The sequence below is a fragment of the Rahnella sp. CG8 genome (assembly GCF_023701875.1).
Lineage (GTDB): Bacteria > Pseudomonadota > Gammaproteobacteria > Enterobacterales > Enterobacteriaceae > Rahnella > Rahnella aceris.
This window is the reverse complement of the sequence record NZ_JABAED010000002.1, coordinates 78,176-193,518: the sequence shown is the minus strand read 5'-3', so window position 1 is coordinate 193,518 and position 115,343 is coordinate 78,176. Positions and strand designations below refer to the sequence as shown.

Below are 115,343 nucleotides of genomic sequence, written 5' to 3'. Positions count from 1 at the left end.
CGAACGGATGCGATATTTGATATCCAGATTTTCCATCAGTTGTTTCACCAGCGTACACAGCGGACGCGGTTGCTGATTCGTAATATTGAACGCGCGACCTGATTCTGTTGCCTGCGACTGCGTCGCCAGCCACATTGCATGCACGGCATTCTCAACGTAGGTCATGTCCACCAGCGCTTCTCCGCCGCGTGGCAGCATCAGTGTTCCGCCATATTTCAGCATTTGCAGCAAACGCGGCATCATGACGTTGTCGTGCGGGCCGAAAATGCCCTGCGGTCGCAAAATGGTGAAATGCGTTTGTGGATTCGACAATGCCAGCGTGTGGATCACCTGTTCACCGGCGGCTTTGCTGCGTGCAAAGGAGTTGGCGAAACGGTGCGGGCGAAAGTCTTCCTGAATATCACGGTGATGGTGAAAATCGAAGTAGATCGCCGGTGACGAAATATGCACGAAGTTTTCCACACCATATGCCGCGGACCATTCGCCCAGACGCCGTGTGGCGCGCACATTCGCCAGCTCGAATTCCTGTTCACTGCCCCACGGCGACATCAGCCCTGAGCAGTGCCAGACGGTATCGATATCTGCCAGCAGGGCTTTGGCCTGAGCAGACACCAGCGTGGTGAGATCGGCGTGAATAAATTCTGCGCCCATTTTCTGCAAAAGCGATCCCATGGCGGCATTCCGTCCCGTCGCCCTGACTTTGATGCCTTTATTTCGCAGAAACTCAACGGCATTTCTTCCAAGACCGCCGCTCGCACCGGTAACCAAAACCTTCATATACAGGCCAATGCCTTCATAAATAGAGAAAAATTGTTGTCAGCGTCGGGGTTCTGGCACCCCTCAGCAATAAGGGTGCCATTCTTTCGTGAAATTGTGCGGGTTGCAATGGGAAAGGGGGAAAGCTGTGTCTGAAAGCAGATTAAATGACCCTCTTTAGCGTCCGCAACGGTCTTTCTGCCGGGCAAGGCTGGCGATGCGTTTTGCCATACCACGAAAAATAAACTGATGAGCGGGCATCATACTGAACCAGTAAAGCAGGCCGCTGAACCCTGCCGGATGCCACCAGGCGCGCACATCCAGGCTGCGGCTTTCACCGTGGTCGGTAATCGTGAACGTTAAACGACCGAGCCCCGGCGCTTTCATGCCGAATAACAGCGCCAGTTCGCGCTGAGGTTTCAGGCCGATCACTTTCCAGCCATCAATTTTATCGCCAGGTTTCAGGAAATCACGATCCGGACGGCCGTATTTCACGCCGCCGCCGAGTAAATCGTCGATCCGTGCCCGCGTTTTCCACAAACCGTTGGCATAGAAATACCCTTCAGCGCCCCCAAGCTGCTGAATGACTTTCCATAATGCGGCTTTTGACGCCGACGTTTCCAACGTGAAACCCGCCTGTTTCGGATAATAACCGTAGCCTGGACGCCAGCGCGCACGGGCGTCAGGATCGTATCCCCAGTCCGGTGAATCCATGATCTGTTGCTGTTCTTTTTCCAGCGTACTGCGGATCGCCTCATCAATGGGGATCAGTGTTTGCGGGATCAGCTTTTGCAGTTTCTCACTGTCGGCCGGTAAATCGTGGTTCAGCCCCTGGATCAGCGCTTTTGCCAGTGACGTCGGCACGGAGGTGATCAGGCTGAGAAAATATACCGAAACAAAAGATGTTGGCAGGGGAACGGGGAGCAGCCAGCGGCGTTTACCGCTCATCGCGATAAAGCGTTTAAACAGCGTCTGATAGCTGATGTATTCCGGCCCTGCCGCCTCCAGAATCTGATTTTCAGTGGCAGGCAGTGTCACCAGCCCCTGTAAATAATTAAGCAGATTTTCCAGTGCAATGGGCGATGACTTTGAGCGAACCCAGCGCGGCGGCGTCAGCACCGGCAGGTTGTACACCATGTCACGCATCACTTCGAACGCGGCAGAACCGGCACCAATCACGATGCCGGTGCGCATTTCCGTCACCGGAATGGTACTCATGCGCAGCAAATCGCCGGTGAGTTTTCTCGCCTGCAAATGCGCTGAATGATTGCCTTCCGGCTGCATTGAGCCGAGATAAACAATGTGCTTAATGGAGGAATCTTTCAGTGCCAGCAGAGTGTGCTGCGCCGCCTGCCGTTCTTTTTCCAGTAAATCATCATCTTCTGCCATGGCGTGAACCAGATATACCAGCACGTCAGCGCCTTCAAAGGCGGCAGCCAACGTTTTACTCTGATAGACATCCGCGAAGCAGCAACGGACGTTTGGCCATTTTTGCTGTTGCAGCCATTCGATACGGCGTGCGGCGGCCGTGACCTTGAAACCTTGCTGGCTCAGATGCGCCGTCAGATGTTGTCCGATATACCCGCTGGCACCGAGAACGACGATCCGGCCAGTGTGTGTCGTGATTGGCATTTCCATTTGCTCGGTCAGTGTAAGGGAGATAAAGCAGAAAGTACGGCGATACCCGCGCAGGCTATCGCCGTCAACCGGATTGTCAGGCGTGCTGATGCAGGAATTCCTGCCACAGCGCCACGACTTTTTGCAGATCTTCACGACTGATATTGATATGCGTCAGCACGCGTGTGACCGGCCCCGCACTGATGATCACACCGCGCTCCTGCATCCACGGCCCCATTTTGGCTGCCAGTTCCGCGCTTTGTTTAATGTACAGCACATTGGTTTGGGCACCGGGTTCAGCGATTTCTACGCCGATTTTGCGCAGTTCCTGTGCCAGCCACTGTGCATTGTCGTGGTCATCTTGCAGACGTGAAACGTTATTTTCCAGCGCGTAAATTGCTGCTGCGGCCAGAATACCGGACTGGCGCATACCGCCACCGGTCATTTTGCGCCAGCGGTTAGCACGCTGGATGTACTCTTTGCTGCCGACCAGAAGGGAACCAATCGGTGCGCCCAGACCTTTCGACAGGCAGATGGTCAGCGTGTCGCAATACTGAGTGATCTCACGTAATTCCACGTTCAGTGCCACTGCAGCATTCATGATACGCGCGCCATCAATGTGCAGTGCCAGCCCTTTTTCGCGGGTGAAGGCGAACGCCTTTTGCAGATAATCCAGCGGAAGCACTTTGCCACTGTGGGTGTTTTCCAGGCTCAGCAGACGGGTCCGGGCAAAATGGATATCATCGGGCTTGATGGCTGCCGCGATCTTATCCAGCGGGATAGAACCGTCAGCATCCATGTCCAGCGGCTGAGGCTGGATACTGCCGAGCACCGCGGCTCCACCTGCTTCATACATATAATTGTGAGCTTTCTGGCCAACAATATATTCTTCGCCACGCTGGCAGTGCGTCAGCAACGCCACCAGATTGGCCTGCGTACCGGTTGGTAAAAACAGCGCCGCGTCTTTGCCACACAACTTTGCCGCCATGTCCTGTAAAGCATTTACCGTTGGGTCATCGCCGTAGACATCATCGCCGACTTCAGCGCGGGCCATGGCCTGACGCATAGCTTCACTGGGGCGGGTTACGGTATCACTGCGTAAATCGATCAACGTGGCTTCCTTCTGGGTGAATGCCCCTTAAAGGGGCAGGTATGATTATTTAATCATGCACTATAGCCCTGTCGGGGTTATCGCAGCCAGTTGGTTTTTGCCAGTTCGACCACTTCGTCGCCCCGGCCGCTGATCACCGCGCGCAGCATGTACAGGCTGAAGCCTTTTGCCTGTTCGAATTTTATCTGCGGTGGCATCGCCAGTTCTTCAGTGGCGGTGATCACATCGATCAGCACCGGCCCCTCGTAGGCGAACGCATCCTGCAAGGCGGTGTTGATATCGGAGGCTTTTTCAACCCGAATGCCTTTGATGCCTGCAGCTTCAGCGATAGCGGCGAAATCCGGATTTTTCAGCTCGGTGCCATCCGTCAGATAACCGCCGGATTTCATTTCCATTGCCACAAAGCCCAGTACGCTGTTATTGAAAATGATGATTTTCACCGGCAGCTTTTGCTGCGCCAGCGTCAGGAAATCCCCCATCAGCATGGCAAATCCGCCGTCGCCGCACAGCGCCACAACCTGACGTGAGCGGTCAATGGCCTGCGCACCAATCGCCTGCGGCATGGCGTTGGCCATCGAGCCGTGGTTGAACGAGCCGAGCAAACGGCGCTGGCCGTTCATTTGCAGATAACGACACGCCCAGACGGTCGGCGTGCCGACGTCGCAGGTGAAAATCGCATCGGCAGCGGCAAAGCGGCTAATCTGCTGCGCCAGATATTGCGGGTGGATCGGTTGCTTGTCGTTCGGCGTCGCCAGCCCGTCGAGATCTTTGCGCGCTTCCTCGTAATGCTTCAGCGCCTTGTCGAGGAACTTGCGTTCATTTTTTACCTGCAACTGCGGCAGAAGGGCGGTCAGGGTGGATTTGATGTCGCCAACCAGCGCCATATCCACATGGCAATGTGCACCGATGCTGCCCGGATTGATATCAATCTGAATGATTTTGGCATCGGTCGGATAAAACGCGCGATACGGGAATTGCGTGCCGAGCAGGATCAGCGTGTCGGCATTGAGCATGGCATGATAACCGGAAGAGAAGCCGATCAGCCCGGTCATACCGACGCTGTACGGGTTATCCCATTCGATATGTTCTTTGCCGCGAAGTGCATGCACCACCGGCGCTTTCAGGGTTTCAGCCAGTCTGATCACTTCATCGTGCGCACCCGCGCAGCCGCTGCCACACATCATCGTAATGTTGGTCGCGCCGTTCAGCAGTTCCGCCAGCTTTTCCAGTTCTGTAGGCTGTGGCGTGACTTTTGGCAGCACAGGCGGATACCAGCTGACTTTAGCATCTTCCGGCGCAGGCTTGAGCGCCACATCGCCCGGCAGCACAATCACCGACACGCCACGGTTGAGAATGGCTTTGCGCATGGCGATCGCCAGCACCTGCGGCAGTTGCTCGGGATTGCTGATCAGTTCGCAGTAATGGCTGCATTCGCGGAATAATTCGGTCGGGTGGGTTTCCTGAAAGTAACCGCTGCCGATTTCACTCGACGGGATATGCGCGGCAATCGCGACAACCGGCACGTGATTGCGATGGCAATCGAACAGGCCGTTGATCAGATGCAGGTTGCCCGGGCCACAAGAACCTGCGCACACCGCCAGTTCGCCGGTGATTTGTGCTTCGGCTCCGGCGGCGAATGCGGCCACTTCCTCATGGCGCGTACCCAGCCATTCGATGGTGCCCATGCGGTTCAGGCTGTCGCTTAACCCGTTCAGGGAGTCGCCGGTGACGCCCCAGATCCTTTTTACGCCTGCTGCCTCGAGAGTTTTCGCCAGGTATGCTGCTACGCTTTGTTTCATAGTCCCTCCGGTGCGCCCGTCATCCTTCGAGCTGCCTCTGCGTTGGCTGCTTTCGCGAACCCGGTCACATACTTATGTATGCTCCCGGCGATTCACTCAGTTGCCGCCTTGATCCAACTCGAATGATTTAGGGCTAATTTTCAAATAAGTGGATTAAGCATAGTCCACTGATTACATCCTTGAATGTTCAGCCTTAAACCATACAAAAATATGCGGAGGAGGGAGGTGAAGAATTGTAAATCTGCCCGCGCAGACTGTAAAAAGTCATGAGCGGGCAGTGAGTTACTGCGGGGGATCAGGCGAGGGTGACATCGCCCTGGAGCTGACAGCTACAGGCCAGTACATAACCCTGAGCGACCTCTTCGTCGGTCAGCGTCATGCGGCTGGTGGTCTGGTAATCACCGGAAAGTATCCGGGTTTTACAACTGCCGCAGACGCCTGCACGGCAGGCTGCGGTGACCGGCAAACTGTGCTGTTCCATGGCTGCCAGCAATGTCGTTCCCACCGGTACGCGGTAATTCTGTAACGGTGTCAGGCGGGTCAGCGTCAGTTGCTGGTCGGCAGACACTTCAGTTTGCTGTGCCTGAAACTGCTCTTTGACGATATTCTCTGCCACTGCGCCCAGTTGTTTCACCCATTCTCCGGCCAGTTGCATATAAGGCGCAGGGCCGCAAATCATTACCCGACGTTCACGGATATCCGGCACCTGACTTTGCAGTAGATCCTGGCTCAGGCGACCGGCGATTTGGCCGGGTTTTGCATCCTGTTCCACAAGAAGAGTCAGATTAAGCTGCGGATACGCTGCGGCCATTTGCTGCCATTCTTCGGCAAAAATGATGTCCTGCGGGCTGCGCACGCTATAAAACACCTGCACGCTTTGCGCCGGATGATGCGCCAGAATATCGCGCGTGATCGACATAACCGGCGTCACGCCACAGCCAGCCGACAGCAGCAACAAAGGCTGTGGCGTATCGCAGGTGAATTCCCCCTGCGCATCGCTCAGCCAGAGATAATCACCGGCTTTCACCTGCTGCGTCAGCCATGGCGAACCTACGCCGCCCCCGATGCGGCGCACCGTCAGCTGAATAAAGCGGCTATTGCCCGGTGTGGAAGACAGTGTATAGGCACGCTGTACGTCACCACTCTGGCCAATATTCACCAGAGCAAACTGGCCGGGACGGTACGAATACACATCGTGATTAATCAGCGACAGTGTGCGGACATCCGGCGTTTCCTGTGTGACGGAATACACCTGCATGCGGTTCTGGCACAACGCGGTCGGCTGATCGGGAAATAAAGGAAATTTCATGTCAGCTTACTCCGGCAGCATGGTTTTCAGATCCTGCTCAACCGAGGTGATTGCGCGCAGGCCAAATTTTTCATTCAGGATCGCCAGCAGGTTATCGGTGAGGAAGGCCGGTGCCGTCGGGCCGGTGGCGATATTTTTTACGCCGAGCGACAGCAGGGTCAGCAGGATCACGATCGCTTTCTGTTCAAACCACGACAGCACCAGACTCAGCGGTAAATCATTCACACCACAGCCTAATTTCTCGGCCAGATTCACGGCCAGAATAATGGCGGAATAGGCATCGTTACACTGGCCGACGTCCAGCAGACGAGGCAGGCCTTCAAGCGTACCGAAATCCAGTTTGTTGAAGCGGTATTTGCCGCAGGCCAGCGTCATGATCAGGCAGTCCTGCGGTACGCTAAGCGCCAGATCGGTGAAGTAGCTGCGTTCGCCACGGCTGCCGTCACACCCGCCGATCAGGAAGATGTGGCGCAGTTTTTTTGCGGCAACCAGATCGATGACGGTGTCTGCTGCGCTGAGTAAGGTCTGGCGGCCGAATCCGACGGTAATTTCCTGTTCAATCTCGCTGTAGCGGAAGCCCGGAAGCTGCAATGCCTGCGCAATCACCGGCGCAAAATCTTCGCCTTCCAGATGTTGCACACCCGGCCAGCCGACAATGCTGCGGGTCCAGATGCGGTCACCATAATTCCCGACATTCGGGTCAATAATACAGTTTGAGGTCATGACGACAGGGCCGGGGAATTTGGCGAACTCCACCTGCTGATTTTGCCAGCCGCTGCCGTAGTTACCGGCCAGATGCGGGAATTTTTTCAGTTCGGGATAACCGTGCGCCGGCAGCATTTCGCCGTGGGTGTAAATATTGATACCGGTGCCGACGGTTTGCTCGAGCAGCATCTGCAAATCTTTCAGGTCGTGACCGGAAATCAGAATCGCTTTACCTGCCAGCGGACGGACATTGACCGCCGTCGGTTGCGGATGTCCGTAAGCATCGGTTTCGCCTTTGTCCAGAATGGCCATCACGCCAAAGTTCATTTTGCCGATTGCCATCGCGTTCGCGAGCAGCTCGCCCATGTCGGACGGTTGCGTGCCCAGCCACGCCATCAGGCGATGATATTCGGCGTAAATGGCGCTATCAGACTGGCCCAGAACATGCGCGTGCTCCATATACGCCGCTGCACCTTTCAGGCCATACAGGCACAGCATACGCAGGCCGTGAATGTCATCACCGATCTGCGCTTTGTCACCGTTGAGCGCAAATTGCTGTGCCTGCTGTTGCAGCTCGCTGAGATTATCGCTCACCAGTTCCAGTGCGGCCAGCGGATGGTTAATGGTGATTTCCGCATCCATCAGACGGCAGCGGGTAGCCAGCGATTCGCGATAAAGAACGGCTTCACGGGCATAGCCGACAATACGCTCGGAATCGAAGTTTACGTTGGTCAGCGTGGAGAAAAAGGCGCGGGGCGCGAAGCTGTCGATCTCTTCATCAATGATGCCATAGCCGCGTGCGGTCAGTGCCCAGGCAGATAAACCTTCTAACACCGCGACCAGTAAGTCTTGTAAATCAGAAGTTTCGGCTGTTTTGCCACACATACCTTGCGCATACGCGCAACCATTGCCCGCCGGGGTACGGACTGTTTGTTCACATTGCACACAAAACATAATGAGGTCCTTTTAAAGTTGCATTTGAAATGCTTGTTTTGATGCAAGCCTAGAGCTGGCTGAGACAGAAATGAAGGGATTTTTAAGACAAAGTGACGCGGAGTTGATTTACCGCAAGTTTTGCCGGGCGGTTCCCGCTGCGGGATGGCAGCGGGACGGGCAGGGATCAGGCAGAAAAAAAGGCCATTAAGACCGGGGCAATCAGGCTGAGGATAAAGCCGTGCACCACGGCCGGAGGCACCATATCCAGTCCGCCGCTGCGCTGTAACACCGGCAGGGTAAAGTCCATGGATGTCGCGCCGCACAGGCCGAGTGCCGTCGAACGGCTGCTGCGCACCAGTGTCGGAATCAGCATGATGGCGCAGAGTTCGCGGGCAAGATCGTTAAAGAAGGCCGCGCTGCCAATCACCGGTCCGAAAGAATCTGTCAGAACGATGCCTGAAAGCGAATACCAGCCATAACCGGAGGCGATGGCCAGCCCGGTTTTCAGCGGTAAACCCAGCAGCAGTGCGGCAAGTGCACCGCCAATCAGGGCGCTGAGGGCCACCACGATTGCTACCATCATGCCGCGACGGTTCAGGATAATCTGGCGCAGGGTCATGCTGCTGTTGCGCAGTTGCAGACCGACCAGCGCCAGCAGGAATAACAACGCGATTTCGCTGGCCTGCGACGCGAAGGTAAGCCAGTGCCATTGTGTCAGACCCAGCGCAAAACCCCCGACCACCACGCCGCACAGTTTCAGTGATTCCAGTGCCATGTGAATGCGGGACGGCAATTTTTCCTGTTTATACTGCGTTTTCCAGGGCTTGCGGCGTTCCAGCAACCACAGCGCGGCGTAGTTCATCACGAAGATGCACAGGAAACAGACGGCGGCATATTTGAAAATCAGCAGCAAATTGGTGCTGAGATTGTCCAGGAAAGCCAGACTGATGCCCATAATGAACAGGATGACGTACACCATCCAGCTCAGTAACTGGTTGACAAGATGCAACAGGGCACGGTTTTTGAGCGGAATAAGGTAGCCGGCAATCAGCGGCAAAAGAATAATTAACAGCCCGGAGTACATGATGCAAAAGTCCCTGAAAAGTAAGATCCCATGAGTGGCGCGCAGCACATAAAATGCCGCCCGCCACGCTAACGAAAAGTTATCTGACTGTAAAGCAGCTTCGGCACGCAGAGATATCTCTGCGAGCTTGACCTGAACCGATTTTTAACGCCATGCTCAGGAAAGTTTTGAGCACACAGGAGGCGTCTGATGTATCTGGAACGTGTTGATATTGTCGGTTTTCGCGGGATTAACCGCCTGTCTTTGACGCTGACGCAGCCCGCGCAACGTGGCGCATCGATTACCGGTTCTGCCCATCAGGGGCAGGCCGAATCCTTTCTGACCAACACCGTGTTAATCGGCGAGAACGCCTGGGGGAAATCCAGCCTGCTCGATGCGTTAACTCTGCTGCTTTCCCCCGAATCTAAATTGTACTGCTTTAAAGAGGAGGATTTCTATTTCCCGGCAGGCGAAGAGGAGGCCAAATCACAGTACCTGCACGTGGTGTTTACATTTTGCGAGAACCAGGCCGGTCATCATATGTCGCCGCGCTTTAATCCGCTCTCACCGCTTTGGGTGAAATGTGCCGATAAACTGAACCGTATCTATTATCGTCTTGAAGGAGAGCTGGACGACGATGGCAGCGTGATGACGCTGCGCAGTTTTCTGTCGTCCAACGGTCAGCCTTTAAATCTGACGACGATTGATCCGCTTGCGCAGGCGTTGATCCGCCTGAACCCGGTATTACGCTTACGCGATGCGCGCTTTATTCGCCGTCTGCGCAGCGAAACACTGGCGCCGCGGCTGGCAGTCAATAATGAAGAGCTGGCAAAACAGCTTGATGAACTGACGCGCGAATTGGTTCACAGCCCGCAGACGCTGAAAAACAGTGAACTGCGCAGTGGCCTGTCGGCGATGCGACAGTTGCTGGAACACTATTTTGCCGAGCAGGGGACGTCCAGCAGCGCACCCTGGCAGCAAAAGCGTCATGGCCGGGCGGAGAGCCGCCGCGCATGGCGTTCGCTGGATAACATCAATCGCATGATTGCCGAACCCAACAGCCGCAGTATGCGGGTGATGCTGCTTGGCATGTTCTCGACATTGTTACAGGCGAAAGGCTCGGTGGTGCTGCATCCGGATGCCCGGCCACTGTTACTCATTGAAGACCCCGAAACCCGTTTGCATCCGATCATGCTATCGGTGGCCTGGGGATTACTGGATCAGTTGCCGTTGCAGCGCATCACCACCACCAACTCCGGCGATTTGTTGTCGCTGGTGCCCGTTGAGCAAATATGCAGACTGGTGCGTGAGTCCGGCCGCGTCGCGGCTTACGCCATCGGTCCTGAAGGGCTGAGTATGGAAGACAGCCGCCGCATCGCTTTCCATATCCGTTTTAACCGTCCCTCGTCTTTATTCGCCCGCTGCTGGCTGCTGGTGGAAGGCGAGACCGAAGTCTGGTTGCTGAACCAGCTGGCGCGTCAGTGTGGTTATCATTTTGAATCGGAAGGGATAAAGGTTATTGAGTTTGCACAATGTGGCCTGAAGCCTCTGCTGCGTTTTGCGCGGCAAATGGGCATCGAATGGCATGCGCTGGTCGACGGTGACGAAGCCGGTCGCAAATATGCTGCGACAGTGATTGCGAACGTGGAAAACCACAACGATACGCTGCGATATCGCCTGACGGCGTTGCCGTCGCAGGATATCGAACACTTCCTGTATCGCGAGGGTTTCGAAGACGTTTACCGCAAGAATGCGGCGATACCGGACAATGTGCCGATGTCGCCGAGAAGAATTATCGATAAAGCCATTCACCGCAGTTCGAAGCCAGATCTGGCGATTGATGTGGCACTTGCGGCCTCGTTGCGGGGAACCTCGTCTATTCCTCCGCTGCTGCGGCAAATGTTTTCCCGCGTGGCATGGCTGGCACGCGGCAGGGCGGATTAAGCGGCGTGGCTGTTTTCGGTTATCACGGGGTTGCCATGTCCGCTGGAAAAAGTGTGACGGATCTGCGTTTCCAGATCGTCTAACAGCTGGTAACGGCGACGGTATTCCGAGCGTCGTTTACTGGCGATTTCTTCCAGCGGGCGATGGGCAATCTGTGAAGGTAAATGGAAATAACCGTCATCGCCCGGTTTAGCATCCAGCGTTTCCCAAAAACTGTCGTAATCGGCAAACACCATGCCTTTGCGTTTTTTGTAGCGCGGGTTTTCATAAATATGGGTGTGATTTCCCACCGCCACGATTTGCTGCATGCCGGTGACGTCTGCGAGTGTGGTCAGCGCTTCAATCACCAGACGTTTAGGGAATAAACCGTGGCAGGCTTTGGTCGCTGTTTGTATCTCCAGATGATCCACGTGCGCGCGTGGCCCCTGTAACGCGCCGATAAACAGCGTAGGACGCCCCTGATATTCAATAAACGAAAACGTCACGATCGCAATCGGTTCACCCTGCGGAGTATTAAATGTCAGGGTGGCTTCGCCTTCTTTATCGAGACGGCTGATGGCATTAAAGGCGACAAAAAAATGTTGCCCCTCTTTGCCTGTCAGCGTGGCGATCGCCATCGGCTTTTTATTCAGATAACCGTGATTAATCGCGTCGGGCAGGCAATGACCAATCATATCGTAGTGATCAGTGATGCGTTTCATCGCCTGTTGCGGCGTGATATTTGCCGACTGATACGCCCTGTGCAGCTTACAAGGCAGGCTGGGCATGGCGGTCAGGATTTCGTCGCGCTGCGGATGCTGTGCCAGATAATCAAGCATCCCAAACGTTCTGCGCGGGTGCGCCAGCGTGCGGAAGAGGAATTTGAGGCGATAGCGTGGTAATTCCCATGATGGCCCCGGCGTTATCTGACGGGTGAGCAATGCCTTCATTAACTGAAGGCCGGTAAGTGGCGCCTTTTCTACAGAAGGGTAGCTGAAAGTAGTCATGGAAATACCTGTTGTCGTGAGCCAGAGTTTTGTGGTGGCTATTTCATCAGGCCAAGAATAAACAGGTATACAACGGTGGGAATTATGGAGAAATTGCATGTAATTTGTTGAGATGATGTTTAGATTTACATCCTCATATGACGTGTCTTAGCAATTTGTGTCTAAAAAATGTACTTTTTTTCACGCTCAGGACTTGAAGCCGGAAGCATTCTCCCCCATAAATAAAAATGCCAGTCAGTAAGTGACCGGCATTTGCAGTTGAAGCGTTATCTGATGCGTGATGCTGAACCGGTCAGGCGACCACTTCACTTTCCACTGGAATAATGAGACTGGCATGATTCCCCTTTGGGCCTTCATGAACGTCGAAATTGACCTGCTGGCCGGCTTTCAGAGTCCGGTAACCCTCCATCTGGATTGTGGAGTAGTGAGCGAAGATGTCTTCACCGCCATTTTGCGGGCAAATGAAGCCAAAGCCTTTAGCATTATTGAACCATTTAACAGTACCCGTCTGCATGCTTCTACATCCCTCTCATGACTAGTCTGGTAGTAAATAGATAAAGCCAGTTGAGTGAGCCCGAAGGCCGGAACACGGCGGATAAGCGTCTGTTCACGCCGGTTTAAACTCCGTTCAGCTCACGAATTTACACTCTAGTGGAATAGAGTTAGACGTCAAGGAAACGGCATTTGTCGCGGGGGAGCAGATAACCAAAGTTTGAAGCAGGTAACGCTATTGACATATTTTGTTAAGTTTTGCCCGGCGTTGTCTGACGTACGTAGACATTTTGTGCAGCGGCAAGGTGAGGCCAGAGATGGTAAAATACGGTAATAACAGCGCGAGGCTCTGCAGAAAGTCTTCCCGTTTGTGTATTTGGCTTCCAATACGATCTTCACAGGTGATGAACTGGCAATGGGTAATAATCAAGACTGGCTAAATTTTGAACATTTGGCGGCGGATAAGCAAAAGGATGAGGTAAAACCGCCATCTATGTATAAAGTTATATTAAACAACGACGATTACACTCCAATGGAATTTGTGATTGACGTTCTGCAAAAGTTCTTTTCTTATGATATTGAACGTGCAACGCAACTGATGCTCCAGGTGCACTACAGAGGTAAAGCGATATGCGGCGTTTATACTGCCGAAGTCGCGGAAACCAAGGTCGCACACGTAAATGAGTACGCCAAGGAGAATGAGCATCCGTTGCTGTGTACGCTGGAAAAAGCCTGATTAAGGCAATCTATTTGGGAGGTGCCTATGCTCAATCAAGAACTTGAACTCAGTCTCAACATGGCTTTCGCAAGAGCCCGTGAGCACCGGCATGAGTTTATGACCGTGGAGCACCTGTTGCTGGCGTTGCTCAGCAACCCTGCTGCCCGTGAAGCGCTCGAAGCTTGTACAGTTGATTTAGTGGCCCTGCGCCAGGAACTGGAAGCCTTCATCGAGCAAACCACACCCACCTTACCTGCCAGTGAAGAGGAACGTGACACCCAGCCTACGCTGAGTTTCCAGCGCGTTCTGCAACGTGCGGTATTCCACGTGCAATCTTCTGGCCGCAGTGAAGTGTCCGGCGCCAACGTTCTGGTCGCGATTTTCAGCGAACAGGAATCTCAGGCTGCCTACTTACTGCGTAAACATGATGTCAGCCGCCTTGATGTGGTGAACTTTATCTCGCACGGCACCCGTAAAGATGAATCGGGTAGCCAGGCGCAAAACAATGCGGAAAACCCAGTTAACGAAGAACAGTCGGCGGGGGAAGATCGTATGGAGAACTTCACCACTAATCTTAACCAGTTAGCGCGCGTAGGTGGTATCGATCCGCTGATTGGCCGTGACAAAGAACTGGAGCGCGCCATTCAGGTGCTCTGCCGTCGCCGTAAAAACAACCCGCTGTTGGTGGGCGAATCCGGCGTAGGTAAAACGGCCATTGCCGAAGGGCTGGCATGGCGAATCGAGCAGGGCGATGTGCCGGAAGTAATGGCGGATTGCACTCTGTATTCTCTGGATATTGGTTCGTTGCTGGCGGGTACCAAATACCGCGGTGATTTCGAGAAACGTTTCAAATCTCTGCTGAAACAGCTGGAGCAGGATAAAAACAGCATTCTGTTTATTGATGAAATCCACACGATTATCGGTGCCGGTGCGGCGTCAGGTGGTCAGGTGGACGCGGCAAACCTTATCAAACCGTTGCTGTCGAGCGGCAAAATCCGCGTGATCGGTTCGACTACCTATCAGGAATTCAGCAATATCTTTGAGAAAGATCGCGCTCTGGCACGGCGTTTCCAGAAAATTGATATTACTGAGCCAAGCGTTGAAGAAACCGTCCAGATTATTAACGGCCTGAAAACCAAATACGAAGCGCATCACGATGTGCGCTACACCGCAAAAGCGGTGCGTGCGGCGGTCGAGCTGTCGGTCAAATACATTAATGACCGTCATCTGCCGGACAAAGCCATCGACGTGATTGACGAAGCGGGCGCACGTAGCCGGTTAATGCCGGTCAGCAAACGCAAGAAAACCGTGAATGTCAGCGATATCGAAAGTGTCGTAGCGCGTATTGCCCGCATTCCGGAAAAAACTGTGTCTGCGACAGACCGTGATGTCCTGAAAAGTCTGGGCGACCGCCTGAAAATGCTGGTCTTCGGACAAGATCCGGCTATTGAAGCACTGACCGAAGCGATCAAGATGAGCCGCGCCGGTCTGGGTCAGGATCACAAGCCTGTCGGTTCGTTCCTGTTCGCCGGTCCAACCGGGGTGGGGAAAACCGAAGTGACGGTTCAGTTGGCGAAAGCGATGGATATCGAACTGCTGCGTTTTGATATGTCGGAATACATGGAACGTCATACGGTCAGCCGTCTGATCGGTGCGCCTCCGGGATATGTCGGTTTTGATCAGGGCGGTTTGCTGACGGATGCGGTGATTAAACATCCGCACGCCGTCGTGCTGCTTGATGAAATAGAGAAGGCGCATCCGGATGTCTTCAACCTGCTGCTGCAGGTAATGGACAACGGTACGCTGACCGATAACAACGGTCGCAAAGCAGATTTCCGTAACGTGATTTTGGTGATGACCACTAACGCCGGTGTGCGTGAAACGGAACGTAAATCGATTGGTCTGGTGCATCAGGATAACAGCCCGGATGCGATGGAAGAGATCAAACGGACCTTTACGCCGGAATTCCGTAACCGTCTGGACAACGTTATCTGGTTCAACCATTTGTCTACGGAAGTTATCCAGCAGGTTGTCGACAAGTTTATCGTCGAACTGCAGGCGCAACTGGATGCGAAAGGCGTTTCTCTGGAAGTCAGCGACGAGGCTCGCGACTGGCTGACAGTGAAAGGCTATGACCGTGCGATGGGTGCGCGTCCGATGACCCGTACCGTTCAGGAAAACCTGAAAAAACCACTCGCTAACGAGCTGCTGTTTGGTTCACTGGTGGATGGCGGTTCCGTCTCTGTGGCACTGGATAAGGCGGCTGACAAGCTCACTTATCACTTTATGAGTGCGCAGAAGAAAAAACCGGAAGGTGCGGTGCATTAATTTTTCATAAAGCATGAAAAAACAAAAGGCGATGTGAAAACATCGCCTTTTTTCTTTCTGAAATTCTTTATTTAATTGCAGTAATTAGTGAGGGATTTCAGAAAGGATAATGGAACAAAACGCCGGATTGCGGATACCACAAAACGCCCTTGCAACAGCAGGAAGGGCGAAAAGGGTATCCTCAGGTATCGCCGGAAAATCAGCGATGAGTGAGCCGCTTATTAACGGCTACGGAAGACAATGCGGCCTTTGCTCAGGTCGTACGGGGTCAGCTCTACAGTGACTTTGTCGCCCGTCAGGATGCGGATGTAGTTCTTACGCATTTTACCGGAGATGTGAGCGGTAACTACGTGTCCGTTTTCTAATTCTACACGGAACATAGTGTTTGGCAGCGTATCAAGTACGGTGCCTTGCATTTCAATGTTGTCTTCTTTGGCCATCGAATCCTCTAGGTCTAACTACCATAGTTTTTAACCGGCAAGATAATGCCGAAAAACCCACATTATGTAAAGAAGTATGGTCCATGACCGCACCTATTCCCTATCCTTCGGGAACACCGGCAGGTCTTCATCATGTGGGGATAAGTCTTGTGGCAACCAGCAATCCGGTGCTAACGCGCGTTGCGAAAGTGCGGATAACTGCTGCAAAAATTGGCGGCGGGGGATCTCTCTCGCACCCAGCGACGCAGTGTGAGGGTTGAGCACCTGACAGTCAATCAGTTCTCCTCCATTGCGGGAAAAATGTTGGCAAAAAAGCATAAGCGCGCACTTAGAGGCATTCTCCCGCCGGCTGAACATCGACTCACCGCAAAATAATCCGCCGACAGAAACGCCGTACAAACCGCCAACCAGTTCATCACCTTCCCAGACTTCAACCGAGTGCGCGCGTCCGGCTTCATGCAATTCCTGATAACCACGCTGCACCAGCGGCCCGATCCAGGTGCCATCTTCACGCTGCATGGCGCACGCATGGATCACCTGCTCAAATTGCTGGTTGAGGGTGAAACGAAACGGCATCTTGCGCATAAAACGTTTCAGACTGCGGCTGGCGTGGCGTTCTCCCGGGACCAAAATTGCGCGGGGGTCAGGTGACCACCAGAGGATCATTTCCCCCGGCTCGAACCAGGGGAAAATGCCATGCTGGTACGCGGAAAGCAGGCGGGGAGCGGTAAGATCGCCCCCGATAGCCAGCAGGCCATTCGGCTCCTGCAATGCGGTTTCAGGTTCCGGGAAATTCAATGAATTGGCCTCAAGCTTAACTAACCGCATAGATCTCCTTATCCGGCGGACACGTCCGCCGTAAAACCACAAACAACCCCGTCAGGCGCGGGCAAGGAACCTTGCATAACGACTTTGTGCCGCGGTTAACGTCTGGTGATCGCCTTGTTCCACAATCTGCCCCTCTTCCATAACACATATCCTGTCGAGGGCTTCCAGACCGTGCAAACGGTGCGTCACTAAGAGTAGCGTCTTATTCTGACAATGCTTGTGCAGCAGTGCCAAAATGTGTTGTTCCGTTTCTGCATCCAGCCCTTCCGTGGGTTCATCCAGCAACCACAGTGGCGCGTCATGTAACAAAGCTCGCGCCAGCCCGATACGACGCTGTTCGCCGCCGGAAAGCTGACGTCCGCCTTCACCGAGCCAGGCATTCAGGCCTTCGTTTTCCAGCAGGACATGTAAATCAACTTGTTTCAGAGCATCGGCGATTTGTTCGTCGGTGCTCTGCGGCGATGCCATGCGCAGGTTTTCGCGCAGCGTGGTGTTAAAGACGTGCGCACGCTGGCTGACGACGGTGATCATTTTGCGCAGTGTCGCTTCATCATAATCAGCAACCGGATGACCGTTGATTTCCAACGTACCGTTGCTGATATCCCAGGCGCGAGTCAGCAGTTGCAGCAGGGTGGATTTGCCACAACCGGTCTGACCAAGCAGGGCGATGTGCTCACCGGCACGGACATCCAGATTGATATTTTTCAGCACCGGCAAGGGTTGCCCCGGATAGCTGAAAGTCACATTTTTCAGCGACAGACTAACCCGTTCACCGGCCAGCGGGCCCTGAGACGGGAAGGTCACATCTGCGGGCTGGTCGATGATCTGGCTGACGCGCTGAGCTGAGGCGATAACCTGCCCGAGATGCTGGAATGCGGCGGCTACAGGTCCCAGCGCTTCGAATGCCGCCAGCGGGGTGAAGACAAACAGTGCGATCAGTGCGCCCGGTTGCGGGAACTGGTTGATACCACCGGCAGCCAGCCATAGCATCAGTGTGACGGTCAGACCGGCCGCCGCGATCACCATTGCCTGAGACAGGCCCGTGAGTTTTGCCTGCTGCTGCTGGCGCAACATCCAACGCTGTTCGATATCATTGAGTTGCTGGCGGAACCGCGACTGAGCGCCGAAAACCACCAGTTCAGACTGCCCCTGTAACCACGATGTCAGTTGCATCCGGTAGTTACTGCGCAGCGCCGTCAGTTCACGTCCGGCAGGTTTTCCCGCGCGGTAGAAAATCACCGGCAGGAGCAGCATCAGCACCAGCATAATCGCGCCCAGCGTCAGCGCCAGTTTCACGTCGAGGAAGCTCAGGCCGAAGGTCACCAGAATGATCACCACCAGCGCACTCACCAGCGGAGAAATGACCCGCAGATATAAGTGATCGAGCGTATCGACATCGGCGACCAGGCGGTTAAGCAGGTCAGCCTGACGGAAATGTGCAATTCCCCCTGGTGACAGCGGCAGAATTTTTGTGAATGTAAACACCCGCAAATGCGCCAGCACACGGAAGGTCGCGTCGTGGCTGACCAGACGTTCAGCATAGCGGCCTGCGGTACGAAATATCGCAGCACCGCGCACACCGGCTGCGGGCAGCATATAGTTGAAGCTGTATAAACCGGCGACACCGGCCACTGCCGAGGCTGCCAGGAACCAGCCAGAGAGCGTCAGCAGACCGATGCTCGCCAGTAAGGTGACGATGGCCAGAATGACACCCAGTGACAGACGGAACCCGTGGCGGCGGTACAGGGCGAGATAAGGCAGAAGGGTTTTCATCATTAAAGCTCCTTATTCCGCCGGGAAAGCAGACTGGCGAATAAACCGTTCTGAGTCACCAGTTGCGCGAAGGTGCCACGCTCAGCGATCAGGCCTTTCTCCATCACCCAGATTTCGTCGTAGTCACGGGTATCTTCCAGTTGATGCGTTACAAGCAGTGAAGTCTGCGCTTTTGAGGCTTCGCTCAGCGCGCTCATTACACGTTTTTCGCTGTGCGCATCCAGGCTGGCGGTCGGCTCATCGAGAAGTAACAAACTGCATGGTGAGAGCAGGGCGCGGGCAACGGCGACGCGTTGCGCCTGTCCGATAGATAACCGCGCAGCACTGTCACCCAGTTCAGTTTCCAGCCCCAGCGGTAACAAGGGTAGAAATTCATTCACATACGCACGTTCAATGGCGGACTGAAGCTGTTCGTCACTGACCTCCGGCTGATTAAGCAGAATGTTGGCGCGCAGGGTAAGTTCGGGCAGATACGGGTTCTGGCCCACCCAGCTCAGCTGTTTACGCCATTCGTCACTACGCAATGATTTCAGTTCAATACCGCTGGCAGTAAGGGAACCCTGGTAAGGCAGGAAGCCCAGCAGGGCGTTGAGCAGGGAGCTTTTCCCCGCGCCGCTCAGGCCGACAATCGCGATACGTTGTCCGGTCTGAATGCTAAACGTTAACGGACCGGCCAGCGTTTTGCCTTGCGGTGACTGAATAATGACGTCGCGGGCTGCCAGTGCCACTGTCTGCCCGGCTGGCCAGGGTTGCTCGCCGTCACCCATATCGGCACTTTCTGCGCTCAGAAACGTGACTAAACTTTCTGCTGCGCCGATGGCTTGCGCTTTGGCGTGGTAAAACGCGCCCAGATCACGCAGAGGCTGGAAAAACTCAGGGGCAAGTATCAGTACCAGAAAGCCAGCGAACAGGGTCACAGGCGTGCCGTAACTGCCAAAATTGAGTTCACCGAGATAGGAGAAGCCGAAGTAAACCGCGACAACGGCGATAGAAATAGAGGCGAAGAATTCGAGTACAGCGGAAGATAAAAAGGCCAGACGCAGAACGTCCATCGTGCGGGCGCGGAAGTTTTCAGTTGAACGCTTAATCTGGTCGATTTCCGCTGTGCCGCGATGGAAAAGGCGAAGCGTATCAAGACCGCGCAGGCTGTCGAGAAAATTCCCACTCAGACGCGCCAGCGCGACAAAGTTACGACGGTTCGCATCAGCGGCCCCCATACCGACCAGTGCCATAAACAGCGGGATCAGCGGCGCTGTCACCAGCAAAATAAGCCCGGCGGCCCAGTTAATCGGGAAAATACTGACCAGAATGAGGAGGGGAATAATACCTGCGAGAGCGATCTGCGGCAGATAACGGGAATAGTAATCCTGCATATCTTCGATTTGTTCAAGAATAATGCTGGCCCAACTGCCAGCCGGTTTTCCCTGGATCCAGGCAGGTCCCAGCTTCTCGAGACGATCCAGCACCAGCTTGCGCATTTCCTGACGGATAACACGTCCGCAAATAAAGCCCACCTGTTCACGCAGCCAGGTGACCACAGCGCGCAGAACAAACGTCAGCGCCATTAACAGGAAACTTTGCAGCAGGGCATCACGCGGTGTGTGGTCAATGATCAGGCTGTGCAGTAATCCGGCCATCAGCCAGGCTTGCGCGAGGATCAGCAAACCGGAAAGTAAACCCAGCATCATAGACAGACGGATCCAGCCTTTGGCGCGTGAGCTTTGTTGTTTTAACCAGCGGATAAGTTCTTGTTGTCGTGTTTTATTCATCAGGCATCAGTCTGTGCAGCAATCCGGATGGGAGGGCGCTCATGTTACATGCTTGGCTCAACACTGAAAACAATAAGGCGGCAATTAAGCCGCCTTATTCGTTACTCTTTGTATGGACTCTTGGTCCGATAACTAGCCGCAGGCGTAATTATAAATCCGGGGCTTGAGATAAACCGTCCAGATAGCGTTCTGCATCCAGTGCGGCCATACAACCGGTTCCGGCAGAAGTGATCGCCTGACGGTAGATATGATCCATAACATCGCCCGCTGCGAAGACGCCCGGAATACTGGTCTGGGTGGCGTTGCCATGAGAGCCGGACTGCACTTTGATGTAGCCATCTTTCAGTTCCAGCTGGCCTTCAAAAATGCCGGTATTCGGGCTGTGGCCGATAGCAATGAACACGCCCGCCACATCCACTTGCGATTTCTCATCAGTGCGCACGTCGAGCAGGCTCGCGCCTGTCACACCCATCTGATCGCCGACCACTTCATTCAGGGTCTTATGGGTATGCAGAACGATATTGCCGCTGGCCACTTTGTCATTCAGACGATCCACCAGAATTTTTTCTGCACGGAAGTTGTCACGACGGTGAATCAGATGCACTTCAGAGGCAATATTGGCCAGATAAAGAGCTTCTTCAACAGCGGTGTTGCCACCGCCGACAACCGCGACTTTCTGGTTGCGATAGAAGAAGCCATCACAGGTTGCGCAGGCTGACACGCCGCGACCTTTAAAAGCTTCTTCAGAAGGCAGACCGATATAACGTGCTGAAGCGCCGGTTGCGATGATCAGCGCGTCACAGGTGTATTCACCGCTGTCACCAGTCAGGCGGAACGGACGGTTCTGCAAATCGACTTTGTTGATGTGGTCGAAAATGATCTCAGTATTAAATTTGGTGGCATGCTCATGCATACGTTCCATTAAGCCCGGACCGGTCAGGCCCTCCGGATCACCTGGCCAGTTTTCCACTTCGGTAGTGGTGGTCAGCTGACCGCCTTTTTCCACACCGGTAATTAATACCGGATTGAGGTTTGCACGCGCAGCATAAACCGCTGCGGTATAACCCGCCGGACCGGAACCCAAGATCAATAACTTACTGTGTTTAACCGTACTCATGCGTAATTCATCTCCGCGATGGCGACAAGCGATAAACCGATTGTAGGGAAAACGGCGCAGTAAAAAAAGTAAACTCAGATGTTGTTAACGATTTGTCTGATAGTTTTTACTGCGTAACCCGCGTAAAAAGGATTTCGCCAATATTGATGAGGCAGATAACTGTTTGATGGATAGGATGAAAAACCAGCATTCCGGCGACCGATCGTTGTGAACGTTGTTCATCAGAACGCGTTAATTTAGCCACAATTCAGGATTGTTTGTAGGGATTTGGCCGAAATAATGGGTGAGATGCGTTGTTATTGTTCATAGATAAAAGACAGCTAAAAAGGGGGCGTCCGCTTTTCAATCTGGCACGTTCTTCTGATTTTGCTTCTTTTACTTTGACAATCCGCTGTGCATTTGCGAAAACATCAGGGGAAGAAGAAATTAACTGCCTGTCTGTGACTTGAATTTATGCAATTGGCTGCTACGGACCCGTCCTGGTATTGCTTTTTGGTTTTTATGTCGCAGCAGGGTTTAGTGAATCAGGTTGGTGGTTTTCAATCTATTAATTTCACAAGGTTATTTCTTTTGAGTATCCGTTTTATGGCCGTGTTCCTTTTGACAGGGGATCAACGCGGCTTTTGGATGCGTAAACCTTAATCATCGGGTCTTCGCTTGGGACAACCCTTAGACATTGAAGTTGGCTGGGGTATGGCAGGTGCAGGGAAGGACAGCAGAGAGACAATAATAATGGTAGACAACAAAAAACGTCCGGGAAAAGATCTCGACCGTATTGACCGTAACATCCTCAACGAATTGCAAAAGGATGGCCGGATTTCAAACGTCGAGCTTTCCAAACGTGTGGGATTATCTCCAACTCCATGTCTGGAGCGCGTTCGTCGTCTTGAACGTCAGGGCTTCATCAATGGTTATACTGCATTGCTCAACCCGCATTATCTGGACGCATCGTTGCTGGTATTTGTTGAGATTACCCTCAATCGCGGCGCCCCGGATGTGTTTGAACAGTTCAATGCGGCAGTACAAAAACTCGAAGATATTCAGGAGTGTCATCTGGTTTCAGGGGACTTCGACTACCTGTTGAAAACCCGCGTACCTGATATGTCTGCTTACCGTAAGCTGTTAGGTGAGACTTTACTTCGTCTGCCAGGTGTTAACGACACCCGCACCTACGTGGTGATGGAAGAAGTGAAACAGACAAATCGCCTGGTCATTAAGACCCGGTAATTGTTCTGGTGCAAAACCTTGTCATTTTAGCTACACTCCTGTGTATCTATACAGCTATGGCGCCGGGGAGTCTCGGCGCTGTTGCTTTTTCTCAGTTCACAGGAACCTGGAGAGCCTTTCTTGAGCCAGGAATATACAGAAGATAAAGAAGTTACCCTGAAAAAACTGAGCAATGGCCGCCGTCTTCTGGAGGCTTTGCTGGTTGTGGTAGCGATTTTTGCTGCTTATTTAATGGCGGCATTGGTGAGTTTTAACCCCTCTGATCCAAGCTGGTCTCAGACAGCCTGGCATGGGCCAATTCATAACTGGGGCGGTGGTGTAGGTGCATGGATGGCCGACACGCTGTTCTTCATCTTTGGCGTATTTGGTTACGCTATTCCACCTATTATTCTGTGTCTCTGCTGGGCGGCTTTCCGTCAGCGGGATAAACAGGATTTCGTCGATTATTTTGCCCTTTCGCTGCGCCTTATTGGCACGCTGGCGCTCATTGTCACGTCTTGTGGTCTTGCTGCCGTCAATGTTGATGACCTGTATTACTTCGCTTCCGGCGGTGTAATCGGCAGTTTGCTCAGTACCGCAATGACACCTTACTTTAATAATGTGGGGGCGACTCTGGTGCTGTTATGCGTCTGGGCTGCGGGCCTGACCTTATTTACCGGCTGGTCCTGGTTGACGATCGCCGAAAAGATCGGTGGTGCCGTGCTGGGTGTAACGAATATCGTGACCAACCGGTCCCGTCGTGACGATGATTATGATTACGACGAGGAGGACGCTCCGCTACTGGAAGACGATGACGCAAAACCGGCTGCTAAAGTCGCGCCGGCCGTCGCTGCTGCAGCGGCTCCTGCAACTGCCGCCGCTTCCGAAGCTGATGAAGATGACGTGCTGTTCTCTGCGCCTTCGGTGAATGAACCTGTGGCGCAGGCCTCTTCTGAGGCTACCGCACCTGCTGCGAGCGCGGCTGTTGCTGAACCGGTACAGGCAGCGGATCCTTATGCTGCTGAGCCGCCGGTTGCTAATATTTCACCGCAGCCAGCACCGGCAACGGCCATTCCGCCGTTATACAATTTCGAGATCCCGGAAGAAACACCAGTTCCGCGCCATCCGCAGCCCGTTCAGCAATCGCCTTCACCAGCGCCAGTTGAGCGCAGAGAGGAAGATGGTCCGAGTCTGGGCAACTGGCAAACTGCCGTGGAGCATTCCCGTTCTCCGTTTGATTTCAGTTCAGCAGTGCCTGATGCCGCTCAGGCGGCCAGCGTGGCGGCCACCGCAGCACTGGCGACCGGCCTTGCACAGGCAGGGCAGTCCACGGCATCTTCCGCTGGTAACACCTTTATGCCAGCCTTCAGTGCTGTGAGCGATGAAAATCCACAGGTGAAAAAAGGCTTTGGCCCTGAGTTGCCGCGTCCTAATCCGGTGCGTATACCTACACGCCGTGAGCTGGCCTCGTATGGCATCAAGCTGCCTTCTCAGCGTATGGCAGAACAGCAGGAACAGGCACAGTCTGCGACGCATAGCGATCCACAGATCCAGGCAGACGTAGAAGCGCTACAGGAAGCAGCATTGCAGCAGGCGTTTGCCGCTCAGCAACAAGAGCGCTATGGCGATGCGGTCACTGAAAATGAACCTGATGAAGAAACTGCCTTGCAGGAAGCCGAATTGCGCAATGCGTTTGCTGCGCGTGAGCAGGCCCGCTATCAGCAGGATGTCGAACCGCTAAGCGGCGTGGTACAGCATCATCATTCACAAAATCAGCAGACTGAATTACCGGCTGTTGCTGATGATTTTGCCGCTGAAGCCATGAAACTCAGCCAGCATGATGCGTTCAGCTTCTCACCAATGGCTGACCTGGTGGACGATACGCCTTCTGAACCGCTGTTTACATTGCCGGCACAAGCGGAAGAAGAACCGCAGCCTGCAACGTTTGCACAACAACCTTATCAGCGCGCTACGTCTTCTGAGCCCGTACAGCATGCGCAGGAATATGAGGCTCCACGACAGTCTTCGCCATCGGCGCAGCCTGATATGGATAGCCTGATCCATCCGTTCCTTATGCGTAATGAACAGCCGCTGGTGAAACCGACCACACCGCTGCCATCACTGGATTTGCTGACCTCACCGCCGGCTGAAGCTGAGCCTGTGGATGAGTTCGCGCTGGAACAGATGGGAAATTTGATCGAAGCGCGTCTGAATGATTACCGCATTAAAGCCGATGTCGTGGGGAAATTGCCGGGGCCGGTGATTACCCGTTTCGAACTGGATCTGGCGCCGGGCGTGAAAGCTGCACGTATTTCTAACCTTTCGCGTGACCTTGCCCGTTCATTGTCTGCGGTTGCGGTGCGTGTTGTGGAAGTGATCCCGGGCAAACCGTATGTCGGCCTGGAATTACCAAACAAGAAGCGCCAGACGGTATATCTGCGCGAAGTGCTGGACTGTGCGAAATTTAAAGAAAGTACGTCGCCGCTGACAATTGTGCTGGGTAAAGATATTTCAGGTGAGCCGGTTATCGCCGATCTGGCGAAAATGCCTCACTTGCTGGTGGCCGGTACGACCGGTTCCGGTAAGTCCGTCGGCGTTAACGCCATGATTCTGAGTATGCTGTACAAGTCTAAACCTGAAGATGTGCGCTTCATTATGATCGACCCGAAAATGCTCGAATTGTCGGTGTATGAAGGTATTCCACATCTGCTGACCGAAGTCGTTACTGACATGAAAGATGCAGCCAATGCGCTGCGCTGGTGTGTCGGTGAAATGGAACGTCGCTATAAACTGATGTCGGCGCTGGGTGTGCGTAACCTTGCCGGTTACAATGAACGTGTTCTGGAAGCGGAGGCGATGGGACGTCCCATTCCTGATCCGTTCTGGAAGCCGGGCGATGGCATGGCTGCTGAGCCGCCGTATCTGCAGAAAGAACCGTTTATCGTGGTGCTGGTCGATGAGTTTGCCGACCTGATGATGACCGTGGGTAAAAAAGTTGAAGAGCTGATTGCGCGCCTGGCCCAGAAAGCCCGTGCGGCAGGTATTCACCTGGTTCTGGCGACCCAGCGTCCTTCTGTCGATGTTATTACCGGTCTGATTAAAGCCAACATTCCGACCCGAATTGCCTTTACAGTTTCGAGTAAAATTGACTCCCGCACCATTCTGGATCAGGGCGGCGCAGAATCACTGCTGGGGATGGGGGACATGCTGTATATGGCACCAAACTCCTCGATTCCGGTGCGTGTTCACGGTGCTTTTGTCCGCGACCAGGAAGTGCATGCGGTGGTTCAGGACTGGAAAGCGCGCGGTCGTCCAAAATACATCGAAAGCATTGTTTCCGGTGGTGAAGATGGTGAGGGTGGCGGTTTAGGGCTGGACGGTGATGAAGAGCTCGATGCGCTGTTTGATCAGGCGGTTGCGTTCGTAGTCGATAAACGCCGTGCGTCGATTTCGGGTGTTCAGCGTCAGTTCCGTATCGGTTACAACCGTGCGGCGCGCATTGTTGAGCAAATGGAAGCGCAGGGCATTGTCAGTACGCCGGGTCATAACGGTAACCGCGAAGTGTTGGCACCACCGTCACACGAGTAAACCCAGCCGGTTTGCCTGCATTTGTTAAGAAGGGTCGCGAATGCGACCCTTGTGCAAAGATGCGTAAAACTATTGTTTTTCAGATGAATGAGCTACCGCCGGGGCGCTGCCTCGGATAGAGTTCGCACCATACGTCTTTTGCCTGTGTAAAAGGCATCGTCTGAAGTTTATGGATTTCTGAGGTAAGTATAAGAATGAAAAAATTGTTAATGGTAGGGTGTTTACTGACCGCATTTACCTCTGCTTCCGTTTTAGCGGATGCCAGCAGTGATCTCAAATCTCGTCTGGGTAAGCTCAATACTTTCCATGCCAGCTTCACGCAGACGGTAACCAGCGATGATGGTGCAGCCGTTCAGCAGGGCGAAGGTCAGTTGTGGGTGAAACGTCCAAACCTGTTTAACTGGCATATGACTACGCCGGATGAGAGCATTTTAGTTTCCGACGGTAAAACCCTATGGTTCTATAACCCGTTCGTTGAACAAGTCACGGCAACCTGGCTTAAAAATGCCACCGGCAACACGCCGTTCATGCTGATCACGCGTAATGATAGCAGTGACTGGGCAAAATATAACGTGAAACAGAAAGGCGATGACTTTGAATTAACGCCGAAAGCTGCGACCGGTAATCTGAAACAATTTGCGATCAATGTGACCCCTTCAGGCACTATCAAAAGCTTCACTGCCGTTGAACAGGACGGGCAGAAAAGTGCTTATACCCTGAAAGGTGAGCAAAATGCGTCTGTTGATGATGCCAAGTTTAAATTTACTCCGCCGCAGGGTGTGACGGTGGACGACCAGCGTCAGTGAGGTTAGTTTGAGTAATCTGTCACTCGATTTTTCCCAAAATGAATTCCAGCCACTGGCCGCCAGAATGCGGCCAGTCACTCTTGCAGAATATATTGGACAGCAGCATCTGTTAGCGCCGGGCAAACCTCTGCCGCGGGCCATTGAAGCAGGGCAATTGCATTCGATGATTTTGTGGGGGCCGCCGGGTACCGGGAAAACGACGCTGGCAGAACTGATTGGCCGGTATGCAAACGCCGATGTTGAGCGTATATCTGCGGTCACATCCGGTGTTAAAGATATTCGGGAAGCGATTGAGCGAGCCCGGCAGAATCGCGATGCCGGGCGTCGTACCATTTTGTTCGTTGATGAAGTCCATCGCTTTAACAAAAGTCAGCAGGACGCTTTCCTGCCGCACATTGAAGATGGCACCATTACATTTATTGGTGCGACCACCGAAAACCCTTCTTTCGAACTCAATTCCGCATTGCTGTCTCGCGCTCGTGTGTATTTACTTAAATCACTGACGGCTGAAGATATCGAGAAAGTGATTGATCAGGCACTGAGTAATTCTGAGCGCGGTTACGCCAATGAGAAAATCCGTGTTCCGCCGGAAACCCGCCGGATGCTTTCGGAGCTGGTGAATGGCGACGCGCGCCGGGCGCTGAACAGTATTGAAATGATGGCCGATATGGCGGAAATCGACGCCAATGGTTACAGGACACTCACGCCGGAATTACTCACTGAGATTGCCGGTGAACGCAGTGCGCGCTTCGACAATAAAGGCGATCGTTTTTACGATTTAATCTCTGCATTGCATAAATCAGTGCGGGGTTCTTCGCCTGATGCGGCGCTTTACTGGTATGCCCGAATCATCACCGCCGGTGGTGATCCGTTGTATGTCGCCCGACGTTTGTTGGCGATTGCTTCAGAAGATGTCGGGAATGCCGATCCACGGGGCATGCAGGTGGCGCTCGCTGCCTGGGATTGTTTTACCCGTGTTGGCCCGGCTGAAGGTGAGCGTGCGATTGCCCAGGCGATTGTGTATCTGGCCTGTGCACCGAAAAGTAATGCTGTATACACCGCATTCAAATCTGCCATGCGTGATGCACGCGAAATGGCAGATTTTGATGTGCCGGAACATTTGCGTAATGCGCCTACCAAACTGATGAAAGAAATGGGGCTTGGTGCTGAGTATCGTTATGCGCATGACGAACCGAATGCATATGCGGCGGGAGAGGATTATTTCCCGCCTGAAATGGCCCGTACGCAGTATTATTACCCGACATCACGCGGGCTTGAAGGCAAGATCGGCGAAAAGTTGGCATGGCTTGCCGAACAAGATCAAAATAGCCCGACAAAACGCTACCGCTAATTTTATCGTTGCGGTAAGGTTACCGTGATAACTCTTTGACACGCTGCCATTTCAGACAGCGTGCATCATCAAATTAACATTCAATAACGACACGTACAGGATTAGCATGCTGGATCCCAATCTGCTGCGTAATGAGCTAGACGCAGTTGCAGAAAAACTCGCTCGCAGAGGTTTTAAACTCGATGTGGAAACGCTGCGTTCTCAGGAAGAACGCCGCAAAGTCTTGCAGGTAGAAACGGAAACTCTACAGGCTGAACGTAACTCCCGATCGAAATCTATCGGTCAGGCAAAAGCCCGTGGCGAAGACATCGAACCCCTGCGTCTGGAAGTGAATACGCTGGGTGAGAAGCTGGATGCAGCGAAAGCTGAACTGGATGCATTGCAAAATGACATCCGCGATATCGCTTCTGCTATTCCAAACATGCCTGATGACTCCGTGCCTGCCGGTAAAGATGAGAACGATAACCAGGAAGTGAGCCGCTGGGGCACGCCGCGTCAGTACGATTTCACCGTGCGCGATCACGTATCGCTGGGCGAAATGGCTGGCGGCCTGGATTTTGCCGCTGCCGTTAAACTGACGGGTGCGCGTTTTGTCGTGATGAAAGGGCAAATCGCCCGTATGCATCGCGCGCTGTCGCAGTTCATGCTCGATCTGCACACAGAGCAACACGGTTATCTGGAAACCTATGTTCCCTATCTGGTCAATCAGGAAACGTTGTACGGTACCGGTCAGTTGCCTAAGTTTGGCGAAGACCTGTTCCATACCAAACCCCTGGATGAAGAGGCGGGCAGCAGTAACTATGCGCTGATCCCGACGGCGGAAGTGCCGCTGACCAACCTGACCCGTGATGAAATTCTTGAAGAAGAATCTCTGCCACTGAAGATGACAGCGCATACGCCATGTTTCCGTTCAGAAGCCGGTTCGTATGGTCGTGATACCCGTGGTCTGATCCGCATGCACCAGTTTGACAAAGTTGAGATGGTGCAAATCGTTCGTCCTGAAGATTCAATGGACGCACTGGAAGAACTGACCGGCCATGCAGAAAAGGTGCTTCAGCTGCTGAATTTGCCATACCGCAAAGTTTTGTTGTGTACCGGCGATATGGGCTTTGGCTCTTGCAAAACCTACGATCTGGAAGTTTGGTTGCCAGCGCAGGATACATACCGTGAAATCTCCTCATGCTCCAACATGGGTGATTTCCAGGCCCGTCGTATGCAGGCGCGTTGCCGCAACAAAACCGATAAAAAACCACGTCTGGTTCATACCCTGAATGGTTCTGGTTTGGCTGTAGGCCGTACACTGGTCGCCGTGCTGGAAAACTACCAACAAGCTGATGGCCGTATCGAAGTGCCGGAAGTATTACGTCCGTACATGGGCGGTTTAGAATATATCGGTTAATCCCGTTATATCTGCACTAACATAGCGAAAAGCGCCTTAGGGCGCTTTTTTTTATGCATGAAATCATGCGTTACGTTACGAATTCCGTATTTCTTTCTCTTCAACCCCGCCTTTTTTGATAGCAGACAAGGTTTCGTACCCCCTAATAAGTAGTATCCATGCTGTTTGAGTGGGTATTGCCTCATTACCGGAGCGAAAAATGTCGGAAATCAAATCAGAAATCACCACGCTAAAAAGTGGTATCAGCCGCCGGACACTGATCAAAACATCAACGCTGGCAGGGCTGGCCGTTGCTGCGGATGGCGTATCCCTTCCTTTTAGCCGTAAAGCACTGGCCCAGGGAGTGGGTGAGGCGAAGCATTTAGTCTCCGAAGATAAAGTGGTGTGGGGCGCCTGTTCAGTCAACTGCGGTAGCCGTTGTGCGTTACGTTTGCATGTACGTGATGATGAGGTGTACTGGGTCGAAACAGACAATACCGGGCAGGATATTTACGGTGATCATCAGGTGCGCGCCTGCCTGCGCGGGCGTTCTATCCGCCGCCGCATGAATCATCCGGAGCGCCTGAATTATCCGATGAAGCGCGTCGGCAAGCGCGGTGAAGGTAAGTTTAAACGCATTAGCTGGGAAGAGGCGTTCGATGAAATTGCCAATAACCTGAAGCGTATTGTCGCGAAATACGGCAATGAAGCGGTATATATCAATTACACGTCCGGCATTGTAGGCGGCAACATCACCCGTTCTTCTCCTTACGCTTCGCTGGTTGCCCGCCTGATGAACTGCTATGGCGGTTTTCTCAGTCATTACGGCACTTACAGTACCGCGCAAATCGCCTGCGCCATGCCATACACGTATGGCAGTAACGAGGGCAACAGTACGTCAGATATTGAAAACAGCAAGCTGGTCGTCCTGTTCGGTAACAATCCGGCTGAAACGCGCATGAGTGGCGGCGGTATCACCTATTACCTCGAACAGGCACGCCAGCGTTCCAATGCCCGTATGATCGTGATCGACCCGCGTTATACGGATACTGCTGCAGGTCGGGAAGACGAGTGGATCCCTATTCGTCCGGGGACGGATGCCGCACTGGTGGCTGGCCTTGCGCATGTGCTGATCACTGAGAACATGGTCGACCAACCCTTCCTTGATTCGTATTGTGTGGGCTACGACGAAAAAACCCTGCCTGCGGACGCAACGGCCAACAGTCATTACAAAGCCTATATTCTCGGCCTGGGCGAAGATGCGACGGCAAAGACACCTGAATGGGCGTCCCGCATTACCGGTATTCCGGCCAATCGTATTGTCAAACTGGCCCGCGAAATCGGTCAGGCAAAACCCGCCTATATCTCTCAGGGCTGGGGTCCACAGCGTCAGGCCAACGGTGAACTGACGTCCCGAGCCATCGCTATGTTGCCGATTTTAACCGGCAATGTTGGCATTAATGGCGGCAATAGTGGCGCACGTGAATCCACTTATACCATCACCATTGAACGCATGCCCGTGCTGGAAAATCCGGTCAAAACACAGATTTCCTGTTTTAGCTGGACTGATGCCATTGCCCGTGGCCCGCAGATGACTGCCACGAAAGATGGCGTGCGCGGCAAAGACAAACTGGATGTGCCGATCAAATTCATCTGGAACTATGCCGGTAATACCATCACCAACCAGCATTCCGACATCAATAAAACCCACGATATTCTGCAGGATGACACGCAGTGCGAGATGATCGTCGTGCTGGAAAACTTCATGACCTCCTCGGCGAAGTACGCCGACATCCTGCTGCCTGACCTTATGACCGTCGAGCAGGAAGATATTATTCCAAATGACTACGCCGGAAATATGGGGTATCTGATTTTCATCCAGCCCGCAACGTCCGCTAAGTTCGAACGTAAAGGCATCTACGAGATGATGAGCGAAGTCGCGCGTCGTCTTGGCCCGGATGTTTATAACAAGTTCACCGAAGGCCGTACCCAGCGGGAGTGGTTGCAATATCTGTATGCCAAAATGCTGGCGAAAGACCCGGCATTGCCTGCTTATGAAGAACTACGGCTAATGGGGATATATAAGCGTAAGGATCCTGCCGGGCATTTTGTGGCTTATAAAAAATTCCGTCAGGATCCCCAGGCCAATCCGCTGAAAACACCTTCCGGTAAAATCGAAATTTACTCCTCTGCTCTGGCGAAAATTGCCGGCGAATGGGAGCTGAAAAAAGATGAAACCATTAGTCCGCTGCCGGTATATGCCTCAACCTTTGAAGGCTGGGACGATCCGAAACGTAGCCAGTTTCCGTTGCAGATGTTCGGCTTCCACTACAAAGCCCGCACCCATTCCACATACGGCAATATCGATGTTTTGCAGGCGTCCTGCCGGCAGGAAGTCTGGATTAACCCGATCGATGCCAAAACCCGTGGCATTGAAAACGGTGACAAAGTGAAAGTCTTTAATGACCGCGGTGAAGTGCGTGTAGCGGCAAAAGTCACCCCGCGCATCATACCCGGCGTTGTGGCTATGGGGCAGGGCGCATGGCATCAGGCCAATATGGGTGGTGACCGTATTGACCATGGTGCCTGTATGAACACGCTGACAACCCAACGCCCCTCACCGTTAGCGAAGGGTAATCCTCAGCATACAAATTTGATTCAAATAGAAAAAGTCTAAAGAAGCCACGAGCCACGAGCCAGGGCCCGATGACAGGGTTGTTAAATTTTCGTCCTTCAGATAAGGGCGTTACGGAGTAAGCAATGTCAGATTCAAACAGTAATAAAACCGATTCAGGCGGTGGGATCAGCCGCCGTGACCTGGTTAAGGGAACCACACTCGCCGGTATAGCAGCCGCAGTTGGCGGCATATCGTTGCCGTTCAAATCAATACGTGCGGAAAAGCTACAGGCCCCGGCCAAATCTACAGATGAGAAAATCGTCTGGAGTGCCTGTACTGTTAACTGCGGCAGCCGCTGTCCGTTGCGAATGCACGTCGTTGATAACGAGATCCGCTATGTCGAGACCGACAATACCGGTAATGACAATTATGAAGGACTGCATCAGGTTCGTGCCTGTCTGCGCGGGCGCTCAATGCGTCGTCGTGTTTATAACCCGGACCGTCTGAAGTATCCGATGAAACGCGTGGGCAAACGTGGTGAAGGGAAATTCAAGCCTATCAGCTGGGACGAAGCCTTTGACACCCTGGCGGGCAGCCTTAAAGACATTATTCATCGCTATGGCAATGAAGCGATTTATCTGAATTACGGCACAGGTACGCTGGGTGGCACGATGACGCGTTCATGGCCGCCAGGCAAGACACTGATCGCTCGTCTGATGAACTGCTGCGGTGGTTATCTGAATCATTATGGCGACTACAGTTCAGCGCAAATTGCAGCGGGTCTTAATTATACCTATGGCGGCTGGGCGGACGGCAACAGCCCGTCTGATATCGAAAACAGCAAACTGGTGGTGCTGTTCGGCAATAACCCGGGTGAAACCCGTATGAGCGGTGGCGGGGTGACATATTACCTCGAACAGGCTCGCCAGCGTTCGAACGCCCGTATGATCATTGTGGATCCGCGCTATACCGATACCGGTGCCGGACGCGAAGACGAATGGGTGCCGATCCGTCCGGGTACTGATGGCGCGCTGGCAGCGGCGCTGGCGCACGTCATGATCACTGAAAATCTGGTTGATCAGCCATTCCTCGATAAGTATTGCGTCGGGTATGACGAAAAGACCTTACCGGCGGGTGTGCCTGAGAATGCGCATTACAAGGCTTATATTCTCGGCAAAGGGCCAGACGGTGTAGCGAAAACGCCTGAATGGGCGGCAAAAATCACGGGCATCTCCGTGGATAAAATCGTCAAGCTGGGACGTGAAATCGGACAGGCAAAACCAGCATTTATCACGCAGGGTTGGGGCCCGCAGCGTCACGCTAACGGAGAAATTGCAACCCGTGCAATTGCGATGCTGGCGATCCTTACTGGCAACGTGGGCGTTAACGGTGGCAATTCCGGTGCCCGCGAAGGTTCCTACGAGATCCCGTTTGTACGTATGCCGACGCTGGAAAATCCGGTTCAGACCAGTATTTCTATGTTCCTGTGGACGGATGCGATTGTGCGTGGCCCGCAGATGACCGCCATGAAAGATGGCGTGCGCGGCAAGGATAAACTTGATGTGCCCATTAAGTTTATCTGGAACTACGCTGGTAACTGTTTGATCAATCAGCATTCAGATATTAACCGCACCCATGACATTCTGCAGGATGACAAACAGTGTGAAATGATTGTGGTGATTGATAACCACATGACCTCGTCAGCAAAATACGCAGATATTATCCTGCCAGACTGCACGGCCTCTGAGCAGATGGATTTCTGTCTCGATGCCTCGTGCGGCAACATGGATTATGTGATTTTTGCCGATCAGGCGATTACGCCACGTTTCCAGTGCAAGAACATCTATGAAATGACCAGCGAGCTTTCCCGCCGCATGGGGGTAGAGCAGCAGTTCACCGAAGGCCGTACGCAGGAAGAATGGTTGCGTCATCTGTATCAGCAGTCACGTGAAGCGCTGCCAGAACTGCCAGATTTCGAGACCTTCCGCAAACAGGGCATATTCAAAAAACGTGACCCCGACCAGCATCATGTGGCTTACAAAGCATTCCGTGAAAATCCTGCGGCCAATCCGCTGAGTACGCCGTCCGGTAAAATCGAAATTTACTCTGCTGAACTGGCCAAGATTGCGGCTGAATGGGAACTCTCTAAAGAGGACGTTATTGATCCATTACCGGTGTATGCCGCCGGTTTCGAAAACTATGACGACCCGCTGGCCAGTAAATATCCGTTACAGATGACGGGTTTCCACTACAAAGCGCGTACCCACTCCACTTACGGCAATGTTGATGTACTGAAAGCAGCCTGTCGCCAGGAAATGTGGATCAATCCGATGGATGCCGCACAGCGTGGTATCACCAACGGCGACATGATCCGCATCTTTAACGATCGCGGGGAAGTGCATATAGCCGCCAAAGTGACACCGCGCATGATGCCGGGCGTTGTCGCACTTGGCGAAGGTGCCTGGTATTCCCCTGACAGCAAAAAAATCGACCGTGCGGGCAGCATTAATGTACTGACTTCTCAAAGACCTTCACCGCTGGCGAAAGGTAACCCCTCTCATACCAACCTTGTGCAAGTGGCTAAGGTTTAACGGAGTAAATCATGACAACTCAATATGGTTTTTATATTGACTCAAGCCGCTGCACAGGGTGCAAAACCTGTGAACTGGCATGCAAGGACTTCAAAAATTTAACCCCGGACGTGAGTTTCCGCCGTATCTATGAATATGCTGGCGGCGACTGGCAAAAAGACGGAGATGGCTGGCATCAGAATGTCTTCGCCTATTATTTGTCAATTTCCTGTAACCATTGTGCGGATCCCGCCTGCACCAAGGTCTGTCCGAGTGGCGCGATGCATAAGCGTGAAGACGGTTTTGTGGTCGTAAACGAAGATATCTGTATTGGCTGTCGTTATTGCCATATGGCGTGTCCGTATGGCGCGCCGCAATACAATGAAGCCAAAGGTCACATGACCAAATGTGACGGATGCTACGAACGCATTGCTGAAGGTAAAAAACCGATTTGTGTTGAATCCTGCCCGCTGCGTGCGTTGGATATGGCGCCAATCGAAGAACTGCGTGCGAAATACGGTGAACTGGCTGAAGTGGCACCGTTGCCGGCTTCACATTTCACTCACCCAAATATCGTCATTAAACCCAATGCGAATTGCCGTCCTGTAGGCGATACCACGGGTTATCTGGCTAACCCGAAGGAGGTTTGAGATGGGAAACGGATGGCATGAATGGCCTTTGATGGTCTTTACGGTTCTGGGGCAATGTGTCGTTGGCGCATTTATTGTGCTTGCCATTGCGTTGCTGACTCAGCGCAGTAGGGAAGAATACCGCCAGATCCATCTCTCGATGTTCTTTTTGTGGGTGTTGATGGCGATCGCTTTCATCGCCTCGGTTCTGCATCTGGGGTCACCGCTGCGGGCATTCAATTCGCTTAACCGGCTGGGCGCGTCGCCGCTGAGCAACGAAATTGGCAGCGGCTCGCTCTTCTTTGCGCTGGGCGGGATTTACTGGCTGCTGGCGATGATCAACAAGATGCCACGCGTGCTCGCTAAAATCTGGTTAATCGTGACCATGCTGGCAGGTGTTGGATTCGTCTTCGCGATGTGTCGTGTGTATGCAATCAATACTGTGCCAACCTGGGACAATGCGTATACCGCGTTTCATTTTGGCCTGACGGTACTGATTGGCGGACCGGTTCTGGGCTACCTGCTGCTGCGTGGTGCTAATATTAATGGTTGTGCGCTACGTCTGCTGCCGGTCATCAGCTTTGTGTCACTGGTCGTGAGTATGGCTGTTGTTGTTATGCAAAGCGCCAGTCTGGCAGGCATCAGCAGTTCCGTTCAGGCTGCGTCAGCGCTTATCCCACAATACGGTGTGTTGTCGGTGTGGCGGCTGGTGCTGGTTGTTCTTGGACTGGGCTGCTGGTTCTGTCCGCTTATACTGCGTAAACGACCTGCACTGGCCTCAATGATACTGGCCTTTGTGCTGGTGTTTGCCGGAGAACTGATTGGTCGGGCGATTTTCTACGGTCTGCATATGACAGTGGGAATGGCAGTGGGCGGCTAATTTCAGGTAGTCAGGTTTATCAGGAGGCACGTCGCCAGTAAGGATGTGCCTCTGCAAAATGAGTTAATTATGTCAGCAGAATCAATTAGTTTAACCGGTAAAGTATTAGGCGCGATGCTGTTTTATCCGCCGAGCTCTCCTGAAGTTAGCGTCTTAATTACGTTACTTGAAAGCAGCGTCTGGACCGAGTCATGGCCATGTGCGAGTGACGAGGCTAAAACTCAGGCGGGAGAAACATTCAGCCAGATTACGGCCGCGTCTGAAAGTCTGGATGACGCGTATCAGCGTCTTTTTATCGGCCCTTATTCGTTACCCGCGCCACCTTGGGGCTCGGTGTATCTGGACAAAGAATCAGTGCTGTTTGGCGATTCAACGCTGGCATTGCGCCAGTGGATGCGTGAAAACGGTATTGAACCCCATCTGGAGCAGGCAGAGCCTGAAGATCACATCGGTTTGCTGCTGATGATGTCTGCATGGTTAGCCGAGAATTCACCTTCTTTGCTGGATGAATTTCTGACAGAGCATTTATTGCCGTGGGCCGGACGCTATTTCGAATTACTCCGTCAGAAAGCAGAACACCCGTTTTATCTCGGAGTGGCCGTACTGGCAGAATCCACACTACAGGGCTGGAAACAACAACGTAGTCTGGAAGCGCCCGTCGTGGATCTGTATTTCTGATGAGCGATTCCCGCGACGCCAGATACTATCGTGCCTGGATGAGCAGCAGAACGGTCAGCCGCCGTGGGTTATTCCGCGGCTTGCTGTCACCGGGCAAACAGGCAATTGAACAGGCGGCACAGCCTTCTGCGAACTTGCTGGCGCGCGTGATTGCCCGTCCGCCTCAGGCCATTGCCGAACCGGTGTTTCAGCAACAATGTGATGGATGCGGACGTTGCGCACAGGCGTGCCCGGTCGGCATTATAAGCATCCAGGGAGGAAAGGCTTCGCTGGCTATCGATTATGCTGAATGTGACTTTTGCGGTGCTTGTACGCAGGCTTGCGAAAGAGAGGCGCTGGATCAGTGTGTGCCAATGGATACTGGTTTGCGTCCGGTTATTTTGTCCCAGTGTCTGGGACGGTTGGATGACTTGTGCCGAATGTGCGAAATTGCCTGTCCGCGCACGGCAATATTTTTTAATCAACAGAATCAACCTTCTGTTGATGACGCAAAATGTAATGGCTGCGGGAAATGCAAACTTGTTTGTTATCATGGTGATATTAACCTGTCTTTAAAGTGTCATTCATCTTAATCATTAAGCTTGATTAGTGTTTTCAATCATTCTTCTCCACTTTGTGCTCAGGTCAATTTTTGCCAGATTGACTTTTAAACCGCCGGTGGCATGATGCGCGCAATTTCTTCCTCTTTGTGGTCATCACCGCCCTATGTCCGCCTATTCCCGTCCTGTTTCTCTGCTCCTGTGCGGACTTCTGTTGTTGACGATTTCTATCGCCGTTTTAAACACATTGGTCCCTTTGTGGCTCAGTCATGAGCAACTTCCAACCTGGCAGGTCGGACTCGTCAGTTCGTCTTATTTTACCGGTAATCTGCTGGGTACTTTGCTTGCGGGCGGACTGATTAAACGTGTTGGTTTTAACCGCAGTTACTACCTTTCCTGCATCCTGTTTGCTGTCGCGACCGCAGGTCTGGCACTTTCAATAAGTTTCTGGAGTTGGGTGACGGCGCGATTCGTTGCAGGCATCGGCTGCGCATTGATCTGGGTGGTGGTGGAAAGTGCGTTGCTACGCAGCGGAACCGTCAGAAACCGCGGCCAGTTACTGGCAGCGTATATGATCATGTATTACATCGGCACGGTGGTTGGGCAGCTTCTGGTGGGTACGGTGCCGACGGCAATTTTAAGTGTACTGCCGTGGGTGACAGCGCTGATTGTCATTGCAATGCTGCCATTGTTATTAACGCATATTGAGAACCAGGAAAGCGGGCAGCCGCGTCATGCGGTAATGCCGATGTTCAGACGCCGTAATGCACGGCTGGGGATTAACGGCTGTATTATTTCCGGCATCGTTCTGGGATCTTTATACGGCCTGATGCCTTTGTTCCTGACGCATCAGGGAATGAGCGATGCAGATGTAGGTTACTGGATGGCATTGCTGGTCAGCGCCGGGATTATCGGGCAATGGCCGGTAGGGCGTTTGGCTGACCGTTATGGCCGTCTGATGGTTCTGCGCATTCAGATCTTCGCCGTTATCCTTGGCTGCATTGCGATGCTCAGTGGTTATGCGATGGCTCCGACGCTGTTCATTCTGGGTTGTGCTGGTTTCACGCTGTATCCGGTCGCCATGTCCTGGGCTTGCGAAAAAGTCAACGCAGAGGAACTGGTGGCGATGAACCAGGCATTACTGATGAGTTACACCATCGGCAGCCTCGCCGGGCCGACAATGACCGCGATGCTAATGCAGAGTTATTCCGATCGTCTGTTGTTCGTGATGATTGCAGTGGTCTCGCTGGTGTATCTGGTGATGCTGATGCGCAAAGCGGATCATACGCATAATCCTGTAGCGACTGCCTAATCCTTTTCATAATTAAAGCTGCAATCCCAATGATTTTGGGTATGTTCTGAGCCATAAAGCAAAAAAGACGCCATTTGGCGTCTTTTTTATGAACATCTCAGGCTGTTAATAAATAACTTTATGCCCGTAACTGGCAAGAATATTTTTCACTCTTTCCATGATCTCTTTGGTGGGCGGATTTACGCCATCCAGACCGTATTTCTCACCCATTGCCGTCCATTTATGTTTGCCCAACTCATGGTATGGCAGCAGTTCGATCTTCTCGATGTTAGTCATATCTTTGGTGAACTCACCCAGCTTATGCGCGGAGTCATCATCATCAGACCAGCCCGGCACCACGACATAACGGATCCAGGTGCGCTGATTACGTTTTGCCAGATAGCGGGCAAAGTCCAGAGTGCGGTGGTTGGACACGCCCACCAGATTCTGGTGAATGTCATCATTCATCTGCTTGAGATCAAGCATGACCAGATCAGAGACATCCAATAATTCGTCGATCACCGGATCATAACGGCGGACAAAACCGTTGGTATCCAGGCAAGTGTTGATCCCTTCTTTCTGGCAGGCGCGGAACCAGTCACGCACAAACTCTGCCTGAAGAATGGCTTCGCCACCAGAGGCTGTTACACCACCGCCGGAAGCATTCATGAAGTGACGATACGTCACGACTTCTTTCATTAAATCATCAACATTGATCTCTTTTCCGCCATGTGTATCCCAGGTATCGCGGTTGTGGCAATACATGCAACGCATCAGGCAACCCTGGAAGAAAACAATGAAACGGATACCTGGGCCGTCAACGGTGCCACAGGATTCATATGAGTGGATGCGACCTTGAACTGACATTGCGGGTTATTCTCCATATTGACCAATGAATAGCAGTCTACATGTGCGGGTGCTGGCCTGGCAGAGATAAACTGGAAACCACAGGTTTATGATACCAGACAATCAATAAGGTTGATTGTCAGCAATGGCGGTACTGCTTTGCCAGAGGTCCACAACGTATAGCGCTCTGGCAAAACAGACTGTCGTACAGACAGTGCTGGGCAGGGAGGGATGAAACAAAGGCTCCACGTTGTGGAGCCTTTTATATCAGACCAGATTACAAGGCTGAATTATTACAGGGACTTGGTGAAAGTACGGGTAATAACGTCTTGTTGCTGTTCTTTAGTCAGTGAGTTGAAACGCACTGCGTAACCAGAAACACGGATGGTCAGCTGAGGATAGTTTTCAGGATGTTCCATCGCGTCTAACAGCATTTCACGGTTCATCACGTTCACGTTCAGGTGTTGACCACCTTCGATGGACGCTTCGTGGTGGAAGTAACCATCCATCAGACCCGCGAGGTTGGCTTTACGCACATCATCGTCTTTACCCAGCGCATTTGGAACGATAGAGAAGGTATAAGAAATACCATCTTTCGCGTAAGCAAACGGCAGTTTAGCAACGGAAGTCAGAGAGGCAACCGCACCTTTCTGGTCACGACCGTGCATTGGGTTAGCACCTGGACCAAATGGAGCACCAGCGCGACGACCGTCCGGGGTGTTACCGGTTTTCTTACCATAAACCACGTTAGAGGTGATGGTCAGAACAGACTGAGTAGCCACAGCGCCACGGTAGGTACGCAGTTTCTGAATTTTCTTCATGAAACGTTCTACCAGGTCACAAGCGATGTCATCTACACGAGAATCGTTGTTACCGAACTGTGGGTATTCGCCTTCAATTTTGAAGTCTACAGCCAGGCCGTCTTCGTCACGGATGGTGCTCACTTTTGCATATTTGATAGCGGACAGGGAGTCGGCAGCAACTGACAGACCTGCGATACCACATGCCATGGTGCGATAAACGTCACGGTCATGCAGAGCCATCAGCGATGCTTCGTAGCTGTATTTGTCATGCATGTAGTGAATGATGTTCAGCGCAGTCACGTACTGTTTAGCCAACCAGTCCATGAAGTGATCCATGCGATCCATGACTTTGTCATAGGTCAGCACTTCATCCATCATTGGCGCTTCTTTAGGGCCAACCTGGATTTTCATTTTTTCATCAACGCCGCCGTTGATTGCGTACAACATGGTTTTCGCCAGGTTTGCACGAGCGCCGAAGAACTGCATTTGTTTACCCACAACCATTGGGCTCACACAACACGCGATAGCATAGTCATCGTTGTTGAAGTCAGGACGCATCAGGTCATCGTTCTCATACTGTACAGATGAGGTATCGATAGACACTTTTGCTGCGTACTTTTTGAAGTTCATTGGCAGCTTTTCAGACCACAGAATGGTCATATTCGGCTCTGGTGAAGGCCCCATGGTGTACAGGGTATTCAGGAAGCGGAAGCTGCTTTTGGTGACCAGAGTACGGCCATCAACGCCCATACCTGCCAGGGATTCAGTCGCCCAGATTGGGTCACCTGAGAACAATTCATCATATTCCGGTGTACGCAGGAAACGTACCATACGTAGTTTCATGACCAGGTGGTCAATCAGTTCCTGAGCTTGTTCTTCGTTCAGTTTGCCAGCTTTGATATCACGTTCGATGAACACGTCAAGGAAGGTAGATACGCGGCCGAAGGACATTGCAGCGCCGTTCTGAGATTTAACTGCAGCCAGGTAGCCGAAGTAAGTCCACTGTACCGCTTCTTGTGCATTGGTCGCAGGACCAGAGATATCGCAGCCATATTTAGCCGCCATTTCTTTAATCTGACCCAGAGCACGGTGTTGTTCTGAGATTTCTTCACGCAGCTGGATGGTCATTTCCAGATTTACGCCGTTTTCCAGATCGTCTTGCAGAGACTGGAATTGTGCGTATTTGTCGGCCATCAGGAAGTCGATGCCGTACAGTGCAACGCGACGGTAGTCACCGATGATACGGCCACGGCCATAGGCATCTGGCAAACCGGTCAGAACACCGGATTTACGGCAGTTCAGGATGTCTTTAGTGTAAACATCGAAAACGCCCTGGTTGTGGGTTTTGCGATAATCAGTGAAGACTTTTTTCAGTGCCGGATCCAGTTCACGGCCATAAACTTTACATGAACCTTCCACCATTTTGATGCCGCCGAATGGGATCAGGGCACGTTTCAATGGCGCGTCAGTCTGCAGACCAACGATAGTTTCCAATGATTTGTTGATGTAGCCGGCATCGTGCGAAGTGATGGTAGAGGCAACGTCGGTATCGAAATCTACTGGAGCCTTGGTACGGTTCTCCAGTTTGATACCATCCATTACTTTATCCCACAGGGTGGTTGTCGCTTGGGTAGCGCCAGCCAGGAAGGACTCATCACCTTCATACGGTGTGTAGTTCTTCTGAATGAAATCACGGACGTTTACGCCATTCTGCCATTCACCAGCACTAAAACCCTGCCATGCGTTGGTCAATTTTTCATTGAGCTTGGACATTTTGCACCTACCTTCTAATTTGGATTTCTTTAAAAATCACGTGTAAAACTGTCGTAACAAGACTGCCACATTGTTTCAGTGGTGTTTCTCATCGCGAAGATATATGACCCAGTACGTTAACCCTACCAGCAAACCACCCCCAATGATGTTACCGATGGTCACAGGGATGAGATTGTCTATGATAAAGTTAGGGATATTCAGCTCTGCGAATTGTGCCGGTGTTGCCCCGACAGCCTGCCAGAATTCTGGTGTCGCAAAATTTTTCACTACGATGCCTAAAGGGATCATGAACATGTTAGCAATGCTGTGTTCAAAGCCGCTGGCGACAAACATGCCGACCGGTAAAATCATAGCGAACATTTTATCCATCAGACTGCGGCCGGAGTAACTCATCCATACCGCCAGGCAAACCATCAGATTTGCGAGGATCCCCAGACATACGGCTTCGATAAATGTGTGATGCATTTTATGATCAGCAGTTTGCAGAACGTTCAGTCCCCACAAACCGTTATCAACCATGTATTCACCGGAGAACCAAATCAGAGCCACAAAGAATAAGCAGCCGACCAGGTTACCAATATAGACATTGACCCAGTTGCACGCCAATTGCCCCCAGGTGATTCGACCGCTGGCTTTCGCAATGACGATAAGTACAGTGGACGTGAACAGGTCCGCACCACATACGACAACCAGCATAAGACCCAGAGAGAAGCAGATGCCCCCAACCAGTTTTGCAAGGCCATAAGGGACGGTACCGGTGCCTGTAGTGGCGGTGATATAAAAAGCAAAAGCAATAGAAATAAAGACGCCAGCAGTAATGGCTAAAAAGAATGTTTTTAACGGCTGTTTGGTGGCTTTATAAACGCCAGCATCTTCAGCAATTTTCGCTGTCGCGGCGGGTAAAATGAGATCGAAGGGGTTGTCAGCTTTCACATTAACTCTCTTATTCAGGGCTATGCACTGCGCAACGAGATACTAGCAAAGCAGTATAACGTAAAAATTGACGTGGATCATATGAGGGGGTTTTTGGTGGTTTTTAATGGACTGCTAAAGGGGTGGTTTTATGGGTAATTAATTGAAAATAAACGAATAAAAAGATTTTAATTTTTGCAAATAAAGTTGAGAAAGCAAGCGTTTATTTTCAGATTTCAGTTAATACAAAGGATTCAGTGTTAATAAATATCGTTATTTTGATTTTATAAATTTCACTTTCAATTAACTTATAAAATAATTGCTATATTTTTCTCGCAAAAATGACAAGCGGGTATTATTTCGCGCGGAATTACACGTCATTTTGATGGTCGAGTCAAACTTTTGCGGACAAATACAGCAGCAGAAGCTTAGGATTTATAGTGAACTGATAGCGAATTTATAAACAAAAAAACCGACAGGAAATCCCGTCGGTTTTAATCGCTTCAAAGTGTCAGTGAATCAGGCTTTCGACCAGTGACGACGTTTGGCGACTTGCAGCTTTTCGTATGCACCAAGCAGCGCCTGATGGGCTGGCAAGGCTTTCAGCTCAGGGTCGACTGCAAACAGACTGTGGAAACGGACTTCTCCACTGATGGCCGCCGAAGCATCCTCAACTGCTTTCTGACCATACATTTTTACAAAAGCATTGTAGTACTGGGCTGGCTCGCGATCTTCTTCCAGAGACAACTGGAGCAGGGTTTGCAGGCAACGGTAATAGTTGTTGCGCTCATCGCTGTACACCGAGGAATTGAACTCATGCGCCCATTCAGCCCAGGTCAGCGCCTGATCCAAATCACCACCGGCAAGAGCCAGCATAGATTTCAGCTCACCGACACGCAGCGTGTACCAGCCGTTGTCTTTGCCGCTGGCGATCCCCAGCAGTTCGCGAACGCGGGTAAAGTCATCCAGACCTTCATCGTCGAGTTGAGTGATCATCTCAAGATAGGTTTCTTTTGGCAGATCGCTGCCCGGCAACGCCAGCAACTGATCACGCAGATGCGCGCCCATGCTGTTATTCGCCAGCAATAAATCTTCGGCAGGATAAATGTCAGACATGCCCGGAACGATAATGCGGCAGGCGTATACATCCAGATGTTCGTAATCGGCGATATACACTTCAGCATCTTCTTTATCGAAGATAGCCATCAGTGTCGCAAACTCTTCTTCAGTGGTACCGCTGAAACTCCAGTCTGCAAACGGATAGTCTGCGTCTTGTTTGAACATATCCCAGGAAATCAGACCGCTTGAGTCGATGAAATGGGTTTCAAGGTTAGCGTGTTCAGCCACTTCTTCGTCGTCAAAAGTAGGCGCCGTGAAGACATCCAGGTCTTTCAGACTGCGGCCTTGCAACAGTTCAGTCACGGTACGTTCCAGTGCGACGCCAAAATCAGGGTGTGCACCAAAGGACGCGAAACAGGTGCCGTTCGCCGGGTTGAACAGAACCACGCAAATAACCGGATAATTGCCGCCCAGCGAGGCGTCATAAGAAAGAATAGGGAAACCTTCTTCTTCCAGTTTGGCGATGGCTTCCACCACCCCAGGATAGCGTGCCAGAACGTCAGAGGGGATTTCAGGCAGGCTGATAGATTCTGCAATGATGCGGTTTTTGACATAACGCTCGAAGACTTCTGATAACCCCTGAACCCGCGCTTCATTGGCGGTGTTACCCGCGGACATCCCGTTGGAAACGTACAGGTTGCCGATGATATTCATCGGAATATAGACGGTTTGCAGATCGGACTGACGGGTAAATGGCAGAGCGCAGATACCACGATCAGGATTGCCTGATTGCAGGTCGATCAGATCACGGGCAACCAGTTCTTTATCGGCATCATAAAATGCGTGCAGGCGTTCATCCAGGATCCCGGCGGGCAGACTGTCGTCTTCCGGAAGCGGGAACCACTTCTCATTCGGATAATGAACGAAATCACCATTAGCGATTTCTTTGCCCAGATAGAAATCAGCGAAGAAATAGTTAGTCGACAGGCGCTCAAAATATTCACCCAAAGCAGATGCCAGTGCGGCTTTCTTGCTGGCACCTTTACCGTTGGTGAAGCACAGCGGGCAGTCGCGATCGCGAATGTGCACTGACCAGACGTGGGGAACCGGATTCAGCCACGAAGCTTCTTCGATATTAAAGCCGAGATCGGTGAGTTTTTGTTGGAAGCGGGAAATGGAGTCTTCCAGCGCCGCGTCTTTACCAGGAATAAAAGTTTGGGTCATTGAGTTCACTTTTGAGCGTGCTAAAAACGTGCAATGATACGGGGTTTTGCACATTAGCTCCATGTATTCGTGTTAAGAATGTAATCGCTGTGTGAAGTCAAAGGCTTGAGTTTGAACACGCTGTTATACCGTGTGAAATTTGACGGTACTTACACATATTATTCCGAAAAATCAGGGTTAAAAGGAGGAATGAACCTTGTGATCAACATCTCATCGCTGTTTATCAGGTCGTCATCAATAACCGTTGCAGACTGCTTGTCTCGGATGATAAAACCGTTAAATTAGTGACTACTATGTGACTGTCTCAGAGAAGTGGTGAGGGGAAATGACTCAGGTTTATAATTTTAGTGCAGGTCCGGCAATGATCCCGGCTGAAGTATTGCGTCGTGCGGAACAGGAACTTTGTAACTGGCACGGACTGGGTACATCGGTGATGGAAATCAGTCACCGTAGTAAGGAATTTATCCAGGTTGCTGAAGAATCCGAAAAGGATATCCGTGACCTGCTCAATATTCCCTCGAACTATAAAGTGCTGTTCTGCCATGGCGGCGCCCGTGCGCAATTTGCTGCTGTGCCAATGAACCTTTTGGGTGAAAAATCCTCCGCTGATTATATTGATGGTGGCTATTGGGCACACAGCGCAGTTAAAGAAGCCCAGAAATATTGCACGCCAAACGTGATTGATGTCACCACTACGATTGATGGTAAGCGTGGCATTCTGCCGATGAGCGAATGGAAACTGAGTGCAGATTCTGCCTACGTTCATTATTGCCCGAATGAAACTATCGATGGTATCGCTATTGATGAAATGCCTGATTTTGGCGACAAAATCGTGGTAGCAGATTATTCATCCTGCATTCTTTCCCGCCCGATTGACGTCAGCCGTTTTGGGGTGATTTATGCTGGCGCGCAGAAAAATATCGGTCCTGCGGGTCTGACCCTGGTTATCGTTCGTGATGATCTGCTGGGCAAAGCGCGCACTGAATTGCCTTCTATCCTCGATTATACCGTGCTGGCTGAGAACGACTCTATGTTCAATACCCCGCCGACCTTTGCATGGTATCTGTCAGGTATGGTATTCAAGTGGCTGAAAGAGCAGGGCGGTCTGCGCGAAATGGAAAAGCGCAATCGTGCAAAAGCCGAACTTTTGTATGGCGCAATCGATCGCACCGGCTTCTATCGTAACCCTGTGGTGGCGGCCAACCGTTCGTGGATGAACGTTCCTTTCCAGATGGCAGATGCCTCGCTGGATAAACTGTTCCTTGATCAGGCACAGGAAGCCGGTCTGCATGCACTAAAAGGCCACCGCGTGGCTGGCGGTATGCGCGCATCTATTTATAATGCAATGCCGATTGAAGGCGTAAAAGCCCTGACCGACTTTATGGCGGAGTTCGAAAAACGTCACGGTTAAGTGTGCTGGCTTTCAGGCTCGCAGAATGCTTCATTGAGAAGCCTTAAAAATGACCCCGGCGCAATGTCCGGGGTCATTTTATGAAAAGAAGAATTGGAGAAAGAGTGGAATCCCTGACATTACAACCCGTTGCGCTGGTTAACGGCAGCATCAATTTACCTGGCTCAAAAAGTGTTTCTAACCGCGCACTTTTACTGGCTGCTTTTGCACAGGGTACTACCCGCCTGACTAACCTGCTCGACAGCGATGATGTGCGTCATATGTTGACAGCACTCACTCAACTGGGTGTCACGCATCGTTTATCTGCATCCCGCACCGAGTGTGAAATCGATGGTCTGGGCGCGGCTTTTTCCAATGCTAAAGGTCTGGAACTGTTTCTTGGGAATGCCGGAACCGCAATGCGTCCGCTGGCGGCAGCATTATGCCTGGGCGAACAGGATGTTGTACTGACCGGAGAGCCGCGCATGAAAGAGCGCCCGATCGGGCATCTGGTTGATGCGCTTCGTCAGGGCGGTGCGCAGATTGATTATCTGGAGCAGGAAAACTATCCGCCTTTGCGCCTGCGTGGTGGATTTAGTGGCGGTGACGTCAGTGTTGATGGCAGTGTTTCCAGCCAGTTTCTGACAGCGTTATTGATGACAGCTCCGCTGGCAGATAACGATACAACCATTCAGATTAAAGGTGATCTGGTTTCCAAACCTTATATCGATATCACGCTGAACCTGATGAAAACCTTTGGTATTGAAGTGGAAAACCACAAGTACCAGAGATTTAGCATCAAAGGACGTCAGCATTATGTGTCTCCGGGGGCATATCTGGTCGAAGGTGATGCCTCTTCAGCATCCTATTTCCTGGCCGCTGCGGCGATCAAGGGCGGTACGGTTCGTGTGACCGGAATCGGCAAAAACAGCATGCAGGGTGATATTCGTTTTGCAGACGTGCTGGAAAAAATGGGTGCTACTATTCACTGGGCTGATGATTATATCGAATGTACCCGCGGTGAACTGAACGGCATTGACATGGACATGAACCATATTCCTGATGCAGCAATGACCATTGCTACCGCTGCCTTGTTTGCTGAAGGCCCGACAACGTTGCGTAATATTTACAACTGGCGTGTTAAAGAGACCGATCGCCTGACGGCGATGGCGACTGAGCTGCGTAAAGTCGGCGCAACAGTGGAAGAGGGCGAAGATTACATTCGTATTGATCCGCCTCAATCGCTGAAATTTGCCGAGATTGGCACCTATAATGATCACCGCATGGCGATGTGTTTCTCGCTGGTGGCGTTATCCGATACGCCGGTGACCATTCTTGATCCGAAGTGTACCGCAAAAACGTTCCCGGACTATTTTGACCGTCTGGCGGCAATCAGCACACTGGCATAGTTTTTCACTTGGTTGCCCGTGTATGAACGGACATCCCTGATGTCCGTTTTTTTGTTTTCAGGCTCAGAACCGTCCGCTTTTTAGCCAACTGAAAAATGTGGGGTAACAGTTGCAGTGAAGGCAGCGTATAATGCCGCTCCTGAATTAGTCCTGTGAGGCTAATGAAGCGGGCATACCCCACCGAAAGGAGACAAAAATGACGGCTTTAGTCCCGGTAATCACCGTTGATGGGCCAAGTGGTGCAGGTAAAGGTACGTTGTGTAAAGCGTTGGCCGAAGCCTTTAACTGGCATCTGTTGGATTCCGGCGCGATTTACCGCGTTTTGGCGCTGGCGGCTTTGCATCACCAGGTTGATATTGTCTCAGAAGAGGCGCTAGTTCCGCTTGCCGCACATCTCGACGTTCGTTTTGTGGCTCAGGATGGGCAGTTGCACGTTATTTTAGAAGGTGAGGATGTTACCCATGAAATCCGCACCGAAACGGTAGGCAATACTGCGTCTCAGGCGGCGGCATTTCCCCGCGTTCGTGAAGCATTATTGCGCCGGCAGCGCGCATTCCGTGATGCACCGGGCCTGATTGCCGATGGTCGTGACATGGGGACGGTGGTTTTCCCTGATGCACCGGTGAAGATATTTCTGGATGCCAGTTCGGAAGAACGTGCAAACAGAAGAATGCTACAGTTGCAGGAAAAAGGCTTTAGTGTTAACTTTGAACGGCTTTTAGCCGAGATCAAAGAGCGCGATGACCGTGATCGTAACAGGCCCGTCGCGCCTCTAGTGGCTGCTTCCGATGCGTTGTTGCTGGATTCAACCAGCATGTCCATCGACGAAGTCATCGAAAAAGCACTGGCTTATGCCACAGAAATTCTAGGATTGCCGCAAAAACAAACCCGGTAATCGAGCCTCACTCTGGTGCTGAAGAATATTCAGTGCCAGTTTTGGCTATAGTTTTTTTTAACCTCGCCGCAAGGATCTGTAGCGGGGCATTTGAAACAACCCCATCCAGCAGGAAGCCAGATGGACGTTAAACTTAAGAACCTAAAGATTATCAACATGACTGAATCTTTTGCTCAACTCTTTGAAGAATCCTTAAAAACAATCGAAACCCGTCCTGGTTCCATCGTTCGTGGTGTTGTTGTGTCTATCGACAAAGATATCGTACTGGTTGACGCCGGTCTGAAATCTGAGTCTGCAATCCCGGCAGAACAATTCAAAAACGCACAGGGCGAACTGGAAATCCAGGTTGGCGACGAAGTTGATGTTGCGCTGGACGCTGTTGAAGACGGCTTCGGTGAAACTCTGCTGTCCCGTGAAAAAGCTAAACGTCATGAAGCTTGGATCACGCTGGAAAAAGCTTACGAAGAATCTGCAACTGTTACCGGTGTTATCAACGGTAAAGTTAAAGGCGGTTTCACTGTTGAGCTGAACGGTATTCGTGCGTTCCTGCCAGGCTCACTGGTAGACGTTCGTCCTGTTCGCGACACGCTGCATCTCGAAGGCAAAGATCTTGAGTTCAAAGTCATCAAACTGGACCAGAAACGCAACAACGTTGTTGTTTCCCGTCGTGCAGTAATTGAGTCTGAGAACAGCGCAGAGCGCGATCAACTGCTGGAAAACCTGCAGGAAGGCATGGAAGTTAAAGGTATCGTTAAGAACCTCACTGACTACGGTGCATTCGTTGATCTGGGCGGTGTTGACGGCCTGCTGCACATCACTGACATGGCTTGGAAACGTGTTAAACACCCAAGCGAAATCGTTAATGTTGGCGATGAAATCACTGTTAAAGTTCTTAAATTTGACCGTGAGCGTACCCGTGTATCACTGGGTCTGAAACAACTGGGCGAAGATCCTTGGGTCGCTATCGCTAAACGTTACCCAGAAGGTACTAAACTGACTGGTCGCGTTACCAACCTGACTGATTACGGCTGCTTCGTAGAAATCGAAGAAGGCGTTGAAGGTCTGGTTCACGTTTCTGAAATGGATTGGACTAACAAAAACATCCACCCATCTAAAGTTGTTAACGTGGGCGATGTTGTTGAAGTTATGGTTCTGGATATTGACGAAGAACGTCGTCGTATCTCCCTGGGCCTGAAACAATGCAAAAACAACCCATGGCAGCAATTCGCAGAAACCCACAACAAGAACGACCGCGTTGAAGGTAAAATCAAGTCAATCACTGACTTCGGTATCTTCATTGGTCTGGACGGCGGCATCGACGGCCTGGTTCACCTGTCTGACATCTCCTGGAACGTTGCAGGCGAAGAAGCAGTACGTGAATACAAAAAAGGCGACGAAATCGCAGCTGTGGTTCTGCAAGTTGATGCAGAACGTGAACGTATCTCCCTGGGCGTGAAGCAACTGGCTGAAGATCCATTCAATAACTACCTGTCTGTTAACAAGAAAGGTACTATTGTTACTGGTAAAGTTACAGCAGTTGACGCCAAAGGTGCTACAGTTGAATTAGCTGGCGGCGTAGAAGGTTACCTGCGCGCTTCAGAAGCTTCTCGCGACCGTATTGAAGACGCAACTCTGGTTCTGAGCGTTGGTGATGAAGTAGAAGCTAAATTCACCGGTGTTGATCGTAAGAACCGCGTAGTAAGCCTGTCCGTCCGTGCTAAGGACGAAGCAGACGAGAAAGATGCAATCGCTGTTGTTAACAACAAACCAGACGAAAGCAACTTCTCTAGTGCTATGGCTGAAGCGTTCAAAGCGGCAAAAGGCGAGTAATGACGGGGGGCGGCTCAGTCGCCCCGAAACGGTAGTTTAGCTGCAAAGCTTGGAGGTACTATGACCAAGTCTGAACTTATTGAAAGACTTGCTGGCCAGCACTCTCATATCCCGGCGAAAGCTGTTGAGGATGCAGTGAAAGAGATGCTTGAGCATATGGCTGCAACCTTGGCTGATGGTGAACGCATCGAAATCCGTGGGTTTGGCAGTTTTTCTCTTCACTACCGTGCTCCGCGTGTTGGGCGCAACCCTAAAACTGGCGATAAAGTCGAGCTGGACGGCAAGTACGTTCCTCACTTTAAGCCAGGGAAAGAGTTGCGTGATCGCGCGAATATTTACGGCTGAGGCTTTCGCCTGAACGTAAATGTCTGCCTATAGCGAACGTAAAGCGGCACCTCTCGGGGTGCCGTTTTTTTTGCTTTATGACGAATAAGTTCCCCCTCTTTCAGTTGCGATCATAAAATTTTTGCGTAACGTCACGCAGCGTTTTGCTTTCCTGGTTGCTCCTTCTTTGCATGAAAATCATACTCCGGCACGAAAACATGTCTGATGAACGTGAAGGGAGTAAAACATCAAAATTTCACTGGACGAGGCTGCTTTAGCGGTTATTGCAGGGATGTTGCCACTGCTTATTTTTTCCCAACTTCCTTCGGCTATTCATCTGGTCACGCTGTGTCTTTGCGCCTCATGCTGCTTCAGATTTCATCACAAAATATTCAGCCTGATAGCGATCGGCCTGCTGAGTTTCAGTTGGGCCTCGTTTCAGGGCGGTATTCAGCTCGATCAGATTTCAGCGCTTCAGGGCACAAAGCGTCATGTTATCGCCGTGGTAGAGAGTATTAATCTCGGGAGCACCAGTACCTCTTCTGTACTCTTCAAAATAGAAAAAGCAGAAGGAAAAATAATTTTCCCGCCGGTCATGTTCCGCACTAAATGGGACAAGACAGAGGGAGAACTGTTAGCGGGCCAGCGCTGGGATATGATCGTCAGTATGCGGCCCGTCCACAGCTTGCTGAATGAAGGCGGATTTGATGCCCAGCGTTGGGCGTTGGCTCAGCATGCACCTCTGACAGCAACTGTCCGTAACAGGCAGCTATTAGATGCCAGAAGTTCGCTTCGTCAGCAATTTATTCAGCGGTTGCAGCAGAAGATGCCACCGATGGAAAATACGCCTGTACTGATTGCACTGGCTTTTGGCGAAAAAGGATTAATACAGGCTGCAGATAAGCTACTGTTACAACAGACTGGCATCGCGCATCTGGTGGCGATATCAGGCCTACATATTGGAATTGCGGCGTTATTTGGATGGTGGCTGGCGCGTGGATTGCAGTATCTGCTGCCGGTAAAACTGATTGACTACCGATTTCCGTTATTCGTGAGCGGCGTTTTTCTGCTGTTCTATACCTGGCTTTCCGGAGGTAATGCACCTGCGCTGCGTGCAGCGTTTGCGGTGTTGATGTGGATCCTGCTGCGTCTGTTCCGTGTCCGCTGTCATCCGTGCCAGATATGGCTTTGGGTGGTGGCTATGCTTCTGCTGGTCGACCCTATGAATTTATTGTCCGACAGCTTCTGGTTGTCATGCTTCGCGGTGGGGGCTCTGGTTTTCTGGTTCCAGTGGGTGCCTCTTCCTGCAATGTTTCAGCAGGCATGGTATTGGGCATTGTTTCGCTGGGGGCATCTGCAGGTGGGAATGACACTTCTTCTGTTGCCCTTACAGGTCTGGATTTTCCACGGCATAAACGTTTTCTCGTTTCCGGCCAATATGTGGGCAGTTCCGGTTGTTTCATTGATCACAGTCCCGCTGGTATTACTGGCCTTGTTGACGAACGCCGCGCCCTGCGCATTGATGGATAACGCACAAGCTCTGCTTTGGCAACTGGCGGATGCCACATTGAGATTGGCTTTGTGGGGGGTAAAAGCATTACCGGACGGTTGGATCCCATTGGGTGAGTCATTTCTGGCCGTGAGCCTGATGGGATGGCTGGTGCTTCTGTGCTGGCGGATTTGCCCGTTGAGATATTGCCTTTCACTGTTGCTGTCTCTTTTTGCGATCTCTTCTGTCTGGCTGAACAGAAATCCATCGGAGCGCTGGCGGGTTGATATGCTTGATATCGGACATGGCTTGTCTGTTCTTATCAGCAAAAACGGCCGGGGCATTCTTTATGATACCGGCAACCGTTGGGAAGGGGGCTCAGCCGCTGAACAAAATATTATCCCTTATTTAAATTGGAAGAATATTCAGCTGGAACAGATAATTATCAGTCATAATGACATGGATCACCGGGGCGGTTTGGCCCCGTTACAAAACCGTTATCCTGCAGCCAGCGTACGTGAAAGTGCTTTGTCGGATCAGCATCATCTGAAATGCATAGCAGGCGAGCAATGGCGCTGGCAGGGGCTGGATTTTAACGTTTTGTGGCCGGATAAAATGTCAGAGGATGCAGGGAATAACGACAGCTGCGTTATCCGCATTGATGACGGTTCATTCAGTTTGCTCCTGACCGGAGATATTGAAACTGAAACAGAAAAAGCGTTAGTCAGGAAGTGGCGGAGCGAACTGCAAGCCACTGTACTTCAGGTTCCTCATCATGGCAGCAATACGTCATCGACACCTCCATTTTTGCGGGCAGTTAAGCCGGTTATCGCACTGGCGTCCGCATCCCGTTTTAATAAATGGCATCTGCCGGCACATAAAGTTGTTAGCAGATACAACAAAGCGCACTATGACTGGCATTCAACGTCTGAATCGGGTCAACTCAGCCTCTTCGTTTTTGATGATTATTGGACAATTAAAGGCTTACGTGAGCAATTAATCCCCCGTTGGTATCACCGCCAGTTTGGAGTATCTACAGATAATGAGTAGAATAGACCGCTATTTCTTTCGATGCTGGTTGATATTGCATGATGAACGATAAAGATCTCTCCACATGGCAGACATTTCGTCGCCTTTGGCCGATGATCACACCTTTTAAAGCCGGGCTGATCGCTGCGGCTATTGCGCTGGTCGCAAACGCTGCCAGTGATACTTTCATGCTGTCTTTGCTGAAGCCTCTGTTGGATGACGGTTTTGGTAAAGCTGACCGCTCGATCCTACTCTGGATGCCATTGGTCGTTATCGGTCTGATGGTTGTGCGTGGGGTCAGTGGCTACATTTCGAGTTACTGCATTTCATGGGTTTCGGGCAAAGTGGTGATGCATATGCGTCGTCGTCTGTTTGGTCACATGATGAGAATGCCCGTAGCATTCTTTGACCAGCAATCTACCGGTACCTTACTTTCCCGTATCACCTATGATTCCGAGCAGGTGGCGTCTTCATCATCCAGTGCGCTCGTGACCGTCGTACGTGAAGGTGCGTCAATCATTGGTCTGTTTGTCATGATGTTCTATTACAGCTGGCAGCTTTCTGTAATCCTGTTAGTAATTGCGCCGATTGTTTCTGTTGTTATCCGTGTGGTGTCTAAACGCTTCCGTAATATCAGTAAAACAATGCAAAACACCATGGGACAGGTGACGACCAGCGCGGAACAGATGCTCAAAGGTCATAAAGAAGTGTTGATCTTCGGTGGCCAGAAAGTTGAAACCGCGCGTTTTGATAAAGTGAGTAACCGTATGCGCCAGCAAGGTATGCGTATGGTTTCCGCTTCTTCAATTTCAGACCCGATTATTCAGTTGATCGCCTCTCTGGCATTGGCATTCGTGTTGTATGCGGCAAGCTTCCCGTCCGTGATGGAAACGCTCAGCGCGGGTACTATCACCGTTGTGTTCTCTTCTATGATTGCCCTGATGCGTCCGCTGAAGTCCCTGACTAACGTGAACTCCCAGTTCCAGCGCGGTATGGCCGCTTGTCAGACGCTGTTCTCAATCCTGGATATGGAACAGGAAAAAGACGAAGGGAAACTGGAAGTCAAACGCGTTAACGGAAATGTCGAATTCAAAAACGTGACCTTCACTTATCCGGGACGCGATATTCCTGCTTTGCGTGATATTTCCTTCAACCTGCCGGAGGGTAAAACTGTTGCACTGGTTGGCCGCTCAGGTTCCGGTAAATCGACTATCGCGAATTTGCTGACCCGTTTCTATGACATTCAGGAAGGTAATATCCTGATGGATGGTCATGATCTGCGGGAATATACCCTGTCGTCATTACGTGATCAGGTGGCACTCGTTTCTCAGAACGTCCACCTGTTCAATGATACCATTGCCAATAACATCGCTTACGCCCGTACGGATATGTACTCCCGCGAAGAAATCGAAAAAGCGGCGACGATGGCTTACGCGATGGACTTTATCAGCAAAATGGATCAAGGGCTGGATACGGTCATTGGTGAAAATGGCGTTCTGCTCTCCGGTGGCCAGCGTCAGCGTATCGCAATTGCGCGTGCCTTGCTGCGTGACTCGCCGGTTCTGATCCTTGATGAAGCGACATCTGCCCTTGATACTGAATCTGAGCGTGCTATTCAGGCTGCACTCGACGAACTACAGAAAAACCGCACATCCCTGGTGATCGCACACCGTTTATCCACTATTGAAAAGGCCGATGAGATTCTGGTCATTGAAGATGGTTGCGTAGTGGAACGTGGTTCACATACGAGCCTGCTCGAAGAGCGTGGTGTTTACTCACAGCTGTACCGGATGCAGTTTGGCCAATGATTGAGCGCATCTGGTCAGGGAAATCACCGCTATATCTGTTACTCCTGCCTCTTTCATGGTTGTACGGGTTAGTTTCAACTTTGATCCGTTACAGCTATAAAACGGGGCTTAAAAAAAGCTGGCGGGCTTCGGTGCCTGTCGTGGTGGTCGGAAATCTGACTGCCGGAGGTAATGGTAAAACGCCGGTGGTGATCTGGCTGGTTGAAACACTCCAGCAGCATGGTTTTCGTGTTGGAGTCGTTTCGCGCGGTTATGGTGGCAGGGCTGAGCACTATCCCTTATTGCTGACGGAGGCGACGCCCACCACGCAGGCAGGTGATGAGCCAGTGCTAATATTTCAGAGAACCGGGGCACCGGTTGCGGTGTCTCCGGTTCGCTCTGATGCGGTGAAAGCATTACTTGATGGAAATGAGTTAGACGTTATCATCACGGATGACGGATTACAGCATTATGCACTTCAGCGTGATATCGAAATTGTTGTGATCGACGGAGTCCGCCGTTTTGGTAATGGTCACTGGTTACCTGCAGGACCTATGCGTGAAAGAGAATCTCGTTTGCGTTCAGTGGATGCGGTTATTACCAATGGGGGCACAGCCCGTCCTGGTGAGTTAGCGATGTTCTTGCAACCTGGCAAAGCGATAAATTTGGTCACAGGTGAACAGTGTGATGCTTCTGCATTGAAAAATGTGGTTGCGATTGCCGGCATCGGGCATCCACCGCGTTTCTTTTCCACGTTGAAACAGCTAGGGATAAATGTACAAAAGGAAGTCGCTTTTTCGGATCATCAGGCTTACACCTCCGGACAACTGTCAGCTGTGAAGGCACCAGGACAGGTCCTTCTGATGACTGAAAAGGATGCAGTAAAATGTCGTTCTTTTGCTCAGCCAGACTGGTGGTATTTACCGGTTGACGCCAAAATCGAGGGTGACCAGGCTGAGAAACTGCTCCAAAGAATAGCTGAGCTTATTTTGCAAAAGATGCATTGATACAGCAAAAACAGACCGTTTTCGCGCCTCTGATAAAAATTTACGTAAATCTAAAGTTTCAATCTCCCTGATTTTAAAGACTAATATTCACCGTTAATGTTTAACGTCAGAATAATTGCGCAACGTGACTTGCTATTGCTCTGCACTTATGAGTAAATGCTTGCAGCCTGTGTTGCAGCGCTATTTATGTATGAGTGTAGAGTAAAGCAGTTCCTCCCAGACGTTATCTCTTTCCCGATGATTCCGCTTCCAAGACGAACCTTCTAAGTCCTCCCCATAAGTAATTGTCTGAACTATTGGCTAGTATTGCCGAATGGCAGGATTTTATATTTTGTAAAAGGTTTTAAATATGTCGAAGAAAAATGGTCAGGTTAAGTGGTTCAATGAAAGCAAAGGTTTTGGTTTTATTGAGCAGGCTGATGGCGGTAAGGATGTATTCGTACATTTCTCTGCAATCGCAACCGATGGTTTCAAAACTCTGGCCGAAGGCCAGCGTGTAGAATACACCATTCAGGATAGCCCGCGTGGTCCTGCTGCTGCTAACGTTATTGCACTCTGATAAGAGACAAACGTGATGATATGAAACAACGTTAATCGCTAATCATGTCAGCAGAGTAAAACCCGCCGGATGGCGGGTTTTACATACCTGAAAAGGTAAATACGGCGTTTATAAGACGTCATGAAAGTTGTAAAAGTAGTCGTTAAAACTAATTCGCTCATTAGAGGTTTTTTATAAAAAAATAACTTAGCAATGGGCAAACGCATCCGAACAATAATAAAAAAGTGTGTTCATGGATGCCCAAAAGAAAGGATAGAAATTATGATGTTAAAAATGGGTTTAGTTAAATGGTATAATCAGGCTAAAGGCTACGGTTTTATTTGCCCGCTTGATGGTTCTTCTGAAATTTATGTTCAGCGTACTTCCATCGCCAATACAGGGAATAAATCTCTGAGTGCCGGTCAGAAGGTGGAGTTCACCACTTACCGCAGCGTAACACATGGCCCTTCCGCGGCTGATGTTATTGCTTTCTGAGTCCGGTTTTGTTGTTCACCGTTGAGTTGAATTTTACGCTCCGGTAAAAATATGCTATCGGTATCCACAGTTAAATTGCTGCCACGGATACCGATATGTCTCACCCGGTTATATCTCTTGCTTCAGCCCGCACCCTGCACCTATCTGCGCAAAATCTTCTTAAACCTGTGACCCGAAAGCCTGTTGCTACGGATGTCGTTCAGGCGATCCGTGATATGGGATTGCTGCAAATTGACACGATAAGCGTGGTTGCGCGGAGTCCTTATCTGGTGTTGTTCAGCCGCTTAGGTAATTACGACCCTCAATGGCTGGAACAAGCCCTCCCGGCAGGAAAAATATTCGAGTACTGGGCGCATGAGGCTTGTTTTATTCCCAGTGAAGATTACGGACTCCTGCGCCACCGGATGCTCAATCCTCAGGGGATGGGGTGGAAATTTTCTCAGACCTGGTTTGATGAACATCAGACGGATATTGAGGCACTGCTGGGACACATTGCTGAAAATGGCCCTGTGCGTTCGGCCGATTTCAGTACAGATAAAAAGTCTGCCAGCGGCTGGTGGGACTGGAAGCCTCATAAAAAGCACCTGGAAACATTGTTTACTTCCGGGAAACTGATGGTGTCTGAACGGCGTAATTTCCACCGGGTTTACGACCTTGCTGAACGGGTAATGCCTGGCTGGGACGATGCGAGCCAGACTCTTGAACAGTCTGCAGCGGAATATCAGATGCTGCGGCGCTCGGCGCAATATCTTGGCATCTTTAGACCGGAATGGCTGGCGGACTATTATCGCCTCAGGCGGGTGAATACCAAGGCTGTGATTGCACAATTACTGATGGATGAGGAAATTACACCGGTCGAAGTGGCCGGGCTTGAAGATATTTACTATGTCCACCGGAAACAGTTTCCCCTTCTGCAACAAGCCACTGAATCACGGATCGGTTCAACGGTCACCACGCTGCTTTCACCTTTTGATCCCGTGGTATGGGATCGTAAACGCGCCTCAATGTTGTTTAATTTTGAATACCGGATCGAATGCTATACGCCGGAAGCAAAACGCCAGTACGGCTATTTCACGCTACCCATACTGCAGCGGGGTGAACTGATTGGTCGGGTGGATGCAAAAATGCATCGCAAAGAAAAACTACTGGAAGTGAAAAGCCTCCATCTCGAGCCCGATGTGACGATGTCTTCACGACGTGCAAAAGATATACACGGAGCAATCAGCCGGTTTGCACAGTGGCAGGGAGCTGAAAAAGTCAAAACCGTGAAAGTACCTGAAACGTTAACGGTGTTTTGGGAAAGAGACTGGCAGATTTAATGTCACAAAATGAAACGGCTGCATCAGGCAGCCGTTATTTCACGATGATTGCAGGTGGCATCCAGCTTAGTGGCTGAAGTTAGCGAACATTGCGATGATTTTGTTAATGGTTTTCATTTTTAGTGCTCATATTGAAGGTGTTTAGTGTGACGTGCATCACAAAAAAATTGTACTCCCACGAAATCGGCAGCGCAATGCTCCTCAGGAGATATTTTTTATTTACAGAAATGTAACTTCTTTGAAGCCGTATCGGAGGATGAGTGAGGATTAACGCGGGGTGCGGCGTTATGTTATTCTCCTGAACCGCTATGTTGTGTTTCCAATGCTTTTTTACGTTACACCTTGCTGAAAATGCGGTGTATTCGCCTCCGGGAGGAATTTATGGACCACCGTTTGCTTGAAATCGTTGCGTGCCCTGTATGTAACGGGAAGCTTTACTTTAATAAAGAGTCGCAGGAATTAGTGTGTAAGGCAGACAGCCTGGCTTATCCCGTGCGTGAGGGTATCCCTGTTTTATTAGAAAACGAGGCCCGCCCGCTTTCTGTTGATGAGACACACCCATGAGTTTTGTTGCTATTATCCCGGCCCGCTTCGGGTCAAGCCGTTTGCCGGGGAAGCCGTTGGCCGATATCAACGGTAAACCTATGGTTGTGCATGTGATGGAACGTGCACGGGAGTCGGGTGCTAAACGTGTAATTGTTGCGACAGACCATCCTGACGTTGTGGCGGCGGTTGAAGCTGCGGGTGGTGAAGTTTGTCTTACCCGACCTGATCATCAGTCAGGCACTGAGCGTCTGGCAGAAGTCATCGATTTATGTCAGTTTTCCGATGATGAAATTATCGTTAATGTTCAGGGCGACGAGCCGCTGATCCCGCCTGTTATCATCCGTCAGGTGGCTGATAATCTGGCAAACAGTGAAGCAGGAATGGCAACACTGGCAGTGCCAATTGAAACAGCGGAAGAAGCGTTTAACCCGAATGCGGTCAAAGTGGTTCGGGATGCCAAAGGTTACGCCATGTATTTTTCCCGCGCTACAATTCCGTGGGAACGTGAACGTTTTGCCGTGTCGAAAGAAACGGTTGGTGATGTCTTCCTTCGTCACATCGGTATTTATGCATACCGTGCTGGTTTCATTCGCCAGTATGTGAAGTGGGAACCGACTAAACTTGAGCACATCGAATTACTCGAACAACTCCGGGTGCTGTGGTACGGTGAAAAAATCCACGTTGATGTAGCGAAGGCCATTCCTTCTGTGGGTGTCGATACCGCTGAGGATCTGGAACGTGTGCGCGTGATTTTGGGGCATAAAAATTCCTGACCACACAGAGTATAAAAAGTCATAAAAGCGGAATGTTCCGGCATTCCGTTTTGTCATCACTGTTCTCTTTTCGTTTTGCGCACTGCCTTCCTGTTTCTGCCCCGACTATCCGGTTTTTGTTTGATCTGAAACGGGGTAATCCTTTCCTGAAACTTTCATCATAAACGTTAATTTATTCGTCACTGCGAACACGTTATGGAACAGCTAAAAGCCGAATTGAGTATTGTGCTGGGCGAGCGTTTATCCCGCCTCGAATGTGTCAGTGAGCAGCCTTATGCCCATCTTTTTTCCCTTTATGATGAGCAGGGTTACGCGATGCCATTGATGGCGAAGAGTTTTACTTGCCAGGGAATTGCCGGGCAGGAGGCTTATAAATTATCAATGCTGGCGCGGGAGGGCGTGGTGAGGGTGCCGACGGTTTATGGCATGGTCACCACGCATCAGAAACCATATCAGGAAATATTGCTGATTGAACGTCTGCGCGGCGTATCGGCGGAAGCGCCAACACGCACCCCTGATCGCTGGCAAATCTTGCAGGAGCAAATTGTCGAGGCGATGCTGGCGTGGCACCGGATTGACAGCCACGGTTGCGTCGGTTCTGTTGACAGCACGCAGGAAAATCGCTGGGAAAACTGGTACCCGCAGCGGGTGGAGGTGTTGTGGGCAACGTTATCGAATTTACAGGCATCCGAACTCACACCTGACGACCGCACGCTGCTTTTCCGTTCCCGTGCCTGCATTCCTAAGCTATTTGAAGAGTTCGACGATACACCGGTACTGGTACACGGCAATCTCTCGTTGCGCAGCATGCTCAAAGATCCTCGCAGCGATCAACTGCTGGCAATGATTAATCCCGGCACCGTGTTATGGGCGCCGAGGGAGTTTGATCTTTTCAGGTTGTGGGAAAAAGGCATGAGCGAGCAATTGCTGTTCAGTTATCTGCAAAAAGCACCTGTTTCAGAAACATTCCTCGCACGGCGCTGGTTGTATCTGGTGTGGGAATCAGTCGCGAATCTGATTCATACCGGTAAGCTCGATCGCCGGCAATTCGATTATGCACGGCAACAATTGTTGCCGTGGCTTAACTGAGTTACTTCGCTGCGGGTGCCGGCAGCGTCATCCATTGCCATGCGCGCCCCAGCGTTTCATACCATGCCCGCTCGCTGTGAGACAAGAACAGTGCCTGTGGCAACGCTTTTTCCCAAGGATTGAGCGGGGAATCTATCGCAAGCTGATTCGCCGGTGCCGGAATAGGGTTCAGTCCCAGTTGCCGGAAGAAAATGATTGCCCGCGGCAGATGGTTTGCCGACGTCACCAGCACAAACGGCTGCTCTCCCAGCATTTCTTTAACCTGCAAAGCTTCCTGATGTGTATCCCGTGGCCTGTCTAGCAGAATAATATCGCTCTCCGGCACCCCTAAACTCTCCGCAACTTTCCCGGCGACCGCAGCACTGCTCATCGGGTTGGTCATGGCCCGCGCACCGGTGAAGATCATTTTTGAACCGGGATTTGCCCGGTAAATGCGGATCCCTTCGGCCACGCGAGGAAGGCTGTTATTGATGAGATTAGAACTCGGTGCCCACGCCGGGTTATAGGTATAACCGCCGCCCAGTACGACAACATATTTTACCGGCACATTGCCACTGGCCTGGTAAGTGGGGTAAACCGATTCAATAGGACGCAGCAGGTTATCCGCAACAGGTTGCAAGCTGAGCAGCAACAGAAGCAGCCAACTCAGTGAAAAAAACACTTTTCCGGTTTTTTGCCAGCGGGTCATCCACAGCAACACCAGTGCAATCGCCATGAAGAGCAGAATAAATGGCAGAGGTAATAGCAGGCCCCCCAGCGTCTTTTTTAGGATAAATAACATCAGAAACCGATCCTTTTGGGTGAAAAAACGACATCCGGGCGTGAATCCGCGTCAGGATGATTTATTCTATGCCAGCCTGTGCCAAAATAGCACTTCACCCGGTATCACCGCACAGCCATCATTAACAAATTGTTTTTAGAAACAGGGTTCATTTCATGCAGGATCGTAATTTCGACGATATGGCCGAGAAGTTTTCGCGCAATATCTACGGCACAACAAAGGGACGTATCCGTCAGGCTGTGCTGGGTCAGGATCTGCATGATTTACTACAGACTTTGCCTCAGCGGCCACTGCGCATCCTTGATGCGGGCGGCGGTGAAGGACAAATGGCCTGTGAACTGGCAGCTTTAGGACATAAGGTCTTGTTGTGTGATCTCTCCGGTGAGATGATCCGCCGCGCCGAGGCGGCTGCGCTGGAAAAAGGTGTGAGCGACAACATGCAATTTGTACAATGTCCGGCTCAGCATATCGCCGAACATTTGGAACAGCCGGTTGATCTGATATTGTTCCATGCGGTCATCGAATGGCTGGCCGAACCTCAACAGGCTCTGGCCGCACTGGTCGATTGTCTGACCCCCGGTGGCGCAATATCACTGATGTTTTACAATATCCACGGTCTGGTCATGCGGCACATGATCCTTGGCAATTTTGCTCATGTTGAAGCGGGTGTGCCAAAAATCAAAAAAAGCTCCCTGTTACCCGATCACCCGCTGGAGCCCGCACAGGTTTACCAGTGGCTGGAAGAACTTGGGATGCAGATCAGCGGCAAGACCGGTGTTAGAGTGTTCCACGATTATTTGCGAAACAGACAACAACATAAACAGGATTTTGATGAGCTTCTGGCGCTGGAACAGCGTTATTGTCGTCAGGAACCTTTTGTTAGTTTGGGACGTTACATCCACGTGATGGCGCACAAACCCATTCTGAAGGACGAATTATGAGTGAATTTTCCCAGACTGTACCCGAACTGGTCGCCTGGGCACGCAAAAATGATTTCTCAATTTCGCTGCCAACGGAGCGGCTGGCTTTTCTTCTGGCAATCGCCACATTAAACAGCGAGCGCCTTGATGGAGAAATGAGTGAGGGTGAACTGGTCGACGCGTTTCGTCATGTCAGCAAGGGATTTGAGCAGACAAATGAAACCATCACCGTACGTGCCAATAACGCCATCAATGACATGGTGCGTCAGCGTTTGCTCAACCGTTTTGTCAGTGAACTGGCCGACGGTAATGCCATTTATCGCCTGACGCCTTTGGCGATCGGCATTTCAGATTATTACATCCGCCAGCGTGAGTTCTCAACGTTGCGGTTGTCTATGCAGTTGTCGATCGTTGCTCAGGAACTCAAGCGTGCAGCCGATGCAGCCGAAGAGGGCGGTGATGATTTTCACTGGCATCGCAATGTTTACGCGCCACTTAAATACTCCGTAGCTGAAATTTTTGACAGTATCGACATGACCCAGCGGATCATGGACGAGCAGCAGCAGGGCGTGAAAGACGACATTGCCGCGTTGCTCAATAAAGACTGGCGTGCGGCAATTTCCAGTTGTGAAATCCTCCTGTCAGAAACTTCCGGCACGCTGCGTGAATTGCAGGATACGCTCGAGGCGGCCGGTAACCTGTTGCAGGCGCATCTTATGCGTATTCAGGATGCCACGATGGTCGAACTCGATTTGAGCTTTGTCGACAAACTGGTTTTCGACCTGCAGAACAAACTCGACCGCATTACCAGTTGGGGCCAGCAGGCTATTGACCTGTGGATTGGCTATGACCGGCATGTGCATAAATTTATCCGTACCGCCATCGACATGGATAAAAACCGGGTGTTCGCCCAGCGTCTGCGCCAGTCGGTTCAGAACTATTTTGATCAGCCATGGACGCTGACCTTCGCCAATGCTGACCGTCTGCTGGATATGCGCGATGAAGAACTGGCCTTGCGCAGCGAGGAAGTGACCGGCGAACTTCCGCCAGATCTTGAGTTTGAAGAATTTAACGAAATCCGCGAACAACTTGCGGCATTGATTGAACAGGCATTACAGGTTTATCAGCAACAAAAAACGCCGCTCAATCTGGGCATGGTAATGCGCGAATATCTTAAACAGTATCCGCGTGCCCGACATTTTGATGTCGCGCGAATTGTGGTCGACCAGGCTGTGCGCCTTGGTGTGGCTGAAGCAGATTTTTCAGGATTGCATGCCGAATGGCAGGCAATCAATGATTACGGAGCCAAGGTGCAGGCCCATGTCATCGACAAATATTGAACACATAATGCCAGCTAAGCTGGCGCAGGCACTGGCGAACTCAGTGTTTCCTGCTCTCGACAGCCAGCTGCGTTCTGGCCGTCATATCGGTATTGATGAGCTGGATAACCACGCTTTCCTGATGGACTATCAGGAAGAAATGGAACTCTTTTACAGCCGCTACAACGTGGAGTTAATCCGGGCACCAGAAGGTTTCTTCTACCTGCGCCCGCGCTCCACCACGCTTATCCCGCGCTCCGTACTTTCTGAGCTGGATATGATGGTGGGTAAAATCCTTTGCTATCTGTATCTCAGCCCGGAACGTCTGGCGCATGAGGGGATTTTTACCCAGCAGGAACTGTATGACGAATTACTGAGCCTGGCGGATGAAAGCAAATTACTTAAATACGTCAACCAACGTTCAACCGGCTCAGATTTGGATCGCCAGAAATTGCAGGACAAAGTCCGCACGTCCCTGAACCGACTACGCCGGCTGGGCATGGTGTATTTCATGGGGGTTGATAGCAGCAAATTCCGTATCACTGAAGCGGTATTCCGGTTTGGTGCGGATGTCCGCAGCGGCGATGACGCGCGCGAAGCACAACTGCGGATGATCCGCGACGGTGAAGCAATGCCGGTCGACAGCGCGCTGTCACTGAATGACGAAAGTGAGGACGGCGAATCGCTGGCAGTGCAGCAAGGGCATGAGAGCGCAGAGGATGAACAGGAATGATTGAACGCGGTAAATTTCGCTCACTGACGCTGGTTAACTGGAACGGGTTCTTTGCCCGTACTTTTGACCTCGACTCACTGGTCACCACGCTTTCCGGCGGTAACGGGGCCGGTAAATCCACCACGCTGGCGGCTTTCGTTACGGCGCTGATCCCCGATCTGACGTTGCTGCATTTCCGTAACACCACCGAAGCGGGCGCAACTTCCGGTTCGCGTGATAAAGGCCTGCACGGTAAATTGCGCGCGGGTGTCTGTTACTCGGTTCTGGATGTGGTGAACTCCCGTCACCAGCGTATTGTCGTGGGGGTTCGTCTGCAGCAGGTCGCTGGTCGTGACCGTAAAGTCGACATTAAACCTTTCACGATTCAGGGCTTGCCGGTTGCGGTCAATCCGACGGAAATGTTGACTGAAACGGTCGGCGAGCGTCAGGCTCGTGTGCTGTCTTTGCAGGAACTGAAAGATCGCGTGGAAGCGATGGAAGGCGTGCAGTTCAAGCAGTTCAACTCGATTACCGATTACCATGCCCTGATGTTTGATCTGGGTGTTATTCCACGTCGTTTGCGATCGGCATCCGACCGTAGCAAGTTCTATCGTCTGATTGAAGCCTCGCTTTATGGCGGTATTTCCAGTGCCATCACCCGTTCCCTGCGCGACTATTTGTTGCCGGAAAACAGTGGTGTGCGGAAAGCCTTCCAGGATATGGAAGCGGCGCTGCGTGAAAACCGTATGACGCTGGAAGCTATCCGCGTTACTCAGTCTGACCGCGACCTGTTTAAACACCTGATTTCTGAAGCGACGTCTTACGTGGCTGCAGACTATATGCGTCACGCCAATGAACGCCGTATTCATCTCGATGGTGCGCTGGTACTGCGTAATGATTTGTTCACCAGCCGCAAACAGTTGTCCGGCGAGCAATACCGTCATGTCGAAATGGCACGTGAACTGGCTGAGCAAAGTGGTGCGCAAAGCGATTTAGAAACCGATTATCAGGCTGCCAGCGATCATCTGAGTCTGGTTCAGACGGCAATGCGTCAACAGGAAAAAATCGAGCGTTATGAAAGTGATCTCGAAGAGCTGACGTATCGTCTCGAAGAACAGAACGAAGTGGTGGCTGAAGCCAGCGAGCTGCACGCTGAACATGAAGCGCGCGCTGAAGCCGCTGAACTGGAAGTGGATGAGCTGAAAAGCCAGCTGGCCGATTACCAGCAGGCGCTGGATGTTCAGCAGACCCGTGCGATTCAGTATCAGCAGGCGTTGCAGGCCATTGAGCGTGCGCGCGATTTGTGCCAGATCCCCGATCTGAGCATTCAGAACAGTGAAGCATGGCTGGAAACTTTCCAGAGTAAAGAGCAGGAAGCGACTGAAATCCTGCTGATGCTGGAACAGAAGATGAGCGTCGCTTCTGCCGCCCATAATCAGTTTGAAACGGCTTATCAGCTGGTGGTAAAAATCGCCGGTGAAGTGAGCCGCAGTGACGCCTGGCAAACGGCGCGTGAATTACTGCGCGACTGGTCTTCACAACAGCATCAGGCCGAACGTGTCGAACCGCTGCGCATGCGCTTGTCCGAACTTGAAGGCCGCCTGCGTGAACAGCAGGATGCCGAACGTCAGTTGCAGGAATTCTGCAAGCGTACGGGTCAGGATGTGCATCCCGAAGATCTGGACGAAATGCAGCGTGAGCTGGAAGTACAGATCGAAGAATTACAGGGTGTTGTGTCGCAGGCAGGTGAGCGTCGCATGGAAATGCGTCAGGAACTTGAACGTGTTCAGTCTCGCATTCGCGAACTGACCGCCCGTGCACCCGTCTGGCTGGCCGCGCAGGAAGCACTTAGCCAGTTAAGCGAGCAAAGTAAGGAACCGCTGGAAAGCAGCCAGCAGGTGACCGAATACATGCAGCAGTTGCTGGAAACGGAACGCGAAACGACGGTTGAGCGTGACGAAGTGGCTGCCCGCAAGCGTCGTATTGAAGGGCAGATAACCCGCCTCAGCCAGCCAAGTGGTGCGGAAGATTCCCGCATGATCGCGCTTGCAGAACGCTTCGGTGGCGTGTTGTTGTCGGAAATTTATGATGACGTCACCATCGACGATGCGCCTTACTTCTCTGCATTGTATGGTCCGTCCCGCCACGCGATTGTGGTGCCTGATTTATCCCTGATCCGCGATCAGCTGGATGGGTTGGATGATTGCCCGGAAGACCTCTATCTTATCGAAGGGGATCCACAGTCATTTGATGACAATGTCTTTGAAGTAGAAGAAATGCAGGGCGCGGTACTGGTCAAAACGGGTGATCGCCAGTGGCGTTATTCTCACTTCCCACAGGTGCCATTGTTTGGCCGTGCGGCGCGTGAGAACCGTCTGGAAACCTTGCATAAAGAACGCGAAAACCTGTCAGAGCGTTACGCGACATTGTCGTTTGACGTGCAGAAAATTCAGCGTGCACATCAGGCATTTAGTCGTTTCATCGGCAGTCATTTAGCCGTGGCGTTTGACGCCGACCCGGAAGCTGAAATCCGCACTCTGAGCGGGCGTCGTGGCGAACTGGAACGCGCTATCAATGCGCATGAAGGCCAGAATCAGCAACAGCGTCAGCAATACGAGCAGGCGAAAGACGCTATCGGCATGCTCAATAAATTGCAGCCACGTGTCGGCTTGCTGTGTGACGAAACGCTGATTGATCGCGTTGAAGAAATCCGCGAAGAAATGGAAGAGGCACAGGATTCCGCCCGTTTCATTCAGCAACACGGTGTTTCACTGAGCAAGCTGGAACCGCTGGTATCGGTGCTGCAAAGCGACCCGGAACAGCATGAGCAACTGAAAGAAGATTACGCACAGGCGCAGCATGCACAGCGTCTGGCGAAGCAACAGGCATTCGCTCTGACGGAAGTGGTTCAGCGCCGTGCTCACTTCAGCTATACCGACTCCGCCGGCATGCTGAATGAAAACAGTGATCTGAATGACAAACTGCGTCAGCGTCTGGAACATGCGGAAGCGGAACGTACGCGTGCCCGTGAACAAATGCGTCAGCATCAGACACAACTGACGCAGTACAGTCAGGTTCTGGCCTCGCTGAAAAGTTCGTTCGATGCCAAACGCGATATGCTCAAAGAACTTAGCCAGGAATTGCAGGATATCGGTGTTCAGGCTGATGCAAATGCTGAAGCACGTGCTAAAACCCGCCGTGACGAACTGCACACCGCGCTCAGCACCAACCGGGCACGCTGTAATCAGCTCGAAAAACAAATCACCTTCTGCGAAGCAGAAATGGATAACCTGCAGAAGAAATTGCGCAAACTTGAGCGTGATTATCATCAGAGCCGCGAACAGGTAGTGACCTCGAAAGCGGGCTGGTGTGCGGTGATGCGTCTGGTGAAAGACAATGGCGTTGAACGTCGTTTGCACCGTCGTGAGCTGGCGTATATGGATGGCGACGAACTGCGTTCCATGTCGGATAAATCCCTTGGCGCGCTGCGTCTGGCGGTCTCTGATAACGAACATCTGCGCGATGTACTGCGTCTGTCCGAAGATCCAAAACGCCCTGAACGTAAAATCCAGTTCTACATTGCTGTATACCAGCATCTGCGCGAACGTATCCGTCAGGATATTATTCGTACCGATGATCCGGTTGAAGCGATTGAACAGATGGAAATCGAACTGGGCCGTCTGACCGAAGAGCTGACTGCCCGCGAGCAGCAACTGGCCATCAGTTCGAAAAGTGTGGCGAATATCATCCGTAAAACCATTCAGCGCGAACAGAACCGTATCCGCCAGCTGAACCAGGGCCTGCAGGCTGTGGCCTTTGGTCAGGTGAAAAGTGTACGTTTGAACGTGAATGTACGCGAAGCGCACGCGGGACTGCTGGATGTGCTGTCTGAACAGCAGGAACAGCATCAGGATCTCTTCAGCAGTAACCGTCTGACCTTCTCGGAAGCGCTGGCGAAACTCTATCAGCGTCTGAACCCGCAAATTGATATGGGTCAGCGCACACCGCAAACTATTGGTGAAGAACTGCTGGATTACCGCAACTATCTCGAAATGGAAGTGGAAGTGAACCGTGGTTCTGACGGCTGGTTACGCGCAGAAAGCGGGGCGCTGTCAACGGGTGAAGCGATCGGTACCGGTATGTCGATTCTGGTGATGGTGGTTCAGAGCTGGGAAGACGAATCGAGCCGTATGCGCGGGAAGGATATTTCGCCTTGTCGTCTGCTGTTCCTTGATGAAGCCGCACGTCTGGATGCTAAATCTATCGCCACGCTGTTCGAGCTTTGCGACCGTCTGGAAATGCAGCTGATTATTGCGGCACCGGAAAACATCAGCCCTGAAAAAGGCACGACCTATAAACTGGTACGTAAAGTGTTCGGCAATAATGAACATGTACACGTGGTCGGTTTGCGTGGATTCGCACCTGAACTTCCGGCACTGGTCAATACGGAAGCTGACGTTTCCTGAGTGTTTTCAGATAAATAAGATGTCTGATTTTTAAAAGCCCCGGCCTGAGCGCCGGGGCTTTTTATTGAAATTGCATCCATTTCACTTATATTTCTTTAAAAAGTTGTGGTGAACTAAATAGTTTGTAAGCCAACGCTAAGGTGCTGCGCAATTTATAGACGAATGCCTGAAAACAGCACATAAACACGTAAGGGAAGACTTTATTTAAACTGACAGCTGGCTTAGAGTCTTTACGTTACACGCGGGCTCTATTTCATTGAGTTCCTACGCAAAAAAAGAATTCTCTTTATATACTTATTCCAAGAGCTGTTGGCTCAATTTTGGGGATGAGATTGAGCACCTTATCGGGAGGCAAGGGAAGATGTTAATGAATCAAAGGTCTCTCAGGTTTTTAGTCGCCAGCTGTCTGCTGGCGAGCGGTCTCTCGCCGTGGTTTGCTGCATGGGCTACCGTGCCCGCGCTGCCATTAGGAAAAACCACGCTATCAAGCGTACAGAGCATGAGCCAGTTGCAGGCAGAGTTATTGCCAAGGGGCATCAGGCCGTTGTATCTGTCATCTCTGTCATCGCTTTATGCTGCAAATCATATGCAGCCCATGTGGAACGATCGTGAAACAGTTCAGTTATTCCAGCAGCAACTCGCCGAGCTGGCCATATCGGGGATCCAGCCTCAGTTCACGCAATGGGTGAAATGGCTGACGGATCCGCAAGTTACCGGCATGGCCCGTGATGTGGTGTTGTCAGATGCAATGCTGGGCTATTTGCAGTTTACGAGCAGCGTGGAAGCCGATGGAGATAAGTGGTTATACAGCGCCACACCGTACAAAATGACGACGCCGTCGCTGACTGTGATTAATCAGTGGCAACTGGCTGTGCGTCAGGGCAATACGTCACACTATTTGTCGACTCTCGCACCACAGCACCCTTATTACACCAAAATGCATGATGCATTGAAAATCATGCTGACGGACAATCGACCATGGCCCGTGATGACAGGATCAGCCAGTTTGCGTCCGGACCAGATCAGTGACGATGTCCCGGCCTTGCGGGAGATCCTGACCCGAACTGGTATGATGGTCGCCTCGCCTGAAGAGAATAAGGTGGCTAAACCGACAGATGAAACTATCGCTCCGAACACGCCGGGAAGCGCGGCAAATGACGATCTGTCTGTTGATGAAACCGCTGATAAGGCCCAGCAATCGACCCCGGCTGTCAGCCCTTCCGCAACATCAGTACAAGATGTCCTGCCAACGGTTCAGTCGACAGAAGTGCCAGCGACACCCGCGCCAGTGGCTGTCGCTGATAATCAGTACACACCGGATTTAGTGGAAGCTGTTAAGCGTTTTCAAAAATGGCAGGGGCTGGAAGCGGACGGTATTATTGGCGGACGTACCCGTCAGTGGCTGAATGCCTCTCCGCAATTGCGTGCTACCTTGCTGGCGCTGAATATTCAGCGTCTGCGCATTCTTCCAGGCAATGTGAACACCGGAATCATGGTGAACATTCCAAACTATCAGCTCACCTATTATCTCAATGGCAATGAAGTGTTGTCGTCACGGGTAATTGTCGGTCGTCCAAGCCGTAAAACGCCGTTAATGAGCAGTGCGTTGAATAATGTGGTGGTCAATCCACCGTGGAATGTGCCCACAACGTTAGTGCGTGAAGATATCGTGCCTAAAGCCATGAACAATCCCGGTTACTTCCAGCAACATGGCTATCAGGTATTGTCTGGCTGGAGTAACGATGCCGAAGTCATCGATCCTTCAATGATCGACTGGGCAATGATATCACCCAACCATTTCCCCTATCGCATCCGTCAGGCGCCGGGCGTAAGCAACTCTCTGGGGCGGTATAAATTTAATATGCCGAGTTCTGATGCTATTTATCTGCATGACACGCCAAACCATAACTTGTTCAGCAAAGACATTCGTGCGCTGAGTTCTGGCTGTGTGAGGGTGAATAAGGCTTCTGAATTAGCCAATATGCTGTTACAGGATGCAGGCTGGAATGACACGCGAATATCTTCTGCATTGCAGGGCGGCAATACCACGTATGTGGCAATACGCCATCATATACCGGTAAAACTGTTTTATCTGACGGCATGGGTCGCGGATGACGGTAAGCCGCAATTCAGAACAGATATTTACAATTATGATTCAACGGTGAGATCCGGTGCACAAATTCTGCCTCAGGCGGAAATTTTGCTTCAATAAATGCAGTAAAACTAATCTGATAAGGGTCAGAGTATTTGGCCATCGAACGAGCGTGAGCCACTGGCACGCTCGTTTTGCTTATATGGGTTCCCTTGACTCGCAGAAAATTGGCAGTTAAGGTTCAAAACGGCTCAGATCAGAGCTTATTTTTGACTCTCTTACCGGATAGTAAACTGTTCATGAATGAAATCGACAAACATCGCCGTAAATGGCTGGCATTAGGCAGTGCCGCTATGGGGATTGCATTACTTCCAGGTCGTGCATTCGCCACTCTTTCCACACCTCGCCCGCGTATTTTAGTCGTTAACAATATCAATACCGGCGAAACCCTCAAAACCGAGTTTTTTGATGGAAAGCGTTACAACAAGGATGAGTTGGCCCGGTTGAATCATCTGTTCAGGGACTATCGTGCGGAAAAAGTAAAATCTATCGATCCCGCGTTGTTCGATCACCTCTATCGTTTGCAGGTGATGCTTGGCGGAACGAATAAACCAGTCCAGCTGATTTCGGGTTACCGCTCACTGGCGACAAACAACAGCATGCGTGAACCCGGAAGCGGGGTAGCGAAGCACAGCTATCACACGCTTGGGCAGGCAATGGATTTCCACATTCAGGGCATCGAACTGAGCAATATCCGCAAAGCAGCATTAAAAATGCGGATGGGTGGTGTAGGATATTATCCACGAAGTAACTTTGTGCACATCGATACCGGTCCCGCACGGACCTGGTGATGTGTGTAATTAATGGCCTGCCGGAATGTGCAGGCCATTTTGTGGAGCTCTATGAAAACCCATCTTATTACCGTCACGGCGTTCAGCCAAAACTGCTCACTGATTTGGTGCGCTAAAACCAATCAGGCCGCCATTGTTGATCCGGGCGGTGAAGCCGCCAGGATCATCCAGGAAGTTTCTGCCAAAGGTGTATTGGTTACGCAAATTTTGCTGACTCACGGACATCTTGATCACGTTGGTGCCGCAGCAGAACTGGCTGCGCACTATCAGGTACCGGTTATCGGACCACAAAAAGAAGATGAATTCCTGCTGGATGCGTTACCGACCCAAAGCCAGATGTTTGGCCTCGACCATTGTGACCCGCTGACGCCGGATACCTGGCTGGAAGAAGGGGATTCAGTGGGTGTTGGTGAAGAAATCTTATCCGTGTTGCATTGCCCAGGCCATACGCCGGGGCATATTGTCTTCATCAATGATAAAGCGCGAATTGCCGTTTCTGGTGATGTGATTTTCAAGGGTGGCGTAGGCCGCAGTGATTTCCCGCGTGGTGACCATCAGGCGCTGATTCATTCCATCAAAACGAAATTATTACCGCTCGGCGATGACATGGTCTTTATTCCCGGTCATGGCCCGATGTCAGACTTTGGTTATGAGCGTAAAACGAACCCGTTCCTGCAGGATGAAATGCCGGTCTGGTAATTACGTTTGCTGCTTATCAGCAAAAAACAAAAAGCCCGTCAGGTATCCTGACGGGCTTTTTTAATTGAGCAACACTGCTTATCTTTTACAGTACGGCGACGATGGCTTCACACAGCGGTGCCATATTTTCGAGCGTGATGCCGGCAACGTTGATACGGCCGGAGTTCACCGCGTACACGCCGAATTCATCACGTAAACGCAATACCTGATCTTTGGTCAGGCCGCTGAAAGAGAACATCCCGTTCTGGTTAATAATAAAGCTGAAATCCTGTTGAGCGCCTTTTTCCTGCAAGGTGCTGACGAATAGCTGGCGCATACGATGGATACGCAGGCGCATATCGCTTAGTTCCTGCTCCCACAGCGTGCGCAAAGCTTCGTTACCCAGTATGGTGGCTACAACCGCAGCACCGTGTGACGGCGGGTTGGAGTAGTTTGCACGGATAACCGATTTCATTTGGCTGAAAGCGCGACCGGCAGTTTCTTCATCGGCTGCGACTAACGTACAAGCACCTACGCGTTCATTGTATAAGCCGAAGTTTTTCGAGTAAGAACTGGCGACCAGCAATTCCTTATGTTTTGCCACGAACAGGCGCAGACCCGCCGCATCTTCTTCCAGACCTTTTGCAAAGCCCTGATAGGCGAAGTCGAACAACGGTAACCAGCCGTTGCTCACCGACAATTCTGCCAGCTGTGCCCATTGTTCTTCCGTAGGATCGATACCGGTTGGATTGTGACAGCAGCCATGGAACAGCACCACGTCGCCTGCTTTCGCTTCGCTCAGGCTTTTCAGCATGCCATCGAAATCAAGGCTGTGATTTGCAGCGTCATAGTAATTGTATTCCACAACTTCCAGACCGGAAGCAGAGAACACACCTTTATGGTTCGGCCAGCTCGGATTACTGACCCACACGCGTCTGGCGCTGGTTTGTGTAGCGATGAAATCTGCTGCGATACGCAAAGCGCCGGTGCCGCCCGGAGTCTGTGCGGTGCGTGCCCGTTTATCAGCAATAACCGTGCTGTCTTTGCCAAACAGCAGTTCCTGTGTACAACGGGCAAAATCAGGCAACCCGTCGATACTCAGATAGGTTTTAGTGGTTTCATTTTCCAACAGGAACTGTTCGGCTTTTTTCACGCTGGCCAGAACCGGCGTTTTACCTGTTTCGTCTTTATAAACACCAATCCCCAGATTGATTTTATTAGAGCGGTCGTCAGCGCGGAAAAGATCGGTAAGACCCAGGATAGGGTCAGCAGGTGCTGCAGTGATTTTTTCAAACATGTCGGAAAATTCCATAGCCTGATATTACGAAAGAGGTCATCAGGGTAACGCCAGCGCCCCCTTTTGCCAACCGTTTGCGGCAAAAAGAAAACAGAGTTGTGAGAAGGCGTGGGAGATTAAAATATTTTATAGGCGAGGGTGGAAAAGCGGTATTTTCAAGACTCAGAAATGCAAAAGGCAGAGCCGAAGCTCTGCCTTGATATCCACTTTGATGCGCCCGTAAGCGCATCGTTAAGTGATATTAGAACTGGTATTGCAGACCAACACCCACGATGTCGTCAGTGCTGCGACCCGCTGCTTTGGTGTAGCTGTTGTCGTCCAGCAGGTTGATTTTGTAGTCAACATAGGTAGACATGTTTTTGTTGAAGTAGTAGTAAGTACCAACTTCTACATATTTAACCAGGTCAGCATCGCCGCCAGCGTAGGTAGAACCGTTGTTGGTGAAACCGTTCAGGCTCTTACCTTTAGACTGCAGGTATGCGATAGATGGGCGCAGACCGAAATCGAACTGGTACTGAGCAACAACTTCGAAGTTCTGAGTTTTGTTAGCAATTGCATCCGGGTTACCGTAATCGGTGGTGTTACGTGATTCACCGTAGAAGGTTGCCAGGTACAGGTTGTTAGCGTCGTATTTAGCGCCGAATGCGTATGCGTCAGCTTTGTCGCCAGTGCCGTCTTGTTTCTGAGTAACAGTACGGTTAGAAGAGAAGTAAGCACCAGTAATGCTAACACCTGAGTTGCCGATAGCGTAAGCGGCAGAAGTACCCCAGCCGTCACCATTGGAATCAACTGCGCCACGACCATCACGACCTTCGTCGTTTTTGCCCTGGTACTGTACAGCGAAGCTCAGGCCATCAACCAGACCGAAGAAGTTGCTGTTACGGTAAGTTGCCACACCGTTAGCACGACCAACCATGAAGTTGTCGTTGTTCTGGTACATGGTGTCATCGCCATAGATTGGCAATTGGTCGGTGTAGGACATTACGTCGTAGATTACGCCGTAGTTACGACCGTAGTCGAAAGAACCTGCATCACCAAATTTCAGACCTGCGAAGCCCAGACGAGTTTTGTTGCCTTCATCGCCAGCACTTTCTGCATGGTTAGCCTGAACGTTGTATTCCCACTGGCCGTAACCGGTCAGTTGGTCAGTAATTTGAGTTTCGCCTTTGAAGCCGAAACGGACATAGGTCTGGTCGCCATCGTCGCCAGCATTGTCAGAGAAGGTGTGACGTGCGTCAACTTTACCGTACAGATCCAGTTTGTTGCCATCTTTGTTATAGATCTCAGCTGCATTAGCTGCACCAGCAACTAACAGAGCAGGGATTACCACTGCAAGAATATTGCGCTTCATCATTATTATTACCCTCATTGGTTTTATTTGGACACCTGCCACTGCCTAAATAATTCTTTACGGAACTATTCACGAAAGTTTGGTGTCTCCTGTGTCTGAACGCACTATTCCATCCGTGGTGAGCTTAATCCACAGCGAAAATGCTACTAAATTACTAAATATGTTTCAGCAGGAAAGAATGTATTTCAAAATGTGTATTTTACGGAACTTTGTGACAGGGATCTATCTTTGAAAATGACTAAGGCCAGCAAAGCTGGCCTTAGTTTTGTAACTATTATGTTAATTAAAAATAGTTTAATTAATTAGAAGGTTGCACTACGTGGTGTACGTGGGAACGGGATCACGTCACGAACGTTTTGAACACCGGTTACATAGGCGACTAAACGTTCAAAGCCAAGGCCGAAGCCTGAATGCGGGACTGTGCCGTAACGACGAAGATCGCGATACCACCAATAATCTTCTTTATTTAGCCCCATTTCAGCCATACGGGCGTCCAGTACGTCCAGACGTTCCTCACGCTGAGAGCCACCGATAATCTCACCAATGCCCGGTGCCAGAACATCCATTGCCGCGACGGTTTTACCATCGTCATTCATACGCATGTAGAAGGCTTTGATATCTTTCGGATAGTTTTTAACCACCACCGGCGCTTTGAAATGCTGTTCCGCGAGATAACGTTCATGCTCAGAAGAAAGGTCGACACCCCATGAAACCGGGTTTTCGAATTTCTGATCACAATTCATTAATATTTCTACTGCATCGGTGTAGTCTACCTGGGCGAAATCGGATGTTACAAATCGCTCAAGGCGTGCAACAGCATCTTTGTCTACACGGTCAGCAAAAAAGGCCATATCGTCTGCGCGTTCGTCTAAAACGGCTTTGAAAACATATTTAAGCATGTTTTCAGCCAGTGCTGCGATGTCATCCAGTGTCGCAAATGCGACTTCCGGTTCTACCATCCAGAATTCCGCAAGGTGACGGCTGGTGTTGGAATTCTCTGCACGGAAAGTCGGACCGAAGGTGTAAACCTTAGACAGCGCACAGGCATACGTTTCGCCGTTCAGCTGGCCGGAAACCGTCAGGAACGCTTCTTTGCCGAAGAAATCTTCGCTGAAGTCGATTTCGCCTTTGTCTGTACGCGGCAGATTTTGCAGATCCAGTGTCGATACGCGGAACATCTCACCCGCGCCTTCAGTATCGGAGGCAGTGATCAGCGGTGTGGACACCCAGAAATACCCGTTTTCATGATAGAAACGGTGAATGGCCTGAGAGAGGGTGTTGCGCACACGGGCGACAGCACCAATCAGATTGGTGCGCGGGCGAAGGTGAGCCACTTCACGCAGGTATTCGATGCTGTGGCGTTTTGCCGCCATCGGATAAGTATCAGGGTCATCCACCCAGCCAACAACGTTGACGGTCGTTGCCTGCAACTCAAAACTCTGGCCTTCGCCAGGTGAGGCGACAACAATACCGGTCACTTCTACTGAACAACCCGTCGTCAGACGCAATACGTCTTCCTGATAATTGGGCAGAGAATTATTGATGACGGCCTGTAAAGGATTAAAGCAGGAGCCGTCATAAACGGCGACGAATGAGATACCAGCTTTAGAATCTCTCCGGGTACGTACCCAACCGCGTACGGTGACTTCACTGTCAACCGCAGCACGGCCTTGCAGTACGTCGACTACAGGCACAACGCTCATAGATTTCTCTCTTTCTTTATATATGTTGACTAAGAAATATTGGACACCCTGTAAATAGGGATTTTGCTATGTTACTTAGGCTTTCTCAGGACACAAGCAGAAATCGTCGTCAGCGGACAAGAATTGTGGCGCGAATGAAGAGAGTTGTGGGGAAATATTGAGAGAGTGAATAAAAGCCGAGCAGAATTAGATCGCAACTATATAAAGGAAAGAAAATCTGAATAAAGCGCCGGATTGATTTCCGGCACTTTAGGGAGAGTCAGGACGCTTTTTTCACCAGCGGCAGATCGAAAGCTTTGCGCAGGGCTTTAACAAAAGCTTTGTCCTGGCAAATCGTTTTGCCTGGGCTGTCAGAGAGTTTTGCGACAGGTTTGCCATTGCACTGTACCAATTTAATGACAATATTCAGCGGCTTCACGCCCGGAATATTACATGTCAGACGCGTACCAATCCCGAATATCAGATTCACCCGTTGATGGAAATGGCGATACAGGTGTAACGCTTTGTCCAGATCCAGATTGTCGGAAAAGACCAGCGTTTTGGTCATCGGGTCGATATCCAGCGCATGATAATGCGTTATCGCCTTTTCACCCCATTCAAACGGATCCCCGGAATCATGACGCAGTCCCTGATAGGCATTGGCGAATTTGCTGCCGAAATCACGCAGGAAAGCATCCATCGTAATGCAGTCAGTGAGAGCGATCCCCAGTTGATCCGGGTATTCGTCCAGCCAGGCCTGCAACGCCGCGCGCTGGCTGTTAGCCAGAACCGGGCTGATTTGCTGATGTGCCTGGAACCATTCGTGGGCTTGCGTGCCGACCGGTGCCAGCTGCAATTTATGCGCTAAATCGTAGTTACTGGTGCCGACCAGATAAGGGAATTCATTTTTCAGTGTGCTGACGATGGCTTCCTGAACTTCACCGGAGAAGCGGCGACGGGTACCGAAATCCATCAGACGGAACGCGCTGAGATCGATATCTGCGGCCTGTTCTTTAAAACTGGCGAGATTTTTACGCAGGTGCTCCACGGCCATTTGCGCCGTCACTTGTGGAGAACGCTGGCGATGGACAACTTCACTGATGACCGCGAGCAGCGGCACTTCCCACATAATCACTTCACGCCACGGGCCCTCGATGCGCACATGCAAATGTCCGTTGCGATCGGAAACCATTACATGTTCAGGATTGTAGCGGAAGGTTTTTAGCCAGTTCAGGTAATCCTGCGTGAAGAACGGCAGCCCGGAAAGGTAGGTGAACTCGTCGTCCGTCAGCGCCAGTTGACTCATCATCTGGATTTGCTGGCGGACCTCGCTGGCGTATTCGCCCAGCAGTTCATCACCACGGCAACGGAACTCTGCCACGACGCTGATGTTGTGGTAGCGATGGTAGACTGCTTGCTGCATATGAAGCTTGTAGGCATCGGTATCTAACAGCGAAGTCAAAATCGGGGAGGCGTATGGAGTCATAGCGCGTTTACAGCATCCTCGTCAGAAACTGAGTGTTTGAACACAAACAACCGTTCCGTAAAAAAAACGTTCTGGATAAAACAGCAAAGTCTGTGAAGTATACCGTATTATCCCGTCAAAGAACCCTCATCACATCATAATTGTCGGGGAATGGTCGAGGTCTAAATGTGCTTAAATGTAGGAAATATGGGCAGGCTGGCGATTTTCCGGCGTAAAAAAAGCACGAATTGATTACATAAATTTAATCAATCTGACATTAAGGAAGAAAAAATTGGGGGCGATTAAACCCCGGTTTTCTTATGTTCATTTCGCTACGTTTGTTCACGATAGTAAACGAACTGATGTTTTCGAGAGTGATTCAGGTTTTTTTTGCCCCAAATACCGATCACCCGCATCACGACCAGTATGTGAATACCATGAAGCCATACGACAAGCTGTCCGTGACGGTTGTGTTTTTGCCGGATGCGCCAAACCCGCTGTTTTACAGAAATTTCTGTGTTTTGGTTGAAAGGTGCGCATACGCACTCACAAACTGGCAACAATCTGGGATTTCCTGATGCCTGTGGTAGAGTTTAAAGATAAAAAGTATGAAGGTCGTCCGGTGTGCTGTGCAGCGATTCGCTGACTTGCAAAACCTGCTTCATCAATCAATATCGCCATCACTACTAACCACCAACACGTCAAAAGGTTTTTTATGACTCAACTGCCACAAGCCAAGTTCCGCCACGATTATCGTGCGCCGGACTATACCATCACGGACATTGACCTTAATTTCGAGCTTGATGCACAGAAGACCCTTGTGACTGCGGTCAGTCAGATTAAACGACAGGGCGCAGAGGGCGCGCCGCTGGTGCTCAACGGCGAAGACCTGACCCTTATTAGCCTGAAGGTTAACGGCCAGGACTGGCCAAAATATCAGTTAAAAGAAGGCGCACTGGAAATTACCGGTGTGCCGGAAGCCTTTGAACTGGCGATTGTTAATGAAATTCATCCGGCAAAAAACACTGCGCTCGAAGGATTGTATCTTTCCGGTGAAGCGCTTTGTACGCAGTGTGAAGCCGAGGGTTTCCGCCACATTACGTATTATCTGGATCGTCCGGATGTGCTGGCGCGTTTCACGACCCGCATTGTGGCGGATAAAGCCCGCTATCCGTATCTGCTGTCAAACGGTAACCGTATTGATCAGGGTGAGCTGGAAGGCGGCAAACACTGGATCAAATGGCAGGACCCGTTCCCGAAACCTTGCTACCTGTTTGCGCTGGTCGCGGGTGATTTTGATGTGTTGCGCGATTCCTTCAAAACCCGTTCCGGCCGGGATGTAGCGCTCGAACTGTTTGTCGATCGTGGCAATCTGGATCGTGCAGGCTGGGCGATGGAATCCCTGAAGCAGTCCATGAAATGGGACGAAACCCGTTTTAATCTGGAATACGACCTCGACATCTTTATGATTGTCGCCGTTGATTTCTTCAACATGGGCGCGATGGAGAACAAAGGCCTGAATGTCTTTAACTCCAAATACGTGCTGGCGAAAGCCGAAACCGCCACCGATAAAGATTATCTTGGTATCGAAGCGGTGATCGGCCATGAATACTTCCATAACTGGACCGGCAACCGAGTGACCTGCCGCGACTGGTTCCAGCTGAGCCTGAAAGAAGGCCTGACCGTATTCCGCGATCAGGAATTCAGCTCTGATCTGGGCTCGCGTTCAGTTAACCGCATCGATAACGTACGTGTCATGCGTGGTGCGCAGTTCTCTGAAGATGCCAGCCCGATGGCGCACCCGATCCGTCCGGAAAAAGTCATTGAAATGAATAACTTCTACACCCTGACGGTGTACGAGAAAGGTTCAGAAGTTATTCGCATGCTGCACACTTTGCTGGGTGAAGAGAAATTCCAGGCTGGCATGCAGTTGTATTTCGAGCGTCATGATGGCAGCGCGGCAACCTGTGACGATTTTGTACAGGCGATGGAAGATGCCTCAAACGTCGATCTTTCCCTGTTCCGTCGCTGGTACAGCCAGTCTGGTACACCAGTGCTGACCGTGCGCGACGACTATGACGTGGAAAAACAGCAATACACCCTGACTGTCAGCCAGAAAACCCCGCCGACGCCTGATCAGACTGAAAAGCTGCCACTGCATATCCCGCTGGATATTGAACTGTATGACCCGCAGGGCAATGTGATTGCGCTGAAACAACAGGGTAAGACGGTCAGTAACGTGCTGAACGTGACTGAAGCTGAGCAGACGTTTGTGTTTGACGACGTGGAATATCCGCCGGTGCCTTCCTTACTACGTGAATTCTCCGCACCGGTGAAACTCGATTACAAATGGGGCGATCATCAGCTGACTTTCCTGATGAAGTACGCGCGTAATGATTTCGCCCGCTGGGATGCGGCACAAAGCCTGCTGGCAATTTACATCAAACTGAACGTAGCGCGTCATCAGCAGAAACTGCCATTGTCCCTGCCGTTGCATGTGGCAGATGCGTTCCGGGCGGTATTGCTGGATGAGAACATTGATCCGGCGCTGGCGTCGCAGATTCTGACTCTGCCGTCTGAAAATGAAATTGCTGAACTGTTCGATATTATCGATCCTGAAGCGATCAGCGCTGTTCACGATGCGATCACCCGTTGTCTGGCAACCGAAATGGCGGATGAATTCCTGGCGGTTTACAACGCTAACCGTCTGCCTGCATACCGTGTCGTGCATGAAGATATCGGTAAACGTTCGCTGCGTAACACCTGCCTGCATTATCTGGCCTTTGCCGATGTGACGCTGGCAGATCAACTTGTCAGAGCGCAGTTTGAGCAGGCTGATAACATGACGGATTCTCTGGCGGCGATGTCTGCGGCGGTTTCCGCGCAACTGCCTTGCCGTGAATCCCTGATGGCGGCTTACGATGAGCGCTGGCATCACGACGGTCTGGTGATGGATAAATGGTTTATCCAGCAGGCGACCAGCCCGGCAGCCGATGTATTGCAGAAAGTCCGTTCACTGCTGAACCACCGTTCATTCAGCATGGGCAACCCGAACCGGGTCCGTTCATTAATCGGTGCTTTTGCGTCTGCAAATCCTTCTGCATTCCATGCCGCAGATGGCAGCGGTTATCAGTTCCTGACTGAAATGCTCACCGATCTTAACACCCGTAACCCGCAGGTAGCGGCACGTATGATCGAGCCGTTGATCCGCCTGAAACGCTATGACCAGAACCGTCAGGCGCTGATGCGTCAGGCGCTGCAACAGCTGAAAGGGCTGGAAAATCTGTCCGGTGATTTGTTCGAGAAAATTACCAAAGCGTTAGATGCGTAATCGCAATCAACCGCAAAGCAAAAGGGCGATGGAAACATCGCCCTTTTTTCGTTTTGTGTTCGCTGAACAGAGAGATCAGTTTTGCGCGCGTTTTGCTTCCTGCGCCACCGTGTGTGGAGGCTGTGGCGTCAGCACGCGTTCCAGCACTTCGGCTTCCAGCTCCGCCAGTCGCGCAGAACCTTTACGACGCGGACGTGGCAAATCAACCGTTAAATCCATGCCAATCTGCCCCTGATCGATAAGGATCACACGGTCAGCGACGGTCACCGCTTCACTGACATCGTGCGTCACCAGCAGCACGGTGAAATCATGCTGCTGCCACAAACGCTCGATCAGGCTTTGCATCTCGATGCGCGTCAGGGCATCCAGTGCGCCCAGCGGTTCATCCAGTAACAGCAGGCGAGGGCGGTGGATTAATGCACGCGCCAGTGCCACGCGTTGTTTCTGTCCGCCGGATAATGCTGACGGCCAGTCGTCGGCACGATCTGCCAGCCCGACTTCTTCCAGTGCAGCTTGTGCGGCTTCACGCCACTGGCCTTTCAGGCCCAATCCCACGTTATCAATCACCTTTTTCCATGGCAGCAGTCGGTCATCCTGAAACATGAGACGCGTATCTTCGCGCACCTGACTCAGCGGTGCGCTGGCGCTGAGCAGTTCGCCCTGAGTGGTTTTTTCCAGCCCGGCCAGCAAACGCAGCAGGGTACTTTTGCCACAACCGCTGCGCCCGACGACGGCTACAAACTGGCCGGGCGGAATGCGCAGATTGATATCGTTCAGCACGGCGCGGTTACCGTATTTTTTGGTGATGCCGGACAGTGTCACCGGCGTGCCTTGCGGAATACGTGCGGGGGCGTTCATGCGGCATCTCCTTGTTTTTTCTGATATGCAGGGTGCCAGCGCAGCCAGACACTTTCCAGCAGGCGGGCAAGGACATCGGCCAGTTTGCCAAGAATGGCGTAAAGCACGATGGCGACAACCACGACGTCAGTTTGTAAAAACTCGCGGGCATTCATCGCCAGATAACCAATCCCGGAGTTGGCGGAAATGGTTTCGGCCACAATCAACGTCAGCCACATGAACCCCAGCGCAAATCGGACGCCGACCATAATTGATGGCAACGCGCCCGGTAATACCACCTGAATAAACAGCGGGAAACCGGAAAGCCCGTAACTGCGCGACATTTCAAGCAGACCGCGGTCGATATTGCGGATGCCGTGGTAAGTGTTGAGATAAATCGGGAACAACGTTCCCAGCGCCACCAGGAAGATCTTGGCGGATTCATCAATGCCGAACCACAGGATCACCAGCGGGATCAGCGCCAGATGCGGAATGTTTCGTAGCATTTGCAGAGAACTGTCGAGCAGACGTTCGCCCCAGCGGGAAAGCCCGGTAATAAAGCCGAGAAGCAAGCCGAGACTGCCGCCGATAGCGAAACCAATCAGAGCGCGGAAGGTACTGATTTTCAGGTTCTGCCACAGCTCGCCACTCTTCGCCAGTGTCCAGAAGGCTTCCACCACTGCGCTGGGAGCGGGCAGAATGCGGTTGGATAACCAGCCCGCTTCGACAGCCAGCTGCCAGCCACCGATCAGAACCACCGGCACTACCCAGGGAGCAGCGCGGTTCAGCCAGCGTTGTGTCGTTGTCATCGGTATTCTCCTCAGTGCTGACTGGCGGTGCGTTTGGTCGCAAAGTCATGAGCGACCAGCTCGCCACGTGGCAAAATGGCTTTCTTCACAGTATTGTCATCTTCCGGTTTCGCCAGTTCCAGATGCGGGAACAGCAGTTCGCTGACGCGGTACGCTTCTTCCAGATGCGGATAACCGGAGAAAATAAAGGTATCAATGCCCAGATCAGCATATTCCTGCATACGCGCGGCGACGGTCGGGCCATCGCCCACCAGCGCTGTCCCGGCTCCGGTGCGTACCAGACCAATGCCGGCCCAGAGATTCGGGCTGATTTCCAGCTTGTTGCGGTCGCCGCCGTGCAATGCCGCCATACGATGCTGGCCGACAGAGTCGGTTTTAGCGAAAGCCGCCTGCGCGCGTTGAATAGTTTCATCATCCACGTTGGCGATAAGTTTGTCGGCAGCACGCCAGGCTTCCTCGGTGGTTTCACGCACAATCACGTGCAGACGAATGCCGAAACGCACGGTGCGGCCTTGCGCGGCAGCTTTGGCACGCACCTGTTCAATTTTCTCTTTCACTAACGCCGGAGGTTCGCCCCAGGTCAGATAAAGTTCCACCTGCTCGGCGGCGAGATCCTGCGCTTCGTCGGAAGAACCACCGAAATACAGCGGCGGGCGGGGGTATTGAACCGGTGGATGCATCAGGCTCGCGCCTTTGACCTGAATGTGTTTGCCTTCGTAATCGACGGTTTCACCTTCCAGAACACGACGCCAGATACGCGTAAATTCCGCCGACGCTTCATAACGTTCTTTATGATTGAGGTGTAAACCTTCAGCCGCCAGTTCAGCCGGATCGCCACCGGTCACCAGATTAAACAGTGCACGACCGCCGGAAAGCCGGTCGAGTGTTGCTGCCTGACGGGCTGCCAGTGTCGGAGAAATAATGCCGGGACGCAGCGCCACCAGGAATTTCAGACGTTGTGTGACAGAAATCAGGGAAGCCGCTACCAGCCATGAGTCCTCGCATGAACGACCCGTTGGCAGTAGCACGCCGCCAAAACCTAAACGGTCAGCCGCTTGCGCGATCTGCTGAAGATAGCCGTGATCGACCACGCGGGCACCTTCTTCTGTGCCTAAATAGCGGCCGTCGCCGTGGGTAGGTAAAAACCAGAATACGTTCAGACTCATCGTTGTGTTCCTCTCAAAGTGTGCGATTCGTTACCGCTCAGCGGCGGCTAAATGGATGTTCAGTTAGCTTGTACGGCTGGTTTCCAGATGCGGTCTTTAATTTCAACCGGCTTTGGCAAAATATGGTTCTGATAGAACAAATCGGCGGTTTGCTGCTGGCGCTTTTCTGTTTCCGCACTGACCGGCGTGATAGGCATATCCGGCAGATGATCCAGATAAGAGGCGACCACTTTTTCCGGTAACCCCATCGACTGAGAAAGCAGTTTGATACTTTGTTCACGGTCAGTTTTGGTCAGCGCATTCGCCTGCGTTAACACTTCCAGAACCTGACGGATGAACTGAGGATTGGCCTCGGTGTATTTTTTCGGTGCCAGATAGAAGGAGCCCGTCTGGTGGAGCGTCGAGCCGTCGGTCAGAACGCGCACATCACCCTGAACTTGCGCGGCCGAATAATACGGATCCCAGATAGCCCAGGCATCCACATCATGTTGCTGGAATGCGGCCCGTGCATCGGCAGGGGTCAGATAGACCGGCTGGATATCGCTGAATTTCAGGCCCGCCTGTTGCAGGGCACGCAACAGCAGGTTGTGCGAACTGGAGCCTTTCTGGAAAGCGACTTTATGACCTTTGAGATCTGCGACGGTTTTGATCGGACTGTTGCTGTCGACCAGAATCACTTCTGCTTTCGGTTTCGGGGGTTCAGAGCCGATATACAACAAATCTGCCCCCGCTGCCTGCGCGAACAACGGCGGCAAATCACCGGTACCGCCCAGATCAATACTTCCGACGTTCAGCGCTTCAAGAATTTGCGGCCCGGCAGGGAATTCTACCCAGCTTATTTTTGTGTCCGGGAAACGTTTTTCCAGTAACTGGTGTGATTTCGCCAGCACCAGTCCGACAGATCCTTTCTGATAGGCAATACGTAATTGCGCCGGATCCTTTTCCTGAGCCGTTGCGGTGCCGCTCAGGAAAAGGCTGGTCAGCAGGCTGGCCACAACCGGGATACGGCGTAATAAAGAGAAAGAAGCAGGCATGATTAATTCCTTTTAAAGTCAGACACGCAGTGCTTGCGCAGAAAGGGATGCAACAGACGGAAGCTGCGGACGGCGGCGGCTCAGCGCCAGGTAGAAGTTTTCCAGAGATTCGATCAAACGCTCTTCCAGTGCGGGGGCCAGCTTCGCAGGGAACGTCTGATAATCGGTGATCAGGCTGTCATCTGCGAAAACGCCCTGCAAAACTTCCTGTGCTTTCAGCGAGGCGAGTACCGGTTTTAGGGCGTAATCGACGGCCAGCATATGGCCGATAGATCCGGCTGTAGCCAGTGGCAACACCACTTTATGGTCGAGCGCGCGTTCTGGCAGTAAATCGAGCAGGGTTTTCAGTGCGCCGGAAAAAGACGCCTTATACACTGGTGTGGCGACGATCAGGCCATCCGCACTCGCCAGTTCAGCATTCAGTTGCTTGAGTTGCGGGCTGCCAAAATTAGCGAAAAGCAGATCGTCTGCTGAAAAATCCTGAATATTGTAGGTAAAGACTTCAACGCCACGGCTCGCCAGCCACTGGTGGCTGAGTGCCAGCAGGGAAGAGGAGCGGGAGGGTTGTCGCGGACTGCCTGCCAGAGTCACTACACGCATTTGCTTATTCCTTATAACAATCTGTTATAGAACTATCATTTTTCTTAACGAAGTGAGGTAAACCTAGCAGGCAGAGGCGGCGCAGCGGAAATCTCAATTTTGGCTATGGAAAGTTTCAAAACAGATAAAGCACGTGTCGGGTGTGCTGCGGGGCGATGGGGGGAAAGGAAATAAAAGTGAATTAAAGGTAACAAAAAAGTAATCGTTTGCGCAGCGAAGCAATTATTCGGCCAATATACCGGTTATCGTTTCCAATTAAGCGGCGCTTAGTCGATAATACCGCCCCGTCTAGCCACCGGGAATCCAGGAGTCTCCATGTATTATCCTCTTGTCAGGAAAGCACTGTTTCAGCTCGATCCAGAGCGCGCCCACGAGTTAACCTTTCGTCAGTTGAGCCGCATTTCCGGCACCCCGTTTGAATTCTTGATCCGCCAGTCAGTGCCCACCAAACCGGTAAACTGCATGGGATTATCCTTTAAGAACCCTTTGGGACTGGCCGCAGGCCTGGATAAAGACGGCGAATGTATTGATGCGCTGGGCGCAATGGGCTTTGGATTTATTGAAGTCGGTACTGTGACCCCGCGTGCGCAGGCCGGTAATGATAAGCCGCGTTTATTCCGTATTGTGGAAGCTGAAGGCCTGATTAACCGCATGGGTTTCAATAACCATGGCGTGGATAATCTGGTGAATAATGTCAAAAAATCACATTTTGGCGGCATTCTGGGGATTAATATTGGCAAGAATAAAGATACGCCTGTTGAGCACGGCGCAGACGATTATCTGACCTGTATGGAAAAAGTATATCCGTACGCCGGTTATATCGCGGTGAATATTTCATCACCTAACACGCCGGGATTACGTTCACTGCAATACGGTGAAGCGCTGGATGATTTGCTGGCAGCGATTAAGAATAAGCAGCTTGAGTTACAGCAACGCCATCAGAAATATGTGCCTGTTGCGGTGAAGATCGCACCGGATCTTTCTGAGGAAGAATTGATCCAAATAGCCGACAGTTTAGTGCGCCATAATATGGATGGCGTGATTGCGACCAATACCACACTCGATCGTAAACTGGTTCAGGGGCTAAATTATTGCGAACAGGTTGGTGGTCTGAGCGGGCGCCCGTTGCAGCTGCGCAGCACAGAAATTATCCGCATGCTCTCTCATGAATTACAAGGGCGTCTGCCGGTTATTGGTGTTGGCGGTATTGATTCATTAACGGCGGCCCGTGAGAAAATGGCCGCAGGCGCTTCCTTAATTCAAATCTATTCCGGCTTTATCTTTAAAGGTCCGGGTCTGATCAAAGATATTGTTACCCATATCTAATATTTTTCATCCTGAAGACGAGTCAGGGGTTTATTTATTAACCCGGCTCGTCTATATTTTGTCCACTGGCCGTAATTCAGGCTCAGGATTTGTCTGATATCGTTTCGTTACTGAAAAATCTATTCTTACAGATTAGCCGGTAATGAAGTCAGGCAGAGGGCATGAGGGTAAACAGGATGACGAAATGAAAATTAAACCAGATGATAATTGGCGTTGGTATTTTGATACAGAACATGACCGGCTTATGCTGGACCTCGCCAATGGCATGATTTTCCGTTCCCGTTTTCCCGCCAAAATGTTAACTCCTGATGCTTTCGGAAATATGTCATTTTGTGTCGATGATGCGGCGCTGTATTTTGATTTTGAAGAACAGTGCAAACATATTCGTCTCGCAGCTGAACAACGCGCTGAATTAGTTCTGAATGCCTTAGTCGCTTATCGTTTTTTAAAACCGCTGATGCCGAAGAGCTGGCATTTCAGTCAGCAGATGCGTCCTTTCCAGCCTGCTAATGGTCAGCTTGCTCAGGTGCAGGTGATGGAAAGCGGTGAACAGGCGACATTACTGGTGGTGGAATCCGGTGATAATGCCAGTCTGTGCCTGCTGGCGCAGGAACGGCTGACGGTCGCAGGGCGCGGCATGGTGCTGGGGGATGCTATTAAAGTGATGCATGACCGGCTAATGCCAGCAGCATTCCGCGTTGACAGGGATGATGTTTACGATCAGGCAGTTTAGTTTCCTGCCTGATCCTCATTAAATACACCTCTAGCCGAGCACGATATCCGTAGCCGGAATACAACTACACGCTAATATCGTTCCATCTTTTCCCACTGCACTCTCTTTCAGCGGTGCCACTTTTCCTTCTTTCAATATCATCCTGCACGCGCCACAAATTCCTGCACGACAGGAATAGGGGATACGTAATCCCTGCAATTCCAGCTGCTCGAGCAAAATCTGCTGATTGTTGCCGGTAAACTGCGTTCCCTGATAATTAATGCGGACGTCCTGCGCGGTGCTTTTTGGCGCTTCCACATTTTCAATGATATCGCCCGCGCAGTAAGGCCGTGGTGGCCTGGTTGCCAGCACCTGAACGCTGTCGCCTGCGCGGATCACGCCGCTGTTGCGGGCAATCATGTTCTGACCGAAATCGACATCGCCGTCGCTGGCGGTACGATAGCCCTGCAATGTTTTCAACGGTTCGCCACGCGGATGTTTGCGACCTTTTTCGATACTGACTGTGGTAAAAATACAGCGGCTGCAAGGTTTCACCAGATCGAAAATCACTTCCCCGATGCGGATCGTCTGCCAGCTGTCTTCGGCATAGGCTTGTGCGCCGCTGACCACGATGTTCGGCCTGAATTGCTCAATCCTGACACCGCCCGGACAGCGGCGCTGTAAATCCTGCATTGAGGCTTCATTGATCAGCAGATACGGGAATCCGTCAGCAAACGACAGCGGCACTTCCGGATGTTTTTTTACCCGGCGCGTCGGTTCATCGCCAACCCAGCGCAGTTGAACGTCACGCTTTAAATAGCCACTTAACCAGCGATTTACGGGTTCCGGCGCGATGAGTGAGGTAAACTGATTGCCCCAGACTTCCGTCGGCGAGTGAACGCCTGCGAAATCACGAAATTTGACTGTGATGCTTTCGCCTTCGGGCGCGGAGATCATCAGACCATCGGGCAACAAAACCGGCGTGAACAGAACGAGGTTCGGATACTGGCGGGCTGTAATGAACATGCCTTGCGGATCGGTAATCATAAACTGGCGATCGAACGCCAGGCCGGTTGCTGTCACCAGCGAGTATGAAACCTGCAGGCCGCGCATGGATTTGACCGGGTGAACAAATAAACGTGAAAGAATGGGCACTGAAGACTGCCTCTCAGAGTGTAAAGTCTTAAGAAGAACCAGAGACTTTATGACAAGAGGCGGGGATTAGCTATAATGCGCAACAATTTTATTTTTGGTGATATGTCGATATGAACTCTTTGTTTGCCAGCACGGCGCGTGGACTGGAAGAACTGTTAAAAAGCGAACTGGAAACGCTGGGCGCGCAAGCCTGTAAAGTTGTGCAGGGAGGGGTGCATTTTGAAGGTGACGATCGCCTGCTGTACCGCAGCTTATTGTGGAGCCGTCTGGCTTCGCGCATCCTGTTGCCGCTGAACGAATTCAAAGTTCACAGCGATCTGGATCTTTATCTTGGCGTGATGGCGATCGACTGGCCGGCCGTTTTTGGCGTGGAAAAAACCTTCGCTGTGCATTTCAGCGGCCTGAATGACGAAATCCGTAACAGCCAGTACGGTGCACTGAAAGTGAAGGACGCCATCGTCGACAGCTTTACCCGCAAAATGGACGAACGTCCGAATGTGGCGAAACAGCAGCCCGACATCCGCGTAAACGTCTTCCTGCAACGTGATACCGCCAGCGTCGCGCTGGATCTCAGCGGCGAAGGCCTGCATCAGCGCGGCTACCGCGATCTGACCGGTCAGGCGCCGCTGAAAGAAAACCTGGCAGCAGCGATTGTAATGCGCTCCGGCTGGCAGGCGGGCACACCGATGGTCGATCCGATGTGTGGTTCCGGGACATTGCTGATTGAAGCGGCAATGATCGCTGCCGATCGCGCGCCTGGCTTACATCGTCAGCACTGGGGCTTTACCGGCTGGAATAAATTTGACGCTGAACTGTGGCGCGAACTGACCGCAGAAGCGCAGGTTCGTACCCGCCGTGCGGTGCAGGAAACCACGTCCCGTTTCTTCGGTTCTGATATCGACCGTCGCGTGATTGAGATGGCGCGTGCGAACGCCCGTCGCGCTGGTGTTGCGGAACTGATCAGCTTTGAAGCCTCAGAAGTTGGGAAACTGGTGAATCCGCTGCCGGAAGGCCCGGTGGGTACGGTCATCAGCAACCCGCCATACGGCGAGCGTCTGGAAAGCGAACCGGCATTGATTGCGTTGCATAACATGCTCGGCCGCATCATGAAGACCAAATTTGGTGGCTGGCAGTTGTCGCTGTTCAGTGCGTCACCGGAATTGCTGAGCTGCCTGCAACTGCGTGCTGAGCGCCAGTTCAAAGCTAAAAACGGCCCGCTGGAATGTGTGCAGAAAAACTATCAGCTGGCAGAAAACCCGACGGGTGCGGCCGGTACGCAAATGGCGGAAGATTACGCTAACCGCCTGCGTAAAAACGTCAAAAAACTGGAAAAATGGGCCAAACAGCAGGGCATTGAATGCTATCGCCTGTATGATGCCGATTTGCCGGATTATAACGTTGCGGTTGACCGCTATGGCAGCAAAGTGGTGGTGCAGGAATATGCGCCGCCAAAAACGGTTGATGCACAAAAAGCCCGTCAGCGCTTGTTTGACGTGATAAACGCCACCCTGTCTGTACTGGATATTTCATCCAGCCAGTTGATCCTGAAAACCCGTGAGCGCCAGAAAGGCACCAGTCAGTACGAGAAACTGGCGCAGAAAGGTGAGTTCCTGCTGGTTGAGGAATTCAACGCTAAACTGTGGGTTAACCTGACGGATTATCTCGATACCGGCTTGTTCCTTGATCACCGCATCGCCCGCAAAATGCTGGGTGAAATGAGCAAAGGTAAAGACTTCCTTAACCTGTTTGCTTACACCGGTACCGCCAGTGTTCATGCTGGCCTGGGCGGCGCGCGCAGCACGACCACGGTAGATATGTCCCGCACATATCTGGAATGGGCGGAAAAGAACCTGCGTGCCAACGATCTGACCGGCCGTCAGCATCGACTTATCCAGGCGGATTGCCTGTCATATCTGGGCATGTGTGACGAACAGTTTGATGTGATCTTTATCGATCCACCGACGTTCTCCAACTCGAAACGTATGGCCGAAAGTTTTGACGTACAGCGTGATCATCTGGCTCTGATGAAAGATCTGAAACGCATTTTACGTCGCAACGGCACCATTATGTTCTCCAACAACAAGCGCGGTTTCCAGATGGATCTCGACGGACTGAGTAAACTGGGGCTGAGCGCGAAAGAAATCACCAGCCAAACCCTGTCACAGGATTTCGCCCGTAATCGTCAGATTCATAACTGCTGGCTGCTGTCCCATGCCGGCGAGGAAAAATAAAGTTTATGTCGTTAATTAGTATGTCAGGTGCCTGGCTGTCATTCAGTGACTCGCCGCTGTTGGATAACACCGAATTACACATCGAGCCGAATGAGCGTGTCTGTCTGGTTGGCCGTAACGGTGCCGGTAAATCGACGCTGATGAAGATCCTGAACCGCGAAGTGCCGCTCGATGACGGGCGTATCGTGTATGAGCAGGATTTGATTGTGGCGCGTCTGCAACAGGATCCGCCGCGCAATGTCGAAGGTACGGTGTTTGATTTCGTCTCCGAAGGTGTGTTCGAGCAGGCTGAACATCTGAAGGCGTATCACGCGATTTCGCATCTGGTTGAAACCGACCCGAGCGAAAAGAACATGAACAAACTGGCTCAGGTGATGGAGATCCTCGATCATCAGGGCCTGTGGCAGCTCGACAGCCGTATCAACGAAGTATTGCTGAAGCTGGGTCTGGATGCAGATACAGAGCTGAAATCCCTGTCCGGCGGCTGGCTGCGTAAAGCGGCGCTGGGCCGTGCTCTGGTCAGCGCGCCGCATATTCTGCTGCTCGATGAACCGACGAACCATCTGGATATCGAAAGTATCGCGTGGCTGGAAGATTTCCTGAAGGAATTCCAGGGCAGCATTATCTTCATTTCCCATGACCGTTCTTTCATCCGCAATATGGCGACGCGCATTGTCGATCTTGATCGCGGCAAACTGGTGTCTTATCCAGGTAATTACGAAGCCTATCTGCTGGCAAAAGAAGAAGCCTTACGCGTTGAAGAACTGCAGAACGCCGAGTTTGATAAAAAACTGGCGCAGGAAGAAGTGTGGATCCGTCAGGGTATCAAAGCCCGCCGTACCCGCAACGAAGGCCGCGTACGCGCTCTGAAAGCCCTGCGTAAAGAGCGTTCCGATCGCCGGGAAGTGATGGGCACCGCCAAAATGCAGGTGGTCGAAGCCGCGAGTTCAGGCAAGATTGTCTTTGAAATGGAAGACGTTTATTACAGCATTGCCGGAAAACAACTGGTGAGCAACTTCTCTGCGCAAGTCATGCGTGGTGATAAAATTGCGCTGATTGGCCCGAACGGTTGTGGTAAAACGACGTTGCTGAAACTGATGTTAAGTAAGATTCAGGCAGACAGCGGCCGTGTTCACTGCGGTACTAAACTGGAAGTGGCGTACTTCGACCAGCACCGTGCTGAGCTGGATCCTGAGCGTACGGTGATGGATAACCTGGCCGAAGGTAAGCAGGAAGTGATGGTCAATGGCCGTGCACGCCATGTACTGGGCTACCTGCAGGATTTCCTGTTCCACCCGAAACGTGCCATGACACCGGTGAAAGCGCTGTCAGGTGGCGAACGTAACCGCCTTCTGCTGGCAAAATTATTCCTGCGCCCAAGCAACCTGTTGATCCTCGATGAACCGACCAACGACCTGGATGTGGAAACTCTTGAACTCCTGGAAGAGATGATCGACAGCTATCAGGGCACGGTACTGCTGGTGAGTCATGATCGTGAATTCGTTGATAACTCGGCAACCGAATGCTGGATTTATGAAGGCGATGGCGTGATCAACAGCTATGTCGGTGGTTACCATGATGCACAGCATCAGCGCCGCAACCAGAAGCCAATCCGTCAGGCGGTGACCACGGAAAATAAACCCGCTGCACAACCTAAAGCAGAACCGGCCAAACGCACCGCGAATAAGCTCAGCTATAATCAGCAACGTGAGCTGGAACAATTGCCTTCGCAAATCAGCACTCTGGAAGAAAAAATCAGTGCCTTGCAACAGCAAATGAGCGATGCGAATTTCTTCACCCTTCCTCATGAAGAAACGCAGCAGGTGCTCACCGCTTTCGCTGCCGCAGAGCTTGAGTTAGAGCAGGCGTTTGAACGTTGGGAAGCGCTGGAAGCGCAGAAGAACGCTTAACACTGCCTCATGATTGGCAACCGGATAAAGGGAAGGCCGGTTGCCGATATTCGTAGTCTTTCCGCTGTTGAGGAGTCGATAGTGTGTTCTGACGCCCATGATCATGACCCGCACATATTATGTCCCCAATGCGATATGCTGGTGGCAATACCCGGCCTGCACATCGGGCAAAAAGCGGTGTGTCCCCGTTGCCACACTACGCTAACCTCCCGCTGGAATGAGCCTCGAAGACGTCCTGTCGGTTATGCCATCAGTGCGTTGTTCATGCTGTTGCTGGCCAATCTCTTTCCTTTCGTCAATATGAATGTTGCCGGGCTGAGCAGCGAAGTCACGCTGGTGCAAATCCCTCAGGTTCTGGTTTCAGAAGACTATGCCAGCATGGCGTCGTTATTCATGATCGTGGTGCAACTGCTCCCGGCCATCTGCATGCTGTCCATTATCATCCTCTGCCAGAGTTTCAATATTCCCGTTCGCTGGAAAGTTGTCATTGCCCGGACCTTATTCCAACTGAAAGCCTGGTGTATGGTCGAGATTTTCCTTGCCGGGGTACTGGTCAGCTTCGTGAAACTCATGGCTTATGGCGACGTGGGCGTGGGCAGCAGTTTTTATCCCTATGTCCTGTTTTGCCTTCTGCAATTGCGTGCCTTTCAATGCACTGACCGTCTTTGGATATGGCAGCACATCGAACCTGCTCCGGCGGTAGATCAGCCACTGCGCATGGGAGAAAGCGGTCTGCGTCAGGGTCTGCGATCCTGTCATTGCTGCATGGCAATTTTACCGGTTGATCAGAAAGAATGCGGCCGTTGCAAAACCCATGGTCATGCACGGCGTAAAAATAGTCTGCAATGGACAATGGCTCTGCTGGTGACCTCCGTTCTGCTGTATATCCCGGCAAATCTGTTGCCTATCATGATCACTCAGGTACTGGGTAATCCGATACCGTCTACGATTATGGCCGGGGTGGCGCTGTTATGGAGCGAAGGTTCCTATCCCGTGGCTCTGGTTATTTTGATCGCCAGTATTATGGTACCGACGCTCAAAATGATCGCTATTGGCTGGCTATGCTGGGATGCGAACAGTAATAAAGAGATCGACAGGGAACGATTACATGTCATTTACGAGGTGGTTGAGTTCGTTGGCCGCTGGTCAATGATCGACGTGTTTGTTATTGCGGTACTGGCGGCGCTGGTGAGAATGGGGCAACTGATGAGTATTTATCCGGATATTGGCGCGCTGCTGTTCGCCGGCGTAGTTATCCTCACCATGTTTGCCGCAACGACATTTGACCCAAGGCTCATTTGGGATCGTGCTGGAATGAAGTCTACAAAGGAGCCACAAGATGGCGGGAAATAACATGGCAGAGCATGACGGAACTGCCAAAGTAGAGAAAATTAAACGCTGGTCGCCAGTGTGGATCGTACCGATCGTCACTGCGCTGATTGGCGCGTGGATCCTGTTTTATCACTACAGCCATCAGGGCCCGGAAGTCACGCTGATCACTACCACTGCTGAGGGTATCGAAGGTGGCAAAACCACCATCAAAAGCCGTAACGTCGATGTCGGTAAAGTAGAGTCCGTTACGCTTAGCGATGATTTACAACAAGTTATCATCAAAGCACGACTGAACACCGGCATGGAAAAAATGCTGCGCGGGGACTCTGTTTTTTGGGTAGTGAAACCGCAAATCGGACGTGAAGGCATCTCCGGTCTGGGCACATTATTGTCCGGCGCTTATATTCAGCTGCAGCCGGGTAACAAGGGGGGAGAAAAATCAGAATATAAACTGGATGACTCCCCCCCGCTGGCTTCACCTGATGCGAAAGGGATCCGCGTGAGTCTGGAAAGTGAGCGTTCCGGTCAGCTGAGTCCAGGCGACCCGGTGTTGTTCCGGGGTTTCCAGGTCGGTACGGTGGAAACCAGTCACTTTGATCCGAAAGCACGTAACATCAAATACCAGCTTTTCATCCGTGCGCCTTACGACACACTGGTAACTGATAACGTGCGTTTCTGGAAAGACAGCGGCGTGAACTTCGATATGTCTGCCGCCGGTATGCGTGTCGAAATGGGGTCACTGACCACGTTATTTAGTGGTGGTGTCAGCTTTGATATTCCGAATGGCTGGACGCAGGGCAACGAAGCCAAAAATGGTGACAGTTATAAGCTCTTTGATGATCAGAAAAGCATTCAGGAATCGCTGTATACCCGTCACACGGATTACGTGATGTTCTTCTCGGATTCTATTCGCGGTCTGCAACCTGGCGCACCTGTTGAATTCCGTGGTATTCGTCTGGGTACTGTGGCCGAAGTGCCTTATCCGATGAATGTGGTGAAACAGCAGATGTCGGACGATTATCGTATTCCTGTGCTGATCCGCATTGAACCCGATCGCTTCGTTCAACTGCTGGGCAGTAATTTCAATATTGAAGATCATATCCGTGACGGTATTGCTCAGGGTCTGCGTGCTTCGATGAAATCCGCCAACCTGTTAACAGGGGCGATGTATATCGATCTGGATTTCTATCCGAATGAAAAACCGTGGAAAGGGCCGCTGGAAATTGGCGGGCATAAATTGTTGCCGACGGTGAGCGGAGGCTTTGCACAGATTCAGCAAAAACTGATGACAACCCTCGATAAGATCAACAATCTGCCAATCGAACCGATGATGCGCGAAGCGACAAGTACGCTGGCTGAAAGTCAGAGGACGATGAAGTCAACGCAGAAAACGATTGAGTCTCTGAACGCGATTGTCAGCAGTAAAGAGATGAAAAATCTGCCTCAGGATATGCAGCAGACGCTGATTCAGTTGAACCGCAGCCTGAAAGGCTTCCAGCCTGGTTCGCCAGCGTACGGCAATCTGGTCGGCGATATGCAGAGTCTGGATAAAACCCTGCGTGAGCTGCAACCGGTATTGAAAACGCTGAATCAGAAAAGTAACGCACTGATTTTCGCTGCCCCAGGGCAAGATGATCCTCAGCCGAAGAAGGCCAAATAATGATGAAATGGATACCTGTCGTCTTAGCATTATTCCTGACTGCCTGTAGCAGCAGTGATCAGAAAACCTACTACCAGTTGCCTGTGCTGAGCAGCACCGTAACAACAGGTAGCGTGATGTCTGCAGGTGCCGTACAGCGGCATCTGTGGGTTGAGCGGGTGAGTGTTGCTGATTATCTGGCAGGGTCAGGGCTGGTATATCAGACCAATGATGTGCAGTACACGCTGACCCAGAATAATCTCTGGGCCAGTCCGTTGGATCAGCAACTACAGCAAGCACTGGTCACCTATTTACGCCGGGACTTGCCGGGCTCGCTGGTTTCCACTCAGGCGGCGAATACCGACGATCAGGATGTGCTGAACGTTAATGTCACCGGTTTCCATGGCCGCTATGACGGTATTGTGATCGTCAGTGGCAGCTGGAGCCTGACACGCAACGGGCAGATGATTCAGCGTGATTTCACCCTGAATCTCAAGCAAAACGAAGATGGCTATGACGCGCTGGTCAGAACGTTGGCTACCGGCTGGCAGCAAGAAGCGGGCCAGATTGCTGCGCAGATAAGATGACGTTTTTTTAAGCTTAATATTTTTTAAGTTAAAGATAAAAAATCCCGGTTTCTGACCTGACAGACACCGGGATTTTTTTATGGGGATCAGCCAGATGAGGGATTAATTGGCGCGATTATTTTGTGCGCAATCCAATAATATAGCTCACAAATATGACATTGGCGTGAATTTTGCGCATTGACCTCTCCTCATATTGCAGCTATTTGTTAGATGTGGACGCAGAAGCGGGCCACTGTTTTCTTTCCACCTGACCTGAATAATGAGGGATACAAGGCATGAAGAGACAAAAACGCGATCGCCTGGAACGGGCACAATCACGTGGATATCAAGCAGGTATTGGCGGACGCTCAAAAGAGATTTGTCCGTACCAATCATTAGATGCCCGATCACACTGGCTCGGGGGTTGGCGACAAGCCATGGAGGACAGGGCTGTTACCGCTTAAGCGGCTACCCTGTCAGAATAAGGAACAACCTCCGCTGTGCGCGGAGGTTTTTGTTTGTGGCAAATACCATCCCTGTTCGCTGAAAAACACGCATAAAAAACGGCGAGCCCATCAGACTCACCGTTTTATCAGACTCAGCAACAGGCTCTCTTAGAAAGCAGCCGCGTCTTTGAACAAACCCACTTTCAGATCAGTTGCGGTGTAAATCACCACACCATCAACCAGCACTTCACCATCAGCTACGCCCATGATCAGTTTACGGTTGATAACACGTTTGAAATTCAGGCGGTAGGTGACCAGTTTTGCGGTTGGCAGAACCTGACCGGTGAATTTAACTTCACCCACACCCAGTGCGCGGCCTTTGCCTTCGCCACCGAGCCAGCCCAGATAGAAGCCCACTAACTGCCACATGGCATCCAGACCCAGACAACCAGGCATTACCGGATCGCCAATAAAGTGACAACCAAAGAACCACAGATCAGGGTTGATATCTAATTCAGCTTCAACATAGCCTTTGCCATGGGTGCCGCCGTCTTCTTGCATCTTTACGATACGATCCATCATCAGCATATTGCCTGATGGTAACGGAGGGCCACCAGCGCCGAACAGTTCACTGCGGCCAGAAGCTACGAGGTCTTCTTTCGTATAGGAATCGCGTTTATCTACCATGTTCTATGTAAGCCTTATTTTAATGAAGGGCGAAGTTTAGCGAACAGCTGTAAGCTGAACAACTCCGATCAGCTGCGATTGAACCAGTTCAACCAGCGAAGAGGCCACGGATAACGCGGGCTGCCTTGCGATGTCGCCAGCGCAATACGCTGCTGAATTAATCCCAGCAGACTCGGACGCTCTTCTTCAGCTTCTTCTTCGTTTGTGTAAATCAATCCGGTCAGGATAGGTAGCGCTTCGGCTGCGTTATCAACTGCCCATAAATGAAACTGGCCTTCGCGAACGGCGTCCAGAACCTGCGGATGCAGGCACAGGTTGCGCACGTTGCTGGTTGGCAGAATGACCCCTTGTTTACCGGTCAAACCGCGACGTTGACAAACTTCGAAGAAACCTTCGATTTTCTCGTTTACGCCACCAATAGGTTGCACATTCCCAAACTGATCGACAGAGCCGGTGACCGCAATTTGCTGGTTGATCGGCTGCATCGACAACGCACTGATCAGTGCGCAGAGTTCAGCAAGTGAAGCGCTGTCGCCGTCCACTTCTCCGTAAGACTGCTCAAATACAATCGAGGCGGAAAAGGGCAGAGGCTGGTCGAGTTCTAACTCGGAAATCAGAAAGGCCTGCATAATCATCATGCCTTTGGCATGCAGATTACCACCTAACTCGGCTTTACGTTCGACGTCTGTAAATTCGCCGTCGCCGGCATGTACGACACAACTAATTCGGGAAGGTTCACCCAACGCTCGCGGATGCCCCGGATATTCCAGTACAGACAGGCCATTAATCTGCCCGACAACTTCGCCTTCTGTTTCAATGCGAATTTGTCCAAGTTCGATTTCATCCTGCATACGCTCCTGGAGATAACTCTCACGCCATGCACGTGCACCGGATGCCGCTTCAAGAGACTTAACGCTCAGCAACTCGTCTTCATTATAGAGTGCAGCTTCGCTAAGCTGGGTGTTCAGCCATACTGGGTCGAGTGTCAGACTGCCCTGATCGGTGCTGTGACGAATGGCCATTTTCAGAAACTCGGGCCATGCATCAGCGGCCAGGCGTGGGATCTCAAGCTCATCAGCCAGCGTATTGACATAACCACACCAGGTTTCCATATCGCTTTCTTCCGTCAGCGGCAGGTCGGCTTCAAATTCACCATAAATGGAAGAATCCACCAACTCTGGCTCCATATCACTGAGGTCACCAAGCGATAAGCGGTCACCGACCAGAATCAGGCGAATATCCAAAGGCATCGGAGGGACTGTCACAGGTAAAGGTGTCGTCTCATCTGGTGAGACCCAATGATATTGACCTTCGGTGATCATCTGTTTCAGACGCAACCACATCAGAGGCTGCGCGATGAGGGTACGGATGGAAAGTACCAGCACACCGCCATTCACCTGGTGTACCAATCCCGGCTCCAGCTGGATCTGGTCTTTGTAAATGCGCACGCACCCGAACAACTGTTCAGGTTCAACCCATTCACGATACTGGCAGGTCGATTTCGCCGCGAATGCATCTTCCGCTGTCTTCGCCGCCAGCAGCGTTACCTTATTGCCTTCAATATGGTAACGGTTACCCGTGACTTCCGCCGGTTCAGGTAGTAAGTCGCTGACCACCTGCGTAATGCGTGACAAGTATTCGCGATTTTCCTGCGCCTTGAGCGTCATAAAACGCACACGTGAGCGGGGATGACAAAACAGCGTTAAACCATTTTCCAGCCGGGGCTGAATTCCTGCAAAATCGACAGGGGCTAACTGGGCAGCCGTTGCAAAGATTGCCTCGTAAGGCGCGGAGTCGGGCAGTAAAAGCTGCCAGTCAAGTCGGTTATTGGTCAATGTGTTAGCTGTTTTCTATAAAAAGGGAAAGTGCGATTATACAAGAATAAATCCGGCTGCATACAATGAGAGTCGTAGCGGAATTGGTCTTAGTGCACATTGCTGTACAGGTGGGCAAAAAACAACCAAAATAAGCGGTTTTATTTGGGGTGAAAATTGAATTAAAGCTGTTATGCTTAGTAAAGTTACGTGGTCACCGAAGAGTTCACGATGAAATATCAGCAACTGGAAAATCTCGAAAGTGGTTGGAAATGGAAGTATCTGGTGAAAAAACACCGGGAAGGTGAGCGGATCACCCGCCATTTGGAAAACAGCGCTGCCCAGGAATCCGTGAATCAACTTCTCAACCTGGAAAACGAGCCGGTCAAAGTGTCAGACTGGATTGTTAATAATATGAATCCGGCGCTGGAAAATCGTCTTAAGCAAACGATTCGTGCACGCCGTAAGCGTCATTTCAATGCAGAGCATCAGCACACTCGCAAAAAATCTATCGATTTAGAATTTCTGGTCTGGCAGCGTTTAGCGGGATTGGCACAAAGGCGTGGTGTCACGCTTTCTGACACAATCATTCAGCTGCTTGAAGATGCCGAGCGTAAAGAGAAATACGCGAATCAGATGTCTTCATTGAAAGAAGATTTAGAACAAATACTCGGCAAGAAAGATATTGGATAGATTTGCTTTCGCGTCTCAGGGAGTCAGCTATTTGCTCTGACCGAAGGCATAAAAAAAACCCCGCCATGGCGGGGTTTTTAGTATCTGTAGCTAAAGCGTGTTATTAAGCCTGTGGCTGAGTAACAGTATCTTTGTAGCCTTTAACTTCGATTTCTACACGACGGTCTGGTGCCAGGCAGTCGATCAGAGCAGCACGGCCTTTAACGGAGTCACAGGTAGAACCGGTAACTGGGTTAGATTTACCCTGGCCTTGTGCAGAGATCTTGTTAGCAGGGATACCTTTAGATACCAGGTAATCTACTACGCTCTGAGCACGTTGCTCAGACAGTTTTTGGTTGTATTGTTCTGAACCGATACGGTCGGTGTAACCCAGAACGATAACAGAACCGTCTTTAGGATCGATAGAGCTCAACTGGCTGTACAGCTGATCCAGAGCCTGTTGGCCTTCTGGTTTCAGAGTCGCTTTGTTGAAGTTGAAGAGAACGTCAGATTTCAGAGTGAATTTCTTAGTCTCTACAACTGGAGCTGGAGCTGGTGCTGGAGCAACAACTGGAGCAGCTGCTTCATCTTGACCGAAACGGTAAGAAACACCTACAGACAGCATTGCGTTATCAGGACGTGCACCAACGGTAGCCGCGTCACCAATGTTGTTAACCCACTGGTAATCCAGACGGGTAGCCCAGTTTTTGGTTACTGCGTATTCAACACCAACTGCTGCCAGTGGAGAAACACCAGTGTCATGATCACTTACGCGACCATTAGCACCGTTGTTGAAGTTACCTTTAGCATCTGCACGCCAAACCATACCACCCAGACGGGTGTACAGGTCCAGATCGTCAGTCAGCGGGTAGCTCAGTTTAGCAGCCAGCTGAACGCCTTGTGCTTTGAACGCGCCGTTATTTACGCTGCCTTTGTAAGGCATACGGCCAAGCCAGTCATATCCCATTTCAAAGCCCAGGTATTGGTTCGCTTGGTAACCCAAGAACGCACCTGCACCCAGTTGGCTTTCGTGGGTAGGGCCGTTGCCGATACCGTTGTAAGCGTTTGCGAAACCAGTGTCATGGTATTGGGACCAGCCCAATTTACCACCGGTATACCAGGTGTTATCTTTAGGGGCGGCTTGCGCTACGGTAGCGAAACCTGCCAGTGCCACTGCTAATGCGATAGCTGTCTTTTTCATTTTGCGCCTCGTTATCATCCAAATAGGCAATTGAGCTTTAAGCTTTTTAAGCCCTTGGTTAAAATCCTTACGCCAAGATTATTGCTTCATTTCAGAACTTGCCACTTTACGTTGGCATTATCGAGCAACCTTGGCGTTGTAAAGTCTACAACGTGGCGCGAAACTTACAAGCTTGATGTGTTAACACCGTGGAAAAAAAGGGAAAAACGGACACATTTCTTAACGGCTTTGGCAATTTGCTGACAAAATCTGGCACTAATCTGCATTCCGGAAGCCCGTTTTTACTGGCTTGCAGGCATTATTCAGCACAAATCACTAAGTTCCGCATTATTTTCATAGGAAGATTCCTATTTTGAACTAATGGTATACGGAAGAGTGAATTTTTACTGTGGAATGATGTCCACAAGCTGAATTCTGTTCATTTGTCGGTCTCATTATGAAGCCGTAAGCACCACCCTGGCGTGCTGCAATTTGCAATCTTTCCCTCTCAGTATCACTCAAATCCGGAAGCCATCCCAACACGACACTGTAGTTACCCGTCTGCAAGGCTTTCTCCATCGCATCTACCGTCGACATCGCCGTAATTTGATTAACTTGCACCATCTTATCCACCGGCAGACCTGACTGAGATAACCAATGACGGCTCAGTTTTTGTTGAGGTGTGAGCCACAACAACCAGCGAGACTGCATACCCAGGTGTTGCAGTAAGGGCAGTAATAACTGCGCAAAAGCAGGTTGGCTCGCACTATAGACGAACTCAGTGATCAGACCATTATTCAAGGATGCAGACGTATTTACCTGTGACGGAGTGACGGGCAAAGCAAGCTGACTAAAATGATGATTTGTATGGTGTTGAGTTCGCATAATGATGTACTCCAGTGAGTTACTGTATTTATGTACAGTACTCTGGCGGTGAGCAAAGATCAACCCAATTTTTCCAAGATATCTCGCAAATTTTGAAGGCAACAGGCTGTAACGGCATTTTATGTTTGTTGGAGTTCATAAGATTGCGTATTTTGCTTTTAGCTGTTTTGGTAACTCAAAATGGAAGCAAGGGATTAACGTGAAAAGGATAACGCAATGATAAACAAATCAAAAAAACGAGTGCTTGAGTGTCTGGAGATTTTTGCCCCGTTGGGCAATATTCGTTCCCGCACCCAATTTGGGGGGATGAGCTTGTCCGCTGACCGCGTCATGTTCGCCCTGGTTTCTGATGGTGAACTCTATCTGCGAGCGACCGGAGAAACCGAAACTCATTTTCGCCGCAAAAAGATGGAGAGGCTGACCTATCGCAAGCGAGGCATGGATGTGCAGTTGCGTTATTTCAAAGTGAGTGCCCGGCAATGGAGTGATCACCAGGCACTGTGCGAGCTGGGCAGATTATCGTTGCAAGGGATGTTGCGGGATATAGAGCTGAAAAAAAACAACGAAGCGGTCCGATTGAAAGATTTACCCAATCTCTCGCTGGCGCTAGAAAGGATGCTCTGGCAAGTCGGCATTGAGAACTCGGGGGACTTGCGGTTACAGGGGGCCTGCCATACCTACCTCAAACTGTGTGCCATTAAAAAAAAGAATTTAGGGATTAATTTACTGATGGCACTCGAAGGGGCAATTTTGGGCTTCCATGAAGCCGCTTTGCCGATGGAATCCAGAGAGTCATTAACTCACTGGTTTAACCATCACCAAGAGCAGCTATCAACGGTTGTGCACTAAATTTGCGTAAGTTATCTGCAATTAGAGCCGATTTTGTGCCGGCAGGATCTTAGTATTAAGACTGGTGAGCTCAGGCAAATGAGCCACCAGTAATCCAATTTGCTGAAGCACGAGCTGCTCTTTACTGTCGATATCCGTTGTACGCATCTGAATACGTGCAGTGAGTTCACCGAGCGCGTGTTGGATGCGTTCTGCTTCAGAAGGCAGATGATGCAAAGCGCCGTCAACGCAGCATGCTGCATCATCCAGCAACCTCAGGGTTTCGGCATCATTGAGTTTTTCGCGATGGGCACCCAGCGCTGAAATGTAGCTCAGCATAGTATGATTGAGGCATAACAGGCGAAACGCCGCTTCGAGTGTCGCCGGTTCGTTATTTCTCTCAGAGCTCATGTTCGACACCACGGACGCCAGCTCGGCATCGCAATTATGCGCATCACGGCGGGCCAGACGGTACTCGAGACTGTTGTCTTTCCCCTGATGGTACTGCACCAGAATAGCATCAAGATAACGGCAATTAGCATCGAACGTTTTTCTGACCACCTTATCAAGTTGCCTGAATTTCCAGTCGGGCCATATAAAGGTCACTGCCGCCCAGGCGATACCACAACCAATCAGCGTATCGATTACTCTCGGGATAGCGACTTCAAATCCTTCGCCTAACAAATTGAAGCATAACAACACCAGAAGGGTGATGAACATTGTGGCCTGCGCGTATTGCACTGTGCGGAACGCAAAGAACAATAACCCGCTGATGACGATCAGAATCATTTGCCCGTCAACGGACGGAACGAAATACAAGATAGGGATCCCGAGAGCAATACCGGCGAGTGTTCCGATTATCCTCAGAGCTAACCTCCGGCGGGTCGCACTGTAGTTTGGTTGACAGACAAAAAGACTGGTGAGCAAGATCCAGTAGCCGTGATTTAAGCCGCTGACCTGAATGAAAACGTAGCCTACAAAGAGCACGACAGACATACGAATTGCATGACGGAACAACACCGATTGCGGCGTAAAATGGCGGGAAATGCGCAGCCAGATATCATCAAGGCCAGTCAGACGGTCTTCCGCAAACGGGCTTTTGCCGGTCTGGTTTTCCGGCAGAGACTGCTCCGACTCGATATTTGCCAGTTGCGCGTCAATCGCATGCAGATTGCGTAAAAGATGGCGTAACGCCTGTAATGTCTCACGGTGTTCGTGATGAGATTCCAGACGTTTGAGGGCTTCTTCCAGCCGGGAAAACGCCCGTTCGAACTGGCTGTTGTGGGTATATTGCTGGCGATAAAGAATGCATTGTGACAGCTGTAAACAGGCCCGCGCCTGCATGCTCATCAGGCGCTGAAAGCGGAACAGAATATCACTGTGATGAAATTGTTCACTGAGTTTGAGGTACTGCACGTGGGACGAGCTGGCGCGCTCATGAATATCCTGCACCACAAAATAATAATGTAATGTCCGGCGGGTCCCTTTCTGGCCACGATCTCCTTTCAGCCGGGTCTGTAGCGTATTTTTTGTTTGGTTCAGTGTGGAGACCAGTTGACCGTTGGCCATGGCCAGCTCGACCAGTTGCTGGTTGTTATCTTCCTGATCGGGATCAAACAACGTTGCTTTGGCTTCAAGATAAGCCGCCAGTTGCGTGAAACAGCGTGAGATCTGATCCTGTAACGGACGGATGGGGAAAATAATATGGCCAGCCAGCGTCAGCAGGTTATACCAGATAGCACCCGCAAGCAGGATCAGCGGTTGCTGATACCAGATGTGATACATGCTGGTGCCAAGCATCGTATATATGGCGATCAGCAACGCGCCGAAGGCAATCGTGGCATAACGCTGCCCCAGGGCCCCCAGCAGGATGAATCCGCAGGTTGAAATCATCAGCCCGGGCGCAAAAAGCCACGGATAGGGGAAGAGTAATTCTATGGATGCTGAAGCAATAAAAAAACAGACCAGAGTAATCAGCAAATTGCGCAGACGGCCAGCGAGACGATCATCAAGATCGGCAAGAGCCGCAGCAACCACACCGAGTGTAAGGGGGATTGTCAGCGTGAACTGACCCAACCACCATGGCAATGCCGCAGCCCCTGTCAGCGCAATGAAAATCCTGATGTGATAAAGAATATTGCTGTTATAGGCATAGCGCCGTAAACCGGGTGCAATAGAAAGCACGAAAAACCCACCTTAAAATTCAAAAATGTTGAAACATCGCAATCAGCGAATGCGTCCGTTTTCTCTCTGACGGCTTGCATTAGCTTCACGAACTTGCTTTGCCAGCTCGACGGAAACGACCCTGCGTCCTACCGGCCAGAGTGCAATGGCAGCAATTTTAAAGTTCGCAATGCCCACCGGAATACCGATTATGCTGATACATTGCGCGATACCGGCAACGATATGCGACAAGCATAACCACCAGCCGAAAAAAATAAACCAGAAGATATTCAACAGAGTACCTCCGCCGGACAGCAACGCGCTGCGTTTTTCCGGATACAGGTCATCGACATGTACGGCTTCATTGCCAAATGGCAGCAGTGAAAGACGGGTGATTTCCCAGCAAGAACGGGTGAGTGGCAGAGTAAAGATCAGCACGATACTGACCAGCGTAGCAAGCAGCCAGGCAAGCGTGGTGAAAAAACCACCTAAAACAAAGTTAAGAATATTGAGTACGGTACGCATGGCAGCTCTTCCCGAAGAGGTTAAAAAGTTGATAAATTTCGTGTTCACATAACGCAAACATACCTCTTATTCTACTCTGTTTTGGAGCGTGGATCGCCTGCGCTTATCAAAGGTAAACTCTTAAATGCTCTTGCATGTAAAATGTCAGGAATTAAAGAAAAACACGGTGTGATGATATGGAACTGAAATCGACCTCATTCGGGAAACATCTGGCGCAGCACCCTTATAACCGGGTGCGTCTGCTTAATGCCGGCGTGGAAGTCAGCGGCGATAAACATCACTATCTGATCCCTTTTAATCAGCTTATTCAGATTCGCTGCAAACGTGGCATCGTCTGGGGGGAGCTTGAATTTGAATTGCCGGAGCAAAAAGTGGTCCGGCTGCACGGCACCGAATGGCAGGAAACACAGCGATTTTATCAATACCTGCTCAATATCTGGCAGACCTGGAGTCTCGAGATGAGCGAGGTCAGCGCCGGAGTATTGCGCGGGCAGGTTGAAAAAATTACCCAGATTGAACAGCAAGACAAATGGTTCAAACGCATTGATCTGGCGGATGTGCAGAAAGACATTACTGAGGCATTTTCTGCGATCCCGGTGCCTGTTGAACGTCTTACTGAATTTGATAATTGTCGGGAAGATTATCAGACCTGTCTGCGCTGGCTTGAGCAGGGTAAACGCAGTGTCGACCGGCGCAATCTGGCTTGGACTGACAGGGTGATTGCTGATAACCGTGACTTTTTTGATACCGTTGAAGTGTCGCCGCTCAATGACAGCCAATGCCGCGCTGTCGTGAACGGTGAAGACGCGGTGCTGGTGCTGGCTGGCGCGGGCAGTGGTAAAACGTCGGTGCTGGTGGCGCGCGCGGGCTGGCTGTTGCGCCGTCAGGAAGCGCATCCTGAACAAATTCTGTTGCTGGCCTTTGGTCGTCAGGCAGCGGATGAAATGAACGGGCGTATCAAAGAGCGTTTGCATACTGAAGGCATCAAGGCCAAGACATTTCATGCGCTCGCTTTGCAGATTATCCAGGAAGGCAGCAAAAAAGCCCCCAAAATCAGCAAACTTGAAACCGATTCGAAAGCCCGGCGCAGCTTACTGATTAAGACATGGCAGCAGCAGTGTGCAGAGAAAAAAGTGCAGGCCAGCGGCTGGCGGCAATGGATGACAGACGAACTGGAATGGACCGTTCCTGAGGGTGATTACTGGAAAAATAAATCGCTGGCGGAGCGCCTCGGAAGCCGCCTTGAACGCTGGCTCAGCCTGATGCGTATGCACGGTGGCAGTCAGGCGGAGATGATCGAAAGCGCGCCGGAAGACGTCAAAGATCTGTTTACAAAGCGTATTCGTCTGATGGCACCGCTGATGAAAGCCTGGAAAACGGCACTGAAAGAAGAGGGCGCAGTGGACTTTTCCGGGCTTATCCATCAGGCAGTCAATATTCTGGAAAAAGGGCGTTTTGTCAGCCCGTGGAAGCATATTCTGGTGGATGAATTCCAGGACATTTCCCCCCAGCGTGCACTGCTGCTTTCTGCCTTGCGTAAACTTAACAAACATACCAGTTTGTTTGCTGTGGGGGACGACTGGCAGGCGATTTACCGTTTCAGCGGTGCGGAGTTGTCCCTGACCACGGCGTTTGCTGACAATTTTGGCGAAGGAGCGCAATGCGCACTGGATACGACTTACCGGTTCAATGACCGCATCGGTGAAATTGCCAATAAGTTTGTGCAGCAAAACCCTTATCAGTTGAAGAAGCCGCTGAACAGTCTGACCAAAGGCAACAAGAAAAATGTCGTGATACTGCCTGAGGACCAGATGGAAAAATTGCTGGATAAACTTAGCGGCTATGTCACCGTTGATGAACATATTCTGGTGCTGGCGCGTTATCACCATCTTCGACCGCAAATTCTGGAGAAAGCCGCGACCCGCTGGCCAAAGCTTAATCTTGATTTCATGACGATTCATGCCAGTAAAGGACAACAGGCTGAATACGTGATTATCGTCGGATTGCATGATGGCAATGACGGTTTCCCTGCGCCCGCGCGGGAATCTTTGCTGGAGGAAGTGTTATTGCCTGAACCGGAAAACTTTCTGGATGCCGAAGAGCGGCGTTTATTGTATGTGGCGATGACGCGTGCGAAGCATCAGGTCTGGTTGCTGCAGGATAAAGAACGTCCTTCCGTCTTCGTAGAACAGCTTGAAGATATCGGTGTACCGGTCCAGCGAAAACCATAGATAAGATCAATAAAAAGCCCGGCAATCGCCGGGCTTTTTACTTTTAAAAATCAGCCTATTGAATCATTATTCTTTCAGGCGTGACCACAGATAGCGCTGGTAGTCAGGAATAGTGATTTCGACTTCAGACTGGAACAACGGAGACTGGATCAGGAAGTCAGCAGTAGACAGATTGGTTGCCACCGGGATGTTCCATACGGTCGCCAGGCGCAGCAGGGCTTTCACATCCGGATCATGCGGAACGGCATTGAGCGGATCCCAGAGGAAAATCAGCATATCGATTTTGCCTTCGGCAATCAGCGCGCCCACTTGCTGGTCGCCGCCCATCGGCCCGCTTAGCATGCTTTTGACATTAATCCCGGTATTACGCTGAACCAGGTTACCCGTCGTGCCGGTGGCATACAGGATATGCTGCGAAAGCTCAGCAACGTTTTTATCAACCCATTTCAGCAGGGTACTTTTGCAGTGGTCATGCGCGACCAGGGCTATATGTTTTTGTTTTGCGATCGTGCGGGTCGTGTATTCCATCTAATTCCCTTCAACGCGAAAGTAAAAGTGGATCACAGAATACTGAAACTCCGTTTTACTGCATAGCTCAGGGGGAATAATTCGCCGTTAAGAAGGAGGAATGCGTGATGCAGATTAAGTTATGACGCGCGTTCCTGATTATCCGGCAGTTTTAACCAGAGTAACAACCGCTCAAAGCCAGCATTCGCGGCCAGACGTGTCCACAACGGGTGAAGATAAACGATAGAAATTTGAGATGTTGCGTCGGTGGCTAACGCAGATTTTTTATCCGTGCTGCCTTTGGCGAATGAAGGAACCGCCGCACGTGCGCCCGACAAATTATAAGTCATCATTAATTTTTCAGCGTCGGCAGTATGCCCGGGATTAAACATATTCAGGACGTCACGTTGTGTCGGTATCTGACGGCCTTGTTCATCAATGAGCTGATAATTCATCTGCTGGCTAAATTGTGTCGTTTCATTGTCGTTGCTCAGTTTTGGCAGAACGAAAGAAACGGAACGATTACTTTTAGCATTGAAGGTCACGATAAGGGCAGGCGAATGGTAGATTATCGGTGCCTGTTGAGCGACGGAACGGACATTTTTGCTGACCTGAAACAGAATCTGGTGCTGACCGCCATCGAGTTCAAGGCTGTCTGCGCCTTTAAGGATTGCGCCAGACATCTGTTTGCCATCGATTACCAGAACATCGACATCGGGGGACAATTTAAGTGAGGTCGCTGAAGCTGACACCATCAGGCTGAGACTCGCTAATGCGACCAGCGCATGACAGATTTTCATTCCTCTCTCCTCAGATACAACGTTGCTCATCCTCTATTATTCAGGAATGACGATTGTGTGTCAAAGTTTTACAAAATGTTTTAATTTCCCACCGACGTGATCCTGCAGCGGCTCTTTTTCACGTACAGACTGTCGAAATGGTCAGGCTGCGTTACACTTAATGCATACAGGCCAAAGGAGATAAACCCGTGCAAGACAATGATATCCGCAAGATTCTTGAAGAAGTGAAAACCATCGCGCTGGTGGGGGCCAGTGATAATCCCGGCCGACCAAGTTACGGCGTCATGGCGTATTTACTTTCTCAGGGCTTTGAGGTGATCCCGGTCAGTCCGAAGCTGGCGGGGCAGGAACTGCTCGGCCAGAAAGCTTATGGTTCTCTGGCAGAAATTCCCCATCCGGTAGATATGGTGGACGTGTTCCGTAATGCGGATGCCGCTTATGGCGTGGCGCAGGAAGCGATTGCGATTAAGGCGAACGTGCTGTGGCTGCAACTGGGCGTCATTAATGAACAGGCTGCTGTGCTGGCAAAAGAGGCCGGGCTGAAGGTGGTGATGGATCGCTGCCCGAAAATTGAAATTCCGCGACTGGGCATGGAAAAGTAAACGTCTGTGGATCCTGCCCGTAAAAAAACCGGCTACTGCGCCGGTTTTTATCTTTCATCTTGTCAGGAAAAAGCCATCATGCTCAGTTACGCAGTCGCGGTGCCTGTAACTGGTTACGGATTGAGGCTGCCAGGTCATCCAGCGAGGCTTGTTCAGGATGTGAACGTGCCGCTTCATGATCGATCTGAATTTCAGCCAGGTAAGTGTGAACCGGCTGACCTTCTTCATCTTCCATCACGACATGGTACCAGGGAGCGGTACGCATTGAATCATCAGCAACGACATCATTGACGTCAGGCTTATCGAGCGAATATTGTGCATCAACATCAATAACCACACCCAGATAACCTAACATTCTGTGGCGGACCTGCTGTCCGATACCGTATTTACTGGCAATCATAGTCACCTCCCAAAAATAATTCATTAATCTCTATATGGAGATAAAACGGGCTATTTCAAGTTTTGACCACGTAATCTGCTTAAAATTCGCGGGCGTGCCGCCGCAACAGCACACCGTGCTTATTTTGTCAGTTCATTACCAGGCAGGCGAACCCTTTCAGATATAGGCCTTCAGGGTAAGCGCCGGTCACCGGATGGTCGGCTGCCTGACGGAACTGCTCGACGAACTGGATCTCACGACCGGCATCCAGCGCCGCATCAGCCAGAATTTTCTGGAATAAATCTGTTGGCAACAATCCGGAGCAGGAGAAACTCAGCAGAATTCCCCCCGGACGTAACAGTTGCAACGCCAGCATATTAATGTCTTTGTAACCACGGCAGGCGCTTGCCAGCTGGTTTTTGTTCTCAACGAATTTCGGCGGATCCATCACGATCATATCGAACTGCTGGCCTTCGGTGCGGTATTTGCGCAGCAACTGGAACACGTCTTCACGCACGAATTCTGCTTTCGACAGATCCAGTTTATTCAGTTCAACGTTCTGACGGGCCACGTCGAGCGCTGCCTGGGAGGTATCCACGTTGATGACTTTTGTACAGCCGCCCATCAGCGCAGACACCGCGAAAGCGCCGGTATAAGAGAAACAGTTCAGAACGTTGCGGCCTGCGGCATAATTACGTGCGGCAAGGCGGCTGTCACGCTGGTCAAGATAGAAACCGGTTTTGTGACCTTCTTTAATATCCACCAGCAGGCTCATTCCGTGTTCCTGAATCGGCAACAAGGCTGGAGGCTCGTCGCCAAATACGTGTCCCTGAGCCAGTTCCAGCCCTTCTTTTTTACGCACGGCCACGTCGGAACGATCCCAGATTGCACATTCCGGATAGCAATGTTGCAGTGCAGCAATCAGCGGGGCACGCTGATATTCCGCACCGGCTGACAGCAATTGCAGCACCAGGAAATTCTGGAAGCGGTCGATAGTGATACCTGGCAGGCAGTCGGATTCCCCAGCAATCAGGCGGTAACCGTCCAGTCCGTCGCGCTTAGCGATATAATCGCGCCAGCTCTGCGCCTGTTGTAAACGGCGGATGAAGAACGCGATATCAATGTCTTCATCTTGTTTGAATGTCCAGACGCGCGCACGGATCTGCGAGGACGGCGAATAGGCGCCGCGCGCCAGCCATTTTCCCTGACTGTCTACAATATCTATAGTCTCGCCGGAATTGGCTTTACCTTCGATGCGCGAAACCGCGCCGGAAAACACCCACGGGTGGCGACGAAGAAGTGATTTTTCACGGCCTTTGGCCAGAATTAAACGTGCAGTCATAAAATTAGGTTCTGTCGGTTCGGAGACAAAAAAGAGCGACATTGTCCGGTCATGCAGGTCAAATTGCAACGAACCATACCGCTAACGGAGAGAATATTATGGCAACAGTCAGTATAGCCGCCTATGTGTACGGCATGGTGCAGGGCGTCGGTTTTCGTTTTGCGACACAGCATCAGGCCACCGGTCTCGGTCTGACCGGTTACGCGAAAAATCTTGAGGATGGCAGCGTCGAAGTGGTGGCGTGCGGAGAGCAGGAGAAAGTAGATCAGTTGCTAGCCTGGCTAAAGCAGGGCGGGCCGAAACATGCACGCGTTGATCGCGTACTGAGTGAACCGACCGCGCCTGGCAATTACAGCGATTTTAAAATCAAATACTGAAATCTTTCACAAGCACTTCACCGGTTTCGGCAGGCCCGCAATTTTGGTTGCCTGTTTGGCCGGACCTTTCGGGAACAGCCGGAACAGATAGCGGCTGTTGCCTTTCTCTTCGCCATATTTCTGCGCCATTGCTTTCACCAGCATGCGTACGGCGGGAGAAGTATTGAATTCGAGGTAAAACTCGCGCACAAACCGCACGACTTCCCAGTGGGCGTCAGTCAGAACGATCCCTTCTTCTTCCGCCAGCAGCGGCGCCATGCCTTCCTGCCACTCCTGACTGTTTTTCAGGTAACCCTGAGCGTCGGTTTCAATAACCTGACCTTCAAACTCCAGCATACAACCTCAAACCTGTAAAAATGCGGCAGTTAGTTTAGCAAAAACGCCGGTCAGACAAAATAAAAAGCCCCGCACGCAGGCGGGGCTTCGATCCACTTCAGGCTTTATCAGTTACGTGATGACAGGCCCAGAATGCTCAGCAGGCTGACAAAAATGTTGTACAGCGAGACATACAGGCTGACGGTCGCCCGAATATAGTTGGTTTCGCCGCCATGAATAATATTGCTGGTTTCCCACAGGATTGCGCCTGCGGAGAACAAAATAAACAGGCAACTGATCGCCAGTGACAGCGCAGGAATTTGCAGGAACAGGTTAGCGATAACCGCCACCAGTAGCACCACAAAACCAGCCATCATCATCCCGGACAGGAACGACATATCTTTGCGCGTGGTCAGCACATAGGCTGAACAGCAGAAGAACACCAGCGCAGTGCCGCCCAGTGCCAGCATAATAATGTCACCGGCACCGACGGAAAGCAGCGAACTCAGCAGTGGCCCCAGCGTATACCCCATAAAACCGGTCAGCGCGAAGGCAGATAAAATACCCGCCGGGCTGTTGGCTGTGCGGTAGGTCAGGAACATCAGGCCATAGAAGCCAACGATGGTCAGCAGAAAACCGGGGGACGGCAATCTCAGAACCGTACTTGCTGTCGCCGTAATCGCGGATACGCCCAAAGTCAGTGCTAACAGGAAATAAGTATTACGCAGCACCCGGTGCGTGCTTAGCAACGAGCCAGCGCGTGATGATGACGAAGATGCAACGATACGATCCATGCGGTTCATAATAAAATTCTCACTTAAGCCCTTCATACTTTGTGTCGCAGATGCGTTGGCTTCGCCCGGTCACCCGAATCACTTACCTGTGTAAGCTCATCGGGACTCCCTCTCTTGCCGCCTTCCTGCGACCCAAATTATTTTGGGTATCTAATTGGAGTCGGTGAAAATACAAACAGGTTGCAGTGTAAGTAGTTGCGGTGCGTCATTAAAGACGTTTTACCCTTCTTTACCTGCCCGGAGCGGGGCACGGCGCGGTATCCTGACGTCAAAATCACCGAAATGATGCTTAAATCGCCGCTTGCGAACCGAATGCCTGTTTTTCAGGCAATCAGAACAGAATCAGGCTTTACAAGCGGATCGGCACTGTTTATAGTTCGCTTCGTTGCGGAGGGGTGGCCGAGCGGCTGAAGGCACCGGTCTTGAAAACCGGCGATGGGAAACCATTCGAGAGTTCGAATCTCTCCTCCTCCGCCATAAACAACACAAGAAAGCTGCTAAGCAATTAGCGGCTTTTTTTGTCTCTGTTATTTATGCCCGACTTTGTGTACGCGGTTTAAATGCTCATAAAATCAACAAACTAGACTGAAAATAATATTTGCATCTTTTTTCCGGTCTTGTATACTACGCCCCGTACTGAGCGACTGAGGTCGTAACGTACTTGTTGTTTACGGAGGGGTGGCCGAGCGGCTGAAGGCACCGGTCTTGAAAACCGGCGATGGGAAACCATTCGAGAGTTCGAATCTCTCCTCCTCCGCCATAAACAACACAAT

General features: G+C 51.3%; 90 protein-coding genes, 2 tRNA genes and 1 pseudogene (1 of these 93 cut by a window edge). 52 read left to right on the top strand and 41 right to left on the bottom strand.

Annotated features, from left to right (window positions below; translation table 11 throughout):
* From HGO41_RS02810 to HGO41_RS02780, 7 genes are all read right to left on the bottom strand, one after another.
* Positions 1–777, bottom strand: partial view of an NAD-dependent epimerase/dehydratase family protein gene (locus HGO41_RS02810; RefSeq protein ID WP_013574759.1) — the 5' portion only. It extends 258 nt beyond the left edge of the window; 777 of the gene's 1,035 nt are visible here — the first part of the coding sequence; its start codon is at positions 775–777; its stop codon lies beyond the left edge, outside the window.
* Positions 778–933: 156 nt separating this feature from the next.
* A complete protein-coding gene (locus tag HGO41_RS02805; RefSeq protein ID WP_112151154.1) occupies positions 934–2,388 on the bottom strand; it encodes a DUF2867 domain-containing protein in 1,455 nt (484 codons plus the stop codon).
* A gap of 82 nt (positions 2,389–2,470) precedes the next feature.
* Positions 2,471–3,484: a low-specificity L-threonine aldolase gene (gene ltaE / locus HGO41_RS02800; protein ID WP_013574761.1), complete on the bottom strand. Its 1,014-nt coding sequence runs from the start codon at positions 3,482–3,484 to the stop codon at positions 2,471–2,473.
* 77 nt (positions 3,485–3,561) lie between these two features.
* Complete coding sequence (gene poxB, locus HGO41_RS02795; RefSeq protein WP_112151153.1) at positions 3,562–5,283, bottom strand: ubiquinone-dependent pyruvate dehydrogenase; 1,722 nt, start codon at positions 5,281–5,283, stop codon at positions 3,562–3,564.
* 295 nt (positions 5,284–5,578) lie between these two features.
* Entirely contained in the window at positions 5,579–6,592 is a 1,014-nt protein-coding gene (gene hcr, locus HGO41_RS02790; RefSeq protein ID WP_250980742.1) for an NADH oxidoreductase, read from the bottom strand.
* Positions 6,593–6,598: 6 nt separating this feature from the next.
* Complete coding sequence (gene hcp, locus HGO41_RS02785) at positions 6,599–8,251, bottom strand: hydroxylamine reductase (RefSeq protein ID WP_013574764.1); 1,653 nt, start codon at positions 8,249–8,251, stop codon at positions 6,599–6,601.
* 166 nt (positions 8,252–8,417) lie between these two features.
* A complete protein-coding gene (locus tag HGO41_RS02780; RefSeq protein ID WP_013574765.1) occupies positions 8,418–9,317 on the bottom strand; it encodes a LysO family transporter in 900 nt (299 codons plus the stop codon).
* Positions 9,318–9,506: 189 nt separating this feature from the next.
* On the opposite strand from HGO41_RS02780, the gene HGO41_RS02775 reads away from it, so the two are divergent.
* On the top strand, positions 9,507–11,240 hold the full coding sequence (locus HGO41_RS02775) for an ATP-dependent endonuclease (RefSeq protein ID WP_013574766.1): 1,734 nt from the start codon (positions 9,507–9,509) through the stop codon (positions 11,238–11,240).
* Here the strand turns inward: HGO41_RS02775 and HGO41_RS02770 are convergent.
* Both HGO41_RS02770 and cspD read right to left on the bottom strand, forming a co-directional pair.
* A complete protein-coding gene (locus tag HGO41_RS02770; protein WP_037036068.1) occupies positions 11,237–12,226 on the bottom strand; it encodes a VirK/YbjX family protein in 990 nt (329 codons plus the stop codon). The genes HGO41_RS02775 and HGO41_RS02770 overlap by 4 nt on opposite strands.
* Positions 12,227–12,518: 292 nt before the next feature.
* Positions 12,519–12,740: a cold shock-like protein CspD gene (gene cspD, locus HGO41_RS02765; RefSeq protein ID WP_013574768.1), complete on the bottom strand. Its 222-nt coding sequence runs from the start codon at positions 12,738–12,740 to the stop codon at positions 12,519–12,521.
* 393 nt (positions 12,741–13,133) lie between these two features.
* On the opposite strand from cspD, the gene clpS reads away from it, so the two are divergent.
* Both clpS and clpA read left to right on the top strand, forming a co-directional pair.
* The gene (clpS, locus tag HGO41_RS02760) at positions 13,134–13,454 is read left to right on the top strand and encodes an ATP-dependent Clp protease adapter ClpS (RefSeq protein WP_013574769.1); all 321 of its coding nucleotides are present in this window, start codon (positions 13,134–13,136) and stop codon (positions 13,452–13,454) included.
* Between the two features lie 27 nt (positions 13,455–13,481).
* Positions 13,482–15,764, top strand: a complete 2,283-nt coding sequence (clpA, locus tag HGO41_RS02755; protein WP_013574770.1) for an ATP-dependent Clp protease ATP-binding subunit ClpA — start codon at positions 13,482–13,484, stop codon at positions 15,762–15,764.
* Positions 15,765–15,985: 221 nt separating this feature from the next.
* Here the strand turns inward: clpA and infA are convergent, their stop codons facing one another.
* The 5 genes from infA to trxB all read right to left on the bottom strand — a co-directional run bounded on the left by infA (position 15,986) and on the right by trxB (position 21,691).
* On the bottom strand, positions 15,986–16,204 hold the full coding sequence (gene infA, locus HGO41_RS02750) for a translation initiation factor IF-1 (RefSeq protein ID WP_002211347.1): 219 nt from the start codon (positions 16,202–16,204) through the stop codon (positions 15,986–15,988).
* Between the two features lie 93 nt (positions 16,205–16,297).
* Complete coding sequence (aat, locus tag HGO41_RS02745; RefSeq protein WP_013574771.1) at positions 16,298–17,032, bottom strand: leucyl/phenylalanyl-tRNA--protein transferase; 735 nt, start codon at positions 17,030–17,032, stop codon at positions 16,298–16,300.
* Positions 17,033–17,083: 51 nt separating this feature from the next.
* The gene (gene cydC, locus HGO41_RS02740) at positions 17,084–18,805 is read right to left on the bottom strand and encodes a heme ABC transporter ATP-binding protein/permease CydC (protein ID WP_015689577.1); all 1,722 of its coding nucleotides are present in this window, start codon (positions 18,803–18,805) and stop codon (positions 17,084–17,086) included.
* Between the two features lie 2 nt (positions 18,806–18,807).
* Complete coding sequence (gene cydD / locus HGO41_RS02735) at positions 18,808–20,574, bottom strand: heme ABC transporter permease/ATP-binding protein CydD (protein WP_013574773.1); 1,767 nt, start codon at positions 20,572–20,574, stop codon at positions 18,808–18,810.
* A 148-nt stretch (positions 20,575–20,722) separates the two neighbouring features.
* Positions 20,723–21,691: a thioredoxin-disulfide reductase gene (gene trxB / locus HGO41_RS02730; protein ID WP_015689578.1), complete on the bottom strand. Its 969-nt coding sequence runs from the start codon at positions 21,689–21,691 to the stop codon at positions 20,723–20,725.
* A gap of 732 nt (positions 21,692–22,423) precedes the next feature.
* Here trxB and lrp point away from each other — a divergent pair.
* The 12 genes from lrp (at position 22,424) to HGO41_RS02670 (ending at position 39,245) form a co-directional block, all read left to right on the top strand.
* Positions 22,424–22,918 (top strand): leucine-responsive transcriptional regulator Lrp, encoded by a 495-nt coding sequence (gene lrp, locus HGO41_RS02725; RefSeq protein ID WP_013574775.1) that lies wholly within the window; start codon positions 22,424–22,426, stop codon positions 22,916–22,918.
* 120 nt (positions 22,919–23,038) lie between these two features.
* Complete coding sequence (locus tag HGO41_RS02720) at positions 23,039–26,485, top strand: DNA translocase FtsK 4TM domain-containing protein (RefSeq protein WP_250980741.1); 3,447 nt, start codon at positions 23,039–23,041, stop codon at positions 26,483–26,485.
* A gap of 194 nt (positions 26,486–26,679) precedes the next feature.
* Positions 26,680–27,291, top strand: coding sequence for an outer membrane lipoprotein periplasmic chaperone LolA (lolA, locus tag HGO41_RS02715; protein WP_013574777.1), 612 nt, complete (start codon positions 26,680–26,682; stop codon positions 27,289–27,291).
* A gap of 7 nt (positions 27,292–27,298) precedes the next feature.
* On the top strand, positions 27,299–28,642 hold the full coding sequence (locus HGO41_RS02710) for a replication-associated recombination protein A (protein ID WP_013574778.1): 1,344 nt from the start codon (positions 27,299–27,301) through the stop codon (positions 28,640–28,642).
* Between the two features lie 106 nt (positions 28,643–28,748).
* Positions 28,749–30,041 carry a serine--tRNA ligase gene (serS, locus tag HGO41_RS02705; RefSeq protein WP_013574779.1) on the top strand — a complete coding sequence of 431 codons (1,293 nt, stop codon included), beginning with the start codon at positions 28,749–28,751 and terminating at the stop codon, positions 30,039–30,041.
* Positions 30,042–30,240: 199 nt separating this feature from the next.
* On the top strand, positions 30,241–32,697 hold the full coding sequence (ynfE, locus tag HGO41_RS02700) for a selenate/tellurate reductase subunit YnfE (protein WP_223510375.1): 2,457 nt from the start codon (positions 30,241–30,243) through the stop codon (positions 32,695–32,697).
* 83 nt (positions 32,698–32,780) lie between these two features.
* Complete coding sequence (dmsA, locus tag HGO41_RS02695; RefSeq protein ID WP_112198016.1) at positions 32,781–35,228, top strand: dimethylsulfoxide reductase subunit A; 2,448 nt, start codon at positions 32,781–32,783, stop codon at positions 35,226–35,228.
* Between the two features lie 11 nt (positions 35,229–35,239).
* Positions 35,240–35,857: a DMSO/selenate family reductase complex B subunit gene (locus tag HGO41_RS02690; protein ID WP_013574782.1), complete on the top strand. Its 618-nt coding sequence runs from the start codon at positions 35,240–35,242 to the stop codon at positions 35,855–35,857.
* Position 35,858: 1 nt separating this feature from the next.
* Positions 35,859–36,716, top strand: coding sequence for a dimethyl sulfoxide reductase anchor subunit family protein (locus HGO41_RS02685; RefSeq protein ID WP_013574783.1), 858 nt, complete (start codon positions 35,859–35,861; stop codon positions 36,714–36,716).
* Between the two features lie 69 nt (positions 36,717–36,785).
* Positions 36,786–37,394 carry a Tat proofreading chaperone DmsD gene (dmsD, locus tag HGO41_RS02680; protein WP_112151145.1) on the top strand — a complete coding sequence of 203 codons (609 nt, stop codon included), beginning with the start codon at positions 36,786–36,788 and terminating at the stop codon, positions 37,392–37,394.
* Positions 37,394–37,966 carry a ferredoxin-type protein NapF gene (napF, locus tag HGO41_RS02675; RefSeq protein ID WP_112151144.1) on the top strand — a complete coding sequence of 191 codons (573 nt, stop codon included), beginning with the start codon at positions 37,394–37,396 and terminating at the stop codon, positions 37,964–37,966. Before dmsD ends, napF begins: the two co-directional genes overlap by 1 nt.
* A gap of 133 nt (positions 37,967–38,099) precedes the next feature.
* Positions 38,100–39,245, top strand: a complete 1,146-nt coding sequence (locus tag HGO41_RS02670; RefSeq protein WP_013574786.1) for an MFS transporter — start codon at positions 38,100–38,102, stop codon at positions 39,243–39,245.
* A gap of 105 nt (positions 39,246–39,350) precedes the next feature.
* Here the strand turns inward: HGO41_RS02670 and pflA are convergent, their stop codons facing one another.
* From pflA to ycaO, 4 genes are all read right to left on the bottom strand, one after another.
* Positions 39,351–40,091: a pyruvate formate lyase 1-activating protein gene (gene pflA / locus HGO41_RS02665; protein ID WP_015689580.1), complete on the bottom strand. Its 741-nt coding sequence runs from the start codon at positions 40,089–40,091 to the stop codon at positions 39,351–39,353.
* A 272-nt stretch (positions 40,092–40,363) separates the two neighbouring features.
* Positions 40,364–42,646 carry a formate C-acetyltransferase gene (gene pflB / locus HGO41_RS02660; RefSeq protein ID WP_095922617.1) on the bottom strand — a complete coding sequence of 761 codons (2,283 nt, stop codon included), beginning with the start codon at positions 42,644–42,646 and terminating at the stop codon, positions 40,364–40,366.
* A 75-nt stretch (positions 42,647–42,721) separates the two neighbouring features.
* Positions 42,722–43,579 (bottom strand): formate transporter FocA, encoded by an 858-nt coding sequence (gene focA / locus HGO41_RS02655; protein WP_013574829.1) that lies wholly within the window; start codon positions 43,577–43,579, stop codon positions 42,722–42,724.
* Positions 43,580–44,077: 498 nt separating this feature from the next.
* Entirely contained in the window at positions 44,078–45,841 is a 1,764-nt protein-coding gene (gene ycaO, locus HGO41_RS02650; protein ID WP_015689618.1) for a 30S ribosomal protein S12 methylthiotransferase accessory factor YcaO, read from the bottom strand.
* A 325-nt stretch (positions 45,842–46,166) separates the two neighbouring features.
* Here ycaO and serC point away from each other — a divergent pair, with 325 nt between their 5' ends.
* From serC to HGO41_RS02580, 14 genes and pseudogenes are all read left to right on the top strand, one after another.
* Entirely contained in the window at positions 46,167–47,252 is a 1,086-nt protein-coding gene (serC, locus tag HGO41_RS02645; RefSeq protein ID WP_037036024.1) for a 3-phosphoserine/phosphohydroxythreonine transaminase, read from the top strand.
* 104 nt (positions 47,253–47,356) lie between these two features.
* Positions 47,357–48,640 carry a 3-phosphoshikimate 1-carboxyvinyltransferase gene (aroA, locus tag HGO41_RS02640; protein WP_217244307.1) on the top strand — a complete coding sequence of 428 codons (1,284 nt, stop codon included), beginning with the start codon at positions 47,357–47,359 and terminating at the stop codon, positions 48,638–48,640.
* A gap of 196 nt (positions 48,641–48,836) precedes the next feature.
* Entirely contained in the window at positions 48,837–49,535 is a 699-nt protein-coding gene (gene cmk, locus HGO41_RS02635; RefSeq protein WP_153375073.1) for a (d)CMP kinase, read from the top strand.
* A gap of 156 nt (positions 49,536–49,691) precedes the next feature.
* The gene (rpsA, locus tag HGO41_RS02630; RefSeq protein ID WP_015689619.1) at positions 49,692–51,365 is read left to right on the top strand and encodes a 30S ribosomal protein S1; all 1,674 of its coding nucleotides are present in this window, start codon (positions 49,692–49,694) and stop codon (positions 51,363–51,365) included.
* Between the two features lie 57 nt (positions 51,366–51,422).
* Positions 51,423–51,710: pseudogene (ihfB, locus tag HGO41_RS02625) on the top strand (integration host factor subunit beta); the annotation flags it as partial.
* A gap of 238 nt (positions 51,711–51,948) precedes the next feature.
* Positions 51,949–54,228, top strand: a complete 2,280-nt coding sequence (locus HGO41_RS02620) for a ComEC family protein (RefSeq protein WP_285427128.1) — start codon at positions 51,949–51,951, stop codon at positions 54,226–54,228.
* Between the two features lie 38 nt (positions 54,229–54,266).
* Positions 54,267–56,015, top strand: coding sequence for a lipid A ABC transporter ATP-binding protein/permease MsbA (gene msbA / locus HGO41_RS02615; RefSeq protein WP_013574837.1), 1,749 nt, complete (start codon positions 54,267–54,269; stop codon positions 56,013–56,015).
* The gene (lpxK, locus tag HGO41_RS02610) at positions 56,012–57,001 is read left to right on the top strand and encodes a tetraacyldisaccharide 4'-kinase (protein WP_217244256.1); all 990 of its coding nucleotides are present in this window, start codon (positions 56,012–56,014) and stop codon (positions 56,999–57,001) included. Before msbA ends, lpxK begins: the two co-directional genes overlap by 4 nt.
* A 349-nt stretch (positions 57,002–57,350) precedes the next feature.
* Positions 57,351–57,560: a transcription antiterminator/RNA stability regulator CspE gene (gene cspE, locus HGO41_RS02605; RefSeq protein WP_013574839.1), complete on the top strand. Its 210-nt coding sequence runs from the start codon at positions 57,351–57,353 to the stop codon at positions 57,558–57,560.
* Between the two features lie 261 nt (positions 57,561–57,821).
* Complete coding sequence (locus HGO41_RS02600; RefSeq protein WP_013574840.1) at positions 57,822–58,034, top strand: cold-shock protein; 213 nt, start codon at positions 57,822–57,824, stop codon at positions 58,032–58,034.
* A gap of 95 nt (positions 58,035–58,129) precedes the next feature.
* On the top strand, positions 58,130–59,353 hold the full coding sequence (locus HGO41_RS02595) for a winged helix-turn-helix domain-containing protein (RefSeq protein WP_013574841.1): 1,224 nt from the start codon (positions 58,130–58,132) through the stop codon (positions 59,351–59,353).
* Positions 59,354–59,734: 381 nt separating this feature from the next.
* Complete coding sequence (locus HGO41_RS02590) at positions 59,735–59,917, top strand: Trm112 family protein (RefSeq protein ID WP_013574842.1); 183 nt, start codon at positions 59,735–59,737, stop codon at positions 59,915–59,917.
* Positions 59,914–60,672, top strand: a complete 759-nt coding sequence (gene kdsB / locus HGO41_RS02585) for a 3-deoxy-manno-octulosonate cytidylyltransferase (protein ID WP_013574843.1) — start codon at positions 59,914–59,916, stop codon at positions 60,670–60,672. Before HGO41_RS02590 ends, kdsB begins: the two co-directional genes overlap by 4 nt.
* A 195-nt stretch (positions 60,673–60,867) precedes the next feature.
* Positions 60,868–61,761, top strand: coding sequence for a YcbJ family phosphotransferase (locus HGO41_RS02580; RefSeq protein WP_250980739.1), 894 nt, complete (start codon positions 60,868–60,870; stop codon positions 61,759–61,761).
* 1 nt (position 61,762) lies between these two features.
* Here the strand turns inward: HGO41_RS02580 and elyC are convergent, their stop codons facing one another.
* Complete coding sequence (gene elyC, locus HGO41_RS02575; protein WP_013574845.1) at positions 61,763–62,542, bottom strand: envelope biogenesis factor ElyC; 780 nt, start codon at positions 62,540–62,542, stop codon at positions 61,763–61,765.
* Between the two features lie 155 nt (positions 62,543–62,697).
* Here elyC and cmoM point away from each other — a divergent pair, with 155 nt between their 5' ends.
* The 7 genes from cmoM to HGO41_RS02540 all read left to right on the top strand — a co-directional run bounded on the left by cmoM (position 62,698) and on the right by HGO41_RS02540 (position 73,601).
* Positions 62,698–63,483 carry a tRNA uridine 5-oxyacetic acid(34) methyltransferase CmoM gene (cmoM, locus tag HGO41_RS02570; protein WP_013574846.1) on the top strand — a complete coding sequence of 262 codons (786 nt, stop codon included), beginning with the start codon at positions 62,698–62,700 and terminating at the stop codon, positions 63,481–63,483.
* Positions 63,480–64,802 carry a chromosome partition protein MukF gene (mukF, locus tag HGO41_RS02565; RefSeq protein WP_013574847.1) on the top strand — a complete coding sequence of 441 codons (1,323 nt, stop codon included), beginning with the start codon at positions 63,480–63,482 and terminating at the stop codon, positions 64,800–64,802. Before cmoM ends, mukF begins: the two co-directional genes overlap by 4 nt.
* The gene (gene mukE / locus HGO41_RS02560; RefSeq protein ID WP_013574848.1) at positions 64,783–65,514 is read left to right on the top strand and encodes a chromosome partition protein MukE; all 732 of its coding nucleotides are present in this window, start codon (positions 64,783–64,785) and stop codon (positions 65,512–65,514) included. The genes mukF and mukE overlap by 20 nt, the downstream gene beginning before the upstream one ends.
* A complete protein-coding gene (gene mukB, locus HGO41_RS02555; protein ID WP_250980738.1) occupies positions 65,511–69,959 on the top strand; it encodes a chromosome partition protein MukB in 4,449 nt (1,482 codons plus the stop codon). Before mukE ends, mukB begins: the two co-directional genes overlap by 4 nt.
* 361 nt (positions 69,960–70,320) lie before the next feature.
* Positions 70,321–72,171, top strand: a complete 1,851-nt coding sequence (ldtD, locus tag HGO41_RS02550) for a L,D-transpeptidase (protein WP_250980737.1) — start codon at positions 70,321–70,323, stop codon at positions 72,169–72,171.
* Positions 72,172–72,350: 179 nt separating this feature from the next.
* Positions 72,351–72,902, top strand: coding sequence for a peptidoglycan L,D-endopeptidase MepK (gene mepK / locus HGO41_RS02545; protein ID WP_013574851.1), 552 nt, complete (start codon positions 72,351–72,353; stop codon positions 72,900–72,902).
* Between the two features lie 51 nt (positions 72,903–72,953).
* Positions 72,954–73,601: an MBL fold metallo-hydrolase gene (locus tag HGO41_RS02540; RefSeq protein ID WP_250980736.1), complete on the top strand. Its 648-nt coding sequence runs from the start codon at positions 72,954–72,956 to the stop codon at positions 73,599–73,601.
* A gap of 85 nt (positions 73,602–73,686) precedes the next feature.
* Here the strand turns inward: HGO41_RS02540 and HGO41_RS02535 are convergent, their stop codons facing one another.
* The 4 genes from HGO41_RS02535 to pncB form a co-directional block, all read right to left on the bottom strand.
* Positions 73,687–74,877, bottom strand: a complete 1,191-nt coding sequence (locus HGO41_RS02535; protein WP_013574853.1) for an amino acid aminotransferase — start codon at positions 74,875–74,877, stop codon at positions 73,687–73,689.
* 241 nt (positions 74,878–75,118) lie between these two features.
* Positions 75,119–76,231: a porin OmpC gene (gene ompC / locus HGO41_RS02530; RefSeq protein WP_013574854.1), complete on the bottom strand. Its 1,113-nt coding sequence runs from the start codon at positions 76,229–76,231 to the stop codon at positions 75,119–75,121.
* 299 nt (positions 76,232–76,530) lie between these two features.
* Positions 76,531–77,931 (bottom strand): asparagine--tRNA ligase, encoded by a 1,401-nt coding sequence (asnS, locus tag HGO41_RS02525; protein WP_013574855.1) that lies wholly within the window; start codon positions 77,929–77,931, stop codon positions 76,531–76,533.
* Between the two features lie 259 nt (positions 77,932–78,190).
* Entirely contained in the window at positions 78,191–79,396 is a 1,206-nt protein-coding gene (gene pncB, locus HGO41_RS02520) for a nicotinate phosphoribosyltransferase (RefSeq protein WP_241917212.1), read from the bottom strand.
* A 694-nt stretch (positions 79,397–80,090) separates the two neighbouring features.
* Here pncB and pepN point away from each other — a divergent pair.
* A complete protein-coding gene (gene pepN, locus HGO41_RS02515) occupies positions 80,091–82,706 on the top strand; it encodes an aminopeptidase N (RefSeq protein WP_166860068.1) in 2,616 nt (871 codons plus the stop codon).
* 75 nt (positions 82,707–82,781) lie between these two features.
* On the opposite strand, the gene ssuB is transcribed toward pepN, so the two are convergent.
* Genes ssuB through ssuE form a run of 5 tightly spaced genes read right to left on the bottom strand, consistent with a single transcriptional unit; the run spans position 82,782 to position 87,152 of the window.
* The gene (gene ssuB, locus HGO41_RS02510) at positions 82,782–83,564 is read right to left on the bottom strand and encodes an aliphatic sulfonates ABC transporter ATP-binding protein (RefSeq protein WP_013574858.1); all 783 of its coding nucleotides are present in this window, start codon (positions 83,562–83,564) and stop codon (positions 82,782–82,784) included.
* Positions 83,561–84,352 (bottom strand): aliphatic sulfonate ABC transporter permease SsuC, encoded by a 792-nt coding sequence (gene ssuC / locus HGO41_RS02505; protein WP_013574859.1) that lies wholly within the window; start codon positions 84,350–84,352, stop codon positions 83,561–83,563. Before ssuC ends, ssuB begins: the two co-directional genes overlap by 4 nt.
* An 11-nt stretch (positions 84,353–84,363) precedes the next feature.
* On the bottom strand, positions 84,364–85,518 hold the full coding sequence (ssuD, locus tag HGO41_RS02500) for an FMNH2-dependent alkanesulfonate monooxygenase (protein WP_013574860.1): 1,155 nt from the start codon (positions 85,516–85,518) through the stop codon (positions 84,364–84,366).
* A 59-nt stretch (positions 85,519–85,577) separates the two neighbouring features.
* On the bottom strand, positions 85,578–86,552 hold the full coding sequence (locus HGO41_RS02495; RefSeq protein WP_250980735.1) for a sulfonate ABC transporter substrate-binding protein: 975 nt from the start codon (positions 86,550–86,552) through the stop codon (positions 85,578–85,580).
* Between the two features lie 18 nt (positions 86,553–86,570).
* The gene (gene ssuE / locus HGO41_RS02490; RefSeq protein ID WP_013574862.1) at positions 86,571–87,152 is read right to left on the bottom strand and encodes an NADPH-dependent FMN reductase; all 582 of its coding nucleotides are present in this window, start codon (positions 87,150–87,152) and stop codon (positions 86,571–86,573) included.
* Positions 87,153–87,467: 315 nt separating this feature from the next.
* Here ssuE and pyrD point away from each other — a divergent pair, with 315 nt between their 5' ends.
* The gene (gene pyrD / locus HGO41_RS02485) at positions 87,468–88,478 is read left to right on the top strand and encodes a quinone-dependent dihydroorotate dehydrogenase (protein ID WP_013574863.1); all 1,011 of its coding nucleotides are present in this window, start codon (positions 87,468–87,470) and stop codon (positions 88,476–88,478) included.
* 184 nt (positions 88,479–88,662) lie between these two features.
* Positions 88,663–89,211, top strand: coding sequence for a cell division protein ZapC (locus HGO41_RS02480; RefSeq protein WP_013574864.1), 549 nt, complete (start codon positions 88,663–88,665; stop codon positions 89,209–89,211).
* Between the two features lie 30 nt (positions 89,212–89,241).
* On the opposite strand, the gene HGO41_RS02475 is transcribed toward HGO41_RS02480, so the two are convergent.
* The gene (locus HGO41_RS02475) at positions 89,242–90,345 is read right to left on the bottom strand and encodes a YcbX family protein (RefSeq protein WP_013574865.1); all 1,104 of its coding nucleotides are present in this window, start codon (positions 90,343–90,345) and stop codon (positions 89,242–89,244) included.
* Between the two features lie 110 nt (positions 90,346–90,455).
* On the opposite strand from HGO41_RS02475, the gene rlmKL reads away from it, so the two are divergent.
* From rlmKL to rmf, 6 genes are all read left to right on the top strand, one after another.
* Positions 90,456–92,576, top strand: coding sequence for a bifunctional 23S rRNA (guanine(2069)-N(7))-methyltransferase RlmK/23S rRNA (guanine(2445)-N(2))-methyltransferase RlmL (rlmKL, locus tag HGO41_RS02470; protein ID WP_013574866.1), 2,121 nt, complete (start codon positions 90,456–90,458; stop codon positions 92,574–92,576).
* Positions 92,577–92,581: 5 nt separating this feature from the next.
* Positions 92,582–94,486 carry an ABC transporter ATP-binding protein gene (locus HGO41_RS02465; protein ID WP_013574867.1) on the top strand — a complete coding sequence of 635 codons (1,905 nt, stop codon included), beginning with the start codon at positions 92,582–92,584 and terminating at the stop codon, positions 94,484–94,486.
* A 78-nt stretch (positions 94,487–94,564) separates the two neighbouring features.
* Positions 94,565–95,839: a membrane integrity-associated transporter subunit PqiA gene (gene pqiA, locus HGO41_RS02460; protein ID WP_369794817.1), complete on the top strand. Its 1,275-nt coding sequence runs from the start codon at positions 94,565–94,567 to the stop codon at positions 95,837–95,839.
* Complete coding sequence (gene pqiB, locus HGO41_RS02455; protein WP_112197638.1) at positions 95,826–97,478, top strand: intermembrane transport protein PqiB; 1,653 nt, start codon at positions 95,826–95,828, stop codon at positions 97,476–97,478. Before pqiA ends, pqiB begins: the two co-directional genes overlap by 14 nt.
* On the top strand, positions 97,478–98,044 hold the full coding sequence (pqiC, locus tag HGO41_RS02450; RefSeq protein ID WP_013574870.1) for a membrane integrity-associated transporter subunit PqiC: 567 nt from the start codon (positions 97,478–97,480) through the stop codon (positions 98,042–98,044). Before pqiB ends, pqiC begins: the two co-directional genes overlap by 1 nt.
* A 275-nt stretch (positions 98,045–98,319) precedes the next feature.
* Complete coding sequence (gene rmf / locus HGO41_RS02445) at positions 98,320–98,487, top strand: ribosome modulation factor (protein ID WP_013574871.1); 168 nt, start codon at positions 98,320–98,322, stop codon at positions 98,485–98,487.
* A gap of 150 nt (positions 98,488–98,637) precedes the next feature.
* On the opposite strand, the gene fabA is transcribed toward rmf, so the two are convergent.
* Both fabA and HGO41_RS02435 read right to left on the bottom strand, forming a co-directional pair.
* Positions 98,638–99,156 (bottom strand): bifunctional 3-hydroxydecanoyl-ACP dehydratase/trans-2-decenoyl-ACP isomerase, encoded by a 519-nt coding sequence (gene fabA / locus HGO41_RS02440; RefSeq protein WP_013574872.1) that lies wholly within the window; start codon positions 99,154–99,156, stop codon positions 98,638–98,640.
* A 68-nt stretch (positions 99,157–99,224) separates the two neighbouring features.
* On the bottom strand, positions 99,225–100,991 hold the full coding sequence (locus HGO41_RS02435; RefSeq protein WP_013574873.1) for an AAA family ATPase: 1,767 nt from the start codon (positions 100,989–100,991) through the stop codon (positions 99,225–99,227).
* Positions 100,992–101,201: 210 nt separating this feature from the next.
* On the opposite strand from HGO41_RS02435, the gene matP reads away from it, so the two are divergent.
* Positions 101,202–101,663 (top strand): macrodomain Ter protein MatP, encoded by a 462-nt coding sequence (gene matP / locus HGO41_RS02430; RefSeq protein WP_037035996.1) that lies wholly within the window; start codon positions 101,202–101,204, stop codon positions 101,661–101,663.
* Positions 101,664–101,766: 103 nt separating this feature from the next.
* On the opposite strand, the gene ompA is transcribed toward matP, so the two are convergent.
* Both ompA and sulA read right to left on the bottom strand, forming a co-directional pair.
* Positions 101,767–102,843 (bottom strand): porin OmpA, encoded by a 1,077-nt coding sequence (gene ompA, locus HGO41_RS02425; protein WP_013574875.1) that lies wholly within the window; start codon positions 102,841–102,843, stop codon positions 101,767–101,769.
* Positions 102,844–103,200: 357 nt separating this feature from the next.
* On the bottom strand, positions 103,201–103,707 hold the full coding sequence (sulA, locus tag HGO41_RS02420; RefSeq protein WP_013574876.1) for an SOS-induced cell division inhibitor SulA: 507 nt from the start codon (positions 103,705–103,707) through the stop codon (positions 103,201–103,203).
* A gap of 216 nt (positions 103,708–103,923) precedes the next feature.
* Between sulA and HGO41_RS02415 the strand changes: the two genes are divergently transcribed.
* Positions 103,924–104,556 carry a TfoX/Sxy family DNA transformation protein gene (locus HGO41_RS02415; RefSeq protein WP_013574877.1) on the top strand — a complete coding sequence of 211 codons (633 nt, stop codon included), beginning with the start codon at positions 103,924–103,926 and terminating at the stop codon, positions 104,554–104,556.
* Positions 104,557–104,577: 21 nt separating this feature from the next.
* On the opposite strand, the gene yccS is transcribed toward HGO41_RS02415, so the two are convergent.
* Both yccS and HGO41_RS02405 read right to left on the bottom strand, forming a co-directional pair.
* Entirely contained in the window at positions 104,578–106,719 is a 2,142-nt protein-coding gene (yccS, locus tag HGO41_RS02410; RefSeq protein WP_013574878.1) for a YccS family putative transporter, read from the bottom strand.
* Between the two features lie 42 nt (positions 106,720–106,761).
* Entirely contained in the window at positions 106,762–107,223 is a 462-nt protein-coding gene (locus tag HGO41_RS02405) for a YccF domain-containing protein (RefSeq protein WP_013574879.1), read from the bottom strand.
* 176 nt (positions 107,224–107,399) lie between these two features.
* Here HGO41_RS02405 and helD point away from each other — a divergent pair, with 176 nt between their 5' ends.
* Positions 107,400–109,454 carry a DNA helicase IV gene (gene helD, locus HGO41_RS02400; RefSeq protein ID WP_121019476.1) on the top strand — a complete coding sequence of 685 codons (2,055 nt, stop codon included), beginning with the start codon at positions 107,400–107,402 and terminating at the stop codon, positions 109,452–109,454.
* A gap of 66 nt (positions 109,455–109,520) precedes the next feature.
* Here the strand turns inward: helD and mgsA are convergent, their stop codons facing one another.
* Both mgsA and HGO41_RS02390 read right to left on the bottom strand, forming a co-directional pair.
* Entirely contained in the window at positions 109,521–109,982 is a 462-nt protein-coding gene (gene mgsA, locus HGO41_RS02395) for a methylglyoxal synthase (protein ID WP_013574881.1), read from the bottom strand.
* 119 nt (positions 109,983–110,101) lie between these two features.
* The gene (locus tag HGO41_RS02390; protein WP_112151749.1) at positions 110,102–110,761 is read right to left on the bottom strand and encodes a DUF2057 family protein; all 660 of its coding nucleotides are present in this window, start codon (positions 110,759–110,761) and stop codon (positions 110,102–110,104) included.
* Between the two features lie 188 nt (positions 110,762–110,949).
* Here HGO41_RS02390 and HGO41_RS02385 point away from each other — a divergent pair, with 188 nt between their 5' ends.
* Positions 110,950–111,363: a CoA-binding protein gene (locus HGO41_RS02385; RefSeq protein ID WP_013574883.1), complete on the top strand. Its 414-nt coding sequence runs from the start codon at positions 110,950–110,952 to the stop codon at positions 111,361–111,363.
* A gap of 82 nt (positions 111,364–111,445) precedes the next feature.
* Here HGO41_RS02385 and hspQ read toward each other — a convergent pair whose 3' ends face one another.
* A complete protein-coding gene (gene hspQ, locus HGO41_RS02380) occupies positions 111,446–111,763 on the bottom strand; it encodes a heat shock protein HspQ (protein ID WP_013574884.1) in 318 nt (105 codons plus the stop codon).
* Between the two features lie 127 nt (positions 111,764–111,890).
* Positions 111,891–113,084, bottom strand: a complete 1,194-nt coding sequence (gene rlmI, locus HGO41_RS02375) for a 23S rRNA (cytosine(1962)-C(5))-methyltransferase RlmI (RefSeq protein WP_126124732.1) — start codon at positions 113,082–113,084, stop codon at positions 111,891–111,893.
* A gap of 98 nt (positions 113,085–113,182) precedes the next feature.
* Here rlmI and yccX point away from each other — a divergent pair, with 98 nt between their 5' ends.
* Positions 113,183–113,461 (top strand): acylphosphatase, encoded by a 279-nt coding sequence (yccX, locus tag HGO41_RS02370; RefSeq protein WP_013574886.1) that lies wholly within the window; start codon positions 113,183–113,185, stop codon positions 113,459–113,461.
* A gap of 6 nt (positions 113,462–113,467) precedes the next feature.
* Here yccX and tusE read toward each other — a convergent pair whose 3' ends face one another.
* Both tusE and yccA read right to left on the bottom strand, forming a co-directional pair.
* A complete protein-coding gene (gene tusE, locus HGO41_RS02365) occupies positions 113,468–113,797 on the bottom strand; it encodes a sulfurtransferase TusE (protein WP_013574887.1) in 330 nt (109 codons plus the stop codon).
* A 107-nt stretch (positions 113,798–113,904) separates the two neighbouring features.
* Positions 113,905–114,570 carry an FtsH protease modulator YccA gene (yccA, locus tag HGO41_RS02360; protein WP_015689627.1) on the bottom strand — a complete coding sequence of 222 codons (666 nt, stop codon included), beginning with the start codon at positions 114,568–114,570 and terminating at the stop codon, positions 113,905–113,907.
* Between the two features lie 389 nt (positions 114,571–114,959).
* Here yccA and HGO41_RS02355 point away from each other — a divergent pair.
* Positions 114,960–115,047 (top strand) — tRNA-Ser (locus HGO41_RS02355).
* A 195-nt stretch (positions 115,048–115,242) separates the two neighbouring features.
* Positions 115,243–115,330 (top strand) — tRNA-Ser (locus HGO41_RS02350).
* Positions 115,331–115,343: the final 13 nt, after the last annotated feature.

What these genes read in the sequence shown, in the direction of transcription:
- HGO41_RS02805 (WP_112151154.1), bottom strand. Translation starts at nt 2,388, where the DNA reads ATGCCAATCACGACACACACTGGCCGGATCGTCGTTCTCGGTGCCAGC.
- poxB (WP_112151153.1), bottom strand. Translation starts at nt 5,283, where the DNA reads ATGAAACAAAGCGTAGCAGCATACCTGGCGAAAACTCTCGAGGCAGCA.
- hcr (WP_250980742.1), bottom strand. Translation starts at nt 6,592, where the DNA reads ATGAAATTTCCTTTATTTCCCGATCAGCCGACCGCGTTGTGCCAGAAC.
- hcp (WP_013574764.1), bottom strand. Translation starts at nt 8,251, where the DNA reads ATGTTTTGTGTGCAATGTGAACAAACAGTCCGTACCCCGGCGGGCAAT.
- HGO41_RS02780 (WP_013574765.1), bottom strand. Translation starts at nt 9,317, where the DNA reads ATGTACTCCGGGCTGTTAATTATTCTTTTGCCGCTGATTGCCGGCTAC.
- HGO41_RS02775 (WP_013574766.1), top strand. Translation starts at nt 9,507, where the DNA reads ATGTATCTGGAACGTGTTGATATTGTCGGTTTTCGCGGGATTAACCGC.
- HGO41_RS02770 (WP_037036068.1), bottom strand. Translation starts at nt 12,226, where the DNA reads ATGACTACTTTCAGCTACCCTTCTGTAGAAAAGGCGCCACTTACCGGC.
- cspD (WP_013574768.1), bottom strand. Translation starts at nt 12,740, where the DNA reads ATGCAGACGGGTACTGTTAAATGGTTCAATAATGCTAAAGGCTTTGGC.
- clpS (WP_013574769.1), top strand. Translation starts at nt 13,134, where the DNA reads ATGGGTAATAATCAAGACTGGCTAAATTTTGAACATTTGGCGGCGGAT.
- clpA (WP_013574770.1), top strand. Translation starts at nt 13,482, where the DNA reads ATGCTCAATCAAGAACTTGAACTCAGTCTCAACATGGCTTTCGCAAGA.
- infA (WP_002211347.1), bottom strand. Translation starts at nt 16,204, where the DNA reads ATGGCCAAAGAAGACAACATTGAAATGCAAGGCACCGTACTTGATACG.
- aat (WP_013574771.1), bottom strand. Translation starts at nt 17,032, where the DNA reads ATGCGGTTAGTTAAGCTTGAGGCCAATTCATTGAATTTCCCGGAACCT.
- cydC (WP_015689577.1), bottom strand. Translation starts at nt 18,805, where the DNA reads ATGAAAACCCTTCTGCCTTATCTCGCCCTGTACCGCCGCCACGGGTTC.
- cydD (WP_013574773.1), bottom strand. Translation starts at nt 20,574, where the DNA reads ATGAATAAAACACGACAACAAGAACTTATCCGCTGGTTAAAACAACAA.
- trxB (WP_015689578.1), bottom strand. Translation starts at nt 21,691, where the DNA reads ATGAGTACGGTTAAACACAGTAAGTTATTGATCTTGGGTTCCGGTCCG.
- lrp (WP_013574775.1), top strand. Translation starts at nt 22,424, where the DNA reads ATGGTAGACAACAAAAAACGTCCGGGAAAAGATCTCGACCGTATTGAC.
- lolA (WP_013574777.1), top strand. Translation starts at nt 26,680, where the DNA reads ATGAAAAAATTGTTAATGGTAGGGTGTTTACTGACCGCATTTACCTCT.
- serS (WP_013574779.1), top strand. Translation starts at nt 28,749, where the DNA reads ATGCTGGATCCCAATCTGCTGCGTAATGAGCTAGACGCAGTTGCAGAA.
- ynfE (WP_223510375.1), top strand. Translation starts at nt 30,241, where the DNA reads ATGTCGGAAATCAAATCAGAAATCACCACGCTAAAAAGTGGTATCAGC.
- dmsA (WP_112198016.1), top strand. Translation starts at nt 32,781, where the DNA reads ATGTCAGATTCAAACAGTAATAAAACCGATTCAGGCGGTGGGATCAGC.
- HGO41_RS02690 (WP_013574782.1), top strand. Translation starts at nt 35,240, where the DNA reads ATGACAACTCAATATGGTTTTTATATTGACTCAAGCCGCTGCACAGGG.
- HGO41_RS02685 (WP_013574783.1), top strand. Translation starts at nt 35,859, where the DNA reads ATGGGAAACGGATGGCATGAATGGCCTTTGATGGTCTTTACGGTTCTG.
- dmsD (WP_112151145.1), top strand. Translation starts at nt 36,786, where the DNA reads ATGTCAGCAGAATCAATTAGTTTAACCGGTAAAGTATTAGGCGCGATG.
- napF (WP_112151144.1), top strand. Translation starts at nt 37,394, where the DNA reads ATGAGCGATTCCCGCGACGCCAGATACTATCGTGCCTGGATGAGCAGC.
- HGO41_RS02670 (WP_013574786.1), top strand. Translation starts at nt 38,100, where the DNA reads ATGTCCGCCTATTCCCGTCCTGTTTCTCTGCTCCTGTGCGGACTTCTG.
- pflA (WP_015689580.1), bottom strand. Translation starts at nt 40,091, where the DNA reads ATGTCAGTTCAAGGTCGCATCCACTCATATGAATCCTGTGGCACCGTT.
- pflB (WP_095922617.1), bottom strand. Translation starts at nt 42,646, where the DNA reads ATGTCCAAGCTCAATGAAAAATTGACCAACGCATGGCAGGGTTTTAGT.
- ycaO (WP_015689618.1), bottom strand. Translation starts at nt 45,841, where the DNA reads ATGACCCAAACTTTTATTCCTGGTAAAGACGCGGCGCTGGAAGACTCC.
- serC (WP_037036024.1), top strand. Translation starts at nt 46,167, where the DNA reads ATGACTCAGGTTTATAATTTTAGTGCAGGTCCGGCAATGATCCCGGCT.
- cmk (WP_153375073.1), top strand. Translation starts at nt 48,837, where the DNA reads ATGACGGCTTTAGTCCCGGTAATCACCGTTGATGGGCCAAGTGGTGCA.
- rpsA (WP_015689619.1), top strand. Translation starts at nt 49,692, where the DNA reads ATGACTGAATCTTTTGCTCAACTCTTTGAAGAATCCTTAAAAACAATC.
- msbA (WP_013574837.1), top strand. Translation starts at nt 54,267, where the DNA reads ATGATGAACGATAAAGATCTCTCCACATGGCAGACATTTCGTCGCCTT.
- lpxK (WP_217244256.1), top strand. Translation starts at nt 56,012, where the DNA reads ATGATTGAGCGCATCTGGTCAGGGAAATCACCGCTATATCTGTTACTC.
- cspE (WP_013574839.1), top strand. Translation starts at nt 57,351, where the DNA reads ATGTCGAAGAAAAATGGTCAGGTTAAGTGGTTCAATGAAAGCAAAGGT.
- HGO41_RS02600 (WP_013574840.1), top strand. Translation starts at nt 57,822, where the DNA reads ATGATGTTAAAAATGGGTTTAGTTAAATGGTATAATCAGGCTAAAGGC.
- HGO41_RS02595 (WP_013574841.1), top strand. Translation starts at nt 58,130, where the DNA reads ATGTCTCACCCGGTTATATCTCTTGCTTCAGCCCGCACCCTGCACCTA.
- HGO41_RS02590 (WP_013574842.1), top strand. Translation starts at nt 59,735, where the DNA reads ATGGACCACCGTTTGCTTGAAATCGTTGCGTGCCCTGTATGTAACGGG.
- kdsB (WP_013574843.1), top strand. Translation starts at nt 59,914, where the DNA reads ATGAGTTTTGTTGCTATTATCCCGGCCCGCTTCGGGTCAAGCCGTTTG.
- HGO41_RS02580 (WP_250980739.1), top strand. Translation starts at nt 60,868, where the DNA reads ATGGAACAGCTAAAAGCCGAATTGAGTATTGTGCTGGGCGAGCGTTTA.
- elyC (WP_013574845.1), bottom strand. Translation starts at nt 62,542, where the DNA reads ATGTTATTTATCCTAAAAAAGACGCTGGGGGGCCTGCTATTACCTCTG.
- cmoM (WP_013574846.1), top strand. Translation starts at nt 62,698, where the DNA reads ATGCAGGATCGTAATTTCGACGATATGGCCGAGAAGTTTTCGCGCAAT.
- mukF (WP_013574847.1), top strand. Translation starts at nt 63,480, where the DNA reads ATGAGTGAATTTTCCCAGACTGTACCCGAACTGGTCGCCTGGGCACGC.
- mukE (WP_013574848.1), top strand. Translation starts at nt 64,783, where the DNA reads ATGTCATCGACAAATATTGAACACATAATGCCAGCTAAGCTGGCGCAG.
- mukB (WP_250980738.1), top strand. Translation starts at nt 65,511, where the DNA reads ATGATTGAACGCGGTAAATTTCGCTCACTGACGCTGGTTAACTGGAAC.
- ldtD (WP_250980737.1), top strand. Translation starts at nt 70,321, where the DNA reads ATGTTAATGAATCAAAGGTCTCTCAGGTTTTTAGTCGCCAGCTGTCTG.
- mepK (WP_013574851.1), top strand. Translation starts at nt 72,351, where the DNA reads ATGAATGAAATCGACAAACATCGCCGTAAATGGCTGGCATTAGGCAGT.
- HGO41_RS02540 (WP_250980736.1), top strand. Translation starts at nt 72,954, where the DNA reads ATGAAAACCCATCTTATTACCGTCACGGCGTTCAGCCAAAACTGCTCA.
- HGO41_RS02535 (WP_013574853.1), bottom strand. Translation starts at nt 74,877, where the DNA reads ATGTTTGAAAAAATCACTGCAGCACCTGCTGACCCTATCCTGGGTCTT.
- ompC (WP_013574854.1), bottom strand. Translation starts at nt 76,231, where the DNA reads ATGATGAAGCGCAATATTCTTGCAGTGGTAATCCCTGCTCTGTTAGTT.
- asnS (WP_013574855.1), bottom strand. Translation starts at nt 77,931, where the DNA reads ATGAGCGTTGTGCCTGTAGTCGACGTACTGCAAGGCCGTGCTGCGGTT.
- pncB (WP_241917212.1), bottom strand. Translation starts at nt 79,396, where the DNA reads ATGACTCCATACGCCTCCCCGATTTTGACTTCGCTGTTAGATACCGAT.
- pepN (WP_166860068.1), top strand. Translation starts at nt 80,091, where the DNA reads ATGACTCAACTGCCACAAGCCAAGTTCCGCCACGATTATCGTGCGCCG.
- ssuB (WP_013574858.1), bottom strand. Translation starts at nt 83,564, where the DNA reads ATGAACGCCCCCGCACGTATTCCGCAAGGCACGCCGGTGACACTGTCC.
- ssuC (WP_013574859.1), bottom strand. Translation starts at nt 84,352, where the DNA reads ATGACAACGACACAACGCTGGCTGAACCGCGCTGCTCCCTGGGTAGTG.
- ssuD (WP_013574860.1), bottom strand. Translation starts at nt 85,518, where the DNA reads ATGAGTCTGAACGTATTCTGGTTTTTACCTACCCACGGCGACGGCCGC.
- HGO41_RS02495 (WP_250980735.1), bottom strand. Translation starts at nt 86,552, where the DNA reads ATGCCTGCTTCTTTCTCTTTATTACGCCGTATCCCGGTTGTGGCCAGC.
- ssuE (WP_013574862.1), bottom strand. Translation starts at nt 87,152, where the DNA reads ATGCGTGTAGTGACTCTGGCAGGCAGTCCGCGACAACCCTCCCGCTCC.
- pyrD (WP_013574863.1), top strand. Translation starts at nt 87,468, where the DNA reads ATGTATTATCCTCTTGTCAGGAAAGCACTGTTTCAGCTCGATCCAGAG.
- HGO41_RS02480 (WP_013574864.1), top strand. Translation starts at nt 88,663, where the DNA reads ATGAAAATTAAACCAGATGATAATTGGCGTTGGTATTTTGATACAGAA.
- rlmKL (WP_013574866.1), top strand. Translation starts at nt 90,456, where the DNA reads ATGAACTCTTTGTTTGCCAGCACGGCGCGTGGACTGGAAGAACTGTTA.
- HGO41_RS02465 (WP_013574867.1), top strand. Translation starts at nt 92,582, where the DNA reads ATGTCGTTAATTAGTATGTCAGGTGCCTGGCTGTCATTCAGTGACTCG.
- pqiB (WP_112197638.1), top strand. Translation starts at nt 95,826, where the DNA reads ATGGCGGGAAATAACATGGCAGAGCATGACGGAACTGCCAAAGTAGAG.
- pqiC (WP_013574870.1), top strand. Translation starts at nt 97,478, where the DNA reads ATGATGAAATGGATACCTGTCGTCTTAGCATTATTCCTGACTGCCTGT.
- rmf (WP_013574871.1), top strand. Translation starts at nt 98,320, where the DNA reads ATGAAGAGACAAAAACGCGATCGCCTGGAACGGGCACAATCACGTGGA.
- fabA (WP_013574872.1), bottom strand. Translation starts at nt 99,156, where the DNA reads ATGGTAGATAAACGCGATTCCTATACGAAAGAAGACCTCGTAGCTTCT.
- matP (WP_037035996.1), top strand. Translation starts at nt 101,202, where the DNA reads ATGAAATATCAGCAACTGGAAAATCTCGAAAGTGGTTGGAAATGGAAG.
- ompA (WP_013574875.1), bottom strand. Translation starts at nt 102,843, where the DNA reads ATGAAAAAGACAGCTATCGCATTAGCAGTGGCACTGGCAGGTTTCGCT.
- sulA (WP_013574876.1), bottom strand. Translation starts at nt 103,707, where the DNA reads ATGCGAACTCAACACCATACAAATCATCATTTTAGTCAGCTTGCTTTG.
- HGO41_RS02415 (WP_013574877.1), top strand. Translation starts at nt 103,924, where the DNA reads ATGATAAACAAATCAAAAAAACGAGTGCTTGAGTGTCTGGAGATTTTT.
- HGO41_RS02405 (WP_013574879.1), bottom strand. Translation starts at nt 107,223, where the DNA reads ATGCGTACCGTACTCAATATTCTTAACTTTGTTTTAGGTGGTTTTTTC.
- helD (WP_121019476.1), top strand. Translation starts at nt 107,400, where the DNA reads ATGGAACTGAAATCGACCTCATTCGGGAAACATCTGGCGCAGCACCCT.
- mgsA (WP_013574881.1), bottom strand. Translation starts at nt 109,982, where the DNA reads ATGGAATACACGACCCGCACGATCGCAAAACAAAAACATATAGCCCTG.
- HGO41_RS02390 (WP_112151749.1), bottom strand. Translation starts at nt 110,761, where the DNA reads ATGAAAATCTGTCATGCGCTGGTCGCATTAGCGAGTCTCAGCCTGATG.
- hspQ (WP_013574884.1), bottom strand. Translation starts at nt 111,763, where the DNA reads ATGATTGCCAGTAAATACGGTATCGGACAGCAGGTCCGCCACAGAATG.
- rlmI (WP_126124732.1), bottom strand. Translation starts at nt 113,084, where the DNA reads ATGACTGCACGTTTAATTCTGGCCAAAGGCCGTGAAAAATCACTTCTT.
- yccX (WP_013574886.1), top strand. Translation starts at nt 113,183, where the DNA reads ATGGCAACAGTCAGTATAGCCGCCTATGTGTACGGCATGGTGCAGGGC.
- tusE (WP_013574887.1), bottom strand. Translation starts at nt 113,797, where the DNA reads ATGCTGGAGTTTGAAGGTCAGGTTATTGAAACCGACGCTCAGGGTTAC.
- yccA (WP_015689627.1), bottom strand. Translation starts at nt 114,570, where the DNA reads ATGGATCGTATCGTTGCATCTTCGTCATCATCACGCGCTGGCTCGTTG.